A 114546-nucleotide genomic window follows, 5' to 3' on the forward strand; every position below is an offset into this window, starting at 1 on the left:
CGCAGCCGCTTGTTCTCCTTGCGCAGCCGGGCCATTTCCTCGTTTTCCTCGGTGGTGACACCGGGGGCGGTGCCGGCGTCGACCTCGGCCTGCCGGACCCAGTTGCGCAGGGTTTCCCGGGATACCCCGAGCTCGCTGCCGATGGCGGTGCAGGTGGCGGTCAGTGATCGGTAGTCCTCGCGGTGCTGCTGGACCATCCGGACGGCCCGGGTCTTGAACTCGGGGTCGTAGGACTTTTTCATGCTGGTGATCCTTCCTTATCGGAAGGCGGCAAGAAACCCGTGACGGTTCAGTGTGGGTGCAGCTGGTGTGCCAACAACTGCTGCTGGTGTGGCTTCTCGCCCTGGCGGTGTAGGTACCGGCGGCCCCGGTCATGGCCTGGGTACCGCAGTGCCTGGCAGCGTGGCAGGTGCTGGGCGTGGGTTGGGAAATACTGGCCGTGGCCACGCAGGCACAGGGTACACCGGAATCGGGGCGCCCGGTATGACAGGAATCGGTGGCGGATACGGCGCAGGCGGTTTTGCCTCAGGCGGTCATGGTCGCGGCCTCGCTTGCTCCGGCAACACGCCAGGCGCGCAGGGCCTGCCGGGTGCGTCGGGGATGTCTGGTTCGCAGGGTGCGCTTGGCGGGGCTGGCCCACACGGTGCGGTAGGAAAACCAACACCTCACGCAACCCCAGGTGCAGGTCACGCCGGCTTCGCCGGTCATGGTGGCAACCAGAGCCGTGGCGGGATGCCGATGGGCGGGATGATGGGTGCCGGTCGCGGCGGAAACCAGCGCGGTGGCACATCGAATTCGGTACGCGGAATAAAAACAAGCGCGGTGGAACGCGAAGGAAACCTCAAAGCGCTCCTCGGTGAAGGCCCTGAGGTGATTCCGGGTGTGATCGGGGCGTGGGTCCGCGAACCACGTACCGACCGTTAGACAACCGCTACAGTAACGCCAAGTACAGGGCGAGGGCGGCGCGCCAGTTGCTGGGTGTGAACCCGGTTGCCTCGATTTTGGATAAGTCGAAGGCAGAATTTTTCGGGCGCGGCGCTTCCGGCCCCACTAGCTCGGCGTATTGTTCCGTGCTGACTGGGTGTACCTCGGCAGGATCGTGCCCGACCCCGATAAAAACAGCCATGGCGATCTCATCGCGGCCGACCACGTCGCCTGACGACGACAGGTTGTACACCCCATACTCGGCGCCCACATCTAGCAGGTGTTTAATCCCTTTGGCCAGGTCTTCGGCGCTGGTGGGGCGGCCGCGCTGGTCATGAATCACCCGCGGTTCCACGCCGCGTTCGGCCAGCTCGGCCATGGTATGCATGAAGTTTTTGCCCTCGCCGAACACCCACGAGGTGCGGATCACATAGTGTTTCGGAGCAACGCGTGCCGACGATTCCCCCGCGGCCTTGGATGCGCCGTACAAGCTCAAGGGGCTGGGTACTTCGTCTTCTGAGTGGACCTCAACAGTGCCGTCGAAGACATAGTCGCTGCTGACGTGGACAAAAACGAGGTCGTGGGCTGCTGCGATGCTGGCGAGTTTTGCGGGGGCCTCGGCGTTGACGGCCCAGGCGGTGGCGCGGTCGGTTTCGGCACCGTTGACGTCGTTATACGCAGCAGTGTTGATGACGGCACGGTACTGCGACCAGTCACGCGCCGGCGGCTCCGTGATATCGAATTCTTCGCGGGTGCAGTACTCCCAGTCCGGGGCGACCGCCCGCAGAGCGCGCCCCAGCTGCCCATTTGCGCCGGTGACCAGCACTTGGCGAGGAGGGACGGGGGTGGCATCGGCAAGCGCGGGGTGTGCCAGGTCCTTCTCAGAGACCTGCGTGGGCTCCAGCGGCCACTCCACCTCATCCAGGTTGACGAAGGAGTACTGCGCATCCGCCGTCCAGTGCGCGTTCACAAGATAGACGTAGGCGGTGGCGTCGATAAGCGACTGAAAGCCATTAGCCACCCCGCGCGGCACGAACACCGCAACGCCCGGCGTGATCTCGCAGGTCACCTGCTCGCCGAACGACGAAGAACCCTCCCGCAGATCCACCCACGCCCCGAACACCGCACCCGTTGCCACTGAGACGTACTTGTCCCACGGCTCCGCATGCAGCCCCCGCGTCGTGCCGCGCTCGGCGTTGAAGCTGATGTTATTTTGCACCGGGCCAAAATCCGGAAGCCCGGCCGCCACCATCTTCTCGCGCTGCCAATTCTCCTTGAACCAGCCGCGCGCGTCGGTGTGCACGTCCAGCTCGACTATGAGCAGCCCTTCGATCGCCGTGGTAGAAACCTGCATGCAACCACCCTACTGCTTCGTGCGCGCGTACTTCGCCTCCACGGCGGCCTTGTCGGCGGCCCACCAGTCTTCGTTGGCGCGGTACCAGTCGATGGTACGGGACAGGCCTTCGCTTAACGACGAGGTATAGCGTGGTTGCCAGCCGAGCTCGTCTCGGAGGAGGGAAGCGTCGATGGCGTAGCGTTGGTCGTGGCCGGGCCGGTCGGCGACGTGTTCGTAGGTGCCGCCCATCAGTTCGCAGATCAGCTCGATGACGTGCTTGTTTGTGGCCTCGCCGTCGGCGCCGATGAGGTAGGTCGCGCCGGGGCGGCCGCGGTCGAGGATGGTCAGTACGGCGTCGTTGTGGTCGTCGACGTGGATCCAGTCGCGGATCTGTTCCCCGGTGCCGTAGAGCTTCGCGGGCCGGCCGGTGAGCAGGTTGGTGATCTGCCGGGGGATGAACTTCTCGATGTGCTGGTACGGCCCATAATTGTTGGAGCAGTTGGAGATGGTCGCCTCCACACCAAAGGAACGCACCCAGGCCCGCACCAAATGATCGCTGCCCGCCTTCGACGCCGAATAGGGCGAACTGGGCTGGTAGGGGGTGTGTTCGTCGAAACGCGGGTCGTCGGGTGCAAGATCGCCGAAGACCTCGTCGGTGGACACGTGATGGAACCGCGCCCCATGCTTGCGCACCGCCTCCAGCAGCGTGAAGGTGCCCACCAGGTTCGTCTGGATAAACGGCGAAGGGTCCGCCAGCGAATTATCGTTGTGCGACTCCGCCGCAAAATGCACCACCACATCGGCGCCAGAGACGAGCTCGTCGATAAGCGCGGCGTCGGTGATGCAGCCCTGCACGAACTCGATGTCCAGCCCCTCCAGGTTTGCGCGATTGCCGGCATACGTCAGCTTATCGACGACCACAATGCGCTGGTCAGGATCACGCTCAAGGGCGAGACGGACAAAATTTGCACCAATGAAACCGGCGCCGCCGGTGACCAACATCGAACCCATGAACGTTACTATACTTCGGCTCTCCCTGTTTCTGCCCTGTGGATAAGTGGGGGTTATCCACAGATTTTTTAGTGAGGTGCGCGGGAAGTTGCGCGCTGGTTTAGTCTTCGAATCATGACCACATATCAGACCTTCGCAGCCGGCTGGGCCAGCGCAATCTCCATCCTGGAGGGCGCCGCCGGCAGGTCTGTCATCGATATGTGCAAAGACGGCCTGGACACCACCATGGCGAAACTGCTGCACAAACTGTCCACCATCTACTTTGGCTCCACCAGCCACACCCGCTACCAAGCGCGCGCCCGCCGCAACGCCGCCGACAACCGCCACACATTCAACACGCTGGCCGAGATCGAAAAGCAGGTGAAAAAGCTCGACGATAAGAAGCATTCCTGGCGCATGCGCGAAGAACTCACCGAGCAGCCTGCGATTTTGCGCAGCATCCGTGCGCGTGCCGACGAGCTCCTCGCCGAATTGAACGGCCCGGAAAAGGTGGTGAACGAATCGTCGATAAGCGCCCGCGCGATCCCGAACTCCACCCACATGCGCCTGTCCGCCACCGCCCCAGGCCACCTGGTGCGTGCCGCGCTGGACGCGCTGAACGACGTGCCCGAGGATGACCGTGCCGAGGAAGCCGTGCGTCGCATCTTCGGCGGTGGTACCTCTGCTGAGCCGACGCTATCCGCGCGCGTGATCGTGCGCGCCGAAGACGTCGCCTCCATCGGGGAGGAGCGTGAGGACGGCGACGTGATCCTCTCGCTGACCAACGGCACCCGGATCCTCTCGTCGGAACTGGCGCGCCAGAATCTCGCCGAGGACTGCCGCATCGTGCTGGTCTCGCCGATGCTCGGTGTGCTCAACGTCTTCGAAGGCCGGTTCGCCAACGAAAAACAACGCGAGGCGCTAGCCGCCGTCGAACCCGTGTGCACCTGCGACGGATGCGGCGAAGGCGCCGACTACTGCGAAATCAACCACAACATCCCCTACTCGCGCGGCGGGCCGACGTCGGTGCGCAACTTATCCACCGTGTGCAGGTTCGATAATGGCAGGATGAGCGACACCAACATCTACGGCCACATCGAACAGCGCGGCGGCGAGAACTACCACGTCTCACCGTATGGACAGTGGCGGCTGAACAATCATCCGGTGGCCCGAGGCGGGGCCATGCGGCTAGTCAAGCACGGGCCGCCGCGAGCGCGCACGACCTAAACCCAGCAGGTGCACCACAGCACCTGCTAATGGGCCTGCCACCAGAGAAACGATCACCGAAGCGACCAGCCCCAGCGGCGCCGCAAAAAGGATCAGGTACGCCACCGCCGATGCCGTCAGCCATCCCGCTACGTACCATCCGTGCTGCTCGAGGGCCAGCACGGCGGTGCCGGTGATCATGAGGCTGCCCGTCAGCGACGATGCGAAAGTGAGCAGGCCGAGCGTGAGCCCGTTGACGAAGAGTTCCGGTTTGAACGCGACGTCCAAAATCCACGGACCGACCAGCGAGGCCGCGACGAAGCCTGCAACCCCGACGCCCAGCACGGCCGCGATCGGCATGATGAGCGCCCGGTAGATCCCGCGCCCGGCCTCAACGAACTTAACGACGAGCATCGACTGGAACCGCTGCAAAGGCACCAGGATCGGGGCGCGCGTCAGCGTGACCGCATTGATGATGCCAGCGATCGTGATTGTGGTCGTCGGGTCCTCGTGCGGAAAAGCCGCATTGAGGAAAGTGGGGTAGCCGGTAATCAGCGCCGCATTCGCACCCGACGCCAGCATGGCCTGCACCACGCGCCGGGCAAAGGGGCCGGGGGAGACGTCCAGCTGTGCGCCGATCGCCGCGCGTGCCGACGACGAACCCGCCAACACCACCACCCAACTCAACGCGCCGATCACCGTGATCAGAAGGAAAGCCTCTAACCCCCAGCCGAAGCCCCAGGCCGCAAGAGCGAGCACCAAACGGATCCCGGAATCCAAAGCGACCAGGCTGGCGTACTGGCCCCACAGGTTGGCGCCCGACAAAATGCCGGAAAGAACCGCCTGGAACACGTAGCTGACCAGTCCGAAAGCGAGCAAACCCGTGGCAAGGCCCGGTGCGGGTGGAACGACGCTGCTCATGGCGAAGAAGCCTGCCGTCACCGCCACTGCGAACACCACGATGGTGACGATCCCGCCGAACCTCCAAGGATCCGCAGACCTCGCAGACCGTACCTCCGCAGACCGAGCTTGCGAGGTCTGCGCCGCGACGGCGCGCGTGGTTTCCTGCGTGATCCCATCGATCACACCCGCAGAGGCAAAAAACAAGCCCCAGTACGCCTGGAAGTAGCGCATCTGGGTTTCGGCGTCGAGCGGCCACTGCGCCACCCAGATGACCACGAACCCCGACAAAGCGGCGAAGATCGTGGCCATCGACAGGGATCTCATCGTGGGCACTCCGGCAAAGCGGGATCGAACAGCCAAGCATGCAGGATGTCGTCGATAAGCGAACGCTCGACCGACACAGAATCGGCGGCCGCGTAGAGTTCGCGCTTCAAATCCCGCGGCTCCACAACACTGTGGGCACCCGATGCGACATAGCGTCGCACCGCGGGGAAGAAGGCAGAGTCGCCAAGGGCTCGTCGTAAAGCGTGCAAAGCCATGGCGCCGCGCTTGTACACTCGGTCGTCGAACATGTCGCGGGGCCCCGGCGCGCCCACGACGACGTCCTTGGCCTTGCGCTGCAAAATGGCGTACTCGCGGTCCACGTTCACCTGGGCCGGGGTGCCGCGGTGCTCGAACCACAACCATTCGCAGTAGCAAGCGAAACCTTCGTTGAGCCAGATATCATCCCACTGCGCCAGGCCGAGGGAGTTGCCGAACCATTGGTGGGCCAGCTCGTGGGCGATTAGCCTTTCCCAGCCGGTCATGTGGTTGATGCCGAAGATGCTTAGGCCCTGCGCCTCGAGGGGGATTTCGAGCTCATCGTCGGTGACCACCACCGTGTAGTCGGTAAAGGGGTAGGGGCCGAAGAGCTGTTCGTAGAAATCGAGCATGGCCTGCTGGTCGCGCAGCGCGGTTTTCGCGGCGGCGGCATTGTCGGGGCTGACCCACACGTGGGTGTTGCGCCCGAGCTCGTGCCGCTGGTACTCGCCAACCTGCACGGTGGCTAGGTAAGTGGCCATGCGGTGCGTGGTTTCGTAGTTCCAGGTGGTGCGTGAGCCGTGCGCGTGCTTATCGACGAGGCGCCCGTTGCACACGACGACGTAGGGGTCGTCGGCGCTGATGCGGATGCTGTAGGTGGCCTTTTCGTCGGGGGTGTCGTCGCAGGGGAACCAGGAGGGCGCGCCGTTGGGCTGGCTGGCGACAAGGGAGCCGTTTTCGAGTTCTTCCCAGCCAATGTCGCCCCAGGTGGTGCGGCGGGGTCGGGGGTTGCCGCCGTAGGAGATGACAAGGCGGAATTCGGAGTCGACGGGGATGTCTTCGCCGAAGGTGATGCGCAGTTTGTTGCCGGACTGTTTGAACTTGGTCACTTTGACGGTGAGGCCGCTGGCCCCGTGGGCGATGATGCGCCGGGCGACCATGTTCTGCATCAGGTCGAGGGTGAGGGTGCGCAGGGGCTGCCAGTTGTCCATCAGGAGTGTGGCGGTGCCTTCGAGCCGGTTGGGGTCGACGCGGTAGGTGAGGTCGAGCTCGTAGTGCCGGATGTGGAAGCCCAGGTTGAAGTCGACGCCGGTGTAGGCGTCGCGGGTGCCGGGGATGGGGGTGGAGCGCAGCCTCGTGCTTGTCATCTTGCTGGTCATGGTGGGACTTATCCTACTTTCTGGGCTAGCCAGCTGTAGATCAGGGCCTCCACGCGGGCGGTTTGGGTGTTGTCGGCGGCTCCGGCGTGCCCGCCGACGGTGTTTTCGTAGTAGTCCACGGGCTGGCCCGCCTGGTGGAGGGCGTGGGCGAAGCGGCGGGCGTGTGCTGGGTGGACGCGGTCGTCGCGTGTCGACGTCGTGACCAGCGCTTCCGGCAGTTCCTTATCCTCCCGCTGCGGGATGTTGTGCAGCGGTGACCACTTTTCGATGGCGGCGCGCTCCGTGGGGTCGTCGGGGTTGCCGTACTCCGCCATCCAGGACGCCCCGGCGGAGAGGGTGTGGTATCGCAGCATGTCGGTCAGCGGCACTTGGATGACGGCGGCGCCGAGCGCGTCCGGGTACTGCACCAGTGCGCCGGAGGTGAGCAGCCCGCCGTTGGAACCACCCCGGATCCCGATCTGCCGCGGGGTGCTGTAGCCGCGTTCGACCAGATCACGCAGCACGGCCTCGTGGTCTTCCCACACCTTATGCCGGTTGGTTTTCACGACCTGCGAGTGCCACTCCGGTCCGAATTCGCCGCCACCGCGCAGGTTGGGCTGCACATAGTAGTAGCCACGCTCCAGCCAGGCGCGTCCGCGCACGGCGGAGTAGCTGGGAGTAAGCGAGACTTCGAAACCGCCGTAGCCGCCGACCAGGGTGGGTTGCGCGCCGCGGCTGAAGTCGCCGGTGATGAAGTAGGGGATCTGCGTGCCATCGGCGGAGGTGGCCCAGTGCTGGCGGGTGTCTAGGCCGGCGGCGTCGAAAAGCGCGGGTGCCTGCTTCACGGCCTCACCGTTGCGCAGCAGCGTGGACGGCTGGGTGAAGCTGGAGGTGTTGATCCAGTACTCGTCGCCGTCGAGCGGGCTTGTGGCCACAATGCTTGCCGACGAGGCCTCCGGCACCTCTACGCGGCGTCGCTCCCAGGTGCCCAGCCGGTACGCGTGGATCTGGGTGGCGACATCCACAAGCGTGGTCACCAGCAGTTCGGAATCCGTAAACGCAATGGAAACGACAGATGTATGGGGGTCTGGTTCCACGAGTAGGGTCAGTTGATCGTCGTCACGCACCGCAAGCCCACCAGCCGGGATCCCATCAAACGCGGTGCGGGGCTGAAGGAAGAGCCACTGGCGGAAGACGGTGGCGTCGCAGTCGGTGGGGATGTTGAGGCGCTCGCCGTCGATGAAGGTTTCGGAATTGTAGAAATCGAGCGCGCGGGTGATCACGGTGCGTTCGAAGCCGGGGGTGGGGTCGTAGGCGGCGGCGACAAGGACGTCCTCGGGCTGGCCGGAAAAGATGACGGGGGCGTCGTCAGGCGCCTGTCCACGCTGCCACCTGCGCACCTCACGCGGATAGCCGGACTCGGTCAGCGACCCGGCACCCGTATCCGTGCCGACTAGCAGCGCATCGCCTGCCCAGGAGACATAACTTTTCGCCTCCGGCAGGTCAAACGCGTCCCCCTCCACGAAAGCGCGCCGGCCCAGGTCGAATTCGCGGATCACCGTAGCATCGGCGCCACCGCGCGAGAGTTTGATCAGCGCGCGGTCATACTGCGGCGCGCGCACCACGGCGCCTTTCCACACCCAGTCCTCTTCCTCGGCGGCGGCGAGGGCATCAACATCAACCAGTTCTTCCCAGGTGGGGGAGTCGGTGAGGTAATCGTCGAGAAGCGTCCTGCGCCACACCCCACGCGGGCGGTCGGCGTCGCGCCAGAAGTTATACAAAAACTCGCCGCGCCGGGTGACGTACGGAATCCGCGCGTCAGTGTCCAGCACCTCGAGGATCCGCGATTGCAGCGGCTCAAGGTCAAATGCGGCGAGTGTGTTATCCGACCACGCCTGCGCCCATTCGAGGGCGGGCTGGCCGGTGATGTCGTCGAGAAGCTTCGGGTCAATGTTGCGCATAAGACCCAAGCTTAACGACGAAGCCTCCTGCGATCTTTACATATCGAAGGAAGGCTTGATCGTGGTGTTCCAGGACTTCTCCAAGTCCTCGCGCCAGCCTGGCCAGGAGTGGGTGCCGGCATTGCGCAGCTCATAGTGGGCTGGGATGCTCAAGCTCTTGAGCTTCGCGCGCAGGTCGTGGGTGCAGGCGTTCATTGCGGCCTCGATGGCGCCGCCTTCGACCTGGAGGGTCAGAGCGTTCGCGGAACCGACGGCATAGGGTGCGCCCTGGCCGGTGTAGTAGCCCACCATGTCGGTCTCTGCGGCCAGGCCGGTCGCGGTGGAGATGTACAGCTCGGTGCCGCGCAGCTTCTCTGCGTTGACCAGGGCGTCGTTGTAACGGTTGTAGGACCCGCCCATTGGGCCGTACATCATTTCGGGGGTGACCATGTTGAAATCGTTCAACGTGCCGGAACCACGCTGCACGGTCAGGCGCAGGAACTGGTACGGAATCGGGGTGGAGGTGGCGGCGCAGCCGGAGAAGGATCCGACGGAATCGTAGAAGCCTGGGTTGTGCTCGGCCATGAGCAGCGCGGAGGTCGCGGACATGGAGAAACCAACGATCGCGCGGCGGTTATCGGCCTTCAGCTCTGCCTCGATCGGCCCCGGCAGCTCCTTGGTGATGAAGGTTTCCCACTTCTGAGGGCCCTTCAGGTATGGAGTGTTGAGGTCGTCCTTCAGCCAGTCTGCGTAGTAGGTGAACGCGCCGCCCTGCGGCACGACGACGTTGACGCCCTTGTTCTGGTAGAACTCCAGCTTGTTGGTCATCTTGAACCAGTCAGAGTCCTGCTCTGCGCCGCCGGCGCCGTTGAGCAGGTAGACGGTGGGTGCGCCCTCGATGAGGTTGCCTTCTGCGTCGCGTGCTGGGATGACACCGACTGGGACTTCGCGGTCCATCGATGGCGAGTACACGGAGTATGCCTTGATGGTGTTGCCGTCGACGTACTCCAGCCAGGACTGTGGCTCACCGGTGGTGACTGCCTTTGGCTGCGAGTCGAGTGGCTTTACGGTGCCGACTGCGGTTTCGCCAGCGACTTGGGCAGGGGTCAGGTCAGCGGCGGTGGCGGGGGTTGCGCCAGCTGCGATGGCTAGGGCGGTGCCCACGGCAAGGACGGAACGCTTCAGCTTCATGGAGGGAGGCTTCCTATTCTTTTCTTTGGCTTCTTCGGACGTTCGGCTTTTCACCGATGTTTCACAGGTGCGCCACAATTCACGTATCGTACCTAGGGTATGCGATGTTACGTCTCCGTGTGCACCTTAATCTGCTGTTTGTGGTTGCACAAGTGATTAATGTGGCACAATGCGGGTTAACGTTTGCTGGATTCCTGGCGATAAACGTGGCGTATCCATCGCACATTCACACGACTTTTTACAAGAAAGGGACTTGACTATGTCTCCCATCGAGCAAATACAGCTTCAACTCAACGAATTCCTCGGCCAGCTGATTCACGCTGGTTCGTCGACGTCGTCGACCATCGCGCTCGCCTTGGGCATGTTCTAGGTTTCTAGATCCCGATACACAAAAAGGAGGGCACCCGCTGTGGGTGCCCTCCTTTTAGTCTATTAATTACAGATTTGCCGACGAGAAGTTAGCAGATCCTTCGTCCGCGGCAGGCTTCTTCTCGACATCGTCGAATAGTGCAGGCTTGATGACGAGGTTCCAGGACTTCTTCAGGTCCTCGTGCCAACCTGGCCAGGAGTGGGTGCCGGTGGTGCGCAGCTCGTAGTGCGCTGGGATGTTCAAGCTCTTGAGCTTCGCGCGCAGGTCGTGGGTGCAGGCGTTCATCGCGCCCTCGATGACGCCGCCTTCGACGGTCAGCATGGAGCTTGCAGCCAGCGCGGCGTTCGGGTTTCCGCCGTTGTTTGCCAGCAGGGTGCCGAACATGTCGCTCTCGGACTGCAGGCCAGTTGCCGTGGAGATGTACAGGTCGGTGCCGCGCAGCTTCTCAGCGTTGACTAGGGCGTCGTTGTAGCGGTTGTAGTCGGAACCGACTGGGCCCCAGATGCTTTCTGGGGTCATGCCGTCAGCACCGCGGCCAACAGTCAGGCCGGTGTAGAAGTAGGGCAGCGGGGTGGAGGTGGCGGCACAGCCGGAGAAGGACCCGACGGCGTCGTACATACCCGGATTGTGCTCTGCCAGAAGCAGGGCGGAGGTCGCGGACATGGAGAAGCCAACTACCGCACGCTTGTCGTTGGCGTTGAGGTGGCCTTCAATCGCGCCCGGCAATTCCTTCGCCAGGAACGTCGACCACATCTGCTTGCCCTTGTAGTAGCCCTGCTCGCCTGGGTTGGTCTGCCAGTCGACGTAGTAGGAGAACGCGCCCTCCATCGGGATCACGACGTTGACAGGCTCGTCCTTAAACGTTTCGTAGAACGTCCCACCGGCTAGGGTCAGCCAGTCGTTGTCCTGTTCCGCGCCGCCTGCACCGTTGAGGAGGTAGAGGGTTGGCGCGTCGTCGATACGCACACCGTTTTCGTCGCGTGCCGGGCGGACGGCGATTGGGATCTCGCGCTCCATCGAAGGCGAGTAGACACTGTAGGCTTCCAACCCGTTCCCGCCGACTTTCTTGAACCACTTCTGGTCCGCTTTCGTCGCCGTATTCTTCGGAGCCACAGTCAGCGACTTGATGGTAGCGGTGCCCTCGGCCGCGGGTACCGGCTGGTCCAGTGCGTCTAGCTCTTGCTTTTCGACGTCGGCCTCTGGGGCTACAGGTGGCTGTTCAGTCTCTTCGGCGGTGGCTGGAACAGCACCAGCAGCAATCGCGATCGCGGCCGCGGCGGCCAGTATGGGGCGCATGATCTTCATGGGTGAAGGGTCCTTCTTCATTGCACGGGAAATGTACTTCTCAGCACTATATCCCGATTCTTCGTTTCGCGGTAGTGGATTGAAACCTGCCCCCGCAGGGGTGGAAACGGCCACAAGAGTGCAGTCGCATGCGTATTCTTGGGGGCATGGCTAAAGAACACTATGACGTTGTTGTACTTGGTGCGGGCCCTGGCGGGTATGTCGCCGCGATTCGCGCAGCTCAGTTGGGCAAGAAGGTAGCGGTTATTGAGAAGCAGTACTGGGGCGGTGTCTGCCTGAACGTGGGCTGTATCCCCTCTAAGTCGCTGATCAAGAACGCCGAGGTGGCGAACATCTTCACTCATGAGAAGAAGACCTTCGGCATCAAGGGCGATGTGGAATTCGAGTACGAGGACGCACATAAGCGTTCCCGTAAGGTCTCGGAGAAGATCGTCGGCGGTATCCACTACCTGATGAAGAAGAACAAGATCACCGAGATTCACGGCCTAGGTTCTTTCAAGGATGCGAAGAGCATCGAGATCACTGAGGGCGATGACAAGGGTAAGACGGTTACTTTCGACGATTGCATCATCGCAACCGGTTCCGTAGTGAACACGCTGAAGGGCGTGGAGTTCTCGGAGAACGTTGTGTCCTTCGAGGAGCAGATTCTGAATCCTGAGGCTCCGGAGAAGATGGTCATCGTTGGTGGCGGCGCGATCGGCATGGAGTTTGCCTACGTGCTGAACGCGTATGGCGTTGATGTCACGGTGATCGAGTTCATGGACCGCGTCCTGCCGAATGAGGATCCGGAGATTTCCAAGACTATCGCCAAGGTGTACAAGAAGCTTGGCGTGAAGGTCCTGGCGGGCCATGCGACGACCGCCGTGCGCGACAATGGTGATTCTGTTGAGGTGGATTACCAGAAGAAGGGCTCCGATAAGACTGAGACCATCACTGTGGACCGCGTGCTGGTGTCTGTCGGTTTCCGCCCGCGTACCGAGGGGTACGGCTTGGAGAACACCGGCGTGGAGCTGACGGAGCGTGGCGCGATTGCCATCGACGATTACATGCGCACCAACGTTGACGGCATTTACGCGATTGGCGATGTCACCGCGAAGCTGCAGCTGGCCCATGTTGCTGAGGCGCAGGGCGTTGTCGCCGCTGAGGTGATTGCTGGCGCTGAGACCCAGACGCTGGGCGACTACCAGATGATGCCGCGCGCGACTTTCTGCAACCCGCAGGTCGCATCCTTCGGTTACACCGAGGAGGCTGCGAAGGAGAAGTTCCCAGATCGCGAGATCAAGACCGCTACCTTCCCGTTCTCTGCGAACGGCAAGGCTGTTGGTGCGGCGGCGACGGAGGGCTTCGTCAAGCTGGTCGCGGATGCGGAATTCGGCGAGCTGCTCGGCGGCCATATGGTCGGCGATGGCGTCTCCGACATGACTCCGCAGCTGACGTTGGCGCAGCGTTTTGATCTGACCGCGGGCGAGATCGCACGTAACGTGCACATCCACCCGACGATGTCCGAGGCGATGAAGGAAGCTGCCCACGGCATCGAAGGCCACATGATCAACTTCTAGTTCGCTTTATGACGACGATCTAGCCCAGCCCAGCCCAGCCCGGCTCATACTCTTCGAGCCGGGCTGGGCTTTTGCGTGCCTGCTAGCATTGCTTATTAATGGAAAATTATAGAGTCGGTGTGTTTGCGGACCGGGGGATGCCCTCCCTCGATGTCATGGACATCCTGAATGACATCACCGAGGATTCAGAGTTTTTTCGTGACGACGAGAACCGTCTTGTTGGCTCGGGGCGGCGGGGGAGCACCCTCGTTGAGGTGAAACTGGGCGAAATCCCCATGGACCACCAGGGCCAGTTGGAGTTGGCGGAAGCGGTTCCAGCGATCTTGCGGGAGTATGGCTGGGACAGGTTGATCTATGTCACCGACCTGCCGCTGGTTGCTTTTAACCGTCCGGTGGTGGCGCAAAGCGCTGTCGATAGTGATGGCTGGGTGATCTCTGCTCCGTCCTTTGGCTGGTTTGGGGCGAGGAGGCGGTTGCGGAAGGAATTGATATCGCTGATCGATGGCAACGGGGGAGTCGTCGGCACGAGCGAACCCAGAACGGCGGGGCGCGGGCAGGACCAAGACAGCACCGTGCGTTCGCAGGTGTTGGACACTCCCTGGCGGGCGGTGCAGCTGATTGCGGGTACTGCGCGCAGTAACCGGCCGTGGCGGATGCCCCGGGTACTCACGTCTTCTTTGGCGGCGATGGCGGCTTCGGGCGGGTTCGGCGTGTTTTATGGCTCGATTTGGGACCTGGCCCACTCGATGTCTTTCACGCGTGCTGTAGGCGTGGGGCTGTTATCGATCCTCAGTTTCACCATGTGGATCATCCTGCGCAATCGCCTGTTCGTCCGCGCCGATGAGAACCGCAGCCCGTGGCGTCGCAACGTGGACAATATCGCCACCTTTACGACGATCGCCTTGGCCGCCACGATCCTGTACGTTCTGGTCTTCGCCGTCATGACCGTACTGACCGCAGCCATCGTTCCCACCGACTACCTAGCAAGCTCGGTGAGCGTACCCACTGGGTGGTTCTCCTACTTCACTATCGGCTGGTTGTCGGCGTCCTTGGGCACGTTCGCTGGCGCCATCGGCTCCAACTTCGACGAGTCCGCCGAAATCGTGGGCGCCACCTACAGCGAGCGTGAGTACGAGCGCCGTCGGAAGTGGGGCCAGTTCGACGATCAGCAAGATCAGGACGACGAAGACGACGAGAGCAAAGACGACAACTAGTAGGGCGCGATCGACGTCGTGTGCGGGTTAATCGTCAGCGGCATGTGAACGGCGGGGAAGGCGCGCTGCGCACAATTCTGTCGGGGGCACACGCGGCAGCCGGCACCGATCGGCTCGGCTTGGTCAACATCGTCGAGAGGCAAGCCGTGGGCGTACACAGTGCGGTCCGCGTGCCTGGTCTCGCACCCCAGGCCGATGGCGAAAAGCTTGTCGGTGTCCTGGTATTTGCGCCGGTGGTGGTGCACGGTGCGCGCGATCCACAGGTAGGTGCGCCCGTCCGGCATCTGGGCATGCTGGCGCACGATCTCACCCGGGGTGTTGAAACTGGCGTATAGCCCCCACAGCGGGCACGTGCCCCCGGAGGTGGAAAAGTGAAAGCCGGTTGCGGACTGGCGCTTGGACATGTTGCCGGCGCGGTCCACGCGCACGAAGGTGAAGGGCACGCCGCGCAGGTTCGGCCTTTGCAGGGTGGAAAGCCGGCTAGCGGCGGTTTCGTACCCCACCCCGAAAATATTGGAGAGGTATTCCACGTCATAGCCCGCTTGCTCCGCCTCAGAGTGGATGAGCTTATAGGGCAGGATCACCCCGGCGGCGTAGTAGGAGGCCAGTCCGCGCCGGGCCAAGTTGACGGAGGCTTCGCTGGTGAAGGGTTCGTCGGCGATGGCTTCGTCGATAAGCGTCCGTGCTTCGAGGTGGGCGAGCTCGGTGGCCATGCGGAACGCGCGCTGGCCGGTGGACAGCAGCGTGGAAAGCTCGATGACGCCGCAATCGGCGTCGAAGGTGTGCAGGGTGCCGTCGGTGCTCAGTGTCGATTCGACTTCGATGTTGTGCTTATCGACGAGGCGTGCGCGGATTGCTTGTTCGGTGTCGCGGATCGTGAACTGGTGCACGTCCAACTCGGTGGAAAGCGCTTCGGCGGCGTTGTCGAGGGCATCGAAGTAGTTGTGGTTGGCGTAGAAGAAGTCGCGGACTTCGTCGTGGGGCATGGAGATGGCCTGCCCGGAGGTGGTGCGGTCGTCGGTAGCCATGGTGAGCTTGTCGCGCACATTGCGATAGCGGCGGTGCATGTCGACAAGCGTGCGCGCGATGGTGGGGTGGTTGTAGACCAATTCGGAGAGTTCTTGGACTTCGATGTCCGTGCTGGCGATTTCCTGGTCGCCGATGATGTCTTGAAGTTCGGCGAGCAGGCGGGAATCGTCGTCACGCGAAAAGAACGTGGCGTCCACGCCGAAGGCTTCGGTGATGCGCAGGAGGACGGGGACGGTCAGGGGGCGTACGTCGTGTTCGATCTGGTTGACGTAGCTGGCGGACAGATCGAGGGCAGCGGCGAGCGCGGCTTGGCTCAAGTTCCGTTCGCGGCGGAGCTGGCGCAGGCGGGAGCCGACGTACGTCTTTGTCATGGGCAATATTCAACCAAAAATTGTGAAGAAGTGTGTGGGGGTGGGTGCAAAGTTAGTTAACTGTGCAGGAACTTGAGGGGTAAATGCGGTGCGGGCCTCCTAGTTTGGACCGAAAGTATGACACCTTAAGGGGTGATTCTTGTGAGAGTGTCAATTCGCAACTGTCGCGGGTGGGGAAAATCACAGTACGTGCGTTTTGCTAAGTCGGGGCTAATGTGGCGCGTGGGGTGCAAGGGGGCGTGTCTCGTCGAAACGTTGCAGGAAGCGCTACAACCAGCAGTATTTCTTCGCAAACTTGTGAAGAATCGTTTGTGAAGGGGCCTTCGTCGGCAAGCGCGTGCCGACGAAAACCGCGTGCCTGTAGGGAGACTGGAAAGATGATGGGATGGGAGGGCGATAAGTGGGAAGTCCACGCCTGAACCCCGTAGAGTGATATCGACACTGGAGGTGCCATGACTGTACAAAACGCAGACCGTGACGCAATTCGTCACGGTAAAATTACTGAAAAGCCGCTGCGCGAGCGGCCAGGGTTCCCAACCTGGGCAATCAAGCTGACGATGGCCATTACCGGCCTGATCTTCGCGCTCTTCGTCCTCGGCCACATGGTCGGTAACTTGAAGCTCTTCCTGCCTGCAGAGAACGGCGTGCCGGCGCTGGACGCGTACGGCGAGTTCCTGCGCAGCATGGGTGAGCCACTCTTCCCACGCGAAAGCCTGCTGTGGATCATCCGCATCGTCCTGCTCGTAGCGGTTGTCCTGCACGTCTACGGCGCGTTTGCCCTGCACGGACGCTCCACGCGCTCCCGCGGCAAGTTCAAGCGCACCAACCTGATGGGCGGACTGCAGTCCCAGGCAGCGCGCTACATGCTGATCACCGGCGTGATCCTGCTGCTGTTCATCATCTTCCACCTGCTGGACCTGACCATTGGTGTGGGCGTCGCATCGGACCAGTTCGTCCACGGCGCTGTGCACAACAACATGCTGGCCACCTTCGCGCCTGAGCGCTGGTGGGTCACCCTGGTTTATGTCATCGCGAACCTCGCACTCTTCCTCCACCTCACCCACGGCATTTACCTAGCCGTGAGCGACCTGGGCTGGTTGGGCGAGCGTGGCCACGCGATCATGGTGATCCTGGCGTACTGGCTGCCAGCAATCGTTGTCATTGCCAACATCATCATGCCGTTGTCCATCACATTCGGACTGCTCTCGTAGGAGGAAGCCCACAATGACTACCGCACAAAACACTGAGCGTGCTGAATTCACGCAGCCGGCGTCCGCCTTTGAGGACGTCACCCCGGGCAAGGTCCTTGAGAGCAACGAGCCCAAGGGCGTGCCCACCAAGGACATGTGGGAGTACCAGAAGGACCACATGGAGCTGGTCTCCCCGCTGAACCGTCGTAAGTTCGAGGTCATCGTCGTAGGTACCGGCCTGTCCGGTGGTGCCGCGGCCGCGGCCCTCGGCGAGCTCGGCTACAAGGTGAAGGCCTACACCTACCACGACGCGCCACGTCGCGCGCACTCCATTGCTGCACAGGGTGGCGTCAACTCCGCCCGCGGCAAGAAGGTGGACAACGACGGCGCATACCGCCACGTCAAGGACACCGTGAAGGGCGGCGACTACCGCGGCCGCGAGTCCGACTGCTGGCGCTTGGCTATCGAGTCCGTTCGCGTGATCGACCACATGAACGCCATCGGTGCACCTTTCGCCCGCGAGTACGGCGGCACCCTGGCCACCCGCTCCTTCGGTGGTGTCCAGGTCTCCCGTACCTACTACACCCGCGGCCAAACGGGCCAGCAGCTGCAGCTGTCCACCGCTTCGGCACTGCAGCGCCAGATCCACCTGGGCAACGTGGAGATTTTCACCCACAATGACCTGGTTGATCTGATCGTGACCGGCACCGGTGAAGAGAAGCGTTGCCAGGGTATTGTCACCCGCAACCTGATCGACGGATCCATCACCGCGCACACCGCGCACGCTGTGATCCTGGCGACCGGCGGCTACGGCAACGTGTACCACATGTCCACCCTGGCGATTAACTCCAACGCGTCGGCCATCATGCGTGCATACGAGCACGGCGCATACTTCGCCTCGCCGTCGTTCATCCAGTTCCACCCGACAGGCCTGCCGGTCAACGCGTCCTGGCAGTCCAAGACGATCCTGATGTCCGAGTCCCTGCGTAACGACGGCCGCATCTGGACCCCGAAGGAAAAGGGCGACGACCGCGACCCGAACACCATTCCTGAGGAAGAGCGCGACTACTTCCTGGAGCGCCGCTACCCAGCGTTCGGCAACCTGGTTCCACGTGACGTGGCATCGCGCGCGATCTCCCAGCAGATCAACGCCGGCTACGCCGTGGGCCCGCTGAACAACTCCGCGTACCTGGACTTCCGCGACGCCATCGAGCGCCTCGGCGAGGACACGATCCGCGAGCGCTACTCCAACCTGTTCACAATGTACGAGGACGCGATCGGCGAGAACCCGTACACGACCCCGATGCGCATTGCACCGACCTGCCACTTCACCATGGGTGGCCTGTGGACGGACTTCAACGAGATGACCTCCATCGACGGCCTGTTCGCCGCCGGTGAGTGCTCCTGGACCTACCACGGTGCGAACCGCCTGGGTGCTAACTCCCTGCTGTCCGCATCTGTCGACGGCTGGTTCACTCTGCCGTTCACCGTGCCAAACTACCTGGCGAATCACCTGAACAAGCCTGTGCTGCCGGTCGATTCCCCAGAGGCGCAGGAAGCTGTTGAGCGCTCCCGTGCACGCCTGGAGAAGCTGACGACGATCGAGGGCCCGAACCCACACGGTCCGGACTACTACCACACCAAGCTCGGCGAGATCCTGTACAAGTACTGCGGTGTGTCCCGTAACGTCGACGGTCTGCGCCAGGGCATAAAGGAGATTCGCGAACTGCGCGAAGACTTCTGGACCAACGTCCGTGTCCCAGGTGGCACCGACTACATGAACCAGACCGTCCAGGATGTACAGCGTGTTGCTGACTACATCGACCTGGGCGAACTGATGTGTGTCGACGCACTGGATCGCGACGAGTCCTGCGGTGCGCACTACCGTGACGACCACCTCTCCGAGGACGGCGAGGCAGAGCGTGACGACGAAAACTGGTGCTTCGTCTCTGCATGGGAACCAACTGCCGACGGCAAGTTCGTCCGCCACGCAGAACCGCTGTACTTTGAATCGATCCCGCTGATGACAAGGAACTACAAGTAATGAAACTGACACTTGAGATCTGGCGTCAAGCCGGACCCGAAACAGAAGGCGCCTTCGAGACCGTTCAGGTGGACGACGCTGTAGAGCAGATGTCCATCCTCGAGCTTCTCGATCACGTCAACAACAAATTCGTCGAAGAGGGTCGCGAGCCATTCTCCTTCGCCTCTGACTGCCGCGAGGGCATCTGCGGTACCTGTGGCCTGACCGTCAACGGTCGCCCACACGGTTCCGGCAAGAACACCCCCGCCTGCCAGCAGCGTCTGGTGCAGTACAACGACGGCGACACCCTGAAGATTGAGCCATTCCGTTCCGGCGCGTTCCCCGTGATCCGCGACCTGACGGTCGACCGTTCCGCACTGGACCGCGTCATGGAGCAGGGCGGCTACGTCTCCATCCACGCCGGCACCGCGCCGGACGCAGACACCCTGCACATGAACCACCACGACGCAGAGCGTTCCCTGGACTTCGCAGCCTGCATCGGCTGTGGCGCATGTGTGGCAGCCTGCCCGAACGGTGCAGCCCACCTGTTCACCGGTGCGAAGCTGAACCACCTGAAGCTCACCCCGCTGGGCAAGCAGGAGCGCGGCAAGCGCGCCCGCCAGATGATCGACGAGCTGGAGACCAACTTCGGCCACTGCACCCTCTACGGTGAGTGCGCCGACGTGTGCCCGGCCGGCATCCCACTAGAGGCCGTCGGTGCGATCAACAAGGAACGTGCGCGTGCAGCATTCCGCGGCTCGGACGACTAAGATTAACCGCAGTTAATTGAGGTGGCCTCACCGCGGGCCACGATGATCATGAAAGAGAGACCTAGGCAATGAGCGCTTCGAACTCAGTGTCAGACATTAAGGCTGAGTCCTTCCCGGAGTACTCCGGTGGCAAGCTACAGGACACCTACATTGAGGGCTATGACCCGGTGTCCCTTGGTGCACCCCATTCTTCCCTTGTTCGCACCTCCACGTGGCTGGGGATGGGGATGATCATGTCCGGCATCGCTGCGACGGGCATCCTGATTTACGGCATCGCCACTGGTATTTGGGGCACGGGCTCTTCTGATGACTACAGCCAGCCGCTCATGATCATCGGCGCGATCCTCGCGGTGGTCTTCTACGTCGTTGGCTTCGGTGCCGTGCGTTACGGCCGCCGTTACTACCGCCAGTACCGGGCAGAGACTGGGCGTAAAAACTAGTCCGCTTTTCGACGAATCCCCCGACCGGCCACGTGCCTCGGGGGATTCTTTGTGTCTAGGATGGCCTTAAGTTCAGTGGGTTGATCACCTTCTTCTGATACCTTCCGCTATTTAACGATCCATCCGAAAGAATGACTTCTATTATGGGTAAACATTCGCCAGTTGCTGAAGCATCCTCGCAGTCCTCCATGCCGGGGATGAGCATGGAGGCAGAGGCCGCTCGTCGTCAAGCACTGCGTAAACACCAAGCCTTCGCAACGGGCCTGCTGGTGCTTGCCGCAGTGATTTTCCTCGCGTGCTCCTGGTGGCAGTCCACGACAGACGCGCCCGGCTGGGTGGGCTACGTGCGCGCGGCGGCGGAAGCAGGGATGGTCGGCGGTATTGCGGACTGGTTCGCAGTGACAGCCCTGTTCCGACACCCGATGCGCATCCCGATCCCACACACCGCGCTGATCCCGAATAAGAAGGACCAGTTGGGCGACGCACTGTCCAGCTTCGTGGGGGAGAACTTCCTCAACGCGCAGCTGATCACGGAGAAGGTCTCCCAGGCGAATATTCCGCAGCGGGCTGGCGAATGGCTCGCGCAGCGGGAGAACGCGGAGAAGGTGTCGCGTGAGGCGGGCCGGCTGACCGTCAACGCACTGCGCGCCATGGATCCGAAAGATGCCGAAGACCTGATCAACTCGCAGGTTATCGCGCGCATCGCCGAGCCGACGTGGGGGCCGGTGGCCGGGCGCGCGTTGGAGGGGCTGATCGCCGACGGCAAGACCGAACCGATGATCGACGCGACGATCACCTGGGCGCGCGAGAAACTCGACGGCATGGAGGACTCCATCGTCATGCTTGTCGACGAGCGCATGCCGGCCTGGGCACCCGAATTCACCCGCAAGATCGCCGGCAACACGGTGTATAACCAGTTGGTGAAGTTCATGGCGGACGTCGATACGCAACCCAACCACAAGGCCCGCCAGGCGCTGCGCACCCAGCTGAACAACCTGGCGCAGGACCTCCAGTTCGATGGAGAGATGATCACGAAGGTGGAGCGGCTGAAGGCTGATGTGATGGGGTCTGACGCCGTGCAGAGCGCTGCCAGCGAGCTGTGGGCGAGCATGTCCGCCTCCCTGATCGAGGCCGCCGGCGATGAAAACTCCACCCTGCGCCGCCGGGCAACCGAGCTGTGCATGTATTGGGGTGAGCGCGTATCGACGGACCGTGAGCTGCGCGCCACGCTAGACGACCGCCTAAAGTCCATCGTGAGCTTCTTGGCCACTAATTATGCAGGCGAGGTCACGGCCATCATCTCCGAGACCATCAAGCGGTGGGATGCGCACGAGGCCAGCGAAAAGATCGAACTGATGGTGGGCAAGGACCTGCAATATATCCGCGTCAACGGCACGGTGGTCGGTGCGTTGGCAGGTTTAGTTATTTACACTGTTAATCAGCTGCTTTTCGGCGTCTAATCTGCAATCGTTTAAACAATCTAAGAAGGACAAGGCTCATGACTGATCAGAACACGAACTCGAATAGTGAATCTCTTGGCGAATCGCTGAAGGGTGCCGGCGAGGCGCTCGTCGCGGCGGGCGCCAGCCTGGGCGACATGGTGGGCGATTTCACCCGCCGTTTTAAGGCCGACCGCGAGGCTGATACGCCGGCGGGTGCACACGCTGCTTCCTCGCCGCTCGATGACGATGACACGGTGCTCGACCAGGTGAAGCACGCTGTGAGCCGGGCGCGTGAGGCATTCGGCCAGGCGTCGAATGCTGATGAGTACAAGCAGGCTTCGGCGTCCTTTGCGGGCGATGCGGAGCACATCTTCCGCGACCTGGCCGGCTCGGTGTCGCGTGCGGCGCAGGGTGCGAAGGAGTCGGATCGTGCCGATGAAGCCCGCAGCGCTTTCGACGATGCCATCGCCCAGGTCCGCGCCACCTTCGATCAGGCCGTGGGCCAGGTGCGTGAGCGTGCGAACAGCGCAGGCGACGACGCTACGAAGGCAGAGAGCGAAGGCGTGATCGCCGACATGCGCAACCGTATGGAGGGCCTGATCAACCGCGTGTCTGAGGGATTCAGCAACGGCAATGATCAAGGCAGTGATCAGGCCGCAGATGGTGCGGATATTATTGACGGCGAGGTCGTCGACACGGACGACAACACCGCCAACCCGAAGGATGATGTCAACTAAATGGTTCAGACCCTCGATGCAGTCACTGTGTTGACCCGGCTGCCATCTCTGCTGGAGTTCCTGCTGTTTGTCTTGGTGGGTGTTGCGGCGGTGGTGGGCGCGGTCATGGTGGCTAACACCCGGCCCGATGCTTTTGACGCTGCGAACCGCCAGCCGAAGCCGATGTGGATCCTGATTCTTGCAGGTAGCGCGTTCGCCTGTCTGCTGAAACTGCCTCTGCTGGCATGGATCGGCGCGATTGCCACGGGTGTCTACTATTTCGATGTGCGCCCGCAGATCCAGCGAATCTTGCGTGGTGATTTCGGCTATTAGCGCTGTATCGGATCGTGAGTGGCTCGCCACCCGGGTCGGCACCTTCGGAGCCGGACGCCCCGTGGCGGGCCTTTCCGCGTTCCCGGCCGGGGTGGTCGTGGAGCCATTGGACGTGCCGTCCGCACCCGGTTCTGTGATCGCTTTGGTGGGGTGGCCCACTGGGCGCCACCAGAGCCTTGTGAAGGCGGCCGAGGCCCGTTTGGCCGGCGAAATGGGGGCGACAGAGGTATGGCTTACTGTGCCGGTTGACGCTCACGACGAGCAGCCTGATGAGTCTGCGTTGCTGTCCGACATGATCGCAGTGGGCCAGGCCGTCGGGGAGGGGGTGCGCTTCGGGGTGATCGCACCGAATCCCTACGTGGCCGCACTCGCCGACAAAGCGGGGGCCGAGGTGGTTGCCGTCGACGCAGCGGGAGGGGCTGTGCCCGAGGTCAAGGCGGAGGTGGCTGTGTTCGGGGAGATCGACGATATCGACGCGGTAATCGATTGGCTGTCCCGCGGCGCGGCGCGCGTCTTTCCCGCTAGGCCTGATCAGAGTTTGACAGCTCGTTGAGGTTCACGTTCTGGCCGGTGGCGGTGATGCGGAAGCCGTCGGGGATGACGGTAAATTCCTGAATCGTCAGCGACATCGTCATTTCCTGCTGGAAGGCCTCAGCCAGCAGCCGGGTGACAAACTCGGTGACCTGGGGCGGCAGGTCGAAGGAGAACAGGGAGACAGAGGCGGCCTCAAAGGTGAGCTGCTCATCCACCATCACTGGGCGCAGTTCAAGAGACAGGATGCCCTCGGTGAAGACGATGTCGAATGTATTGTCGTTGGGGTTCGCGGTCACCTCGCTGATGGAGATCAGATTGGTCAGAAAGCCCGTTATCTCTGAGTCCGTCTCGCCCGATTCAAGCGCCTTGTTTAGTTCTTGGCGCAGGATTTCTTCGACATAATCGTCGGGAAGCTCAGTGGTGACCAAGAGCGACCCCGCGACCGGATCGTTGGACATGGACAGGTCCTCGATCGCAATGTGCGCGGCCGGCGCGCCGGCGATCGGCTCAGTGTCCAGCTGCAGGGTGGACGGGGTAGTCACTTCCATGGAGGGAATGTTGCCGGCCACCAGGCTAGCCACAAGGGGGTACGGGCCGAAAGAGACCGACGGCTCCTCCTGTACCGCCACGGTGTCTGGCGTGGCCTCCGCGAACTGGGAGCGCATCTGGTGGGAAATGAACCAGCGCAGTCCAATTTCGACGACAAGGACGAGGACAAGGATGCCGACCAAAATGGCCAAAATCACTTTCCACACGGTCGACGCAGTCGATTTGCTCATCAGTTAGTTCATCTCCAACAGGCGCTTAGCGCACCAACAGTGGCGGTCACGGAGTTTCAAAAGGGAATTAAATAATATCAGGGGCCACAAGAGCCCAATCCACAGTCAAAATATTATCGCGAATCGGTCGGCGCTGCGGGTGAAGTTGCACGCCTTCAGCGATCAACAATTCCCGCGCCTGCCGCCACCTGATCCGCGGGCCATAAGGCTCCCAGCTGGCGGCACGGTCCCACGCCGCGTCGGCGGACTGCAACAAGTCATGAATCTTCTCACCAGGCCGGTTGAGATGAATCAGCTTCTTCGGCAGGCGTTCGGCCACATCACTAGGGCGCTCAACGTCGAACGGGTCCCAGGCCAGCGTCAAGGTGAGCGGCCCGCCCTCGTCGAGAAGCACCCACGCAGCCCGCCTGCCGATCTCATCGCACGTGCCCTCAAGAAACAGCCCCCCAGGGGCCAAGCGCGAGCACACCTCGTGCCACATCATGTCCACCTGGTCCACGTCATACTGGCGCAGCACATTAAACGCGCGCACATAGTCGGGGCGATAGCCGGCGAGCTCGAAGCCGCCCAGCTCAAAACGGACCCCATCGCGGGGCGGCAGGACACGCTCAGGGTCGATTTCCAGCCCCACAACTTCCACGTTGGGGTTAAGGCGGCGCAGCCAGCGAGACCACTCAACGGTCGTCGTAAAGCTTGCTCCGTACCCCACATCGACCGCCAGCGGCGCCGGCCTGCCACGGATCAGCGAAGAAACGCGCGGGTGGTAAAACGCCCACCGGTCAGAGCGGCGCAGGCGATTGAACCCGGTCGTTCCGCGGGTGATCACGCCAAATGGCCGACCACGGCTCGCCCCGGCGCCTGTGGGCGCGCGCAAGTTATGAGCATGGTCGGCCACGAAAACTCCAGGGTTTAGAGGTTTTCGGAGATCCAGGTCTCGGTGAGCTTGCCCTCGTTGGTGAAGATCTCAGCCAGTGCTTCGCCCACCTTCGGCTCAATAGCAGGGCCCATGAATGGGATATCCACGGTGACTTCGTTCTCGTAGGACAAGGTGGTGGAGTCCTCGCCGTTGGCCTTCAAGTGGATGTCGCCCTTCATGTCCACTGGGGTGCCCTTGACGTCACCGGTGAAGGACAGCTCTGCGGAGTCGCCGTTGAGTTCGCCGACGGTGACCACGCGCTTGAGCTTCAGCGACTGCGAGACCATCGCGCGCACGGCCTCCGGCAGGATGTCGAGGGGCAGGATTTCGAAGAGGGTAGCGGTGTTATCGCTAAAGTCGCTGAGCTCGCCTGGTTCCGGCGACAGGTTTTCGGCGATGTACGCCCAGTACTCGGCCTTCGTGTAGGCCTCGTGCACCTTCTGCGCAGGGTGGTTGATGGTTACGGTGTTTTCGCTACGGTTTGCCATAGCAGACAGACTACCGTTAGAGGCGTGTCTGATTCATCTAAGGCCCGCATCCCGGGCGATATTTTTGTCACATTGACCGCGATCGACGGCATCACGCCGCTCGAGGATTTTGCCTTTTCGCAGGTCACTACTTTGCGCGTGGGTGGCAGTCCGGCTGCGGCGGTGCGCGCGCAGACAAGCGAGGCCTTGGCTTCCGCGGTGCAGCTTCTCGACGACAACGGCGTGGATCTGCTGGTCGTCGGCGGTGGCTCAAACCTTGTGGTGGCGGACGGGGAGCTGGATCTTGTGGCGGTGGTCGCGGCCAACGATAAGGTGACGATCCACCCGGACGGCACCGTCAACGCGGAAGCCGGCGCGGTGTGGGACGACGTGGTGGCCGCCACGGTAGAGCACAAGCTGGCCGGCATCGAGGTCCTAAGCGGGATCCCCGGTTCGGTGGGGGCGGTGCCGGTGCAGAACGTGGGCGCGTACGGCGCGGAGATCGCCGACGTGCTGCAGCGCGTGAAACTGTATAACCGTCAGACCCGCACCACGGAGTGGGTTGAGCCAGAGGACCTGGATTTGGCTTACCGCTATTCCAACCTGAAGTTCACGGGCCGCGCCGTGGTGTTGGAGGTGGAGCTGAAGCTGGATCCCACGGGCATTTCCATTCCGCTGCGCCACATGGAGAACCGCCGCGTGTCGGTGGCGGCGGCGCGCGAGTCGGTGTTGGAGCAGCGTCACCGCAAGGGCATGGTGCTGGATGCTTCTGATCACGACACCTGGAGTGCGGGTTCCTTTTTCACCAACCCGGTCGTCGATACGCGCCTTGCGGATGAGATTGATGCGAAGGTCGGCGAGGAGAACATGCCGCGTTTCCCGCAGCCGGATGGGCGCGAGAAGCTGTCGGCGGCGTGGCTGATCGAACGCGCCGGTTTTCAGCGCGGTTACCCGGGTGAGGGGGCGCCGGTTCGCTTATCGACGAAGCACACGCTGGCCATCACCAACCGGGGCCAGGCGCGTGCAGACGATGTGAAGGCGCTCGCGCGCGAGGTCCGGGCCGGTGTGGAGGAGGCGTTCGGGGTGCGGCTGGTGCCGGAGCCGGTGTGGATCCGTCTGGCTATTGATTAACCCTTGACACCGCCGGCCGTCAGCCCCGAGACGATGCGCCGCTGGAAGGCCAGCACCATCAGGATCAGCGGCACCGTCACAAGCGCGCCGGCGGCCATGGTGGCGGCGTATGGGTACTCGAAAGCGCTCGGCCCGGCGAAACGCGCGATGGCCACGGTGACGGGTTCGGTGGCCACCGTCGACAGCTGCTGCGCCAACATGTACTCATTCCAGGCGGCGATGAACGCCAAGATCGCGGTGGTAAACAGTGCCGGCGCCGCAAGGGGAAGCATGACCATGCGAAACGCCTGGGCCCGGGAGGCGCCGTCGACACGCGCCGCCTCCTCCAGCTCCCACGGAAGTTGCCGGAAGAAGGAGATCAGCGTGTAGATCGTCAGCGGCAGCGCAAAGGAAATATTCGGCACGATCATCGCCTGGTAGGTGCCAATCCACCCGATGTTGGAAAACAGCTGGAACAGGGGAGTGACCAAGGCGATGCCCGGGAACATTGACGCCGCCAGCACGATGCCGGTGATCAGCGACTTGCCCGGGAAGTTCAGCCGCGCCAGGGCGTAGCCCGCGCCGACGCCGACGATCACCGCTACCAGCGTGGTCGCCACCGAGATGATCAGTGAGTTCACGATCGCGCGTCCGAAATTATTGCCCTTGTCCGTGGCAAGTGCGTCGCGGAAATTATCCAGCGTGACGTGCGTTGGCCACGGGGTCGTGTCAAACGTGAAGGCGGAATCGCGCAACGCGACAACCAGCATCCAATAAAACGGTGCCAGCCCCCACACCAGGATGAAAGCCACACCTATGTAGTGCAAGATGGCGGCTCTGCGCTTGGCGTTCATGCCGTGGCCTCCTTTTCCTGCCGGGCCTGCCGTGCTTGTCGACGACGGGCCTCGCGCGCGTCTTTGCGCTCCTGCCCCTTCCCGGAGACGTCCGCGCCGAGGAACCGGATCAGGATAAACGCGACGGCGAAGACGAAGAGGAAGATCAGTGTGGACATGGCGGAGGCGGAGTTGAAGTTGCCTTGGCGCATGTCTTGGACCACCAGCTGGCTGACCACGGCGGTGGGGGAGTTGGCGGAGGCGCTGATCATGATGACCGGCAGGTCATACATGCGCAGCGCGTCGAGCGTGCGGAAGAGCACCGCCACCATCAGCGCGGGGCGTACCAGCGGCAGGGTGATCAGCCAGAACTGTTGCCAGCGGGTGGCGTTGTCCACGCGCGCTGCTTCGTAGGTTTCTTTCGGGATCATCTGCAGCCCGGCCAGGATGAGCAGCGCCATGAAGGGGGCTGTTTTCCACACGTCGGCGATGATCACGGCGAAGCGGGCGGCCCAGGGGTCGGTGGTCCACATGATGTTGGTGCCAAGCACTGAGTTGACCACGCCTTGCGGGGCGAACATGAATTGCCACAGCTTGGCGGTCACGGCGGTGGGGATGGCCCAGGGGATCAGGACAGCGGCGCGGACCAGCCCGCGGCCTTTATAGTCGCCGGCCATGATCAGCGCCATGATCATCCCCAGCACGGTTTCCAGCCCGACGGTGGTGACGGTGAAGAAGATCGTGTTGCGCACCGCCGGCCAGAAGTCTGTGGCCAGGGTGCCGGGCGGGCAGACCCCGGCTTCGCCGCTGGGTGTCATGCAGCGTTGTGTCAGCCAGTACAGGTAGTGGTCGAAGCCGGCGAAGCCGCCCTCAACGAAAAGGCCGGTGTCGGGGTCCAGGTGCCTGTCGGCCTGGAAGGACAGGAAGATGGCGCGCAGGACTGGGTAGCCCATAACGACAGCAAGCACCAAAAGCGCGGGCGCCAAGAGCAGCGCTGCGCGTTTGGTGCTTTGAGCTTTTGTGAGCATTGGTTGAGAAGACCGGTTATCCGGCGGCGTTTTCGATCGCAGCCTTCATGCCGGCGGTGGCGTCGTCGACGCTCTTGCCGGCGGTCAGTGCCGCGTACGCGTTGTCCTGGATGGCCTTAGAGATCTCGGTGTAGAACGGGGAGACTGGGCGCGGCACCGCGTTTTCCAGGGAGGTCTTCAGGGCAGGCAGGTACGGGTACTTTTCGACGAGGGACTCGTCGTCATAGATGGACGCCAACACTGGTGGGAAGGAGGCCTCTGCGAAGCTCATCTGGTTGTCCTCATTGATGATGAACTCGATGAAGTCGCGCGCGGTGGCCTTGTTCTCGGAGTTGATGTTGATGCCGTTGTTGTAACCACCCAGGGTGGATGCGCCCACACCGTCCTCGCCGACCAGCGGGGAGACCTCAACGTTGCCGGCTACCTCAGAGGCTTCGCCTTCCGCGTTGGTGTACATGTATGGCCAGTTGATGGCGTAGGCGGTGCGGCCTTCGACGAAGGCGAGGTTGGTTTCTTCCTCGGTGGCTGCGGTGGAGTCTTCGGTGATCACACCGTCCGAGTAGGCGTCGACAAGCGCCTGCAGGCCGGCCTTGGAGCCTTCGGAGTCAACGGTGACTTCTTGGCCGTCCTCGCCCAGGATGGATCCGCCCCAGCCTTCCATGAAGCCTGCGGTGTTGACGGTCAGGCCCTCGTACTGGGACAGCTGGGTTGTCAGGCAGCCGACCTCGTCCAGGTCCTGGCAGGAGTCGATGAGCTCCTGGAAGTTGGCGGGCTCTTCGGGGATGAATTCGGTGTTGCGGTAGAGCAGCTGGCCGTTGGTGTTCTGCGGCAGGGCGTAGAGGGTGTCGTTGTAGGTGGCGGATTCGACGGTGGCCTCAAGCAGTCCGGAGGTGTCTACTTCCAGTTCGCCCTCCAGGGGCGCGAGGTACTGGTTGGCGGCGAATTCGCCGGTCCAGACCACGTCGAGAGCCATGACGTCGTAGTCAGAGTTGCCGGCCTGCAGGGACTGCACGAGGGTTTCGCGCTGGGCGTCGGCCTCGCCTGGCAGTTCGCGCAGGGTGACTTCTTCGTCGGGGTGCTCGGCGTTCCACGCTTCGATGATGGGGACGAGCTTGTCGGTGTCGTTCGCGCCCATCGCGAAGGTGATGGGGCCGCGGGCGGCTTCGGTGCCATCATCGACGGGGGCGGCGCCACCGGAGGAGGAGCCGGCGGAGTCTTCGCCGCCGGAGCAGGCAACCAGGCTCATCGCCGCGAGGGTGGCGGCGGCGACGGTGCCGGCGGTACGTCGAGTGAAACGAATCGACATGGGACGTCCTTTCGGTTAAGGAATAAATTTTCCCTTACCATAGTGAGACCGGCTACCCCCGCGGGCCAAAGTGAAGTAAATCACCCCAGGTGGGGGTAGCTATGCCCGCTTTTCGACGATCCGCTCGCCCGTTTCCTTTGAAAAACGGTGCGCGCTAGCCCCGTCAAAGGCCACCGTGGCCGTATCACCCATGCGCGGAATGTGCCCCTGCGGCACCTTGGCCACGTAGCGGACGCCTTCACTGTCGAGGTACACGTACGCCTCCGAGCCCAGCTCCTCCACCAAGCTCACGGTGCCGGTACGCCGCGACATACCCGCCGCGAAATCGTTTGGCCCGTCGTCGATAAGCAAGTGCATGTGCTCGGGCCGCACGCCCAAGCGGACGGTGGGGTCGGCGGGGTCGTCGAAAATGTTCATGGCGGGGGAGCCGATGAAACCGGCGACGAACTCATTGACCGGCTCGTTGTACAGCTCCTTTGGCGGCGCGACCTGCTGCAGGACGCCGTCGTTGAGCACGGCGACCCGATCGCCCATCGTCATCGCCTCCACCTGGTCGTGCGTGACATACACGGTGGTCGTGCCCAAGCGGCGCTGCAGGGCGGCAAGCTCGGCGCGGGTCTGCACACGCAGCTTCGCGTCCAGGTTCGACAGCGGCTCATCCATCAGGAAGACCTTCGGCTCGCGCACGATCGCCCGGCCCATCGCCACGCGCTGGCGCTGACCACCAGAGAGGTCCTTCGGCTTACGGTCCAAAAACTCGCTCAGCCCCAGCAGCTCGGCGGCCTCGTTGACTTTCGCGTCAATCTCCGCCTGCGAGAGCTTGGCCAACTTCAGCGCAAAACCCATATTCTTCGCCACCGTCAGGTGCGGGTAGAGGGCATAGTTCTGAAAGACCATGGCCACGTCGCGTTCGCCGGGTTCCATGTGGGTCACGTCGGTGTCGTCGATAAGAATCCTGCCGTGGCTCGTCGGCTCCAGCCCGGCCAGCGAGCGCAGCGTGGTGGATTTGCCACAGCCCGACGGCCCCACCAGCACTAGGAACTCGCCGTCGTCGATATGCAGGTCAAAGTCCTTCACGCTGGGCTCGGCGGCGCCGGGGTAGGTGATGGACACGTGGTCGAACGTTATCGATGCCATAAAGCGAAACTTTAGCAATCCGCCGTGGCCCCTGCGGCGCTTTTCGCTTAACGACGAAGCACCCCTCGGTGACCCTCCACAGGCAACCGAGGGGTGCTTCCCCCTAACTACTTATCCGCTACGCGATCGGATAAGTGCCATCCTCTCCGAGGCGCGCGTTCTCGTCGAGAAGCAACGCGATCTCGGAAGACTTCGTGTGGCCCTCCACGAAGCGGCGGTTCTCGATCTGCGTGAACAGGTCAGCACGCCCGATCATGCCCGCCTCCAGACGGCCCGCGCCGTGGCGGAGACGGTCGGTGGCGCGCTCACGCCAGCTCTGCGCCGCGTCCTCGCCACGCTGCTGACGCAGTGCCGCGTAGAACACGCCCGGGTGCGCCAACACCAGCAGTGCGCCGACATGGCCGAAGCCCAGCGACGTCAACGCCGCCGCCTTCACGTTGCCCGCGCCCAGTGCAAGCGGTGCACGCAGCCAGACCAAGTTCTTCGACTTCGGCTCCAGCAGCGGATCCACACAGTCCAGTGACGCGTTCTGTGGCAGGTCGCCGGTGCGCAGCGCATCGATGATGCCGCCGGTCTGGAACAGGGCTGCGCCTGCCTTGGAGTGGCCGGTGAGCGTCTTCTGGGAGATGACGTACATCGGCTTCTTCGGGTCGCGGCCGATCGCAGGCCACAGCAGGGAGTGCAGCTCGGACTCGTTCGGGTCGTTGGCGTTGGTGGAGGTGTCGTGCTTGGACAAGACACTGACATCGTCTGGGGTGAGCCCCAGGGACTTCAGGTTCTTCGCCAGGCGCGAGTTCTCCCCGCCGCGCGCAGCAGCCAGCACACCCAGGCCAGGGGCCGGGATGGAGGTGTGCGCACCATCGCCGAAGGATGAGGCGTAGCCGATGACCGCGTAGACCGGCAGGCCCAGCTCGGCCGCCAGCGAACCGCGGGCGATCAGCACCGTACCGCCGCCTTCAGCCTCGAGGAAGCCGCCACGACGGCGGTCATTCGCACGAGAGATGAAGCGGTTGTGGATGCCCTGGTCGGTCATCTTCTTGGTCTCAGCGGTGGCGTTCATGTCGCCGAAGCCGGTCAGGGATTCCACCTGCACGTCGTCGATACCGCCGGCGACCACGAAGTCCGCCTTGCCCAGCGCGATCTTGTCCACGGCCTCTTCCACGGACACCGCGGCGGTCGCACACGCGCCGACCGGGTGAATCATGGAACCGTAGCCGCCGACCAGCGACTGCATCACGTGCGCTGCCACAACGTTCGGCAGTGCTTCCTGCAGGATGTCGCTCGGGCGTTCCTCGCCCAGGAAGCGGGTGACGAACACCTTGTGCAGGGATTCGATGCCGCCGATACCGGTGCCCTGGGTCGTGGAGACCTGGGCTGGGTGGATCGCCTGCATCAGCTCTGCCGGGGTGAAGCCAGCGGAGATGAACGCATCGATCGCGGTGACCAGGTTCCACACCGCGATGCGGTCCAGTCCGTCGATCATCTGCGCCGGGATGCCCCAGTTAGCAGGGTCGAAGTCGTCCGGGATCTGGCCCGCGACGGTGCGGGTCAGGGTCGCCTTGCGCGGCACGCGCGCGGTGGCGCCTGCCTTGCGGGTGACGGTCCATTCGCCGTCGACCTCGGCGACCTCGGTCTTGTCTGGGTCGGCTTCCTCGATGTCGCGGGCCTCGGCCTCGTTCGCGACGGTAAACGTGATGTCGCGGTCGAGGAAGACCTCGGTGGCATCGATCGAGCCCTGGTCGGTGAGGAAGTACTTGTCGGTCAGGGTGCGGATACCGGAGCGCGCCACGACTTCGTCGCGGAAGCGGTCGTAGATATCCTCTTCCTTCACTTCCTCACCGCTGGAGGTGACGTACCAGCCTGGGTTCGGATCCTCGTTCCATTCGACGAGGTTCATCATCCACGCCAGTTCCAGGACGCCGGCGGCGGTCAGTTCGGCATCGCCGTCACGCTGGATGCCGTATTCCGCTTCACGACGAGTGCGTCCCAGACCCCAGGAGGACACCTCGCCCAGGCCGACGACGACGATCATGTCATCGAGGTTGCAGGTGACCTCGCCGACTTCTGCCTCGACTGGCTGGGTTGGGTGCGCGATATTCGGCAGTGCCTTGATGGTGACTGGGGCCTCGAGCGTCTCTCCGCTCTTTTCGTCCGCGCCAGCGGCCGCCGCTTCCTTCGCCATGTCAGGCAGGGAGATCGGCGAATCGCCCAGGCCGCCGGTGAGGTCCAGCTCGATCGGTGCGTCCGCAGCCTTGGCGCGGCTCTCCTTGGAGGCTAGGCCAACCAGCTCGGAGGAGATTTCCTCAGGGCTCCACACGTGGATGCCCTTCTCCTTGGCGGTATCGACCATGAAGTCATTGCCGCCCATCAGGCCGGTGCCGGCAACCCAACCAATCTTCGCCTGGGCCAGGGTGACGCCTTCTGGCCAGCCGGCCTCAGCACCCCACTTCGCCAGGATGGCATCGAGGGCTGCCTTGACCTCGCCGTAGGCGCCATCGCCGCCGAACATGCCGCGGTTCGGGGAACCAGGCAGAACGACGTGGGTGCGGGTGGCGGGGAAGTCGTCGGCACGCTGCGCCAGCTCGGACAGGCCAGCGATGGTGCGCTCCACGGACCACAGCAGCAGGCGGGTCTGGTTTTCGGCGGCTGGGCCGGCGTCGGCAAGCGAGCCAGAGACCGACGGCGCCGCAAACGGGTACGCCAAGGTCGGTGTGAGCGCAGGCTTGATGATCTTGACCTCGTTGCCCACGGTCTCACGCTGCTCGGAGCCAATCCAGTCAATCAGCGCGTCAATGTCGCGGTAGCTGGAGAGGTTCGCAGGAACCACCCACAGCTGCGCGCCAACAGAGGCATTGTCCTTGTACAGCGTGCGCGCGAATTCCTTGCGCGCCTGGCTGACGTTGGACGCCGTCATGATCACGGTCGCACCACCAGCAAGCAGCTTTTCGACGACCGCTGTGGCGATCGAATCAGGCGCAGCACCGGTGACCAGTGCGACATCGCCGGCGAACTCTTCCTCGGCCTCCTCGCGGGCGACCGTGGCGATCTCGCGCAGCAGCTCCACGTTCTGGTAGCCGTTGTCGGCATACCATTCTGCCTGCTCAGCGACCGTGGTGCCGGTGCCGGCGAAGCGGCTGGCTTCCAGAGTCATCTCTCCTAGCGCAATGCGGGCGAGGTCCTCGCGGGCTTGGGCCCAGCGGTCGTCGAAAAGCACCGCGCGGCGCGCATCGAAGACCGGGGTGACCAGCTTGACCCAGCCGGAGCCCAGCTCTGCTTCGACGGTGTCGATGACAGTGGTGTCCAGGCCCTCGGTCTCTGGAGCAGCCGAAAGGTCCACGCCCAGCTTGTCCAGCAGGGTGCGTGCGGTGGAGACCAGGGTGTCCTTCATCTCGTCGGCGTAGGCATCGAGTGCGGCCGAGTCGACCACACCGCCGCCACCGCCCGAGCCGCCGGAAGCCAGGGACACGGACACACCATGGCGGGAGGCGACGGACTGCACTGCGGCGTCGACAAGCGCGTCCACGTCAGCCTTCGACGACGCGGAGATCGGGATCGTTGCCAGCGTTCCGCCGCGCACGGACTCCTCGTCGCGCGAGCCCAGCAGGATCTCTGCCTCAACGCGGGCAACCCACGACTCTGGCAGGCCCCACGCGCCGGAGACGCGCTCGCCGACGTAAGCCGGCTTCACACCGGCAGCACCGGTGAGCTGGCGCAGGCGGGCAGTAACCGCCTCAGAGAGGACGGAGCCGAAAGGCTTGTAGCCAGGCGCCGCGGTCTTGACCTTCTCGCGCAAGGTTGCCACGTCTGCGTCGGCGGCGCCGTCGATGGCAGGCACGCCGATTTCCGCAGACATGTCCATGAGCAGCTGGTTACGACGAGAGGACACGCCGTTGGTCAGTTCTTCGACGGTGTCGGTGTCGTTGATCTGCTCCAAGCGCATCTTGTTCTGGAAGCTGAACAGCACCATGATCGCGTCCGCCGCGGTGAACGGCAGGTCGGGCGCGTCGGCGCCGGAGCCGCCACCGGATGCAGCAGGAGCTGGCGCGGGTGCGCTCGCGGGTTCTGGGGTGGCCGGGGCAGCCTCGGCCTGAGCTGGAGACTGTGCTGGCTCCTCGCCGCCTGCGGAAGCCGCGGAATCCTCGGCAGGCTCAGGAAGATCCTGCACAGGCGCCTCGACGACATCTCGCAGCATGACCTGATCCTGGTTCGCTTCCACGTTGAACACTGGGATGTGGTGGCCGATGACGTCCATCTCACGCTTTGCCAGGTTCGTCAGGGTTGGGCTGGACGCCAGGCCAACCTCGATCATCTGGTCGTTGGTGCGCAGCAGCAGGTCCTGGGTCTCAATCCAGCGCACAGGCGATGCGAACTGCCACGCCAGCAGCTCGATGAGCAGCGTGCGCGCCAGGGTATTGGCATCGGTGTTTTCTGGAGTGACATTCTTCAGGCGCTCGGTGGGGACCTCGTCCTTGATGGAATCGATGAAGTCCTGAGTCAGCTCGAAGGGGCGGGCCACCAGGTTCGGGACGTAGCGGTTCTCCAGCGCCTCAATATCGATCTCTGCTGGCAGCAGCTCGTCGAGCTTCTCAGCGAACGCAGGCACGCCGTCGCGCAGGACGGAGGAGTGGAATGGCACGTCGATGCCAGGGACGGTGACGTAGGCGCGGTCGCGGATCGCGTTCGCCTCTGCCTTCAGCGCCGCCAGCCCCTTCTTGGTACCCGCAATGGAGTACTGCTGGCCAGCGATGTTGTAGTTGACGATCTGCAGGAACTCGCCGGTCTTCTCAGACACGCTCGCGACATAGTCCTCCACCTCGTCGGCAGACACACCGATCATGTTCGGGCGCAGCGCACCCATGCCGTAATCGGAATTGCCTTCCTCATCGCGCGGTACCAGCGAGCCCATAGCGGAGCCACGAGAGTAGACCACGTCGATGACTGCCTCGAGGTCGAAAATATTCGCGAGAGACGCCAGCGCGGTGTACTCGCCCAGCGAGTGGCCCGCGTACATGGAGTTCGACGCCAATGCATCAGCCTCACGCAGACGCTCGGTCTGCGCATAAGCGACGACGGCCAGCGCGACCTGGGTGAACTGCGTCAGGTGCAGCACGCCCTGTGGGTGGCGGAACGTCGTGCCCTTAACGACGAGCTCTGTGGGGTTCTCGTCGATAATGCGCTGGATGCTAAAGCCCAGTGCTTCGCGGGTGTGGCGGTCGGCGCGGCGCCAGATCTCACGCGCAGCTGGAGATGCGTCGCGGTCGGACTTGCCCATGCCCTCGGTCTGGATACCCTGACCTGGGAACACGTAGGCAGTCTTCGGCTGTGCCAGCAGCGCCTGGCCGACGGAGACGACCTCGCCGTCGATGCGGCAGGTCACCTCGAGGGCCTTGTGGATGCCCTTGCGGCCCACGCGCTCGACGGTGATCTCCACCTCATCGTTCAGCTGCACCATGCCGTACATGGAGTAGGTCCAGCCCACGACCTCGCCGTGGCGCGCTGCCAGGTGCTGGGCGGTGGCGGACAGCCACATGCCGTGCACCAGCGGGGCCTGCAGATTGACCAGGCCGGACGCGTTGTAGGAGGTGTGGATCGGGTTGTAGTCACCGGAGACCAGCGCGAACGGGGTCATGTCAGCCGGGGCGGTGACGGTGGCGCGGTCCACGAAGGAACGCGGGGTGGCCTCGATCTTGGTGGAGGACTTGCCGCCGCCGAACTCAGGAGCCGGAGTTGGCTGAGCCGTGCCGGTGGCGCGACCGCGGATGGCGAAGCGCTGCATCTGTGTAGCGACGACGTCCTGGGACTCGTGGTCGCGCAGCTCCAGTTCCACGGTGACGATGCGCCCGGAGACAGACTCGTCGATAGCCGTGCACTTGGAGGTCACGTCGATGCGGCGGCCGTCGGCAAGCTCATGCAGCGGAACCCGCACATCAACAACATGGTTGAGGTGCACGGCGTTGAGCAGGCCCTCGATGACGGGGTATCCGTCGGAAAGCTGACCGGAGCCCAGCGCGGTGTAGATCGCTGGCCAGCATGGGCCGACAAGGACGTCGGGCGTGCCGACGACGTTCTCGGCACCTGCATCGGCGGAATCGCCACCGACAGGCAGGGCCGCGCCGGTGACATTGGTGTGAGCCGTCAGCAGGGAAGCGGGCAGGGTGAAGGAGTACTCCGCCACGCCGAAAGGCGCGTCCTCAGAGACGGATCCCTCGATGATCTGTGGCATCTCGGTGATCTCGTCGCCGGTCTCCGAGGTGGAGCCGACACCAGCAAGACCCTGCAGCAGTGCGAAGACGGAATCCGGCAGTCGCTCGTCGGACACGACAGGGGATGCGCCGGTGGCTACGCCCTCAGACAGGTCGAGCGGGATGGTGACTTCGCGCACGTAGAACGGGCGCTGGTCTTCCGGCAGGTCATCCCAGTAGGAATCGGAGTTGATGCGGATCGACCACGCGCCGTCTTCGTCCTGGATCAGGTCATAAGCGTCATCGTCCATCTCATAGGCCGGGTTGGCCATGAGGTGGCCGTGCCACACGATGGTCGGTGCCGCCTTGATGAACTCCTCGGCGGTCGTGGCGTTAGCCAGGCGGGAGTACTGCTCGTTGACCTCGGCGCCAGCCTTCTCGAGCGCCTCGGTTGCGCCGGCTTCGAAACGGCCCAGCAGGTCAGCGACGGGCTCGTTCTTCTTCGTGATGCCAGCAACGGCCAGTGGGCCAGGGATGATGCGGACTTCGTCAGCGTCGTAACGCTCGTCCTGCGCCTGCCACAGGGTGTCCTTGCCGAACCAGGTCTTCAAGTCGCCGTCGATGGCTGGGACCCACGGCATTGGCTTGACGTGCTTGTAGTGCAGGGAGATCCACCACGCGGCATCGCGCGGGCTCACCGTGGTCTCGCGGGCCTCAGGGTAGGCCTCCAGCAGGCGGGCGGCCATGGCAGGTGCGTCGGCTACCTCGTCGATATCCGGGAAGAGGGTCTCGATATCGCCGTGGTCCGCGTCATTCAAGCGGGCTTCGACGCGGTGGAGCAGGTCGAAGAAGCGGTCATCCCAGGTGGGGTCGACGAATGGGTGTGCCAGTTCGACGAAGCGCTCGACCCACTCGGCGTACGTCATGGTTTCAACGTCGCCGAAGTATGGCTTGGAGGTCTTGTTGATCGCCTCGATGATCTCATCGCGGCGGTCCTGGTAGTCCTCCACGTCGGTTGCCGTGATCAGGCGGGAAGCCGCTGCGAAGGAGTTGTCCAAGTCGTGGATATCGGCCAGCAGGTGCGACTGGGAGGAGGCGACACCGTTGCGGCCGGTGCCGCGGGAGACCCAGCCGCCGTTGTCGTCGGCAGCGATACCAGCGGTGTTGACCAGCAGGTCCTTGACGGAATCGGTGGCCTTGGCCTCCTTGGTCGCCATGGCGACGGTGCCGATGAACACGGCATCGACAGGCATCGGGGCCAAGCCGTACTTCTCAGACCAGGTACCGGTGATGTAGGTCGCGGCCACCTCGGGGGCGTAGATGCCGCCGCCGACGGTGAGCAGCGCGTTCGGGTGCTGGCGGACCTCCGCGTAGGTATCCAGCAGCATGTCATCCAGGTTGGTCCAGGAGTGGTGGCCACCAGCGTGGCCGTCCTCGACCTGAATGATCACGGGGAAGTCCGGGTTCGCGGCAGCGATCTTCACCGCGTCGCGGATCTGCTTCGAGGTGCCCGGCTTGAAGGAAATGTAGGGGAAGCCGTCTGCCTTGAGCTGAGCGAGCAGCTCGGTGGCCTCGTCGACCTCAGGGATACCAGCGGAGATGCACACACCGTTGAAGGATGCGCCGGCAGCACGCGCCTTCGGCACGATGCGCGCCTGGCCGAACTGCAGGTTCCACAGGAAGCGGTCGAAGAACATGGTGTTGAACTGGGCGGTGCGGCCCGGCTCCAGGAAGGACTCCATCACGTCCTTGTGATGGGTAAAGACCTCGTCGGAGTACATGCCGCCGCCGGCCATCTCCGTCCAGTAGCCAGCGTTGGCGGCAGCCGCGACGATCTCACCGTCAGCCGAGGTCGGCGTCATGCCACCCAGCATGATCGGCGACAAGCCAGTCACGGTGGAGAAGCGGGTCTGGGTATAGGTCTTGCCGTCAGGCAGACGAACCAGGCGCGGCGCGAACTGGGAGTAGTCCACCGCCTCAGGAAGCTCGGCGCCCGGGGTGGCCAGGTCATCGCGTGCCGACGAAGAATCAGCCGTGACAACAGCCACACCAAACCCGTGGGTGAGCTTGGATGTGATGGTGGCCAAGGACTTGTCCAGCGCCACAATATGGGTGACGCCCTCGTCGATAAGTTCCGTAATCTTGTTTGGCCAGTTGTGCTGGTCGTGCAGGATGGCGCGGGCCAGGTCGCGGGCGGAGAACTCGCCTAGGTCAATGCCGCACTGCTCAGCCCAGGTGGCGGCCAGCTGAGCGGCCTGCTCGGTGGCGTCGGTGTTGCCGTGGAATGGGTAGGCGACGGGGAGCTCGTCGAAAAGCGGGTTCATCTCCGCGCCACCGAACTCGGCGGCCTCAAGCTGCGCGTTGAAGGATTCTGCGGCGGATTCGATCGCCGTGCGCGCAGCCTCCAAGGCTTCCGGCGTGCCAGAGAGCACTGCGTGGCGGGGGCCATTGATCACGGCGACCTGTGCGCCGGAATCTTCCACCAGCTCGGTGACCTCCTCGACGAACAGGCCGCGGACGGAGAGCATGTGGGGGCGCTCATCGGTTGCGCCATGCACGTGCGAAGCAGCCGTGCCCAGCAGCAGAGCAAAGGCCAGAGCCTGCTCTGGGTGGCGGGCGGCAACCACACCCAGGGAGCCCTGGGAGTGGCCGACCAGCTGCGTGTCGGTGATGTCTAAGCCCAGATCGCGCAGCTGTTCCACCGCGGCGATCTGACCCAGCACGATGCCCGGAACGGACACAGCCGGGTGCACATCGATGTTCTGCGCAGCAGCGGAAGCGTCCTCCTCGATCAGCTCGCGCAGGCGCTCGTTGGTACCAGGCACGGTGGAGGCCAGCAGGCGGGCGAGAGGGCCCGTCGTGGTGCGTGCGCGGTCCAGCAAGTCGCTGAGGCGGCTGCGTGTCATGGGGGAGGTGGCGGCGTCGGCAAGCGTGGCCTGCCAGTTGGAACCCTGCCCTGCGAATGCGAGGGCCGGTTTCGTCATAGCCAGAAGTGGCGTCAAAGTCATGCGTATGTTCCTTCGAAAGTCTGTTAGGGGGTAGAAACAGTACAACTATGAAACCGTAACCTACGCAGCCGTAGGAAGTCACCGACACGCCGACTATTGTGAGGGAACTCTCATGTTTTGGGTGGTTTGTTCCTCGGCGCGCGCTCAGAGCCTCCCGGCGCTAGCGTTAGGGGCATGGAACACGACCTCGAGTCCACCATCCGCCACCTCCGCCACAGCCTGACCCACGAGGTAGGAAAACCCCAGTTCGCCGCCAGTATCGTGCGCACCGCCACCCAGCTCGCGATCGGCGGGCTGTACGACGAGGCCCTGTCGCTCGCCGCCCAAACAGAAGCACTGTTCCAAGACCCGGCCCATGCCACAGACGTGTACGGCGAATTCTTCAACGCGATGGTGCACGCAGGCCAGGGGCATCGTCGTGTAGCGCGCTTCGGCGCCCCACGATGGCAAGAGCACCTGGGCATCGACCCGCAACACGTGACCTGCGCCGACCTCGCCCGCCACTTTCCCGCCACCCCCGTTCCCCGCGGACCACACCTAGCGCGCGAGATGTTCGCCGGCACCTGCCTCGACGCACTTGATCCCGTCATCGAAGACACCTTGGCCTTTCCCGCGCCGGGCACGCTTTTCGACGAACACCTGACCGCCTACGCGCGCATCCTGTGGGCGGTGCCGGGTATTTCTCATGGCATCACACTGCCGGACTGGGTGACCGAGGACATGGAGCAGCTGCACTTCGCGGCGGTCTTTTCCGACGAAACCAGTGCTCTTGAGAACACGCCGGAACTTGTGGCTCGCGCCACTACCACCGCCGCGTCCCCGCGTGAACGCTCCTTCTGGGAGCTAAGTGCGCTGATGATGGTGCTGCTCAACCGCAGCCCGGAACACCACCCAGCCGCCTACGACGTGGCCGTCCGCGCCCTGCCACTGGTCCTGCACGCCGGGCGTGGCGACGAACAGCAGCGGACCTGCTACCTGCTGGCCTACTCCATGCGCATGTCGCTGGTCGCGGATTATGGCCGCACGCACGCGCTGCACTCTGTGCTGGATTACCTGGTGGGGCTCTCTACTACAAGGTCGGGGGACTACGCCGACGCCGCCGGTTTCCACACCGTTTTTAGCGTGGGTGGGCGACGTATTGATGCCGTTGCACTGCTTCACCGGGCGCACGAGATGCTGGAGGCGGACCCTGGGGCAGTCAAGGATCCCGCCCAGGCCCGCATCGACTACCACCGCAGCGTGGCGTTGAGTTTCGAGCGCTTGGGCTGCCACGCATCAGCAGGGGAGGCGGCACTGCGCGGGGCGGAGGTTGCGCGGACCGCAGGGTACGTCAGCGCCGAACTTGACGCCCTCACGCTGGCTGCTGATAACTACTGGCACGCCCACGATTTCGACCGCGCCCTCGACACCTACAACGCCACCCACATAGGCAAAGACACCCGACCGGGCCAGCGCTGCGCGGTCCTGGCGAGCGGGCTGCGCCTGGTCAGCATCTTTTCCCCCGAAGAGCTGGCGCAGCACTGGCCAGGAAGCTTCGGCGCGTACCAGGCTGCGGTGGAAGCCGCCGTTGAGGATGAGGAAGAACAGCCCGCTGCCAGCCGCGTATGTGGCATGCTTCTCGACGACATCCTGCCGATTCTCATCGAGCGCCAAGAACTAGCCCGCGCGCACGAATTCACCTCATGGGCAGGCAAAACCTTCGGCGGCGGAGTCGCGCGCACGCCGGTACACGCCACCCTGCAGTTTGAGATCCTGTCCTGGCAGGCCTCCGTGCTGGCCTATTCCGGAATGCACGACGAGGCTGCCCTGGTGCTGGAGTCTTACTGGGCCGGGGATCCGGAACGCGAGGAACTAGCACTCGGGGGCTTACGTCGTTTCGCGGCTAACGGCGCGAGCCCCGCCTACCAGCGTGTGCTGGATGGGCTGGGCTTTTAAGCTAGGGAAAGGAACAGCTTCTCCAGGCGCTTCTCGTCCAGCGAGTCAGGGCCCTCTTCGGTCATGCATTTCTTCATGCCCTCGGAGATCACCAAGAAGCCAGCGCGAGAGACTGCGGTGGACACGGCCGAAATCTGGGTGGCCACCTTCTCGCACTCCACGCCCTCCTCGAGCATGCGGATCACGCCGTCGAGCTGCCCGCGCGCTCGCTTGAGCCGGGTGATGGCTGCCTTGGATTCTTCAGGTTCGATACGCATGTCCCTCACTCTACTGGTTGTCCCGCTGGTCACCGCGCTGTCGACCACGTGAGGTAGCCTCCGTCAAGGTTCGCCACGTCCACGCCATGGTTGCGCAGGATGCTCGTCGCGGTATGTCCGCGCAAGCCCACCTGGCAGTGCACAATCACACGCTTATCGACGAAGTCCGTTGCCTTTTCCCGCAATTGATTCAGCGGAATATTGGTCGCGCCCGGGATATGACCTGCGGAAAACTCGGATTCTTCGCGCACATCAATCAGCACGGCACCGTTCGAGAGCTCGTCGTCAAGCTCGTAGAACTGGATCGTCTGCTCCCCGTTGACCATGTTGTCGTTGATGAAACCAGCCATGTTGATCGGGTCCTTGGCACTGCCGAACTGTGGCGCGTACGCCAATTCGAGGTCGGCCAGGTCGGTGGCGGTTAGGCCCGAGCGCATAGCGGTGGCCAGGACATCGATGCGCTTGTCCACACCGTTTTTGCCTACGGTCTGGGCGCCCAGAATCAGATCCGTATCGGCGTCGATCACTAACTTCATGTGGATCTGGGTGGCACCCGGGTAGTAGCCGGCGTGGTCCGCCGGGTGGAGGTGGATGATGCGCAGATTCTTGCCGGCTGCACGGGCGCGGCGCTCATTCCAGCCCACCGAGGCAGCCGCAAGGCCGAATAATCCCACGATGGCGGTGCCAAGCGTGGCGGTGCGGCGGGTATCGCGGCCCGAAATGATATCAGCGACTAGGCGGCCGTGACGGTTCGCCGTTTGCGCCAGCGGCACTAGCGTTGCTTCGTCGGAGTTGTGATCGCGCTTTTCGGCCGCGTCGCCGACGGCGAAGATCTTCGGATCATTGGTGCGCTGCTGTTCATCCACCGAGATGCCGCCGCGCGCGCCGACCTCAAGGCCAGCCTCGCGTGCCAGTTCAGATGCCGGAGCAACGCCCACCGAGGAGATAACGATATCGGCATCAACGGTGGTGCCATCGGCCAGATGGACCGAGCGCTCGTCGATAAGCGTCGTCTCGGCGTCAGTGAACACGCGCACGCCGTTCGCCTCAAGGTGCTTGCGCACGATGCGCGACATTTCAGTGTCCAGCGGCGCCATGATGTCCGGCGCGCGCTCGATCACGGTGGTGGTGATGCCGCGGTGCGTGAAGTTTTCTGCCAGCTCTAGGCCAATGAAGCCGCCGCCGATGATGGCTGCTGTTTGAGCGCCTTCGAGCTTATCGACGATCGCGTCGACATCTTCGACGGTGCGCAGAGTCAGTGCTCGCTCGCTGCCCTCGATGGGTAGTTCGATCGGGGTCGCGCCAGGGGAGAGGACCAAATAGTCGTAGTGGATCGCATCCGTTTCACCGTTGGGGGTGGTGATGGATACGGTCTGGTTTTCACGGTCGATGCTGGTCGCGCGGGTGTTCACGCGGACATCGAGGTTGAACCGGGCGTTGAGCGCTTCCGGTGTTTGAAGCAGGAGCTCGGCACGATTCTTGATGATGCCGCCCGCGTAGTACGGCAGGCCGCAGTTGGCGAAGCTGACGTTGTTGGAGGCCTCGAGGACAATGATTTCCATGTCCTCGTCGTTGCGGCGCAGCCGTGTCGCGGTGGACATGCCGCCCGCGACACCGCCGATGATCACAGTAGTAGTCATTGTGGTCTACCTTCCGAACAGGCCGGCGAGGAAGCCCTTGGACTGTTCGCGTGGGCAGGTGCACCACTGCTTGGCGGGCACGGTGGCCTTGACCTGGTCGATGTGTTGGCCGCACCCGGCCCAGGTGGTTTTACCGCATTTCTTGCAGGAGACTGCTCGGCACATGTCGTGTTGTCCTTCCTTGATGACAAATCCTTTTTATACCCCTACGGGTATCATGCAGCCCCAATATACCCCTATGGGTATATGTGCTGTCAATAGTAAACCGGCCTCTGCCATACCGAAGCTAAAGGTGGCAGAGGCCGGAAAGGGGTCTAGTAAACCTACTTTTCCAGTAGTTGCAGCAGGTCCGCTTGGACTTCCCGGCGGCGAATCTTGCCCAACTGGTCAGCCTTGAGCTCCTCGAAGTGGTAGAAGGTGCGAGGAACCTTGTAGCGAGTCAGCTGGTTGCGGGCGTGCGCCTTCAAGCCATCGGGGTTTAGGGCGGCACCATCGCGCAGGGTGACACAGGCGACGACGTCTTCGGAGCCATCCTCACGGGGGCGTCCGACCACGGCCACGTTGACCACGTCAGGGTGGGAGCGCACCGCGTCTTCCACCTCGGCCGGGTACACGTTGAAGCCGCCGGTGATGATGACTTCCTTCAGGCGCGAGACGATCTTGATGAAACCGTCAGGCTCCATGAAAGCGATGTCGCCGGTGCGGAACCAGCCATCGTGGAAAGCGGCCTCCGTGGCCTCTGGATTGTTCAGGTAGCCCTTGAACACCTGCGGGCCGCGCACCAGCAGCTCGCCTTCGATGCCGTCCGGCAGGGTCTCATCCAGGTTCTCCGGGTTTGCGATGCGGATCTCCGTATCGGGAAATGGCACGCCAATATAGCCAGGGCGACGATTGGTGTTCATGGGATTCCCGACGATCACCGGAGCCGTCTCGGTCAAGCCATAACCTTCGACCAGCAGTCCACCGGTGAGATCTTCCCACTCATCCACGGTCTCTTCGGGAAGGGAAGCGGCCCCAGACAAGGCGTTGCGGATGCCCTTGATCTCGATGTTCTGCTCCTTCGCAGCCTCGATGATCTTGTTGTACAGAGTCGGCACACCCGGAATCCAGGTTGGGGTGTGCTTCTTCATGATGTCCATGATCAGGGGGATTTGTGGCGCAGGCATCAGCACCATCTCGCCACCGATATAGACCGACAGGGCGCCGATCAGTGTCATGCCGTAGGCGTGGAACATCGGTAACGCGCCCAGCATGCGCTCCTCCGTCTCGCCGAGGCGTGGTACCCAGGCGGCGCCCATCTTGCAGTTCGCCATGATGTTGCCGTGGGTGAGTTCGGCACCCTTCGGGGCGCCGGTAGTGCCAGAGGTATACAGCACCACGGCAGTGTCTTCTTTGGTGATGTCGTCGGGAAGCTGGACGTCCTTGGCGCTGCCGCCCATCGCGTCGGAAAGCAATGTCTTCCAAGGAATTGTGTCCGGCGCAGGCCCGGACAGCTGCGCGCGCTTCTCGCGGATCTGCGGGATTGGCAGCTTTAGGGCGAGCTGCTGGAACCGCGGCATGGCCTCGATCATGTTGACGCTGACGATGGTCTCCAGGCTGGTCTCCGCGCGCATCATGTCAATCACTGGTGCCGCCTTGTCCCACACGATGGCCACGCGCGCCCCGTGGTCCTGGAACATGCCGGTCAGCTCGTGTGCGGTGTAGAGCGGATTGTGCTCGACGACAACCGCACCCAGCTTCAACACCGCATAGAACGCTGCGATGTGCTGCGGGCAGTTCGGCAGAACGATGGCGACACGATCACCGGGGCGCACGCCCAAGGCTTTGAGGCCGGCAGCGGCCGCGCGCACCTGCTCATCGAGTTCCTCGTACGATTGTGAGCGGCCGAAAAACCAGGTGGCCGGCTTGCTGGCATTGCGTTCGAGGTTGTCGTTGTAGGAGTCGACCAAGGTGGTCTCCCCGTAGTCCAAGGTGGCGGGCGTCCATTCGGAGTATTGGGAAAGCCAGGCCTTTGACTCGAAAGCAGAAACAGGGTCGGTCACGAAAATCGGCGCCTTTCTGGTGTTTAGGTGGAGCTTACTATTAGCAGACACCAAGTATTCCAGAAAAGCGCCGAACGTGAGGGATTTCTCACGTATTCTTAGGTTTTTGGGTGGAAAACCTACTTCTTTTCCAGCAGGCGCAGCAGGTCTTCCTGCACTTCACGACGACGAATCTTGCCCAACTGGTCAGAGGCCAATTCCTCGAAGTGGTAGAACGTGCGCGGCACCTTGTAGCGGGTCAGGCGTTCGCGAGCGAACTCCTTCATCCCCTCCGGATCCAGAGCCGCACCAGAGCGCAGGGTCACACACGCCACGACGTCTTCGGAGCCATCCTCGCGAGGCCTGCCGACGACCGCGACATTTTCCACATCGGGGTGTTCGCGCACAACCTCTTCGACCTCAACTGGGTAGACGTTGAAGCCGCCGGTGATGATGACCTCCTTGATGCGCGAGACCAAGCGAACGAAGCCGTCATCGTCCATCACTCCAACGTCGCCGGTGCGGAACCAGCCGTTGTGGAACGCGGCTTCCGTGGCTTCGGGGTTGTTCAGGTAGCCCTTGAACACCTGCGGACCGCGCACAATAATCTCGCCCTCGGTGCCGTTGGGCTGGGTTTCATCGAGGTTATCGGGGTTGGCAATGCGGACTTCCGTATCTGGGAAAGGAACGCCGATATAGCCCGGGCGGCGGGCCTCACTCATCGGGTTTCCGATCACGATGGGGGACGTTTCCGTCAGGCCATAACCTTCGACCAGTAGGCCGTCGGTCAGTTCCTCCCACTTCTCCACGGTGGACACTGGCAGTGTTGAGGCGCCGGAAAATGCATTGCGGATGCCCTTAATGGCGATACCCTGCTCCTCAGCGGCATCGGCAATCTTCTCGTACAGCGTAGGAACGCCGGGGACCCACGTCGGGGTGTGCTTCTTCATCACGTCCATCACCAGAGGGATCCGTGGCGAGGGCAGTAGAACCATCTCAGCGCCGATATAGACGGACAATGTGCCCACCATCGTCATGCCGTACGCGTGGAACAGTGGCAGGGCAGCCAGCATGCGCTCGTCGTGATCGCCCAGTTCCTTCACCCACGCCTTACCCTGCATCAGGTTGGCGAAGAGGTTGCCGTGGCTGAGCTCTGCGCCTTTCGGCGCGCCGGTGGTACCAGAGGTGTACAGCACAAGTGCTGGGGAATCCTTCGTCACGGTGGGGGAGGATTCAATATTGTCACCCTCGCCCCCGATCGCGGAGCTAATCAGGGTCTCCCAGGGCACCGTGTTCGGGGCAGGCGCGGTGAGCTGATCACGCATGTCGCGCAGCTTCTTAATCGGCAGCTTCAGCGCGAACTGGTAGAGCGGAGGCATGGCGTTCACCATGTTCACGCTCACGATGGTTTCAAGCTCCGTGCTTCCACGCAGCTCCTCAAGCGTGCCGGAGGCCTTGTCCCATGCGATAGCCACGCGCGCGCCGTGGTCCTTGAACTGGTCGCGCAGCTCATGCGCCGTGTACAGCGGGTTGTGCTCCACAACGGTGGCACCCAGCTTCAGCACCGCGTAGAACGCTGCGATGTGCTGTGGGCAGTTCGGCAGCATGATGGCCACGCGGTCGCCAGGGCGCACGCCAAAGGCCTTCAAGCCAACTGCGGCGCGGCGGACCAACTTGTCCAGCTCACCATAAGTTTGGCGTTTGCCAAAGAACCAGGTGGCTGGTTTGTCGGCGTTGATGGCCAGGTTGTTGTCATAAATGTCCAGCAACGTGGTCTCACCGTAATCCAAAGAAGGCGGGGTCCACGGGGTGTAGTGCTTGTGCCAGACTTTTTCCTCAAACGCCGACATTTCAATACCTCACACTTCACTAGGGAATAATCAACAACCGAGTATAACGACGCACCGCGATCGCGCGTCGGCCCTACCTCGTGCCAGGTCCTGCACAGGCGTGAGAGGCGCTCGTCGAAAAGCGGATGCGCGTTATGATGGTGGCCATGCGCATTGCGATGATCTCCATGCACACCTCCCCGCTGGAGCAGCCCGGCACGGGCGATGCGGGAGGAATGAACGTCTACGTCCTGAACATTGCCCGTGATCTGGCGAAACAGGGCGTCACCGTCGACGTATTCACGCGTGCAACCCGCCCGAGCCAGGGCGAGGTTGTGCACGTCGCTGAGAACTTCCGTGTGATCAACATTGTGGCAGGCCCCTACGAGGGGCTAAGCAAAGACGAGCTAGCGACACAGTTGGCGGCGTTTTCAGGTGGGATCGTCCAATTCATCCGCGAAGAGGGTGTACGCTATGACCTGATTCATGCGCACTATTGGCTGTCCGGGCAGGTGGGCTGGCTGCTGCGCGATTTGTGGGACATTCCCCTGATCTTCACTGGGCATACGTGGGCAGCCGTGAAGAATGCACACCGTTCGGACAATGATTCGTCGGAAAGCGAAGCCCGCCGCATCTGCGAGCAGCAACTCGTGGACAACGCGGACGTGTTGGTGGTGAACACGCACGACGAGATCGATGAATTGTGCCAGCACTATGACGTCGACGAAGACAAGATCGACGTGGTCACCCCGGGTGCGAACGTGGAACTATTCACGCCCGGGACCAATCGGAATACGGAACAGGCGCGCCGGGCGCTTGGCGTGCCACTGCATTCGAAGGTGATCGCTTTTGTGGGACGTCTTCAAGAATTTAAGGGCCCACAGGTGCTGATCCGCGCCGTCGCAGAGATGCTTGAGCGTGACCCGTACCGCAACGTGCGCGTTCTGATGTGTGGCGGGGCCTCCGGCAATAATTCCTCCGTGCAGTTCTATCGTGCGATGGCGCACAAGCTGGGGCTGGGCAACCGCATCCGTTTCCTCGAACCGCGCCCGCCGGAGGAACTCGTGGCGGTGTATCAGGCCGCCGATGTGGTCGCGGTGCCCAGCTATAACGAATCTTTTGGCCTGGTTGCGATTGAGGCGCAGGCCACCGGCACCCCTGTCGTCGCCTCGCGCGTCGGTGGGCTGCCGATTGCCGTCGCCGACGGTGAAACCGGCCTGCTTGTCAACGGGCACAAGCCAACGGCGTGGGCTGACGCTTTGGAGCAGATGCTTGACGACGATGACCTGCGTATTTCCATGGCAGAGGCGGCAGTGGGGAGGGCGCAAAAATTTTCCTGGGAAGTCTCCGCACAAAAAATGCGCGAGGTATACGACAAGGCGCTGGCAGAAATTAACACTGCCGAGGCGACCAGGCGGCCCGAAGGGGCCTAGCTGTCGCTAGGCCGACTGGGGGTTGCGAGAAGGGTTCGTCGTTAAGCCCAGCGAAACTATTCAGAAAGTGGCAGACTTGGAAGTATGAGTAACGGCAATTTGATTCTGGTCCGTCACGGCCAGTCTGTATGGAACAAGTCCAACCAATTCACCGGCTGGGTCGATGTTGATCTGACCGAGCAGGGCGAGGCCGAGGCCGTCGCCGCCGGCAAGCTGCTGAAGGAAAAGGGCATGCTGCCGGACGTGGTGTACACCTCGCTGCTGCGTCGCGCGATCCGCACCGCCAACATCTCCCTGAACGCAGCCGACCGCCACTGGGTTCCAGTGGTGCGCAACTGGCGCCTCAACGAGCGTCACTACGGCAAGCTGCAGGGTCTGAACAAGACCGAGATCCGCGACGAGTTCGGTGAAGAGCAGTTTATGACGTGGCGTCGTTCCTACGACACCCCGCCACCAGAGATCGACACGGACAACGAGTACGCGCAGACCGACGATGCACGCTACGCATTCCTGCCAGAGGTGCCTCGCACCGAGTGCCTGAAGGACGTTGTGGAGCGCTTTGTCCCGTACCTGATCGACGAGATCCTGCCACGTGCACGCAAGGGCGAGAACGTCATGCTGGCTGCACACGGCAACTCCCTGCGCGCGCTGGTGAAGTACCTGGACAACATCTCCGATGATGAGATTGCCGGCCTGAACATCCCAACCGGCCAGCCACTGATCTACGAGATCACCCCTGAGGGCAAGGTCGCTAACCCAGGTGGCACTTACCTGGACCCAGAAGCAGCTGCTGCAGGTGCTGCAGCCGTGGCAAACCAGGGTTCCAAGTAAGCCCCTTTCGTGAGCCTTGACTGAAGTACTCACTTTTCTTCTCGGTGTCGCACTGACCGTCGCCGCCATCCCGGTGGTGCGGTGGGTGCGACATCGTCGTGACCAGGCCCGAAATTCGGCGAGCCTGCAGGACAACCGGGTCACCACCGTGAGCCAAGTCCTCCACCTGGCCATTCAAGGGTCCCCCACCGGCATCACGGTGGTGGACCGTTCCGGCGAGGTGATCTTGTCGAATGCCCGCGCGCACGAGATGACGATTGTGCATGACCGCACCCTCAACCCCGAGGTGTGGGCCGTGGGCCAGGAGGTGTTCGAGGATCTGGAAACCCGCACCATCGACTTGGAGATGTCGCGGCGCGCCACCGGCAACCGCGTCTCCAATGTGCAGGCACTGGTTAAGCCGTTGACCCTGGTGGATAACTACTTCATTATCGTCTACGGCACCGACGAGTCTGAGAACGTGCGAATGGAATCGGCACGCCGCGACTTTGTCGCCAACGTGTCCCATGAGCTCAAAACACCGGTGGGCGGCATGTCGTTGCTGGCAGAAGCGCTGCTGCAGGAACCTGACGATCCGGAGATGGTCACCTACTTCGGCGAAAAGCTGGTGAAAGAATCGCAACGCATGGCCAACATGATTTCGGAGCTGATCAGCCTATCCAAGCTGCAGGGTGCGGAAGCTTTGCCAGAGATGCTGCCGGTGAAAGTCGACGACATTGTCGACGAAGCCATCACCCGCAACCAGGTGTCCGCGGACAACCTGGACATTGAGCTCACCCGTAGCGAACCCACCGGGGTGCAGGTGATGGGGGACCGTTCCATGTTGGTCATGGCGGTGTCCAACCTGATTTCGAACGCGGTGAACTATTCGCCGAAGGGCCAGCCGGTTAGTGTCACCCAGAAGGTGGTGCGAGAATCGGTGATTTTGATTCGCGTGACGGATCGCGGCATCGGTATTGATCAGGAGGACCAGAAGCGCGTATTTGAGCGTTTCTTCCGTGTGGATAAGGCCCGTTCCCGTTCTACCGGTGGCACGGGGCTAGGTCTGGCTATTGTTAAACATGTGGTGGCCAACCACAGCGGTAATATTAAGTTGTGGTCCCGTCCCGGCACGGGGTCCACGTTCACAATTGAACTTCCCATATATGTTCCTGAACCCGAACCGGAGTTGTTTGAGGTGCAGGAGGGTGATGATCAACCAACATCGCCGACGTTGCGGGAGGCGGTCACACGCGTGACTACGCGTAGGAAAGAGAAGGAGAAGCAATGACGACGACTATCCTCATCGTTGAAGACGAGGAATCGCTTGCGGATCCGCTTGCATATTTGCTGCGGAAGGAAGGCTTCCAGGCGATTGTGGCTCCTGATGGACCGACCGCCTTGGACGAGTTCAACGCCAACGACGTGGACCTTGTCCTACTTGACCTGATGCTGCCGGGAATGTCCGGCACCGACGTGTGCAAGCAACTGCGCGCCGTTTCGCTTGTGCCCATCATCATGGTCACCGCACGTGATTCTGAGATCGATAAGGTGGTCGGCCTCGAACTTGGTGCCGACGACTACGTGACCAAGCCATACTCCTCCCGCGAACTTATCGCCCGCATCCGCGCTGTGCTGCGTCGCGGCCCTGATGCTGATGGCGAGGAGGGTTTCGACGGCCAGGTCTTGGAGGGCGGCCGCGTGAAGATGGACGTGGAGAGGCACACAGTGCTTGTCGACGGCCAACCAGTCCCAATGCCCCTGAAAGAGTTCGACCTGCTGGAGTACCTGCTGCGCAATGCCGGCCGTGTGCTGACCCGTGGGCAGTTGATTGACCGGATCTGGGGTGCCGACTACGTGGGCGATACGAAGACGCTCGACGTGCACGTGAAGCGCCTGCGTTCCAAGATCGAAGAGGAACCATCGCGCCCGAAGCAGCTAGTCACCGTGCGCGGCTTAGGCTACAAGTTCGAAGCGTAGAAGGCACACCTTGATTGATCTGCCCCACTACCTGCTACCTCCTTCGGCGCTGAATATTTTCCGCAGGATCCCGGTCGACAACGTCGTGAGTGGCACGCTTTTAGCTAAGGCCGTGCCGACCACGGAGGAGGCTCTTTTGCCTGTCACTTTGGGCGGCGATCTGGCTACCGAGGGTTGGCGCGTGCGCTGGGAACGTGGTGTCCTTGGGGAGATTGGTGCCGACATCCGGGCTGAGTACAGCGATATTGAGCGTGTGCTTGCTTCCGGGTATGCACCAGAAACGATTGCGGGTATTTCCTTCAACGATGAAGGCGCGGTGGAGGTTGATATTTTCCTTCCCGCCCCCGAGCTGACCGTGCCGCGCAATAATCTTTCGGCCAATGTTTTTGTGTTGCCACCCGGGGAACTATTCATGGTGGATACCGCCGTTGGCGATTTCGGGGCATATGATTTGCAGTTGGCCTCCCCAGGACAGTGGCTTGTGGTGCTGCTGGAGATTGATGGTGAACCGCTGGCGGTGTTGGATGGGCGTGTGCTCGGCGGGTTTAACTCGGAGCAAAGGGATAAGGCGCTTGAATACATCCGTACTGTGCGCGACGAAATTAACGGTGCGCCCGTTGCCGCGCGGGGATACATTATCGAGTCCGCTGTAGCCCTTGACATGGGGGCCCCTCAAGGTGATGCAGAACATGTCCTGCCTCTGCGTGTCCCAGACTCGCGCCCCCGGGAAGTGCGAAGCGTGGAGGATCAGTCCGATGGCACTTTTCTGGTCAGCGTTGCGTGGTTTGCGGCTATCGACGAAGACGACATTGTAGAATCGCGGACCTCAGAAGTATCCATCAACCCAGAGATCTCTACGGGCTCAGCAATGATGGAGCTCCGCGAAGAGGCGCGCACCACTGAGGCCCCTGCAGAACCGGTTGAGCCCGAACCGGCAGAGCCGGAACCGGTAGTGCCGGTTGAGCCCGCAGAACCTGAGCCGACGCGACCGATGACGCAGGTGGAAATGCTGCGCGCGCGTCGCGCTGAAAGAGCACGACGCGCGCGAGAAGACATGCCACTTCACGCTAGTGACGAATATCTGGGACGCTAAAGGCCTCAGCTTAAAGCTGAGGCCCCAGCTGAATGGTCATCGGGGAAGCGCTAGGGCGCTGGCCTCCATCTATCAAGCCAGGCGCGGAGGCTGAAACTTTCCTCAGCGGCGGTGATTTCTTCCGTCCCGGGGGGAGTAGACGGAAGCTCGTTGTCGCGTGGTGAAGGCTCGCTGGCAGGGTAGTCGGGTAATTCGCTGGTAGGACCAGCAGGTTCCGAGTCGCCAAGTGGGTCGGGGACCTGCGCTACCTCTAGCGACTGCCCGTCCGCTGAGGAGGCTTTTCAGCCGAGCTTCTTGATGTTGGAGTTCACTACTGCGCGAAGCATCGCCAGGTTCGTGCTTGCGCTAGACACTGCCGCGTAGACGAATTCGCCCTCGTTGAGCATCCGGATCAGGTGGAACTGATCATCGAGGGTGATGAGCATGTCCTGCAGGCCGGAGGTGATGTTGAGTGCCTGCATGGTTTTAACTTTCGCCTTGACCATTTCAGCGTTATACGCTGCGGCAATGTCGAGGTCGAAGTCGGACTGATGGCTGAGCGATGCCATGGCCATGCCTGTGGTCATGTCCACGACGGAGGCGCCGATGAAACCATCGATGTTGTCCGCGATGCTTTGGAGCATGTTGTTCAGGGCTTCTTGCTGTGACATGGGTACTTCCCGTTCTTTCCTGGTTGTGCAATAATTCTTTGACTGATTAAGGATACAATGGAAACTTTAAGGTTTCCACATGGATTACCGGATTTCTTGCCAGACTTCTCTATAATTCACGTCAATTCTGGACTTGCGTGCACCTGGAAAAGCTCTGTGTCCAGTGTCGGCGAAAAATATTTTGTCTAGCACGGATATTCCCTCACAGTGATTTGCTAATATCTCCGATGGGTAGTGAGGAAATCTAATAGAGCACTAAGGGAAGTCTTGGTTAAGGACGAATTATGAGCATTACGGGATCTTATTTTCTTGATCCAGATCATACTAATCTTGGCTTCATTGCACGCCACGCGATGATTAGCCGTGTGCAGGGGACGTTCGAGGAGTGGAAAACGTCGCTGCTTATCGACGAAGAAACCCCCGCGAACTCACGCGTTTTCGCAACCGTTAACTCGGCTTCTTTATCGACGCGCCAGCCACGTCGCGATGCGCATCTGCGCAGTTCTGACTTTCTGGATGTGCGTGCATATCCCGAAATGACCTTTGTGTCTACGGACGTTCAGTTCCAAGGTTCAGATACGGTGTATCTCACCGGCGATATGACGATTAAAGACGTGACACGCCCCGTCACTTTCCACGTGAATGTGACAGGGACGGAACGGGACCACCTCGGTGACATGCGGGTGGGTTTTCAGGCCATCGCTATGATCAATCGCGCTGATTTCGGTATTAAATGGAACACCGTTCTTGATTCAGGCAATGTGCTGATTTCAGAAGAGATTGAGATCAATATCGATGGCTCTGCGCTGAAGCAGGATTAGAACAGGACTAGTCAGCCGCTGCGTTAGAGTTGGCTGCCTCCGCAGCCGCAGCAGCCGCCGGATGGACGGCTTTGAACTCGTCGGGAAGCTCTTGGCGCTTGCGACAGTGCTCAGCGACGATCTCATAAGGCTTATCGCCGATCAGGCCCCGTAGCTCATCGGCCATCGTTTGCCACACCGGTTCGCCGCCTTCGTGGCAGCCGATGTCACCGGAGCACCACCAATCAAATTCCTCGCCACCATCGCCCCACTGGCGCCGGTGGTATTCACTAATAGTGGTGCGCAGGATCTCGGCGCCGTCGGAACGCTCCTCCCACGCATCTTCCCGCGAGTAGGGGACCTGCCAGCACACTTCCGGCTTCGAGACCAAGATGTCGCGCTCTTCCGCCACTGCCCACTGGTGCAAGGCACAGCCTGGACCGGTGGGGTTATCCTCGCCGCCACGATTGGCGAAAATACAGCCGCCGTCAATCACCAGCGTCTTAATAGACGGCTCGTCCTCGTCGTCGTCCCACTCCAGCCACGGCTCGAGCACGGTCGGGTCGGCCTTTGCGATATAGGCATCGATGCCATCAGGCCGCAACTGCCAGTATTTGGCAGGCATTTCCGCTACCGCGTTATAAAGATTGTCGCGGTCGGTTTCGTCGGAAAGATAGGCGCCGTGGTTGCAGCACCCGACCACCGGCAGCGATTCCATCATGCCGTGGCACTTTTCCGTGCCGAAGCGGCACTGCCAGGTAGATTCCACCCAGGTCAGGTCGATGCTGAAGATGTGGTTGGGATCGTCTGGGTGGACAAATTCGAACCATTCGCGGGGGAAGTCAGGCGGAACTTCGCGGCCAGCGCGGATGGATTTGCCGGCGGGCGAGTCGGCGGGGAACCCAAGAAATACAGGTTGATTCACACTTCACCACCGTAGACCGTCTACCCTAGGACGTGTGAGATTAGGTGTATTGGATGTGGGCAGTAATACCGTCCACCTGGTAGCGATTGATGCGCGGCACGGTGGCCGTCCCACGCCGATGAGCGATTGGAAGCAGTCCCTTCGGCTGGTCGAGATGCTTGACGACGATGACGCCATCGACGACAAGGGCATCAAGAAGCTGACGGACGCCGTCGCTGAGGCGGCGGACTTGGCGAAGAAATTGAAGTGCGCCGAGATGATTCCGTTTGCTACGTCCGCGGTCCGCTCCGCCGCCAACTCCAAGGAAGTGCTGGACCACGTGGAGAAGGAGACCGGCGTGCGCCTCGAGGTGCTCTCCGGCGAGGAGGAAGCGCAGCTGACGTTCCTCGCTTCTCGACGATGGTATGGTTGGTCCGCCGGCCGCATCACCAACTTGGATATCGGTGGTGGTTCCTTGGAGATCTCGACGGGTACCGACGAGGCGCCGGAGCTCGCCGTCTCCCTCGACTTGGGTGCTGGGCGCCTGACCCATGAGTGGTTCGATACTGATCCGCCTGAGCGCAAGAAGATTAATGCACTGCGTGATTTTATTGACGCGGAGCTGGCGGGCCCCGCAGCCCAGTTCGCTGCCCTTGGCCCTGCGGGCCACGCGGTTGCTACATCAAAAACTTTCCGCACGCTGGCGCGACTGACTGGTGCGGCGCCGTCGTCGGAAGGTCCTTATGTGAAGCGAACGCTCACCGCGCCTGGTTTGCGACAGCTCATCGCATTCATTTCTCGCATGACTGCCGCGGACCGCGCGGAGCTGGAGGGCATCAGTACGGACCGGTCGCATCAGATCGTTGCGGGTGCCCTAGTTGCGGAGGCCAGCATGAGAGCGCTTAAGCTTGATAAGTTAGAGATCTGCCCGTGGGCATTGCGCGAAGGTGTTATTCTGCGTCGCATTGACAAGGGTTTAGAAGGTTCCGATGAGGGAGTTGACGAGTAGATGTCAGACAATGACAAGCAGCTGACGGTTGCCGAGCTGCTCGCGCGCGCCGGGAAGGACAACCCGGATGGCGGCGAACGGCCCCGCCGTCGTCGTCGCCGCAGCCTCGAAGAAGGTGGTATCTCGGTTGCCGAGCTCACCGGATCCTTCCGCAAGGTAGACGCGCGCCCAGAGGAAGCGAAGCACTCTTCCGTACCAATCGATGAACCGAAGCCCGCGCAGGAAGAGAAGCCGGAGAAGACCGAAGAACCGGTTAAGGCCGAAGAACCAGCGAAGGCCGACAAGCCGGACGAGACAACCGTCATCAAGAAGGTTGACGACGCAGCCGTCGACGAGGCGGTCGTCGACGAGGCGCCCGCGGCCAAGCCAGCCGCACCGGAAAAATCGGCCGAACGGGCCGAACGGGCCGAACCGGCCGAACCCGCTGCCCCGGAAAAACCGTCGGCGCAGGACATGGACGAGACCGGCGTGATGCCCGCCGTCGAAGACGAAGATCTTGCCGACGAGGGCGTGCAGGGATCTAGTGTCGTTGTCGATGAGGATGTCGATGCTGACTATGACGATGACTACTACGACGAAGACGAAGAAGATTACGACGGCGATCTGAATATCCCCGCGCTCGTCGGAATGATCCTTGGCGGTCTGGTTCTTGGTGTGGCCGTATTCTTAGGCTTTGAGTGGCTGTGGGCCAACCTGAACGCCTTCCTGGTTGCTGTCTTGGCTGTCGTCGTCACGGTAGTGATGGTGGGCGTCGTGAAGGCTCTGCGTACGCAGAAGGATGGGCTGATGATGACGCTTGCCGGAATCGTCGGTGTGCTGATGACGTTCGGCCCTGGTTTGGTCACGCTTCTCTAAAATAGAGTAAAAATGTGGCACGCTTGGTGCCATGCGCAAAATTGCAGTAATTGGCGGGGGCCAGATCGGTGAGGCACTCGTCGCTGGCCTGGTCGCCGCACAACACGATCCGAAACACATCACGGTCACCAACCGAAGCCCTGAGCGTGCCGAAGAGCTCGCCGAGCGCTACGGTGTGTACACCACCGACGACAATAACGAGGCGGCGTCAAACGCCGACGTCGTATTCCTGTGTGTGAAACCCGCCGGGATCGTTGGAATCATTCAGGAAATCTCGGAGACCGTAGCCGAGAATGATGTCTCCACCGCACTAGTGTCAATGGCTGCCGGTGTGACTATCGGTGCGATGGAGGAAGCAATCTCCTCGGCCGGTACCCCCATCGTGCGCGTGATGCCCAATACCCCGATGCTCGTCGGCAAGGGCGTGTGCGCTGTCGCGCCTGGCAAGTTCGTGGCTGACGAACAGCTGGACTATATCGTCGAGTTGCTTGAAGCTACTGGCCACGTGGTCGTCGTTCCAGAGTCCCAGATGGATGCTGTCACTGCCGTGTCTGGTTCTGGCCCCGCCTACGTGTTCTTGGTTGCTGAAGCGATGATCGATGCCGGTGTGTCCCTGGGGCTGAGCCGTGCTGCCGCACAGGAACTTGTGAACGCCACGATCGCGGGAGCCGGCGCCATGCTGGAAGCAGAAGGGGCGGATCCGGTCAGCTTGCGTGCTGGAGTGTCGTCGCCGGCGGGGACAACTGTTGCGGCGGTGCGTGAACTGGAGGAGTCCGGGTTGCGTGGCGCGTTCTATCGGGCGTTAGAAAAGAATGCCCAACGTGCCAATGAGCTGGGAAAACAATAAATTCTGGAAATTAGTTGAAAAATTTGTGGCACTTGGGTCGCAAGTGTCACAGGTTTCACGCTAGACTAGTTCCGGCACGTGCGTGTTCGTCCTGTGGGAGGGGAAGCCTACAGCGCGCCATGTGCTGAAGGGTTAGTTATATATGGCAAACGAAGATAAGGGTAAGTTCTTGACCGTCGCTGAGGTCGCGGAGATCATGCGCGTCTCGAAGATGACGGTCTACCGCTTGGTTCACTCCGGTGAGCTGCCGGCCGTACGCGTGGGGCGTTCGTTCCGCGTCCACGAGAAGGCAGTCAGCGAGTACCTCGACTCCTCCGTCTACGACGTAGGATAAGTCGCGAAACTCCGCGAAGCCGAGCGCGAACTTATTGTGTAAATCTGAGGCGCCCACCTGTTTTTCCGGGATCCACCGCGATCCCGGGCGCAGGTGGGCGCCTCAGGTTTTCTGACCCCAGTTTTCTTCGTTCTGCGCAAGCACTGTATGCTTGGGTGCATTCCTGCAAGGATGTGGGTGTTGTGTGCGGGAGTGCACCTCGCGCCTGGCGGCAACGCCGACCTGATCTGAGCAGACTGTACGTACACGATCGATGTGAGGAGACCCCATGGGTTCAGTCATCAAGAAGCGCCGCAAGCGTATGTCCAAGAAGAAGCACCGCAAGATGCTGAAGCGTACACGCGTGCAGCGTCGTAAGCTGAGCAAGTAAAACTTCTTAACGCGAACAACCCGGACAGGACTTGATCCTGTCCGGGTTGTTCGCGTTGTGCGACCCGTGCTTATGGCTTATGGCGTTGTGGTCGTCTCAGGGGAGCAGACGGTGATATTGCCGGGCCCTGGCTTCGTCTCGCCAAGAGGGCAGGCTGCAACGGTGGCGCCCGTATCGGCAATTACCGAATGCAGCACTGCCCCAGCCGGCACCACCACACCGGCGTTGATGATGCTGCGGTGAACTTCTGCGCCGGGTTCCACAACCGCACCAGGGCCAATCACACTATGCTCCACCGCGCCCTCCACACGTGCGCCTGAACATATCAGGCTGTCGCTTACTGACGCCTGAGAGGACACATAGGCGGGGGAAAGTGCGTTGTATTGGTGATCACAGGCCAGTCAGGGTCATCCAGCGCCACAGCGCCGTCGATAATGTCCATGTGGGCTTGGAAATACGCGTCGATGGTGCCGAGGTCCCGCCAGTATCCTCCCATACGGTATTCGTTGACTATGCCATCACGCACCATGGCAGGAATGATGGTCTCACCGTAATCTCCCAGATCGGAAGGGGAGTCTAGCTCCTTGAGCAATCGCCTGATGGTGGCAGCTAGGGCTTCCACCTCGAAAATAAATACTTCGGTGGCTACGATCTGCCCGGCTGGGTCCTCTGGTTTGTAGACGTATGAAGTGACACGCCCTGCATCGTCGGCTTCCACCACGCCGTAGCGTCCTGGGTGTTCCTCGATAGCCGTGGTGACAATTGTGAGATCGCTGTTGGTGCTGTGATGCTGTTCCAGAACTGCGCGGAAATCTAAAGAGTAAAGGTGATCGGCGCTGGTGACAATGACGGTGTTGGCGCCAGACTCTTCCAATGCCTCAAGCTGCTGGAAGAGTACGTGGCCGTTGCCTTCGCTGAAACCTTCAGAGTCATCCTGGTCTCGACCTTCTACGGGCGGGGCAATGCGCAGCCCCGAGCGGGTTCCGTCTAAATCCCAAGGTCGCCCCGAAGAGAGATAAGAATTTAAAACGTGGCCTAAATACTGTTCGATGATCCACACATTGCGAATCCCCGAATGGCTTAGGTTGCTCAGCACAATATCGATCAGCGTGTATGTGCCGGCCAAAGAGGCCGCTGGCTTGGGTTTTGAATCGGTGAGTGGGGCCAACCGGGAACCTTGGCCGCCTGCAAGGACCAAGGCTACGGTGCGGGAGGAAAGATTTGAACGTACCATTCCTACACCCTACGGAAATTCTTCCAACCCCACACGCTCGCTGCAGCAGTAGCAAGCGCCGGGATACTCCACGTGCGTATAGCTCGGCGCACGCTGCGGTAGTCACGGACAATCCACCCACGTTTGCGTGATTCAGCCTTCAATTTCTTATCAGGGTTAATAGCAACGGCGGTGCCCACCATGGACAACATAGGAATATCATTAATCGAATCCGAATACGCTGTGCACTTGGAAAGGTCCAGCTGTTGAATAGCGGCCAGGGCAGCAACTGCATGGCGCTTGCCCGGACCATGGAGAATATCTCCTACAAGGCGGCCGGTGAACTTTCCGTTTTCTTCCTCCGCCACGGTGCCTAGCGCGCCGGTGAAGCCAAACCGCTCGGCCAGAATCTGACCAATCTGGACTGGAGTTGCGGAAACCAACCACACCTGTTGGCCAGCAGCCAGGTGCATGGCCGCCAAATCTAGGGTGCCGGCGTAGCTTTTGTGGACCATGGAACGGTCCACAATCTCCTCGCACAGCTCCCGCAGGTCCGCAACTTTCTTGCCACGCACAAACTCAAGGGCTTGTTCACGCCCGCGCCGCATATCGCCAGCATGTTCACTGCCGGAGAGTCGAAAACGCAGTTGTTTCAACACGATAGGGACTATTTCTCGCATCCGGAAGAAGCGTTTGCGAGCTAGCCCCAACGCAAATTCCACAAGGGAGGAGCCCTGAATGAGCGTGTTGTCGATGTCGAAAAAGGCCGCCGCCTCAGTATCTTGGGGAATGTCCGGGTCAGGCACAGTAATGTGCCTGGCACCGGCAGACGTGAACGCACCAGAGACAGAGTCAACACCGGAGTTGAACTGTTCCAGGCTAATTCCGAAGTGTTCCTCCACCGCCGCAGTCGCCGCCGCCTCGCCGGCTTCGCGCTGGGCCTCGTCGTCGATTGGCGGAACTGCTGTGTCTTCTAGGAAGCGGCGGACGTTTCCCTGTGACTGAAACCACCCGTGCAAAAACTCTTGGGCAGAAGGTGGGAATTGGTCCGAGGACGTCACAGGTTCCTTTCTGGCGTGAATCAGACACGGTGCGGCCAGGGGTGCGGCAGGTCGTCGTCACGCGCACGAGGCGTGGGCGGGTAACGTCAACCATCGTAGGCACAGTCAGGAAAACTCGCCTGCCAAGCACGCAAGGAGCAAGAATTTGTCACACCAAGTGGAGTTGATGGTGCGCCAGACCTGCGGGTCGTGCGATCGCGTCGCCTCACAGATCGCACCCGTTGTCGAAGCTGCAGGTGCCACGCTGACGCTGATCGACGTCGACACGGACCGCGAACTGGCGATGGAATTTGGCGATCGCGTTCCCGTCGTCGTCATCGACGGCGAGGAGTTTGCCTGTTGGGAAGTGGACAATGAGGAGCTTGCCGACGAACTCGCCCGCAACTGACCCCTCTCCTGGCAATGAAAAGCCTAGGGGGTATCCTTTTGTTTGATTCTTAAATGATCAGGAGGACCTGAGTGAGTGTGCTTGTTGTGGGCATGTCCCACCGTTCCGCGCCGGTCGCGCTGCTTGAACGGCTGAGTATGAACGATACTGTCCAAAACGACACTTCGACCACGCTGGTGAAACAGCCGTCGCTGTCCGAGGCCATGATCATCTCCACCTGTAACCGGCTGGAGGTGTACACCGTCACCAACGCTTTCCACACCGGGGTTCAGGACGTTGTCGACGTGCTTGCTGAGGTTTCCGGCGTGAGCACCGAAGAGCTGCGCAGCTACCTCTATGTCCGCTACGCCGACGCGGCTGCCGAACATATGATGAGCGTGGCCTCTGGCCTGGATTCCATGGTGATCGGCGAGCAGCAGATTATCGGCCAGGTGCGCACCAGCTACCAGGAAGCACAAGAGCAAGGCACGGTGGGCCCTGGGCTGCATTCCCTGGCTCAGTCCGCGCTGCGCGCAGGTAAGCGCGTGCACACCGAAACCGAGATCGACGATGCTGGTGGCTCCATGGTCACCTTCGCCTTCGATGTCGCCCGCGAAGAGATGGGCGTGGAGGATTTCTCTGGCACCACGGCCCTCGTCCTCGGGGCAGGCGCCATGGCCTCCTTGGCGGCCACCCAATTGGGCAAGCAGGGCGTCGATAAGCTCATTATTGCTAACCGCACCCGATCGCGCGCCGAACGCCTGGCAGAGCACTCGCGGGAGGCAGGGGTGCCGGCGGAGGTCGTGGACTTTGACGCGCGCGCCGGAGCGCTCAGCCGCGTTGACCTGGCAGTATCTGCTACCGCTACCGACGAATTCACCATCACACCAGAGGACATTTCTGGCCCAGTTATGCTGGTGGACCTCTCGCTGCCACGCGACATCGATGACGCCGTGGAGGACACCGAGGGCGTGCGCCTGGTCAACATCGAATACTTGCACGCCCGCCAGGAACAGGAAGGTGACACGGATTCGTCTGCGCGCCGGGACGCGGAGGCGATTATCGACGAAGAACTCGCCGCCTACACCTCCGCTGAACGTGTTCGCGATGTCACTCCTGCGGTGACCCAACTGCGACGCACTGCGGCCGGGCTTGTCGACGAGGAATATGCGCAGCTGAAGAACCGGCTGCCCCACTTGGACGACGATGACCTGCGCCAAGTTGCGCGCAGCATGAAGCGCGTGGTGGACAAACTCCTGCACAAGCCCACCGTGATGGTGAAGGAACTGGCGGCGACTGAAGGTACCGTCAGCTATGAGACGGCACTGCAGGTGCTGTTTGGTTTGCCGTCGGCGGCCCCTGCCGTGGCGGTGGACGTGGATAAATTGCCCGACCGCGAAGAACTCGATTTAAGCCCAGAGACCCTGGGCAACTCAAAGGAGAACTAAGTTGCTGAAGATTGGTACACGGGGCTCGAAGCTGGCCACCACTCAGGCTGGTCACCAGCGCGACGCGATCAATGCCGCAGGTTACGAATCCGAACTGCACATCGTCACCACTGCTGGTGACGTGAATATGGCTCCCGTGGAACGCATCGGGGTCGGCGTGTTCACCGCGGCGCTGCGCGAGGCACTGTTCGCCGGCGAGTGCGATATTGCGGTCCACTCGTTTAAGGATCTTCCGACGGCCTATGAGCCACGCACACACCTGATCACCCCGGTGCGGGAGGATCGTCGTGAAGCACTGATCGCCCGCGACGGACTCACCTTGGACACGCTGCCGGAGGGGGCGCGGGTGGGAACATCAGCACCGCGACGCATCTCGCAGCTTCGTGCCCGTCGCCCAGACCTGGATATTCAGCCGCTGCGCGGCAACATCGACACCCGTATGGGCAAGGTCACCAAGGGTGAGCTTGATGCCGTGGTGCTGGCGTACGCGGGCATCTCGCGCGTGGGCATGGGCAATGTGGCCACCGAGGTCTTCGAACCGACCGTGATCATGCCGGCCCCCGCGCAGGGCGCCTTGGCCGTGGAGGCGCGCGTGGATGACATGGATGCCCGCGCCGCGATCGACGTGCTGGCAGACCACGATGTGCTGAAAGCCGTCACCGCTGAGCGCACTGTCCTGGCCACGCTCGAAGCTGGCTGCACCGCGCCAGTGGCCGCCTACGCGGATCTGGACGGCGATACCCTGACCTTGCATGCGGGCGTCTTCGCGCTGGACGGTTCGCGCCAGCTGGTGCACCACGCCACCGGGACCGATCCGGTGGGGTTGGGCCAGGAAGTTGCGAATGCTCTGCTGGAGCAGGGCGCCGCAACTATAATTGGCTAGTTATGGCACTCCTTTCCATTTCCGATGACCGCGTCACCGTCACCTTGAGGTGGTGGGAAAAGATCGCGGCGCGCCGTTCCCATCTGACGATTCCGCTGCGGGTAATCCGCGGCGTGTCGTGCGTGGATGATGCGCGTGCGGCGCTGGGGGAGGGGGAGCGTACGTACGCTACCCACATCCGTGGGCTTACTTACTCAGGCACGATGAACCGCGGTGGGAAACCAGTCCTGGGAATCTGCCACGGCCTGGGCCCAGGCATCGTTTTAGAGCTGGAGGATGCCACCTACGGGGCGATTGTGATCTCCACGCCGCATGCCGAAAAATACGCGGAGATGTTGGCATCGCGCGTTGCTTAAGGGCAACGGTGGGGCGTGAAAACGACGGTGTAAAATAGGTGGCCGTTTTTCCTATTTGGCTTTCCTAAATTAAGGTGTAACTATCATACGTTGATAAACCAACCGTCCACGTGGTCCCCTTATCGGGGATATGGCCTTATGAGCAGCACTTTTATGCGTTCGTTGGGGTGTGGGTGGCGGAGTTATTCAACACTAGCGAAAACCGTAAACGCCTTCACATTTGGCTTGCCGGCATCTCGGGGCACGTGATCATTTCCGCGTGCTCTTGCCGCAGACCCGAAGTAGAAAAGAATCGTCTATGACCATGGCCCACCAACCGCCCCAGCCGGCGAAAGTCGTCTTCGTCGGCGCAGGCCCGGGCAACCCGGATTTGCTCACCGTGCGTGCACGTGAAGTTTTGGAAAACAATGCGTACGCCGTCGTCGATAGTGACGTGCTTCCTGAAATCCGTGCCGTCATCGGCGCAGCGTTGCCCGTGCCGCAGCACAAACAGGATGCCGCCGACAAGGAATATGAGCAGATGTGCGCCGCAGCGAAGGAGGCTGGGGCGCGCCGTAAGCCACCGAAGCCGGAGGACCCGACCGCGGCCGAGGTGTCGGAATCCGTGGAGGATTTGGACGCACGGATTGAGCAGATCAAGCAGGTGATGGGCGCGTCCGAGCAGTCCATCATCGATGGTGAGGCTGGCGACGGCGACGTGATTCGCCTTGTTGCCGGCAATCCTTTGACGCGTGACTCCGTGATGGAGGAGATCGCCGCCGTGGCCGCCGCCGGCCTGGAGTTCCAGGTGGTGCCGGGCATGAGCCTGCCGTCGACCGTGCCCTCGTTTGCCGGTATTGCGTTAGGTTCAACCTATACGGAGGCAGATTTGACCAATGATGTTGATTGGGATCAGTTGGCGTCCGCCCCGCAGCCGCTTGTGCTGCAGGCAGAGGCTGAGGACTTGCCGACGATCGCAGCGGAACTGACCGAGCGTGGCTATTCGCCGTCGACGCCGGTGTACGTGACGACGAATGGCACCACCCGTTTGCAGCGCACCTTTGATGCCACACTGGGCACCATCGGGAAACTGGATGCGGAGTTGCCAGGAAAACTCGTCGTCACGCTTGGCACTGTGGCTGATGACCGCACGAAGTATTCGTGGTGGGAAAACCGGCCCCTGTATGGGTGGCGCGTGCTGGTGCCGCGCACGAAGGCTCAGGCTGCGGCGATGTCGACGCGCTTGTCCGGTTATGGTGCGATTCCGCAGAGCGTGCCGACGATCTCCCTGGAGCCGCCGCGCAACCCGGCGCAGATGGATCGCGCCATCAAGGGGATCGTGGAGGGCCGGTACCAGTGGATCGTGTTCACCTCGGTCAACGCAGTGACTGCTGTGTGGGATAAGTTCGCGGACCTGGGCTTGGATGCGCGTTCCTTCGCGGGCGTGCATCTGGCCGCGGTGGGCACGAAGACTGCTGACGCGATCCGCGCCAAAGGCATGACCCCGGAGCTGCTGCCGCACCGTACCAAGCAAAACGCGGCCGGACTGGTCGAAGTATTCCCCGAATATGTCGAGGAGCTAGATCCGGTGTCGCGTGTGCTTCTGCCGCGGGCTGACCTGGGCACTGATGTGCTGTCGGACGGCCTAGCAGAGCTGGGCTGGGAAGTCGACGATGTGGTGGCGTACCGCACCGTACGCGCCGCGCCGCCACCGCCGGAGACGCGCGACATGATCAAGACCGGTGGTTTTGATGCCGTCTGCTTCACCTCCGCGTCCACCGTGAAGAACCTGGTGGGCATTGCCGGTAAGCCGCATCAGCGCACCATCATCGCCTGCATCGGACCGATGACCGCGGCCGAAGCGGAAGAGCAGGGCCTGCGCGTCGATGTCGTCCCCGAGGTCGCTGATGTGCCGTCGCTTGTCGACGCCCTGGCCGACCACGTGGCCCAGTTGCGTGCTGCCGGCCAGCTCCCACCGCCGCGCAAGAAGCGGCGTGCGCGCAGGAAGTCGTCCTAAGCGAACTGAGACCTAAGCCATAGGCCCTTTACTCGTGTGATTTCCCCCACTATGCTTGGGGGAAATTTCACAACGAAGGAGCCAGATCATGGGATACGCAACCACCAACCCGTTTACCGGAGAGGTCGTCAAGGAATTCGAGACCGCCACCGCCGAGCAGATCGACCAGGCAATCGCCAAGGCTGATCAGGAATTCCGCGAGTGGAGCCAGCTGCCCGTCGCCCAGCGCGTCGAGGTTCTGCAGAAGGCAGCGGACATCTTGAAGGCGGAGAAGCGCGAGTTCGCCGAGGTGCTCACCCTGGAGATGGGCAAGCTCATCGGCGAGGCTGAGGCAGAGGTAGACCTGTGCATCGGAATGCTGGAGTACTACGTCAACAACGGCGAGGAACACCTAGCGCCGCGCTCAATCCCTGCAGAGGGCTTCGATGAGGGCGACGTGCTCCTGGTGAAAGAGCCCCTCGGTGTGCTGTACGCCGTCGAACCGTGGAACTTCCCGTACTACCAGGTCATTCGCATTGGTGCGCCACAGTTCACCGCGGGTAACACGATCGTGCTCAAGCACGCGTCGAACGTCCCACAGTCCGCGCTGAAGATGGAGGAGCTGATCAAGCGGGCCTCTGGTCGCGAGGGACTGTTGGTCAACGTTTTTGCTTCCCACGACGCCAGCGAGCAGATCTTGGGCGATCCTCGCGTGCGTGGTGTCGCGCTCACCGGTTCGGAGGGCGCGGGTGCGGCGGTTGCCCAGGTGGCCGCGAAGAACCTGAAGAAGTCTACCCTTGAGCTTGGTGGTGCGGACGCGTTCATCGTGCTTGCCGACGCCGACCTTGACAAGACCGTCGAGTGGGCAGTCTTCGGCCGCCACTGGAACGCGGGCCAGGTCTGTGTGTCGTCGAAACGCATGATCATCGTCGACGAGCTTTACGACGAGTTCCTGGCCAAGTACAAGGAGCGTGTGGCGCAGTTGGTGGCTGGCGATCCGATGGATCCGCAGACCACCCTCGCCCCACTGTCCTCGCAGGGTGCTGCCGATGACCTGATGAAGCAGGTGGAGAAGGCGAAGGCCGATGGCGTCGAGGTTGAGGAGATCACCATTGATCTGCCTGAGACCGGGGCATTCGTGCAGCCGGCCATCATGACGGGGATCGATCCTTCCTCTGAGGTGGGCTGCTCCGAATTCTTCGGCCCTATCTCCCAGCTCTACCGTGCGAAGGACGCTGATCACGCGATCGAGATCGCGAACGCCTCCCCGTTCGGGCTGGGCGGCTCCATCTTCTCCGCGGACGTGGAGAACGCGAAGAAGTTGGCGCGCAAGATCGACACCGGCATGGTCTACATCAACCAGCCGACTGGCGTGAAGGCGGATATTCCTTTCGGCGGTACAAAGCGCTCTGGCTATGGCCGCGAGCTGATCGATTTGGGCCTGCTTGAGTTCGTTAACGAGAAGGTCGTGGTGAACCGCGATATCGACGGCGACTTCTAAACGCCGTGCCGCGCGGGCTCGTGTGACTGTCAGAGATGGCGAAATACCTCTCGGCGCTGTTGCTGCCTAAGATGGGCCAGTAACGAAACAACCGAAAGGAACACCGCTGTGTCTGCGTTTGAGTTCACCCGCCGCCCGCGTCGGCTCCGCCAGAATCCAGCTCTGCGTGAGCTGGTCGCCGAAACCCGGTTGAGTGCCGCCGATTTCATCCTGCCGATGTTCGTCGCCGACGGCATCGAAGAGAAAAGAGAGATCAGCTCCATGCCGGGGGTGTACCAGCACACCTCAGACTCTCTGGTGCAGGCCGTCGAGGAGGCCGCGGAGGCCGGGATTAAGTGCATCGATCTCTTCGGCGTTCCCCTCGATAGCGACAAGGATGCCCAGGGTTCGGTGGCCTGGGCAGAAGACGGCGTGCTCAACCGCAACCTGGCACGCCTGCGCAAGGAGTTCGGCGATGACATCATGATCATGGCCGATACCTGCCTCGACGAGTTCACTGACCACGGCCACTGTGGCGTGGTCACCACCGATCGCCACGGCAACACCATCGTGGATAACGATGAGACCGTGAAGCTCTACCAGCAGATGGCCGTCGCCCAGGCGGAGGCCGGCGCACACATTGTCAGCCCATCCGGCATGATGGACGGCCAGATCGGCGCCATCCGCCAGGCCCTAGACGCCGCCGGCTTCCAGGACGTGGTCATCATGGCGTACTCGGCGAAATACGCCTCCAGTTTCTTCGGCCCGTTCCGCGAGGCAGTCGGTTCCTCGCTGCAAGGCGATCGTCGGACGTACCAGCAGGACCCCGCCAACGTGCGCGAGTCCCTGCTGGAAACGCAGTTGGATATCGACGAAGGCGCGGATTTTGTCATGGTCAAGCCCGCCATGCCATACCTGGACGTGCTGGCCAAGGTGGCTGAGATGTCGCCGGTGCCGGTGGCTGCGTACCAGGTCTCTGGCGAGTACGCGATGATCCAGGCCGCGGGCCGCAACGGTTGGGTGGACCAGGACGCGGTGATGATGGAGTCCTTGATGTCCATCAAGCGCGCCGGGGCAGACCAAATTCTGACGTACTTCGCCGTCGACGCCGCTAAGGCACTGAAGGGTTAGCGCAGGTAATGACGATAGCCCCCAACGGAAGTAACGCTCCCGCCCCGCGAGCGCCACAGCCACCTCCACCACAGCCATCGGGCTCATCAGAGCCCGCCGGCAAGAAGCGCCCCGAGGTGATCACGTACCTCATCGGGATCTGGTCGTTCATGGTGGGCGCGGAGCTCCTCCACCAGATCTTGAGCGTGACGATGAGTCTGCTCGACCCATCGGCCCTGAAAGCCGCCGCGCGGGAAACGGCGGATGAGAACCCAGAGATCCCTGCGGCTGCGGTTGACCTATCGGTCTACCTGTCCATCGGGTTTATGGCGTTGGTCATGCTTGTGCTCCTCGGCCTGCTGCTGTGGATGTTGGCGCTGTTCGCCAAGCAGCACAAATGGTCTGGTTACGCCCGCCGGTTGCTCTATATTTTCTCCCTCTTCTTCGCTTTCCGCATGCTGCTGGTCTTCTTGGCAACCCCGGGTGCTTCAGACGTTCCCCTCTGGTTGTTCGCTTTCGACGGCATGGTGCAAATTGCGCTTGGAGTTGCGGGAATACTGGGAGTGTTCTTTGCTAACAAGGAAGAAGCGTTAGCGTGGACTGGCGAGGATCAGCGCCCGCCTTTCGCCAAGTCTGATTCTGACAAGAAGAAATAAGAAAAGAGCTGCCCCATGCCTTCGATGTTCCCGTCGTTTAGCGCCCACCCCGATGATTTAAACCGGCGTTATGACATGACTGTGGGCGACGATTGGCCACGTTCGCTGAAGATTTCTTTCTGGCTGATCATCGTTGGCGCGGTGCTCATGTTGGTCACCGCCATGCGTGCGGTGGCCGTCGGGGTGCCGGACCAGGCTCCGAACCAGGAGTTCGCGGAGGCGTATTTGCGCAACATGTGGTTCATGGTCGTCGTCAATGCGGTTACGGCCTTGGTGATGGCTGGTGCTGCCTCTTACCTGCGTAAAGGCAGCCGCACGGCCAGGATCGTCGTTGCGGTATGCATCGCTGTCGCATGTTTTTTCAACGTGGTGGCCTTCGCCATTCGCATCGCTGGGCTGTCTGCGATCGTGATCGTCGCGGTGCTTGCGTTCGCCGCACTGTTCCTCTTCCGCCCGAAGGCTAATGCTTATATTGCGAAAAAGACGGAAGAGTCGCGATGAGCGACCCCCATGGTGACCACGTCTCTCGTGCGATTGATTCCGCAGTTGAGGCGGCCCGGAGCGTGGGCATTGAGCTTAACGACGATCAACCGGCCCATGATTTAGCGGCTCGACCAAAGACGTCGCTGGCGTTTGACCTGCGAAACTTGCCCGATGTCACGGATCTCGGGGCTGTGGAAAATGCGCTAGAAGAGCTACCGGGTGTGCGTGCGCGCCTTGTGTACTCGACGAAGACCGCGTGGATCACGGCACCGGATTTGATGGATCCTTCTGATGTGATCGCCGTGATGGAGCGTTACGGTATTGACGCGGTGATGACGGATTCTTCTCTGCGGCGCCGCATCGTGGCGTCCCATACGGAGGAGCGCCACGGCGCGGTTCCTCGTCGTGCGATGCGTGGAACGAAAGGCATGAGCGGGCGGATGCGCCGCCTCCAGGCGGAGGAGGCGCGGGCCTTAGATTCGGCGCGCACGGCCGGTTTCCTGCGTAATCAGCGAGCCAACCAGCGGCGCACGGGGGCCGACCAGGACGTTTTGTACACCTCGCGGGAGATGATGACGGTCCCGCGCCTCTTGGTGGCGTTGATCCTAGGCATTCCTGTGATTGTGGTGTCGTATTTTCAGGCATTGCAGTTTCCGGGTTGGCAGTGGGTGGCGCTTGTGATGAGCGCTCCCGTGGTGGTGTGGTCGGCGTGGCCTTTCCACCGCGCGCTGGTCGGTGGGGTGCGCCGGGGCCTGACTGCCCTGGATGGGGCGAGTTCGCTGGCGATTCTGGTGGCGTTTACGTGGTCCATCGCTCTGCTTGTGGGCACTCCGGCGGGGGATATTGGGTGGAATTCGGAGCCGAAGTGGTTCGCGTTTAACCACTCTCGGTTGTCCGACGGTGAGCTCTTTCTCGACGTGGCCTGCGGGATGACCATCTTGCTGCTGGCCGGCCGCATCTGGACGATGCGCGCTAGACCCAGCCTGCTCAACGAGATGGCGCGGCGTCGACCTGACCCGTCAACGCAGGTGGCTCTCTCGGTGCGCAATAGGGCGACCGGCGCAGTCGGGGTGCACCATGTGAACTTGGGGGAGGTCAGCCCCGGCGACGATATTGTGCTGCATGCTGGCGAGATCATCCCGGTCGATGGACGCGTGATCGGCGGTTCGTGCGAACTTGAGCCCGGGCTGATCGACGCCCGCGAAGACATGGTGGTCAAGGTGAATTCGCAGGTCTTTGCGGGTTCGCGGATTGTCGATGGGCAGATCAAGGTGCGCGTGGAAAAGACCGGGCACCAGACCCGTATGGCCGCTACGCACCGCTGGATTCAGGATGCTTCGCAGCGCCAGCACCAGGCCACCATGCTGTCCACGAGGACGGCGAGCTGGTTGATCCCCGCCGCTGTGGTGATAGCCTTGATTGATTTCATGGCGTGGGTGGCGCTGTCGAATAATTACAACGCCGCGATGGCGACCGCGCTGGCGATTCTGGCCTCGGTAGCCCCGACGGCGTTGGCGCTGTCGCCCTCGATCGCGATCCGGCTGGGCATCGAATCGTCGGCACGCAACGGCATCATGATCCGCGACGGCAAGACGCTACGCAAGCTGGAAAACCTGGACACCGTCATCTTCAACCGGGTGGGCACGCTCGTCCTGCCGGAGATGAACGTGGAAACGATCACCGCGGAGCGTGGCGAAAACGCTGACATGGTGCTGCGCGTGGCGGGCGCTTTGTCGATGGAATCGGACCACCCTTCGGCCCAGGCGATCGTCCGCGCCGCCCGCGAAGCCCGCGACCACGCCGAAGGCGGCGACGAGGTGCCGCACTGGATTGACGTGACCAACCTGGAGATCACCAAGGAAGGCGATTTCAAGGGCCGCATCGAGCTATTCACGCGTGACGACGAGGGCGTGGAGCACCCGCACCAGGTCGATGCACTGCTGTGGCGGCCCACCAACCTTTCTAGCCTGCACGGCCGGCTCGCCGTTGCCGCTACGGCAGGCGGTACGCCCATCGTCGTGCGGTGGAAGGGTAAAGACCGCGGCGTGATTACCCTCTATGACCCGATCAAGGACGATGCTCAAGAAGCCGTGACCCGCCTGGAGGACATGGGGCTGGAGACCATGATGCTCTCGCGCGATACCTATCCCGTGGCGCGCAAGTTCGCGGACCTGCTGGGCATTTCCTCTGTTCTTGCGGGCATCAGCAGCAACGATAAGCCGAAGACTGTGCGTTCCGTGCACACCCAAGGTGCCAACGTGGCCATGGTGGGGGACCACTCGGTGGAGTCCTCCCTGAAGGTCGCGGACGTGGGCATCTTGGTGAATGCTGGCGACAAACTCGACACCAGCCGCGACATGCACGACAAGCTGTCGGTCGCCGTGGTGCGCGACGATGTCTCCGCCATCCCTCAGCTGATCGAGCAAGCCCGCCGCGTGTGCACCATCATTGACCGCAATATCGTCTATTCGTGGGCGTATAACATCACGGCGATGGCGCTGGCCGTCGCAGGGCTGCTGCACCCGATGGCTGCGACGGTGCTGATGCTGGGCATGTCGCTGTTTGTGGAAGTACGCTCCGTGTCGGCGAAAAAATTCCCCCACTAGTCCCAAGGAGTATGTCACCATGCGTTTTCACGCCGCCATCCCTATTCTTGCTGTGAACAGCGTGGAATCGGTCCACGAGTTCTACACAGCCATCTTCGGCGAGACCGACATCGAGCCCGAGGCCGGCATCGCCGAGTGGGAGGTGTCCGCGGGCCACTACGTCCAGGTCGCCGAAATACCTGAGCGCGCAGGTCAGGGCGCAGTAGTCGTCGGCACGCGCGATGTGCAGTCGCTTGTCGACGAGCTCCGCGCCCGAAACCTTCCTGTCACCGATGTGGAGGATTACTCCTTCGTCAAGGTAGCCGTGGCCGTGGATCCTGACGGAAATGAGATCCAATTCGCTGAAGACGTAGACACAGCGGAGGACTAGGCGGACGGCCCGGGTGGGGCAGTTTCCTTCTGTCAAACTTTTGGTCCACAATGGGGGACATGAAACGTCGCGACCTAAAGAATGCCCCGCTGCTTGAGGCAGCCAATGGCCGTACCCCCTCCCGCACCCCGGTCTGGTTCATGCGCCAGGCCGGTCGCTCCCTTCCGGAGTACAAGAAAGCACGCGAAGGCATCTCCATGCTGGACTCGTGCTTCATGCCCGAGCTGCTCGCTGAGATCACGATGCAGCCGGTGCGCCGCCACGACGTGGACGGGGCCATCTTGTTCTCCGATATCGTGGTGCCGCTGCGCGCCGCCGGCGTGGGTGTAGAGATTGTGCCCGGCCGCGGACCAGTGATGGACAAGGCGATCGAGTCGCGTTCCGACGTCGATGCGCTTCCCATCCTCGACCACGAGGTAGAAGAGGTCGCGGACGGCATCGAGATCATCCTGGATGAGCTGACCGACCAGCAGGTACTCATCGGCTTCGTCGGCGCACCTTTCACCCTGGCCAGCTACCTGGTGGAAGGCGGCCCCTCGAAGAACCATGAGAAGACCAAGGCCATGATGCACGGCGACCCAGACACCTGGCACGCCCTGATGAAGCGCATCGTGCCCACCGTGAAGAATTTCCTGCGCACCCAGGTGAACGCGGGCATCGACGCCATGCAGCTCTTTGATTCCTGGGCTGGGTTCCTGACGCGCAAGGACTATGTTGAGCACGTGCTGCCGTATTCGGTGGAGATCCTGGAATCGGTGGCGGGCGAGATTCCGCGCATCCACTTCGGCGTGGCCACCGGCGAAATTCTTGGGGCCATGAGCGATGCCGGCTCTGAGGTCATGGGTGTGGACTGGCGCGTCCCACTCGACGAGGCCGCGAAGCGTTTCTCTAGCCCGCGCGTATTGCAGGGCAACCTGGATCCGGCGATGCTGTTCGCCGGTTCCGATGTTGTGCGCTCCGAAGTCGCACGTATCAAGGCCGAGGCCGCCCGCGCGATCGAGGCAGGCGATGCGACCGGCCACATCTTCAACCTGGGACATGGTGTCTTGCCCACCACCCAGGCGGAGGCCATCACCGAAGCAGTGGCCATTATCCACGAGGAGCAGTAAATGAAATTTGCCATCGTTGGCGCAGGACTTGCTGGCTTGACCAGTGCATACGAAATTCGGAAGGCGGAGCCGGACGCGCATATCGACGTCTACGAGGCCACCGACCGTATCGGCGGAAAACTTCTTACCGTCCCCTTCGACGCCGGCCCCACCGACATGGGCGCAGAAGCCTTCTTGTATCACCGGCCCGCGGCGCGCGAGTTCTTCACTGAGCTCGGCCTTGCCGACAAGATCAAGTTCCCCTCGGGGCTGCGTTCCACGGTGTTTACCGGCGGGGAGCTGAAAAACTTGCCACGCGGCGGGATGATGGGCATCCCCTCGTCGTCAAGTCCCGTGGAACACCTGGTCAGCGAGGAGACCGCCGCGCGTATCGACGCCGAGGCCGACCAGCCGGGGATCGACTGGGAAGTCGGCGGCGACATGAACGTGGGTGCCCTGGTGCGCGAACGCATGGGCGATGAGGTCGTGGACCGCATCGTGTCCGCCCTGCTTGGTGGGGTGTATTCCTGCACGGCCGATGATTTAGGCATCCGCGCAACGATCCCGCGCCTGGCCGAGGAGTTCGACCGCCTGGCTGAGGCGGGGGAGAAGGTCACCTTCCACGCCGCCATCGAGGCGATCAGCCAGCAGCGCAAAGAACAGTCCGCCGGCGTGAAGCCCGGGCCGGTGTTCGGCTCCTTCGACGGCGGCTACGCCGAGGTGTACGAGACCCTGGCGGAGAAGTCCGGCGCCAACATCTACATTGATGCGTTCATCTCTGGCGCCAAGCGCACCGACGCTGGCAAATTCACCCTGACCGGCGGGCAGGACGAGGAGTACGATCGACTGATCCTGGCTACCCCCGCCCCGACCACGGCGCTTCTGCTGCGCGACATCGCCCCGGAGGCAGGGGGCGCCCTGAAGTCGGTGCAGCTTGCGGACAGTGCGGTCGTCGGCATGCGCTTTGCTTCCGACGAGGGCCTGCCCGATAACTCCGGAGTGCTGGTCGCCGCCGATCAGGAGGGTGTGCACGCCAAGGCCTTCACGTTCTCCTCGAAGAAGTGGCCGCACCTCGGCGAGCGCGGCGGGGCACTGGTGCGCGCCAGCTTCGGACGCTTCGGAGACACCATCGCGCGCGATACCGACGAGGACACCCTGGTCGATTGGGCGCTCGACGACCTCCAGACCACCACCGGTTTCGACGGCCGCGCCGCCGGCCTAGAGGAGATCTATGTGCAGCGCTGGCTCGGCGGCCTTCCGCGTTACGACGAGAACCACATCGCCACCGTGCGCAAGGTTTTCTCGCTTATCGACGACGTCCCCGGCCTTGCCCTGACTGGCGCGTGGGCTGGGGGAGTGGGTGTGCCCGCCGTGATCACCCACGCGAAGGAGACCGTGGCCGGCATGCTGGGTGAGGATTAGTCACGATCTGGACTAGATTAGGTGAGCGTGAACCAGAATCCTGAAGAAACCCCCACTGAGCAAGAGTCCGAGTGGTGGGAAGAACCCGGCATGCCGTGGAACAAGAAGCCCGGCAAGGCCGACTACTGGTGCCTCGGCTGGCTCGGGTTCGTCGGCCTGTTCGGCATGGCGATGATCCCGCTGCGCGCCTGGCTTTTGGGCCTGTCGCCCGAGGTCATGCTGGCGTTGACGGGCTCCCGGCTGGGTGCCGCGTCGACGGGTGCTTTGGCCGCCGTCGGCCAGGCGCCGGGGTGGATCTGGTACCTGCTGATCGGCTCTGTCGTGGCCATCAAGTTTGACTGGGTGTACTGGTGGGCCGGCAAGCTGTGGGGCCGCGGGATGCTGGACGTCTACGCCGAGCAGTCGGCCCGTACAGCCCGCAATATTGAGCGCGCCGAACGCTGGACCCAGAAGTTGGGCTGGTTCGGCATTTTTCTCGCCTACCTGCCGATTCCTTTGCCGATCGCCCTCGTAGTCTTCATCATGAGCGGTGCCACCGGCATGAAGGTGGGCAAGTTTATGGTGCTCAACTTCATCGCCAAAACGGTGTGGAACCTGGGCTACTTTGCACTGGGCTACGCCATCGGCGAGCCGGTTGTCTACGTGCTGGAGCAGTACCAGAAGGTGGCTGGCTGGATCGCGATCGCCCTGGTTGTCGTGGTGATGGCCTCGGTGTTCTACAAGCAGTCGAAAAACGATTCCAGCGCGGCCAAATAGGTCGCGCTGACTTGGGCCTACTCGTTGCGGTAGACCATGAGCGAAGAGAAGTCATGGTCGCCGCGACCACGTTCAGCCTGCTCATCCAAGGAATCCAGCGCAGCGCGCACCGCGGGGAGGTCCTTATCGGTGGAATCCAGCATGAGTCGCGCATCCTTCGCGATCGCATCCACGGTGAAATCACCCGGCGAGGTCTCCCGCTCACCCAGCACAAACGGCTGCTTCATGTTGCGCATGAACTCTAAACCGGTGGATCCCAACAGTTCGGAGACCTCCGCGGCGTCCAAGCCCTGCGACTCACCCAAGTACAGCGCCTCCTTATAGCCCTGCGCGGTCACGGCCAGCGCCAGGTTAGCCAGCAGCTTGCCCGTGGCTGCCTTCGCCCCAGAATCGACGACCTTCAGCCGCTCCGGGTTAGCAGCGGCCCACGGTGCGACTACCTCAGCCACGGTTTCTCGTCGTGAAGCGTCCGCCCCACCCACGTAAACGCCCAGCTTGCCGTTGCGCGCCGGGGTCAGTGTGCCCACCACCGGGGCGTGCACATAACTAGGGACGGCCGCGGCGAACTCCGTGGCGTCCTCCGGCGACACGGTAGTGGTATCCGTCCAGGTCACGCCCTCGGGGATCAGGCCTGGCTCGATCACGACCTCGCGCACGGTGTCCGGACCGAACAGCGAAGTAATCACCAAGTCCGCGCCTTCGACGGCCTCCGCGGGGGTATCGGCAGCACGCGCGCCCTTATCGACGAGCGCCTGCGTCTTCTCCTTCGTGCGGTTCCACACGGTGAGGCTGTGGTCGTCGACAAGCTTCAACGCCAGCTCGGTGCCCATGCGACCCAAGCCCAAGAATGCAATATTTAATGAAGTGTTCATGCTCACCATGGTGCCAGAATTATCACTGGTCGTCCCATGCCCAATCGGGATGGCTTGGTGAGGGCAGGCTGAACTACAATGGTGCGCATGACTGCCCGAGATCTTTTTAGCCAGAATACGTCGAGTAATACCGCCAAGTCCGCCGAGCTGTTTCAGCGCGCGCAGGCGGTGACCCCGGGTGGCGTGAACTCCCCGGTGCGCGCCTTCGGTTCTGTGGGCGGGCAGACCCGCTTCATCACCAAGGCCGAAGGATCGCGCCTGACGGACGTGGACGGCAACGAATACGTTGACCTGGTGAACTCCTGGGGGCCGATGGTGCACGGCAACTCGCATCCGGCCATTCTGGAGGCTGTGGAAAAGGCCATGAAGGATGGCTTGAGTTTCGGTGCTCCCACCGCCGGTGAGGTGGAGCTGGCGCAGGCCATCATCGACCGCACCAGCGTCGATGCGGTGCGCATGGTCAACTCCGGTACCGAGGCAACCATGAGTGCGGTGCGTCTAGCGCGTGGGTTTACGCAGCGCGCGAAGATCATCAAGTTTGACGGCTGCTACCACGGCCACGTGGACTCCCTGCTGGCATCCGCGGGTTCAGGCGTGGCTACTTTTGCGCTGCCGGACTCCCCGGGGGTGACGGGTGCGCAGGCGGGCGACACGATCGTCGTGAAGTACAACGATCTTGACGCGGTCCGCCAAGCCTTCGCGGAGCACCCAGGCGAAATCGCGGCCATCATCACGGAGGCCGCCGCCGGCAACATGGGCACCGTCGCACCGCAGGAGGGCTTCAACGCGGCGCTGAAGCAGATCGCGCACGACAACGGCGCGCTGCTGATCATCGACGAAGTGATGACCGGCTTCCGCACCTCCTACTCCGGCTGGTACGGCGTGGATCACGTGGCTGGCGACCTGACCACCTTCGGCAAGGTCATCTCCGGCGGACTTCCCGCGGCAGCCTTCGGCGGGCGCGCGGACATCATGGCGCATCTCGCGCCGAACGGCCCCGTCTACCAGGCAGGCACGCTGTCCGGAAACCCGGTGGCGATGGCTTCCGGTCTGGCGTCGCTGAAGCTGGCCAGCGAAGACATCTACCCAACCCTGCACGCTAACGCCGACCAGCTGGAGAAACTCATCAGCGAAGCGCTCACTCGCGAAGGCGTGGCGCACCACATCCAGCGCGCCTCCACGATGCTGTCCATCCGCTTCGCCGAAGGGGAGGGCCACAACTTCGAGGACATGAAGGCTGCTGAGACCTTCCGTTTCGCGCCGTTCTTCCACGCCCTGCTGGACCACGGCGTCTACGGCCCACCCAGCGCGTTTGAGACCTGGTTCGTCTCCACGGCACTTAACGACGATGATTTCGCCGCCATCGAAGCCGCCCTCAAACCGGCAGCTGCCGCTGCAGCCAGCGCGACCGCAGAGTAAAGGACTGACTCAAGCATGACCACCACCATCGTCCACCTGGTCCGCCACGGCGAGGTCTACAACCCCGGCAAGATCCTTTACGGGCGCATCCCGGGTTACCACCTGTCCTCGCGCGGGCACTCCATGGCGGCTGCCACCGCGGATTCCTTCCGCGGCCACGACGTCACCTACCTGGCCGCCAGCCCCTTGGAGCGCGCCCAGGAAACCGCCGCGCCGATCTCCAAGGTCACCGGGCTTGAAGTGCGAACCGACGAGGCACTGATCGAATCCGGCAACCGGTTTGAAGGCCTGCGCACCAAAGGCTGGCGTTCGCAGCTGTGGAACCCAATCCGCTGGCGGCTCATGACCGACCCGTCCGTGCCCAGCTGGGGCGAGCCTTATGAGGAGATCCTGGCGCGCATGATGGACGCGGTCGAACGCGCCCGGCTCGCGGCCGAGGGGCACGAGGCGATTCTGGTGAGCCACCAGCTGCCGATCGTGATGGTGCAGCGCGCCGTCGCCGATAAGCCGCTGCCACATAACCCGCTGGACCGCCAATGCGATTTGACGAGCGTGACCTCTTTGCTGTTTCGTGATGGCATACTTACTGAATCCTTCTATTCCACCCCAGCACGAGAGATCTAAATGCGCACACGTTGTGGCCTGGTAGCGGTCCTCACCGCTGCGAGTCTAGCCCTGACCGCCTGCGGCCAGGACACCGGCAACACCCAAACCTTCGCCTTCCATTCGCCCGGCGGCGAGGTGGAGATTTTCTACCCCGAAGAAGAACGCAAACCGATTCAGGATTTCTCCGGCGAATCGCTTAACGACGAGGGCGAGACCATCAGCCTCTCCGATTTCGAAGGCCAAGTTGTGGTCCTCAACGCGTGGGGGCAGTGGTGCGCGCCGTGCCGCGCCGAGGTCGACGACCTGCAAGAGGCGCACGAGGCGCTTGGCGACGACGGCACCGTGCTGGGCATTAATGTGCGCGACTATAACGCCCAGATCGCCCGCGATTTTGTGGAAGACAACGGAGTTACTTACCCCTCTATTTATGATCCGCCGTTCAAGACGGCCGCGGCACTGGGCGGCGTGCCCACCTCGGTCATCCCGACCACGATCGTGCTGGACCAAGAACACCGCCCAGCCGCCGTTTTCCTCCGCGAGGTCAACGCGCAGGACATTTTGGATGTTACCGATGAGCTGATCGCTAATGGGTGAGGTCTTCGCTGACGCCGCCGCCACCGGACCTCTGCTGATCGGCCTGCTGGCCGCGGCTTTGGCCGGGCTGGTGTCCTTCGCCTCGCCGTGCGTGGTGCCCTTGGTGCCGGGTTACATGTCCTACCTCACCGGCATTGTTGGTGGGGAAATGACCATGGACAAGGAGTACGGCCCGCGAGTGGGCAATCGTCGGAAAGGCGCCGTCGTCGGTGCGGCCCTGCTGTTCGTCCTGGGCTTTTCCGTGGTGTTCATCCTTATGTCGGTCTCCGTGTTCGGGGCCGTGAGTGTTATCCAGCTCAACCGGGACCTGCTCATGCGCATCGGTGGGGTAGTGACCATCATTATGGGCTTGGTTTTCATGGGCATGGTGCCCGCCCTGCAGCGCGACACCCGCATGCAGCCCAAGAAGCTGGCCACCTGGGTCGGCGCGCCCCTGCTCGGCGGGGTGTTCGCCCTGGGCTGGACGCCGTGCCTTGGCCCCACCCTGGCCGCCATCATCTCCGTGGCAGTGGGCACCGACGGCATGACCGCCGCCCGCGGCACCCTGCTCATCCTGGGCTACTGCCTGGGACTGGGGATACCCTTCATCCTGATCGCCCTGGGCTCGGCGCGCGCCATGAAGACTTTCGATTTTCTGCGCAAGCATTCACGCACCCTGCAGATCATCGGCGGAATTTCGATGATTATCGTGGGGATAGCACTCTTGACCGGCGCCTGGAACTATTTCATCAGCTGGTCGCAATCGCTGGTCGCCGACTTCGGCACCACGGTCATTTAACCACCGAAGAAAGGACTCGGACGTGCAACAGGTGTGGACGTGGCTGAAGAAGGCGTGGCACTGGCTGACCAGTATGCGCACCGCCCTGGTCCTGCTCTTCCTCCTGGCGCTCGTCTCCATCCCCGGCGCCCTACTGCCGCAGCGCACGGTCAGCGAATTCCAGGTCGACGAGTGGATCGAATCCAACCCGCGCCTCGGCGCCGTCTACGACAGGCTGCAGCTTTTCGACGTCTTCAGCTCCACCTGGTTCATCGCGATCGTCACCCTACTGATGGTCTCCCTAGTCGGCTGCATCATTCCGCGCTCCTGGGACCACTACAAGGCCTACAAAACACCACCCACCAGGGCACCGAAATTTCTCCACCGCATGCCCATGCACGCAGAGGCGATCGTCGATAAGCCTCTTGATCAAGCCAAGGCCGACGCAACCCGGGCGCTGAAGCGCTGGCACGTCGCCGAATATAGTGCCGACGAGGACCGCGCCGGTGCCAACTCCCTGTCCGCCGAACGCGGCTACGGGCGTGAGCTGGCGAACCTGATCTTCCACATCGGGATCGTCGCCGTGCTGGTCACCGTGTTCATCGGGCGAATGATCTACTACGAAGGCCAAGTGATCGTGGTCACGGATTCCGAGTCCGAATACGCCGTGCCCGTGGAACAATCGCAGGAATTCTGCAACACCTCGCCCGCCAACTTCGACTCCTTCCGCGCCGGCGCGCTTTTCGACGGCACCGGGCTTACCCCCTTCTGCTTCGTCTCCCACAACTTCGCCGCCGACTACCTACCGAACGGGCAGGCGCAAGAGTTCACCTCCGATATCAGCTATGCGCTTGGCGACGAGATCACCACCGACCCTGAGACCTGGTCGGATTACACGCTGCGCGTCAACCACCCGCTGCGCCTTGGCGGCGACCGCATCTACCTGCAGGGCCACGGGTTCGCCCCGCAGATCACGGTGACGTGGCCGAATGGGGAATCGCGCACCCAAATGATCCAGTTCCGCCCGGATGACCCGACCTTCTTCCTGTCCTCCGGCGTAATGCGTTTCGATCCGCCGGCCGGCATGTACCCCGACCTGTTCGAGCGCCGCCAGAACCAGATCGCCATCGAAGGCCTGTTTGCCCCCACCGCCCGGTGGGGAGGCGTGGACGGCAACGAGCTCAGCTCTTCCTTCCCGTCGATGCAGGACCCGGCGATGGCCATCGACATCTACCGCGGCGACGCCGGCCTGGACTCCGGACGCCCGCAGAACATCTTCGTCCTCGACCAGACACTTGTCGCGAACGGGCAGCTGCAGAAGGTCGACCGCGTCAACCTGGCCCCCGGCGAGGAAGCCACCATCGACGGCGGGATCACCGTGCGTTTCGACGGTGCCGCCGAATACGCCAACTACCAAGTCAGCCATGACCCCTCCCAGGGATGGGTGCTGGCTTCGGCCATCGTGATGCTGGCCGGTCTGATCGGCTCGTTGATGATCAAGCGCCGCCGCGTGTGGGTGCGCTTCACGCCTAGCGACGATGGCTCGTCGACACGCATCGAAATGGGCGGTCTGGCGCGCACCGACCGTGCAGGATGGACCAGCGAATTCGACGAGCTGACCAACGCGATCGCTGGGCGGGTCGACCCGGATACTGATGACTCTGACGTGATGGGGTACGACGACTAAGCAGTCTTGGCCGAACCCCATCGGCGGGGTAGGCTGAGGATTTATGAACGTCAATACCGACTTGGCAGAACTGTCCGATCTGTCATTTTTCACCGCCTGCATCATCTACCTTGCCGCGTTGATCGTCTCCTTGGTCTACTACGGCCGCATGCAAGGCGTCATCGACATGCGCCGCGTCCGCGACGCACAACAGGTAGAGCAGAAGCAGCTGGTCAACGTCGGCGGCGGGGGCTCGTCGACAAGCGATTTCGAAAGCTCCCATGGGCTTATCGACGAGCCCTTCGACCAAGACGAGTACGACAAGAGGGTTAAAGGCGCGCGCAAACTGGCGGGCATGACCCAGGGGCTGGTGTGGTTCGGTATCGCGCTGCACCTGGTCAGCGTGGTCACCCGTGGTATCGCGGCGGAGCGTTTCCCGCTGGGCAACATGTACGAGTACATCGCGGCCGCCACTTTGGGCACGATGGTTGTGGCGGCGATCGTCGCGCAGCGCAAGAACTGGCACACCATGTGGCCGTGGGTGCTCAGCCCCATGGTCATCCTGATGTTCATCAACTCCACCGTGCTGTGGGTTCCGGCGTCGCCGCTGCTGCCGGCGCTGCAGTCTAACTGGCTGCCGATTCACGTGTCGTCGGTGGCCGGTGGCGCGTCGATCGGCATGGTCTCCGGCGTTTTCGCCCTGCTCTACCTGCTGCGGATCTGGCAGCCCAAGGGCAAGGAACACGGCTTCTTCGGCGCCGTGGCGAAGCCGCTGCCGAGCGCAAAGACACTGGACTCGCTGACGTACAAGACCGCGATCATCACCCTGCCGGTGTTTGGTATTGGCATCCTGCTGGGCGCGGTGTGGGCCGAGGCATCCTGGGGCCGCCCGTGGGGCTGGGACCCGAAGGAGACCGTCTCCCTGATTACCTGGATCCTGTACGCTGCCTACCTGCACGCGCGCGCCACCGCCGGCTGGAAGAACTACAAGGCCGCCTGGATCAACGTGCTGGCGTTGGCCACCAACCTCTTCAACCTGTTCTTCATCAACATGGTGGTGTCCGGGCTGCACTCCTATGCGGGGTTAAACTAAAAGTTTTGACGCGGAAAGCGGGCGAGAATGGGCTATCTCGCCCGCTTTGCCGTTCTTTAGGTGACCTACGTTTGGGGGTAAATTGGTGTGGGGTAGCGGTAGCTTCTACCTTTTCGGTGAGAATAAAAATGATTTTCAGCAGGAATTCGATAGGAGGCACCTGTTGGAAATGGGTGATAATTAAGTCATATCGCCCAGTAGGTCTATTTAGCCAAACATAAAACCCTGAACTGCTGCTTTTCTCCCCAGCTTTGCGATTTTCTTCATACTGCGAACCTGTAAACTTATGACCTAGGGAATCTAAGATAGTCACAATTCCCGCACGAATCCCGCACGTTCGACTTTGAAGGAGTTCGCTATGGCTGGTCCACGAAATAAGGCCGGCAAACCAGCCAGCGAAGACCCCATCCTAATTGAGCTGGGGCAATCGCTGGCAGCCCGGCGTCGCGCCGAAGGCCGCCTGCAGCAAGAAGTCGCAGAAGCCGCAGGAGTATCGCGCTCGACGCTGCACACCATCGAACATGGTGGCGCTGGGGTCCGCTTCGAAAAGGTCGTCGCCGTCGCGCGCGCCCTCGGCCTCGAGGTCCGCTTCGCAGAAGTGGAAAAGGACTAACGACGAATAACCTTTAACCTTCCGCCTTGCCGTCTTCCGGACGGTCTTGGCGGAATTTTTTCTGCCGCTCCTCTTCCTCGCGAGCTCGGCGCTCCTGTTCCTCTTTGGCGCGGCGTTGTTTGAAGCGTTCCTTTTCAATGCTCCACAGGAAGTCCTCGTCGTCGTCCGGCCCCTTGATGGCTGGCGGTTGCTCACGGGCGCGCTGGGCGTCGATACGCGCTTGACTGCCCGGGCCGAAAGCCCGCCAGACCAGCCAGACCGCCAGCAGAAGCAAAATAATGAGGATTAAGCGTCCCATGCCCACCAGCATACTTGGTTAGGGTTTACCACTTTCGACTGACTAGGCTGGGGTGCGTGTCTACTTCCGTAAACGAGTCCGATGTCAAAGCCACCCGCTCCCGCGCCAACCGCGCAGTCGCGGTCTACGGCCTGTTGCGCGTCTTGTTGTTCGTCGTGCTCACCGCGATCATCCAGGTCGTGGCGCTGCTTATCGACGCCCCCGTCCCCCTCGTCATGTCCGCCCTCCTGGCGCTGATCGTGGCCTTCCCGCTATCGATGTTGGTGTTCCGCCGCCAACGTCTCGAAGCCACTGAGGCCGTGGCGGCCTGGTCGGCGCAGCGCCGCGAGAAGAAGGAATGGGTCGCCCGCGAGCTTTCGGAACGCTAAAAACTAGTTACCGAATAGAAGGGCGATCAGGATCATCGCGGGCATCGCCAGGAACGTGGTGAGAAAGACGGTATCGCGCGCCACGATCTCCCCGCGCTGGTATGTGGCCGCATAGTTGTACACGTTCTGGGCCGTCGGCAGCGCTGCGAGGATCACGCCGGCGTAGAGAAGGTCCGTCGGCAAGCCCATCGCCCACCCCGTGGCAAAAGCGATGATCGGCATGATGATCAGTTTCAGCGTCGTCGCGGTGATCACCGCGGGGCGGTCGGGTTTGTGGTCCAGCACCGTGCCGCCGTGCAGGGAAGCGCCGAAACTCATCAGGATCATCGGAATGGACGCGCCTCCGAGCAGCTCAATCGGCGCCATGACCGGCTGCGGCACCGTGATCCCCAGCCACGCCACGATCACGCCGAGCAGCGGCGCGATCACCACCGGCGACGTCACCCCGGAGCGTATAGCGTCCACGATTTTTCCAGAGCGCGAGCGTGACGACGATTCGTCGACCGTCAACCCTGCGATCACAAAGGGTGTGAACACCACCATCTGCAGCACCAACACCGGGATGACCCAGGTGGCGTCGCCGATGACGTAGATGGAGATCGGCAACCCAATATTCACGGAGTTGAAGTAGCTGGCCGAGGCCGCGCCAGCGGTGGTCGTCGGAACGTCCTGCCGAAAGAAGGCCGCCGACAGTGCCCAGTAGATCGCGGCGGTGGCCACCGTGGAGATCAGCACCACCAGCACCACCGGCGAGAAGAAGGTGGACACGTCCGAGCCCGCCACCGAAGAAAACAGCAGCGCCGGCGTGGCCGCGTAGAAGGCGACCTTGTTGAACATCAGGCGCTGCTTGCCCGGCCCGATCACGCCTTTGCGCGCGAGGAAGTAGCCGGTAGCGATCACCGCGAAAATTATTGCGAAGCCCGTAATCACATCCAGCATGTGTCGCTTCCTCTCTGTGTCGACTCTTCCAAGCAGTATCCCAGCATCCCGCCGCGGTAGGCAACGCCACTAGCACATAACGCAACAACGCCGCGAAAGTTATCCACAATCCGCGGTTTCATCCACTCTAGTGTGCAAAGCGCGCGAGTTATCCACAGATTTCCATTCCGCCCCCGCGCACGTGCTCGCGCTGTCTTATCGTCGAAGCCATGGACGCATTCGAAGCTTTTGCAGCGCAGTGGCGCGGCGGCATGGCTGTCATTGAGGCAGCTCACGGCCGCAGCGTCATCGACCTGTGCCGCAGTGGCATCGACCGGACCTTGGCCAAGCAGATCGAGAAGCTGGGCAAAGTCTATTGTGGCCCCACCCAGTCCACGCGGAAGCAGGCGAACGCCCGCACGGCCGGCCGCGACAACCAGCACACTATTAATACGTTGCTGGAGATTGAACGCCTCGTCGGCAAGCTTGACGACGATAAGCACGCCTGGCCGATGCGCCTGGCCCTGGTCCGGGAGCCTGCCGACATCCGTGGCCTGCATGCGCGTGCCGACGAGCTCCTCGCCGGCTATAACGCGCCCACCAAGCCGAACCCGGAGATGAAGCTGGGGCACAAGGCGGTGCCTGATTCGACGCTCACCGACGTGTCCGTGCGCGGGCCTGCCCACCTGGCGAAGGCGGCGTTGGATCGGGCGCATGCGCTTGCCGACGAAACCGGCGTGGATCCTGCCGAGGCGTTTTTGCAGCTGGCCGCCTCTGATTCTGCGGGCGGGGGACCGGTGCTGGATCCGGCGATCATCATCCCGCTCAATGAGGAGGTTGCCGGCTGGGAAGAGATGGGGCTGGATGAGGTCCGCCTGTCGATGACGAACGGCACCACCATGACGGGCGCCGATTTCGTCCGTGCCCACCTTTCGGCCCAGGGCTACGCGCTGCTGGTGGACCCGATCAGCGGGGAAGATCTAGAACTGTACCGGCTTTCCGACGAGGCCCGCTTCGCCACCGTCAAACAAAGGCTGCGCCAGCGACTGAAAACACCGGTGTGCGCGTGGCCCGGCTGCGGACGGCCCGCCGACGAATCCCAGATGCACCACATCACGGCCTTTAAACACGGCGGGAAGTCGGAGATGAAGAACTTCACTTGCCTGTGCGAGTTCCACAACGGGCGTAACGACGATGACCGTGACCGGCCGCGTTATGGGCACATCGACAAGATTGATGGCCTGGATTATTGGATGCCGGCGTTCGGCGGTAAGCCGGTGTTGAACAATCATCCCGCGGCGAAGGGCGGGGCGATCAGGTTGGTGCGCGGCGGTTAGCCGAGCGCGCCGAAGAACAGGGCCACCGTGGTTGCGATGGCCCACACAAGCATGGCCTTACCGTTGATGCCGAGCACTGGGATGAGGTCTTTTCCGCGCGCGCCTCTCAATACGGTAATGGCCCCGTGCAGGGCGAGGGGGAGCGCGATGAGCCCGATCAGTGTCGGTAGGTAGGCCGCGGCGATGAACAGCGTCATCACAAAGGGCACGAGCGACAGGATGGCGAAGAGGCGACGGGCGTTGGTGTCGCCAAGCCGCACCGCCAAGGTCATTTTGCCGGTGGCGGAGTCGGAGGGGATGTCGCGGATATTATTGGCCATGTTCACGCTCGCGGAGATCGACCCGGTGCCCACCGCCGCGGCCACTCCGACCCAGCTGATCGCCCCGGCCTGCGTGTACTCGGTACCCAGCACCGCGACGAGTCCGAAGAAGACGAACACGGCGACCTCACCAAGGCCCCGGTAGCCGTAGGGGTTTTTACCGCCGGTGTAAAACCACGCCCCTGCGATGCACACCGCCCCGACGAGGATGAACCACCACGCCGACCACAACGACAAGAGAATGCCCGCCACCGCGGCCACACCAAAACTTAAGAAGGCGGCGCGTTTCACAGCCTGCGGGTCGGCAAGCCCGGAGCCGGTCAGGCGAGTTGGTCCGGTGCGGTCGTCGTCGGTGCCGCGGATGCCATCGGAGTAGTCGTTCGAAAAGTTCACGCCGATGATCAGCGCCCACGCCACCACCAACGCCAGGAGGGCCCGCCCAAAGTGCGCCCCGCCGGCAAAGGCGGCAGCGCCCGTGCCGACGATCACCGGTGCCCACGCATTCGCCCACGTGTGGGGGCGCGCAGCCTCCCACCAATCGCGACGCGTTGCCGAATAGGAGGCCGAACTGGAGGTAGTCATGCATTACATCCTAAACAGGCCCGCAACTTTCCGACGATCCACCTTCCCCGGCCCAATCAGCGGCATCTGATCCACATGCAGAATCTCCTTCGGCACCTGCCACCGCGGCAATTCCTCAAAGGCCTCCAGCAGATCGGTCCGCGAAGCCGTTCCCGAATATGCGGTGACGATGCGCTGCCCCAACCGGTCATCCGGCACACCAACCACGCACGCGGCGTCCACGCCCTCGAGGGCCAGCATGTGCTTTTCGACGACCTCTGGGTGCAGTTTCAAACCGCCGGAGTCGATGATGGTGTCCAGCCGCCCCGTAACCAGCAGTTGATCGTCGACAAGCGAACCGGCGTCCGACGTGGCAAACCAGCCCTTGCGGGCAAACGCCTCGTGTTCGGGGAGGTTGCGGTAGCCGTGGGCGATCATGGGGCCGCCGAGGTGGATCCGATTGTTGTCGTCTTCCGCCAGCCTGACCTGCGCGCCTGCGATGGGGCGGCCGTTGTACACGCAGCCGCCGGAGGTTTCGCTGGAGCCATACGTGGTGACCACGCGGATGCGCAGGTCCTCGGCCGCGCGCAGTAGCTTCGGGCTGGTGGCGGCGCCGCCGACGAGGACCCCGTGGAAAAGTCGTAGCGCCTCGATGCCTTCGAGGGTGCGCATCGCCTTATCTAGCTGCATGGGTGTGAGCGAGGTGTAGCAGCGATCGCCGGTCTCGTGGAGTTCGCGGGAAAGGGCAGCAAATTCGGTGATGTCGAAGCCGCCGGTGAGGTCGCAGGCGGCGGGCTCGACCCCGGCGATGAGGCTGCGGATCAGCACCTGCAGGCCGGCGATGTGGTGGGCGGGCATCGCAAGGAGCCATTGCCCGGGCCCGCCGAGGAACTGGTGCGTGGCATCCGCGCTGGAGACCAGGTTGGCGGCGGTGAGCTGCGCGCCCTTCGGCGTGCCCGTCGACCCGGACGTGGACACCACCAGGGCGATCGCCGCGTCGATATCGTGGCCAGCGCGCTGCGAAGCCTTCAACACCTGCGTGCGCGCCGGGTCCTCCGCGGGGACGGGCAGCAGGCTGCGTTCCCCGGCGATGGCCTGCTCTAGATCGGGGAGCACGGCGGTCGGGTCCGCAAGGCTGACGGGCAGGGTTTCCAGAACATGCGACGATCGATTCACACCCGATAACCTTAGCCGGGCTGATTTACTGGCCCAGTTTGTCCACGCTATCGGGCAGCTGAGTGAACGTCGGCACGCGCTCTTGCTGCGCATCCACAGCAACCAGGGTGCGCTGGATCAGCACCGAGGGATCGTCGAAACGCGTACCCGTCCCGTCCAGCTTGTACCAGGTGAACAAGGTGGTGGAGACCATGTCGCGCTCATCGTCGTTGAAGCGCGTGATCAGGCGCGCCTCGGCATGGGTGTCGCTTGCGTGATCGATTGCGCTTAACGACGACACCTGCCCCGCATCCACCGGCACCGGTTCTTTGAGCCCGGTGAAGATCGTTTCGAAAGGCACCCGTCCGTCGAGCACCCATGTATAGGTGGCGACGTTCTGGTAGAAGCCGTGGGTGGGTTCGTCGGCACGCAATAGCATCACGCCGGACTGCTCGGGTGGCACGCCCTGGGTGAGTTCGGTGACGTCGCTCCACCCGTCGGGAAGCTCCCAGAACATGTCCGCGCTGCCGAAGCCGTAGGGGGAAATGCCGGTCACGGCGATGGCGTGGTTGTTGAGTCTGTCGGCGAGGAAATCGGTCATGGGCACCAAGCGTAGCGGGTGGGTTGGGGGAGGGGTGGCCACCTGGCCACTTTTCACGCCGGGGCCTACGTCTGACCCGAAGAAGCCTTTAGCCTAAAGGGCGAGTGTGAAGTGGTACGGAAGGTAGGGTTGTTGACATGGCTTTCGCGGATTTTAAGACGAAGAACTTAGTTCTGCTGCTCGTTGTGTTGGTTGTTGCCTACGTCGCCGGCATTGCGTTCCAGCACGAGTCATTATCCATCGTGGCTTCTATCATGCTGTCAGGATGTTTGGCCATCTTTGGGTCGGTCTATTTGGCGCGAGGGTTTCGCAAAAAGGGGATTGGCAACGTCAATATCCTGGTCGTGATTAACTTCGTGTTAACTACGTTTTTGGTGTACTTCCTGCTAAGAGTTGTGGCCGACTTAGTGGTTCAGGCGTTGTGATCCCAGTGACTTTGTGCAGTGGGCGCGGTGAGTTTCTTCTTTCACTTGCCATCGTCGCTCTTTGCTGGTGGATCTGGCCAGGCCAATTTGCTTTTGTTTGGGCTGGAGGCCTTGTCATTGCATGGGCGATGATTATTACACCAGGCTATCCCCCTCTGGGGAATGTCTTCCTCCTGGCAGTGGTTGTGGCATTATTTTCTGAAGGCTCACCACTTGCCTTGATTACGATGTCGCTGGGGTTCATCCTCGTCGAAGTATTCGTGGCAAACCGGGAGTGGAAAGCTGCGGGTGCGGCGGCTACTATGCTCGCCGTATTTTTTCTTTTAGGGGAGTTTTCTTGCGGCGTGGTAGGCAGCACCGAGATTGCAGTGGGTGCCGTCGCGGCAGGTTGCGGGGTTGCTTCTCTGGTGGGGGTGCTGCAAGCACGTTGTTTGCAGCTGTCGGTGCGGATGGCTGCGACAACCACTGCAGCAGAAACGAGTGTGCGCCTCAAAATCGCGCGTGAATTGCATATGGGGGTCGGTGATAGTTTGACCCGCTTGGTGGTGGCTGCAGAAGATGCCCACCCTGACGTTGCTCGGGAAGCACGGCGAGCTGCCTTGCGATTGCGAGAAACGTTGCGGGACCTGAAAACTCCGACACCGATGCACTCAACCACCGATCTCGTTGTTGAGGTTCGGGAGGGCGTTGCAAGCCTGAGAAAAGCAGAGCTGCACGTCTCTACGCAGGGAATCAACGGGCGGTGCGACGTCAATCCCCTTGTTGCGGTGGTAGCTCGTGAACTTCTTACCAACGCTGTGAAGTATGCGGAATCAGAAGCTCAGATCACCTTAGAGACGACGAGTGCGGGCGGCGTGCTTCTAGTCTGTAATGATGTCAAAACGCCGAGGCCGGCAGAACTACAAGGGGGTTAGCGTTGGAAGCAGGCGCACGTCTTTACTTTCGAGAAGCTAATGGGATGGCGGTGGCGGCATTGGAATTCCCATGGCACGACAGTAAGGCTCGAGATGGTGCATTTTTTGGTGCTTGACGACGATGAAGCCGTCGCCCGTTGGGTTATGGAGCTTGCTTCCCGACGTCTAGGGGTGGAGGCCTGCTTTCACACCTCGGGCAGCGAAGCACTGAGAGCGATCGAAACGCAGCCAGTCAGAGCGATCATGTGCGACGTGCGGATGCCCGAAATGTCAGGGATTGAGTTCACGCGCACGGTGGCAGCAAGCGATGATCCTCCGACCATCGTCGGAATGACATCGTTTGATGAAGATTTCAACCTGATTGAAATGCTCAGGGCTGGCGCATCGGGGATGGTCCTGAAGACAGGGCCGCAGGAGCATATCGTGGCAGAGGGTTCATTTCGCCAGAATTGGCGCCACGACTGGGAAAATTCCTCATTCCAGCCATTGAGCCACAGTGCCGACGCGTACTTTCTGAACGGGAACAGGAAATACTGGGCCTGGTTATTGCTGGCGAATCGAATACACGCATCGCGCGCAAGCTACACATCTCGGTGTCCACCGTGAAGAAGCATCTGGTGGAACTATTTCGGGTGTTCGAGGTAGAAAGCAGAGTGCAGTTAGTCGTCGCAGCACAACGCTGATCTCCAACCGGAATCGGTTGGAGATCAGCGTCCACAGCGAAACGCTCCGATTCTTATGAAGCCGGCTAGTAGTAGAAGGGGAACTCCTCCCAGTTGGGATCGCGCTTTTCCAAAAACGCCTCCTTGCCCTCGACGGCTTCGTCGGTCATGTACGCCAGGCGGGTGGCCTCACCGGCGAAGACTTGCTGGCCCATCAGGCCATCGTCGACAAGGTTGAAAGCGAACTTGAGCATGCGCTGCGCGGTGGGGGATTTGCCGTTGATCTCACGCGCCACCTGGATCGCTTCGGCCTCGAGCTCGCCGTGGTCGGCCACGATATTGACGGCACCCATGCGGTACATATCGTCGGCCGTGTAGGTCCGGCCCAGGAAGAAGATCTCGCGAGCAAATTTCTGGCCGACCATCTTCGCCAGGTAGGCGCTGCCGTAGCCCGCGTCGAAGGAGCCGACGTCGGCGTCGGTCTGCTTGAAGCGGGCTTCCTGGCGGGAGGCAATGGTCATATCGCACACCACGTGCAGGGAGTGGCCGCCGCCAGCCGCCCAGCCGTTGACCACGGCGATGACCACTTTGGGCATGGTGCGGATCAGACGCTGCACCTCAAGGATGTGCAGGCGGCCGCCCTCGGCCTTGGCGCGGGCCTCGTCCACCGCAGAATCGTCGTCGGCGGTGGCGTACTGGTAGCCAGAGCGGCCGCGGATGCGCTGGTCGCCGCCGGAGCAGAAACCCCAGCCGCCGTCTTTTTCGGAGGGCCCGTTGCCCGTCAGCAGCACAACGCCCACGGAGGGGTCGCGCCGGGCGTGGTCGAGGGCCCGGTACAGTTCGTCGACGGTGTGGGGGCGAAACGCGTTGCGTACTTCGGGGCGGTCGAAGGCAATGCGGACGATGCCGTCGGCGCGCGAGGAGCCCACGTGGCGGTGGTACGTAATGTCCGTTAGTTCGGCGAAGCTGTCGACCACCTTCCACTGCGAAGGGTCAAAGGGTTGCTCGGTGGAGTAGCTCATAGGGCCTAAGCTTATCTGCATGGTTGACGTTGATGAGATTTTGGAGCGCGCCCACGTTGTATCACTGCCGATGGCGGTGCGGTTCCGCGGGGTTGATCGTCGTGAAGCACTGCTCATCGACGGCCCCGCCGGCTGGGGCGAATTTTCCCCCTTCCTGGAGTACGGGCCGGCCGAGGCCAGCGCCTGGCTCGCGGCGGGCGTGGAGGTCGCGTTCGAGGGTTTGCCGGAGGCGCGCGGATCGGTCGAGGTCAACGGCACGATCCCAGCAGTCGACGCGGCGCGCGTCCCCGAGGTCATGGCGCGCTACCCGGGCGTGCGCACGTTTAAGGTGAAGGTGGCGGAGGCCGGGCAGACGCTTAACGACGACATCGCGCGCGTCTCCGCTGTACGCAAGACCATGCCGGATGCCGTGATCCGGGTGGACGCGAATCGGGGCTGGACCGTGGACCAGGCAGTAGAGGCCGCCGCCACGCTGGGAGAGCTCGAATATATGGAGCAGCCGTGCGCCACCGTGGAGGAGCTGGCGCGATTGCGCGGACTCGTCGATACGCCGATCGCCGCCGACGAGTCAATCCGCAAAGCCGAGGACCCCTACCGCGTCGCCGAATATGAGGCCGCCGACGTGGCCGTGGTGAAGGTGGCGCCGCTGGGTGGGGTGCGCCGGCTGGTGGAGATTTCGCGCCGGCTGGATCTGGCGTTGACGGTGGCCAGTGCTTTGGACACGGCGGTGGGGATCCACGCTGGTCTGGTGGCGGCGCAGCTGACGGGCTCGCGGGCGGCGGGCCTGGCGACGCAGCGCCTCTTCGCCGAGGACGTGGTGGATCCGGGGGAGCTTGTCGACGGGCGCCTGACCATCTCGCCTGTCCAGCCCGATCCGGCGCGGCTGCATGAACTGCGGGCGGCGCCTGATCGCAAAGATTGGTGGTTCCAGCGGGTGCGCGAGGCCCACGCGTGCTTGATTGCGCGGTAAAGTGGCGCCCATGGATGACCAGACACGCCAGTTCGGACGACCTGAAGACGATCGACCGCACCAGCAGTTCCCGCAGCGCTACTCTGAGCCGAGTTACGGGCAGGGCTATGAGCCTTACGACGAGCCCTACCGCCCTGACCAGCGCAGCTATCAGCCGGAGCCGGAGAAGAAGTCCGACACCGGCATGATCGTGTTGGGCATCGTGGCGGTCTTGGCGGTGCTGGCGACCATCGTGTTGTTCTTTATGTGGCGGGGCGCGGCGCAGGAAGCGAACCAGCCGCCACCACCACCGGTCACCGTCACCCAGACGGAGACTACGACGGAGGACGCGCCGCTGATCCCGCGTGACATTCTGCCACGCGATGACCAGGGTAATCCGCAGCTGCCAAGCGAGATCCCCACGACGATCCCGCCTGAGGTGTCCGAGGGCGCCCAGGACGCGCAGGAGTGGTTGGACGGTCTGCTCACCGACTTGGAGAACGCGCTGCAGTAATCCGCACGCGTACGGTGGGACGCATGCATGATGCGACGAATGGTTTCATTGAGGTCCGCGACGCCCACCTGCACAACCTGAAGCACGTTGATGTGCGCATTCCCCGTGGGCAGCTGGTGGCTGTCACGGGGATTTCTGGTTCGGGGAAGTCGTCGTTGGCGTTTGGCACGATTCATGGTGAGGCGCAGCGGCGCTATTTTGAGTCGGTGGCGCCTTTCGCCCGCCGCCTGATCGCAGGTGCGACGGATCCGCAGGTGGAGGCGGTGAAGGGGTTGCCGCCGTCGGTGGCGTTGGAGCAGAACAGGGCGCAGCCGAATGCGCGCTCGTCGGTGGGGACGGTCTCGTCGATGTCGAATCTGGTGCGCCTGCTGTTTTCCCGCGCCGGCGATTACCCGAAAGCCCAGGAACATCTGGACGCGGAGTGCTTTTCCCCGAATACTACGAGTGGCATGTGCCCGACGTGCCAGGGCACGGGTGTGGTGCATGAGCCGACGGAGGCGTCGATGGTGCCGGACCCGAGCAAATCGATCGACGAGGGCGCGATTGAGGCGTGGCCCGGCGCGTGGGCGGGGAAGAATTTTCACGATATTTTGGCCACGTTGGGCGTCGATATGCACAGCCCATGGCGCGATCTTCCGCAGGACACGCGCGAGTGGATTTTGTATACGGAGGAGCGTCCGATCGTGACGGTGCATCCGGTGCGGTCCGCTGAGCAGGTGGAGAAGACGTATCAGGGGCAGTGGCGCAGTGTGGCTAGCTACCTGAATCACACGTTGTCCACGACGGAGTCGGATACTTTGCGCGCCCGCACGTTGCGTTTCATGGAGACACATCAGTGCCCGACGTGCGATGGCCGCCGCCTGAATCAGGCCGCGCTGACGGTCACGTTTCGCGGGGTGCCGATCGACGAGTTCAACGCGCTGGAGCTTTCGCGTATCGACGATCTGCTCGGCGAGCCGCGCACTGAGGCGGAACGCCTGCTGATCGGCCAGCTGCGCCCAATCCTCACGTCTGCCGTGGAGCTGGGGTTGGGCCACCTCACGTTGGATCGAGCCTCAAGCACCCTATCTGCGGGCGAGCTGCAGCGTCTGCGCCTAGCCAGCCAGCTGCGCACCGGTTTATTCGGCGTGACGTATGTGTTGGATGAGCCTTCGGCCGGCCTGCACGTTCGCGAGCGCCAGGCGGTGATCGGGATTGTGCGCCGCCTCCTGGACTCCGGCAATTCGGTGCTGCTGGTGGAGCATGACATGGATTTGGTCCGCCAGTGCGATTGGATCGTCGACGTGGGCCCCGGAGCCGGCGAGGGCGGCGGTGAGATTTTGTATTCGGGCCCGCTGGACGGGTTTGTCGTCGATACGCCTACCCGGCGCGCGCTGGATGCCACGTTGTCGCTTAACGACGAGGCCCCCGCCCCGGAGCACGTGCTGGAGCTGGAGGGGATCACGGTGCGCACTTTGAGGGGCGTGGATGTGGAGATCCCGCTGGGCCAGTTCACGGCGGTGGCGGGGTTGTCGGGCACGGGTAAGTCGACGCTGGTCAGTGGGGTGTTGCCGGCGCTTTTGGGCGAGGAGTCTGAGCTGGAGTTCGAGGGCTCTGTGCGCGGTGCGGAGCATGTCGATCGCACCGTTGTGATCACGCAGAAGCCGATTGGCCGGAACGCGCGCTCCACGCTGTCGACCTATACGGGCCTGTTCGATCATGTGCGGAAGCTTTTCGCGTCGACGCCGGAGGCGAAGAAGCGCGGCTGGACGGTGAGCCGTTTCTCCTACAACGTCAAGCAGGGCCAGTGCCCGACGTGCCAGGGCGAGGGCCAGATTGAGGTGGAGCTGATTTTCCTGCCCGGCAGCTATACGCAGTGCCCGGATTGTCGTGGGAAGCGCTATAACGAGGAGACGCTGGAGGTCACGTGGAATGGCCACACCGTCGCCGACATCTTGCACCTGACCGTCGATGAGGCCCGCGAGGTCTTTGCTGAGGAGCAGAAGATCGATAGGTCGCTGCGCGCGCTCCAAGCCATTGGCCTGGGCTACCTGCGTCTAGGGCAGGGCGCCCCGGAGCTGTCCGGTGGTGAGGCCCAGCGCATCAAGCTGGCCACCGAGTTGCAGCGCACCTCCCGCGGCCACACCCTCTATATTCTGGATGAGCCCACCACGGGCCTGCACCCGGCCGATACGGAGAAGTTGATCGCGGAGCTGCGCCGGCTCGTCGAGAAGCGAAACACGGTGGTCGTCGTGGAGCACAACCTGGCGGTGCTGGCCCAGGCCGACCGCCTCATCCAGCTGGGTGAGGAGATCACGGTGGGGACCCCGGCCGAAAGTGCGGACCTTTTTGCCTCTGTAAACTAAGGCGCATGTCTGAATCGCTCGCACTGGCCACTGCAGTCGTCGGCACGATCGCCGATCATGTCACCGACGTGGTGATCTGCCCCGGATCCCGCAACTCCCCGCTGGTCTACGCGCTGCTGGCGCGCCGGGATCTGCGCGTGCATGTGCGTATCGACGAACGTTCCGCCGCCTTTACCGCGCTGGGCATTGCGCGGGTGCAGCGCCGCCATGTCGCCGTGGTGATGACCAGCGGTACCGCGGTGGCGAATTGCCTGCCGTCGGTGGTGGAGGCGCACATGTCGCACACTCCGCTGCTGATCGTGAGCGCTGATCGGCCCGCGCGCCTGCTAGGTACCGGCGCTTCGCAGACGATCTGGCAGGAGGGCATTTTCGGCCGCTATGCCGCCACCCAGTCCGTTTCTGAGCCGGCGGATGTTGAGCGTCTCGATTTTTCCGCCGACCAGGTTCACATCAACGTCGCCCTGGATACCCCGCTTGTGCCCGATCAACTTCCACAGCCAACTGGTACAGCGGGGCGCCTGGTGGGGCCGGGCAGGTTGTCGTCGATAAGCGAACGCGTGGACCACGGCGAAGTCGAGCTTGACCTGGACAAAGATACCCTGGTCATCGCCGGTGATGAGGCGTGGGAGGTGCCGGGGCTGGAGCACGTGCCGACGATCGCCGAGCCGACCGCCCCCACCCCGTTTCATCAGGTGCACCCGCTGGCCGCGCGCTTCTTCGCGCAGAGTGCGGTGGAAATTAGTCACGATGGTGGCGATTTTGCGGCGCGCACGAAGCCGGAACAGGTGGTCGTCGTGGGGCATCCGACGCTGCACCGCGACGTGATGGCGCTGCTGGCCGACCCCGAGATCGACGTGATTGGCCTGTCGCGCACCGAGACCTTCACGGGCCAGCCGGATCGGCGCGGCACCCGGGTGAAAACCACTGGCCAGCCTAGCGATACCTGGCTGAAGGTGTGCGAAGCTGCCGGTGACGTGGGCGCGCAGACCGTGCGTGATGCGCTTGCCGACGAGGCCTACGGTTTTACCGGCCTGCACGTGGCCGCCGCCGTGGCCGACACTCTGGGCGTGGGGGACTCGCTGGTGCTGGGCAGCTCGAACCCGGTGCGCGACGCTAGCTTCGTCGGCCTGCCCTTCGACGGCGTCTCCACGTACTCCGCGCGCGGTGCCGCCGGCATCGACGGCACCATCTCCCAAGCCGTCGGTGTTGCCCTGGCGACCCAGGCGCTGCACCCCGACGAGATCCGCGCCCCGCGCACCGTGGCCCTGATGGGGGACCTGACCTTCCTGCACGACATCAACGGGCTGCTCATCGGCCCCGACGAACCGCGCCCTGGCAACCTCACCATCGTCGTAGCGAACGACGACGGCGGCGGCATCTTCGAAACCCTCGAAGTCGGCGCAGATCCTGTCCGCGACGCCTTCGAACGCGGCTTCGGCACCCCGCACGAGGCCGATATCGAGGCCCTCGCCGCGGGCTATAACGTGGACTACCTGCGCGCCGACAGCCTGCGCGAACTGCTCGAACACCTGATGGCCGTTGACGAAGCCCCCGCCCCGATCACCGTGATCGAGGCCCGCACCCAACGCGATACCCGCCGCAGCCTGGCCGAAAGGCTGAATAAGTAATGATGCGCCGCCGCCTCCACCAGCTGATCCTCCTGCTCTACGCAGCGGCGATGATCGGCGCTGCAGCCATGGTGGTGGGCCCGGCGATCAACGACGCCATCATCATGAGCGACCCCGGCCGCGGCATGGCCACCGTCACCGGTGTCAGCCCGATCCGCACCGCCGTCGACTACCAGGATGAAAACGGCCGCTACCACTCGCCACCGACCGGCCTGCTCTACCCGTCCGGGCTGGGGGAGGGCCAACAGGTCTGGGTCACCTACGCGAAGAGCGACCCGGACCTCGTCAAAGTGGAGGGCCGCATGTGGACCCTTTCGCTCATTCCGGCGTTCAGCGTTGCGGTGGTCTCCACTCTTATCGCTGTGCTGGCGTGGGTCGGCGTCGATAAGCTGGGGAAGAGTTCACCTAGAGTTACCCGCAGGTCAAGAAAACGTTAGTGTGCCTAGGAGATGATGGCCGTTATGCGAGTAGGAATCGTTGCCGAATCTTTCCTCCCAAACATCAACGGGGTGACCAACTCCGTCCTGCGAGTCCTGGAACACCTCAAGGAACACGGCCATGACGCGATGGTCGTCGCGCCGGGCGCCCGCGATTTTGAGGAAGAGGTTCCCGATTACCTCGGCTCTCCTATCGTGCGTGTGCCGACGGTCCGCCTCCCGCTTGTCGACTCCCTCCCGATCGGCGTGCCCACCTTAGCTGTCAACGAATCCCTGGCCGCGTTCAAACCCGATGTCGTCCACTTGGCCAGCCCCTTCGTCCTCGGCGGCGCCGGGGCCGTTGCCGCACGCCAACTTCGGCTGCCCGCCGTGGCGCTCTATCAGACCGACGTTGCAGGCTTTGCGACGAAGTACCACTTCACAGCGCTCTCCAACGCGGCATGGGAATGGACCCGCACACTACACAACATGACAGAACTGACCCTGGCGCCCTCGTCGATGGCTATCCAGGAACTGCAAAGCCACGGCATCAACAACATCCACCACTGGGGCCGCGGGGTGGACACGGAGCTGTTCCAGCCGCAGAAGCGTTCGTCGGTACTGCGCCGCCAGTGGGACCGCACCGGCCGCAAGCACATCGTCGGATTCGTCGGCAGGCTGGCCGCGGAGAAGTCCGTTTCTCGGCTGCGTCCGCTGGTGGGTCGTCGTGACGTGCAACTGGTCATCGTCGGCGACGGGCCCGAGCGGGAGAACCTGGAGCGCGAACTGCCCGGCGCCGTGTTCACGGGCGCGCTGACCGGGGAGGACCTAGCGCGTGCCTACGCCAGCCTGGACCTCTTCGTGCACACGGGCGAATTTGAGACTTTCTGTCAGGCGATTCAGGAGGCGCAGGCTTCGGGCGTGCCGACGATCGGGCCGCGCGCCGGCGGTCCTGTGGATTTGGTCCAGGAACGCTACAACGGGCTGCTGCTCGACGTGGGCACCTTCGAACGCGAACTCCCCACCGCCGCCGAGTGGCTCCTAGACACCAGCCGTCACGATCACCTGCGCCGCAACGCGCGGGCCTCCGTGGAGGATAAGACGTGGTCGGCGCTGGGCGATCAGCTGTTGGGCTACTACGAAGACGCGATCGAATCCTTTGAAACGCGCAGCCCGCAACCGTTTATCGGGCTGCCGGAACTGCCTGCGTGGGCTGCCCGTGCGCTGGGTTCCCGCGACGTCGCGTAGCACTAGGGGTTGATCAGTAGGCGCGACTGCCTCCACAGGTACACCACGAGTGTGACCACGATGAGGAAATCCACCACGATATACACCGAATGCATGTAGCCAAACGGGGCGGCTTCGCCTGCGATGACAGCTTCGGTGCGAATATTAAGCATCGGGCGTACCACGGCCACCTTTAGCGCGAGTAGGCCGATCAGCGCCCACACCCAGCCCAGGTCCGGGTGGACAAACTTCGTGCGTAACGCGCTGCACAGCAGCCAGACGGCGAGGATGATTTCGGCTGCGTTCATGGCGGTAAACACCAGCTTGCCGATGCCCAGCCCCAGCGGGATCGTCATCCCCGGCGCCTGAAATTTTAGGGGTGCTTCGAAGCCGTCGATGGCGACGATGATGCCCAGCCACACCGCCGGCAGAATCAGACGCATCGCCAGGCTAAAGCGGCGCGGAGTCTCCTTAGTTCGGGAACGCGTTTCAGGTGTAGACATACCCCGCACCATACTTTAGGCGTCGATTACACTGGCTACCTATGGCCAAGGCGAATCTGGATAAGCAACCCTTCGACGTCGCGGGAATGTTCGACGATGTGGGAAAAAACTATGACATCACGAACACGATCTTGTCGTTTGGGCAGGACCGCTACTGGCGCAAGCGCACCCGCGAACGCCTCAATTTGAAGCCCGGCCAGAAGGTACTGGACCTGGCCGCGGGTACGGCGGTGAGCACGGTGGAGCTGGCGAAGTCCGGTGCATGGTGCGTGGCCTGCGACTTTTCCCAGGGCATGCTGGAGGCTGGCCGGGATCGGGATGTTCCGAAGGTCGTCGGCGATGCGATGCATTTGCCTTTCGACGATGAATCTTTCGACGCTGTCACCATTTCCTATGGGCTGCGCAATATTCACGATTTCCGGACGGGGCTGCGCGAGATGGCGCGGGTGACCAAACCCGGGGGCACGCTGGTGGTTAATGAGTTTTCCACTCCGGTGGTGCCGGTGTTTTCCACCGTGTACAAGGAGTATTTGATGCGGGCGTTGCCGGCGATCGCCAAGGTGGTCTCCTCCAACGGGGAGGCCTACGAATACCTGGCCGAATCGATCCGTGCGTGGCCCGACCAGGAGGGCCTTGCCGCCGAGATCAACGCGAACGGTTGGGAAGACTGCGGCTGGCAGAATCTTACCTTCGGCATCGTAGCGATGCACGCCGCCACTAAACCGATATAGTCCTCGGCCCATACTGCGCGGTACCACTAGGTTTTCAATAACCTACCCGCACTATGTAGCGAGGACTATATCGGTTTGCGAAAAAAGGGGGCGGGGAAAGGGACAGGGCCCTTAGGCGACGTCCCACAAGGGGGTGTCCCGGCGCGCCCGCGAGACAACGGAGCCGGCACCGCGCCAGGCACGGGCGAGGATGTCGCGGTCTTCGTCGGTAATCAGGTTGCCCATCAGGCGCGCCGCCGCCGGCATGAGGGCCGCACCCACAGGTCCCCGCAGAGCGAGGGGCCCGACGGCCGGCAGGAATTGCGGGTAGGTCAACAAGCGCGCAGCAGTGCGTGCCAGCAGAAACGCCTCACCATAAGCCTCGCGCAGCCGGTCCGGCCACGTCAGCGTGAAATCGGCAGACGCGCCCAACATTTCCACCGCCATCACCGCAGATTCCAGACCATAGTCAATGCCTTCCCCATTGAGCGGGTTTACCAGCGCGGCCGCATCGCCGATCAGCATCCAGTTGCCACCCGCCACATTGGAGACAGCCCCGCCCATCGGCAACAGTGCGGAAGTGATGGAGTGTTCGTCGTCAAGCGACCATTCTTCGCGGACGAGCGCGGCGTAATCGGCAAGCAGTTTCTTGGTGTTCAGCTTGGCCGGGCGCGCCGAGGTGCTTAATGCGCCGCAGCCGAGGTTGACGGTGCCGTCGCCGAGCGGGAAAATCCAGCCATATCCGGGCTGGATGGCGCCGTCGGCATCGCGCAGTTCGACGTGGGAGTGCATCCACGGTTCGTCGGAGTAGGGCGTGGCGCAGTAGGAGCGGGCGGCGATTCCGTAGACCTCGTCGCGGTGCCACTGCCGTCCCAGCAGTTTGCCGAAGGGGGAGCGCACGCCGTCGGCCACGATGACCCAGCGCGGGGTGACAGGGCCGCGCGGGGTGTTGATCGTCGTGATGCGGCTGCCCGAGACCTCCACATCGTTGGCGGGGCAGTCTTCCCAGACTTCGGCGCCGGCTAAGCGGGCTTCGTCGACAAGCGCTGCGTCAAAACCGACGCGGGGACGGGCGGATCCGACTTTGCCGAACTGGCCGTCGGGCCATGGTGCGGTGACTGCGCCGCCGTATCCAACCAGCTTCAGCCCCTTGTTGCGGTATTTGGGGAGGACGTGCTCCACGCCGAGGGCCCGCAGGGTGTGGACTGCGCGCGGGGTCAGGCCGTCGCCGCAGGTTTTGTCGCGGGGGAAGGTTTGGGCGTCGAGGAGCAGCGTGTCGTAGCCTGAGCGGGCGGCGGCGAGTGCTGCGGCGGCTCCTGCGGGCCCGGCTCCGACAACGACACATTCTTTAGTTACAGTCACTTGTCCCATTGTGCCAGACACGTTTTTGCCCACCCCAGGGTGTGTCTGGTGCATGTATTGGACTACGGTTGAGGGGCAAGAATTATGATCGTTTCCAGTTTGTGAGGTCCGTACCGATGACACAGGGCACCAATGCCTCACCCCGCCATGCCTCCAGCGTGGACTTGGGTGATGAGGCCCTCAGCGCACGTATCGACGAAGGGATGCGCGCGGTGGAGGAGTTGCTTGTCGACGAGCTCTCTACCGGAGCGGATTTCGTCAATGAGAAGGTGCTGCATCTCGCGCAGGCTGGCGGGAAGCGGTTCCGCCCGTTGATGGCGTTGCTGGCCAGTGAGTATGGGCCTGAGACGGGCTCGCCGAAGGTGGTGAAGGCTGCGACGATCGTCGAGATGGTGCACCTGGCCACCTTGTATCACGATGATGTGATGGATGAGGCGGAGATGCGTCGCGGCGTGGAGTCTGCGAATTCGCGCTGGGGTAATTCGGTGGCGATTTTGGCTGGCGATATCCTGCTGGCGCACACTTCGCGGCTGATGAGCCAGCTGGATACCGATACGGTGCATCACTTTTCTGAGACCTTTGGCAAACTTGTCACGGGCCAGATGCGGGAGACGATCGGCGCGCAGGGCAGCGATCCGGTTGAGCACTACCTGAAGGTCATCGACGAGAAGACGGGCGTGCTGATCGCCTCCGCGGGCTATTTAGGTGCGCGCCATTCCGGTGCGTCCGAAGAGATCGTGGATGCCATGTACAAGCTGGGTTCTGCGATTGGCATGGTGTTCCAGATCGTCGATGACATGATCGACATATTCTCTGCGACCGACCAGTCCGGCAAAACCCCCGGCACCGACCTTCGCGAGGGCGTGTTCACCCTGCCGGTGTTGTATGCGCTGGAGGAAGACACCGAGGTGGGCGAGCAGCTGCGTGGCATGCTCACCGGCCCGCTTGACGACGACGCCGACGTCGAGCGCGCCCTCGAGCTGCTCAGCCAGTCCACGGGCCGCGAACGTTCCCTGGAGGCTGTCAAGCACTATTTGGCGCTTGCCGACGAACAAATCCAGCGACTGCCCGATATTCCCGCGACCGGCGCACTGCGCATGCTGGCCCGCTACACCGTCGACCGCGTCGGATAAAAGGTCCTTTTACCTGCCGATTTGCCAATGTGTAGTGCCCGTGTTGTAAGGTAGTTCACGCACTTGAAAAAGCGCTTGCCAGGTTGTCCGAGCGGCCAAAGGAAGCGGACTGTAAATCCGCCGGCTCACGCCTTCAGAAGTTCGAATCTTCTACCTGGCACCAGCTAGCACCCACTGCGAATATTCGCGGTGGGTGCTTTTTCGTTGCTTAACGACGGGGCGCCTCGTCGTTAAGCGCCTGGGTACGGAAGCGCCATATCGCGCTGAAAGGGGGCCGCGAAAAGGTTAGTTATGCTGGCGATTTGTGTTATATGTGATGATCGGGTTAATCTTTCAAAGGCTTCAACAGAGCGGACAACGCAAAGCGAAAGCGAGAGCGTAGTCCACAACTAAGAGGCTGTGCCCCCTTAGCTCAGTCGGTAGAGCGTTTCCATGGTAAGGAAAAGGTCAGCAGTTCGATTCTGCTAGGGGGCTCTGTTGCTTGAATACGTACCTTCGGGTGCGGGAGCAGGCGGCATGGCGGTGTAGCTCAGCTGGTGAGAGCGCGCGACTCATAATCGCGAGGTCGAGAGTTCGAGTCTCTCCACCGCTACCACCCAAAGAACCGGTTCACTGGCGAACCGTGGTAGGGTAAGCGTACTGTCTTAAGTGATAGTCACCAAGGGGCGTAGTTCAATTGGTAGAGCAACGGTCTCCAAAACCGTAAGTTGCAGGTTCGAGTCCTGTCGCCCCTGCCAAAGTTTTTGACTAGAGGAGTGCTGTGAGCGAAGACCAGCCAAAGCGCGACGGCCAGGCCACGCCAACCGGTAAGCGTCAGCTGAGCGGTGCCAGTACTACTTCTTCCACGTCCTATGAGGCGAAGAAGGTTGCGCGCCAAACTCCTGAGAGCGACGATAAGCCAGGTGGCGGCGTAGCCGCGTTCCCGGGCGAGGTTGTTCAGGAGGTCCGCAAGGTCGTGTGGCCCACCGGCCGCCAGATGCTGAACTACACGCTGATTGTGTTCGCGTTCCTCATCATCTTGACCGCGCTGGTGTGGGGTGTGGATACGCTGACAACCATGGGTGTAGAAGCCGTTCTGGTTCCTTAAGCCGCCAAGAGTTTTGACCCGCTGACCCTGTCCAGGGCAGCGGGTTTTGTGATCAGAGTTGAAAAGGGCCAGTTTTCTCAGCTATAGTGGCCCCATTGAATCATTGACTTGATCCCGTCACCCCCGTCGCCATAAAAGATGCAGGGGTAGGCGGGATAATTTATTGGTAAAACCAGTCTGGAGAACACCATGAGCGACAACACCACAGAAGACACGGGCCTGACCCAAGAAGAAATCGACGTTATCGAAGAAAAGGAAATGATCGACGAGGGCGCACCCGTCAGCCCAGCCACCGAACCGGTCGCCGAAACCGCAGAGCGCATGGAGGCCGCCCACGAACGCGCTGAGGAAGCTGAGGGCGACGCAGGCGAGACCGGTGTCGACGAGCCGACTTTCCCGGTGGATGATTCGATCGTCGAAGCGCACGAGCGCGCCGTCGAGCAGACGCAGGAGTCGCTCGAGGCTTCCGACGACGCCGCCGAGCAGACCCCCGAGGAGGCCGCAGCGGCAGCCCTGGGCGACACTGAGGCTGTCGACGAGGAGGCGGAGAAGCGGAGGCGTCTGCGCGAGTTCACCCGCGAGCTGAAGAAGCTGCCGGGCCAGTGGTACATCATCCAGTCCTACTCGGGCTACGAGAACAAAGTGAAGACCAACCTCGATATGCGCGCCCAGACCCTGGAGGTGGAGGACTCGATCTATGACGTCGTGGTTCCCATCGAGCAGGCAGTCGAGCTGAAGGACGGCAAGCGCAAGCTGGTCAAGCGCAAGCTGTTGCCGGGCTACGTGCTGGTGCGCATGGACATGAACGATGCGGCGTGGTCTGTGGTCCGTGAGACCCCAGGTGTGACCTCCTTCGTGGGCAACGAGGGCAACGCCACCCCGGTCAAGCACCGCGATGTCGCCAAGTTCCTCATGCCGAAGGAAGCTCCCGTCGATGGGGACGAGGCCGCAGCGAAGACGGTCACGAACAGCGAGGGCGAGACCGTCGTCGCTACGCCTGGTGAGGAAGCAAAGAAGATCGCGCATGACTTCGAGGTCGGCGAGGCCGTCACCATCCTGTCGGGCGCGCTGGCGTCTGTATCGGCGACGATCAACGCGATCGACGAGGAAACCGGCAAAATCCAGGCCCTGGTGTCCATCTTCGGCCGCGAAACCCCTGTGGAGCTCACCGCGGATCAGGTGGAGCGCATCAACTAGACGCGTTTTGCTTTCCGACGAAGCACCTGCGTAAACTTGTCTGCCGTGTGTCTTTCGGGGCACGCGGCACATAATCATCTCCCCGGTGGCTGGCTTGTAATGGCTGGCATCCGGCAGGGTGGCTGTTATTCATCGTGGCATTCACCCCTGAAACATGGAATTGAGGTAATTCGATGGCTAAGAAGAAGGTAACTGGTCTGATCAAGCTTCAGATCGAAGCAGGCCAGGCTAACCCGGCTCCTCCAGTCGGTCCTGCACTGGGTGCTCACGGCGTGAACATCATGGAGTTCTGCAAGGCGTACAACGCTGCAACGGAGTCCATGCGTGGCGACGTCGTCCCAGTTGAGATCACCGTCTACGAAGACCGCTCCTTCGACTTCATCCTGAAGTCTCCTCCAGCAGCGAAGCTGCTTCTGAAGGCTGCTGGCCTGAAGAAGGGCTCCGGCGTCCCACACACCGACAAGGTCGGTTCTGTGACCTGGGATCAGTGCAAGGAGATTGCAGAGAAGAAGAAGAATGACCTGAACGCTCGTGACATCGAGGCTGGCGCGGCGATCATCGCTGGTACCGCTCGTTCCATGGGTATCACCGTCAACAAGTAAACATTCATGTGGGAGGGCCTGCCTGGCCCGAACCACACTCCTACATCACGTAAGGATCAAACATGGCAAAGAAGAAGTCCCGCCGTTACGAAGAGGCTGCTAAGCTCGTCGACCGCACCAAGGAATACCACCCACTGGATGCTGTTGCGCTGGCGAAGGAGACCTCCTCCAAGAACTACGATGCATCCATCGACGTCGCTATGCGTCTGTCCGTGGACCCACGCAAGGCTGACCAGCTGGTGCGCGGCACCGTTAACCTGCCAAACGGCACCGGTAAGACCGTGCGCGTTGCTGTTTTCGCCGAGGGCGAGAACGCGACCAAGGCTAAGGAAGCTGGCGCTGACATCGTCGGTACCGACGAGCTGATCGAGCAGATCAACGCCGGCACCATCGATTTCGACGTGGCCATCGCTACCCCTGATCAGATGGCGAAGGTCGGCCGCGTTGCCCGCGTCCTGGGCCCTCGTGGTCTGATGCCGAACCCGAAGACCGGCACCGTCACCCCTGACGTTGCAAAGGCAATCGAGGACGTCAAGGGCGGCAAGATCTCCTTCCGCGTTGACAAGGCATCGAACCTGCAGGCGATGATCGGTAAAGCGTCCTTCACCCCTGAGCAGCTAGCTGAGAACTACGGCGCGCTTCTCGACGAGGTCCTGCGCCTGAAGCCATCCTCGGCAAAGGGCGTGTACCTGAAGAAGGTCGTTGTCTCCGCAACCACTGGCCCTGGTGTTCCAGTGGATACCAGCGTGCAGAAGAACTACACGGAGAAGCAGGCTTAAACCTCCTGTGGCCTAGCTCCCCGCTCGTTGGGCTGAGAAATCAGTGTCCAACAAGCGGGGTTTTTTCTGTGCATAATGAGATGCGATGGATAAGCAGCAGACAACACAACGTGAGCCCGCGGATGGCGGTGCTTGGGGTGGATTCATCGCTGCAGCGACCGGGTTAGTGTTGGCCACCCTCGCGTTGACTGGCACCGCCACGGACTATGTGCGCCCGGGCTTTGTGCCGCTGATCTTACTGACCGGGGTGGCACTGCTCGTGTTCGGTGTGTGGACGATGGGCGCCTCCAGCATCCCGGGCACACCCCGCGCGAGCGCGTGGGCCGTGGTAGCGGTTGCGGTGCTCGCGGTTGTGGCGGCACCGGGCCCCTTGGGAAGTTACTTCGTCGATACGGGTCGAACCGCCACGGTGCAGGCCGCATCAGCACCCACCGAACGCCCAGAAGGGGAGACCCGCCTGGATACTTTGGCAGCGGCCTATGATGCCGGACAGGCAGACGGGGCGCACGTAACCGTGGAAGGTTTCGCCGGCAGCGGCCAGGAGGGGACGATCAGCCAGGGACGCTGGTTCCTCGCCCGGTACAAGATCACGTGCTGCGTTGCCGATGCTACCGGTGTCCGCATCGCGCTACTCGGCGCCATTCCCGAACAAGGCCAGTGGTACCGCGCCACCGGCCATGTCACCGCAGATGACTACGGGGAGATGGCCTTGGAGGTTTCCGAACTTACGCTTATCGACGAGCCCGAGGTGCCTTACCTATGACTGGGCCACACCCGTCGTCGTTAAGCACTCGTGCCCACAGCCCTGCGCTGCTGCTTATTCTGCTGCTTGGGGCTGTGTTGGCAGTCGACGCTTTTGGTCCGCCGATTGTGCCGCAGGATGCTTTTCAGACGTGGGTGTCGCTGCTGGTGGGAGTGACCGTGCAGGCGCTGCCTTTTCTTGTTCTAGGTGTGGCGCTGTCGGCGGCCCTGACTGTCTTTGTTCCGGAGACGGCGCTGCTGCGTTACCTTCCGCGCAGGAAAGCGGTGGCGGTGCCGGTGGTCGCGGTATCCGGAATGGCGCTGCCGGCGTGCGAATGTGCGTCGGTGCCCGTGGCCAATTCGTTGCTGCGTAAGGGGCTGCCACCGGCGGCGGCCCTGGCGTTTATGCTGGCCAGCCCGGCGATTAATCCTGTAGTGCTGGTGTCTACTGCCGTCGCTTTTACTGGGCAGCCAGCCATGGTGTGGGCTCGGTTTGCGGCAAGTTTGGCGGTGGCATGCCTGGTGGGCTGGCTGTGGCGGGGAAGTCTCAAGGCAGCACGGAGCGGCGATCACGACCATGCGCATCACGGCGCGGACACTTCACGTGCAGACGCTTTCCGCGCTGCCTTCATCCATGACTTCCTGAACTCTGCGGGGTTCCTTGCCATTGGCGCTGCGATCGCGGCGACGCTCAAGGTCTTTATCCCACCGGCGGCGCTGCAGGTGCTGGCAGATAACTGGTGGCTGGCCATCCTGGTCATGGCTGCCCTTGCGGTTCTTATGGCGCTGTGCTCAGAGGCGGACGCGTTCATCGCTGCCAGTTTCACCTTCGTCTCGCCGACAGCGCAGCTGGTGTTCATGGTGGTGGGGCCGGTCGTGGATACCAAGCTGATCGCCATGCAGTACGGCGCGTGGGGGAGAAAATTTGTGGTGCGGTTCGTGCCCTTCGTACTTGTGGTGGCCGTGGGGATGGCGATGCTCGTCGGGTGGCTCGTATTTGGTCTGGGATCGGCGACATGAAAGCATTTTCACCCAGTTTTCACAGAGTATTCACATTCTAGTGGCACACTGGAGGTATTCCTCGATCCACAAGGAGAGCGCTAGTGTCCGACCAGTACCGGGCTGTCATCGTCGGCAGCGGGCCGAACGGGCTGACCGCCGCCGCCAGGCTTGCCGCCGCGGGATGGGCTGTCGATGTCTACGAGCGCAACGCCCGCCCCGGCGGGGCTGCGGCCAGCACCGGCGACATTTTCCCCGGCCACATCGTTGATCTTGGTGCGGCTGGCCACCCGTTCGGTGTGGCTAGCCCTGCTTTCCGCGCGCTCGACCTGGAAAGCCACGGTCTTCGATGGAAACATGCCCCCTATGAGTTGGCGCACCCGCTTGATCATGGCGAGCCGGCTCTGCTCAGCCGCTCGCTCGACGACACGGCTGAACGTTTGGGCGAGGACGCGAAGAACTGGACCCGCCTGCACGAGCCTGTTGTGAACCACATCGACGAGCATCTAGAAAATTTCTTGGTGCCCATCCTGCGCTGGCCCGCCCACCCGGTCCGCATGGTGCAGTTCGGCCTGCCGGGCATCCTGCCTGCCGCGACGCTTGGCAAGACACTGTTTCGCACAGAGAAGGCCCGCGCCCTCCTGGCAGGCAGCGCGGTCCACGCCATTACTTCCCCGGCACGTGTCTTCACAGGTGCTTTCGGCATGCTCTTCGGTGGCTTGGGAATGACGCGCGGCTGGCCCGTGGCGGAAGGCGGAACACAAGCGATCGTCGATGCGCTCACGAGCGTGATCACAAGCAACGGCGGCAGGATCCACACCAACGCCGAGGTGACCAACTTGCGCGAACTACCGCGTGCCGACGCCACCATCCTCAACCTCACCCCACACCAGGTACTTGGGCTACGCGGCCTCACACTGACGCGCGCACAGCAACGTCCCCTTCGTCGCTGGCGCTACGGCACCGCGACCTGGAAAGTCGATTTCCAACTGGCGGAACCGGTCCCGTGGGAGGATCCGCGCGCCGGCCAGGCCGCCACCGTGCACCTGGGTGGCACCACCAGCGATATCGCCCGCGCAGAAGACGAAGCAGCACGCGGAAAAATGCCAGATAAGCCCTTTGTCATGGCGTGCCAACAGTATGTGGCCGACCCCTCCCGCGGCCTCACCCTGTGGACCTACGCCCACGTACCCCACGGTTTCACAGAATCGCACCCGGGGCAGGTTGCTGAGGCGATCACCAAGCAAATTGAACGTTTCGCTCCAGGTTTTCGGGATGTGATCGTCGATAAGCACGAAACAAGCCCTGCGCAACTTCAGACGTGGAATCCCAACCTCATCGGTGGGGATATCGCCGGTGGTGCGATGACCGGGTTGCAGACGCTCATGCGCCCCGGTATCGCTGCGCATCCGCATCGGCTGGCACCGGGGGTGTACCTTGCCTCGGCTTCTACGCCACCGGGAGCCGGCGTGCACGGGATGCCCGGCTGGCACGCGGCGGGGGAGGCACTGCGACGACGAACGCACGCGATTGGATTGCCCTTGCCTCCTATGCCGGCATCGCTGCCGTGCTCACAAGCCCGCTGCGTCACTACGTCGGCCCCATCGACGAAGTGAACCGGAAGAAGAACGACGAAGACTCCTTCCCTCTGTCCACCTACCCGATGTTCTCGGCGTACCGTCGCGGACGCATCACCGTGCCCCATGTGATCGGGCTGACGGCGACAGGTCAGCGCATTAACCTGCACTACACGCATTTTGGCCTAGGCGGGCTGAATCACACACGTCGTCAGCTGTCGAAAGCGATCCGCAAGAAACGCGCGGTGGAGGTAGCACAGGCCTACGCCGATTCAGTGGCACGGCGGCCGCGCGACAACGAGCGCGACGTGGTCGAAGTGCTTGTGGTGCGCTCGCGTTTCCTTTTCGACGAATACTTCTCCAGCAACAAGAAGCCGCAGGCCGAATCCGTCCACGCCCGCTGTTTAATTGGGAGCCAGGCTGAGGCCGGGCCCGGCAAGCCGCTGCCACGAATGGAGGACTAAATGCACATCATGGATCTCTTTCGCCCGCGCGCCCGCGCCGAGCGCCCTGCCGTCCTGCGTATCGGCTTCAACGGTTTTTCCGCGGTGCATAACGCTTTAAGACGACCAATCATCCGCGATATCCACCGCCAACCAGCCAACCGCTTCCACCCGGTGGGCGTGTGCCGCGTGCTGTCGAAACCGCTGCCCCCGAAGGTGGCCGACGCCCTTTTCGACGCCGCCCAGGTAGTCAACGCCTTAGCGTTGGTGGGGCTGGCCCACAAAGTGACCGGGCCCGCTAATGCGCTCTTACAGCTGTGGACCATGACGTATCGCAACTCTTTTGGCATGATCCTGCACAACGACAACATGCTGGTCATGCAGCAGATGGCGGTAGGTTTTGGCCCCTCGGCGGACGCCCTGTCTGCGGACGCGTGGATCCGCGATCGCACTCTACTGCCCGAAAAGTACTCCCGCTCATACGGTGAGGCGAACACGCTAGCCAATATTGCAGCCACCGCCGTCTACTTCACCTCCGGGGTGGCCAAGGTGCGCAACGAATACGGCTGGCGCTGGGCCAGCGGGGTGGCTTTGCGCGAACAGGTCGCGGCTGATGCGGTGCGCAAGGAAGTTTTTGGCTCTGAGGCACCCAATGGTGCAGAGAAGCTTTATAACGCCAAGGGCCCGCTCGGCTTGTTGGCCGCAGGGGCTTTGGCTGTCGAGCTTTTGAGCCCCCTGGCCCTGCTCAACCGGCGCGCCGGGCAGCTCTTTGCCTTGGCCGCGTGTGCCATGCACTGGGGCATTCGCCTAGTGATGGGGATCAAGTTCACCTACAACATGTCCGGGGTGAGCTATTTGGGCTATTTTCCGGTCGGCCCGGAGCTGCGCGCCCTCTAAAGCACTTTCGGCCGACAAATTCGCGAGATTTTGGAAAATCAGCGGCATTTGTCGGCCGAAAGTGTCATGGGTGGCAGTCAGGCGACGCTAGCCGACGATAATCTGCCCGCCTTCCTGCTTCACCGGGTAGGTCGGGATCACAACTTCGTCCTCTTGGAGTGAGGTACCGTCGTCCAGGTAGAACTTCTGCTTCAGCATGGGGGAGGCGACGGTGGGGCGACCCTCGTGCTCGCCAATAATGCCGCGGCTCATCACAGCAGCACGAGAATACGGGTCAATATTGGACAGCGCGTAGAGTTCACCGCCGACCAAGTAGACCGCTACTTGCTCGTCGTTAGGCATGAGCACCGCCACGCCCAGGTTCTCTTCCAGTTTGGATGCGTCAAAAGAAATACTCATAGCTGATCTTCCTTACACAGTGGGCATGGGAAGTGGGACGATACGCCCGGTGTCCTCGTCGTGGCCGAACTGGACCGTCGGGTCCGGGGATTCCGGCGCGTTGACGAAGGACACGAAGCGGTTGAGTTTGTCGGGGTCCTGGAGGACGGCGGCCCACTCATCGGTGTAGTCGTCGACATGCTTTGCGACGAACGCGTCGAGATCCTTGGCGATGCCCAAAGAATCGTCCACGATGACACTCTTGATGTACTCCAAGCCACCCTGGATGGATTCCTGCCACCTAGCGGTGCGCTGCAGACGGTCCGCGGTGCGGATGTAGAAGGCAAGGTAGCGGTCGATATAGCGGACGAGTTCTTCGCCGGAAAGATCCCCGATCAGGAGCTGGGCGTGGACTGGGGTGGCGCCGCCGTTGCCGCCGACGTACAGGTTCCAGCCCTTGTCGGTGGCGATCACGCCGACGTCCTTGCCGCGGGCCTCTGCGCACTCGCGCGCGCAGCCGGAGACGCCCATCTTGAACTTGTGCGGTGCGCGCAGGCCGCGGTAGCGCAACTCCAGCTTGATCGCCATGCCGACGGAATCTTGCTGACCATAGCGGCACCAGTCGGTGCCCACGCAGCTCTTCACACTGCGCAAAGACTTGCCGTAGGCCTGGCCGGACTCCATGCCGTTGTCGACCAGCTTCTTCCAGATCGCGGGCAGGTCTTCCAGCCGGGCGCCGAACAAGACGATGCGCTGGGCGCCCGAGATCTTGGAGTACAGACCGTATTCCTCCGCGACTTCGGCGATCACACGCATTTGGTGCGGGGTGATATTGCCTGCTGGCAGGCGTGGGCACACCGAATAGGTGCCATTTTTCTGGATATTGCCCAGGAAGCGGTCATTGGTGTCTTGCAGAGAGGCGTTCTGGCCCTCCAGAATGTGATCTGAGGTGGACAGGGAGGCGAAGATGGAACCCAGGGTGGGTTTGCACACTTCGCAGCCGCCACCGGTGCCGAAACGTCCGATGAACTCGTCGAAGTCACGGATGCCGGTTGCCTGGGCGATCTGGAAGAGCTCGGTGCGCGACTGGTCGAAGTGTTCGCACACGCTGCGGGACTGCTCGATACCTTCGGCGTCGAGCAGCTTGCTCAGCAGCGGGATGCACGAACCGCAGGCGGTGCCGGCGTTCGTGCACTTCATGACGGCCTTGGTGGTGTGGTTGCCGTCGGCGATCGCTTCGCGGATGGCACCTTTCGATACGTCGTTGCAGGAGCAGATCTGGGCTTCGTCGGGAAGCGCTGAGACACCCACCGCTGGCGAGTCGCCGGCGGGGGCGATGAAGCTGACGGGGTCGCCGGGCAACTCGGTGCCGACCATCGGGCGCAGCATCGAGTAATTATCGGCCTCGCCAACCAGCATGCCTCCGAGCAGGGTGTGCTTATCGGCATCCAGAATGAGTTTCTTGTACACGCCGGAGATCGGGTCATTGATCTGCAGCTCGACCTTGTCCTCGCTGTCGGAGAAGGCATCGCCGAAGGAGGCAACGTCCACGCCCATCAGCTTCAGCTTGGTGGAGGTATCGGGGTCTTCGAAGTCCTTGATGGGGTTGCCGGTGAGGCGGGCGGCGGTGATTGCGGCCATCGAGTTGCCTGGTGCGACAAGGCCGTAGAGTTCGCCTTCGACGGCGGCGCACTCGCCGACGGCGGAGACGTGCTTGATCCCGGTGAAGCATTGGCGGTCTACGAGAAATCCGCCGCGTGGGCCGGTGGGCAGGCCAGAGCCCTCAGCAAGTTCATCGCGGGCGCGGATACCGGCCGAGAATACGACGATGTCGGTCTGGATCTCGCGACCATCGCCCAAGTCCAAGATGACGGAGCCTTCGCGCTCTTGTGATTCGCGGATTTCACGCGTTGCGGCGTTGACGTGCACCTCCACGCCCAGTGCGCGGATGGCCTCTGCAAGAAGGTCACCGCCGGCGTCGTCGACCTGCAGTGGCATCAGGCGTGGCGCCATTTCGACGACGTGGGTGCGCACGCCCATCTTCTTCAGGGCATTCGCGGCCTCCAATCCGAGTAAACCGCCACCAATCACGGCGGCGCGCACACGCCCCTCCTTGTGCTGAGAATCCTCCACGGCCTTGCGGATGCCATCGAGGTCTTCCAGGGTGCGGTACACGTGGCAGGCGGGTAGGTCGTGGCCGGGGATTGGTGGCACGAAGGCTTGGGAGCCCGTCGCCAGAATCAGCTCGTCGTAGGAGATGGTGCGATCGTCGTTAAGCGTGACCGTCTTTGCGTCAGGATCGACGCTTGTGGCGCGCGCGTGCAATACGTCGACGTGGTCGGGAAGTGGGGGTAGGTCGAGGGCGTTGGGGTCCCACGTCTCGGCGTATTCGGAGAGGTGGACGCGATCATAAGCCCAGCCGGGCTCTTCGCCAATGATGGTGATTTTCGCTTGCTTGTTGCGCTTCAGCAGTTCCTCGGCAGTGCGGTGGCCGACGGGACCGAAGCCGACAATGACGTAATGCGTGGTAGACATCGTGGTTAGGGCCTCCAGATAACGGCAGTAGGCGTCCTCAACATGCCCACCACCTGGTAGGTATTATTTTAG

General features: G+C 62.4%; 107 protein-coding genes and 4 tRNA genes. 73 read left to right on the forward strand and 38 right to left on the reverse strand.

Annotation, left to right across the window (positions count from 1 at the left end; all coding sequences use genetic code 11):
* Window positions 1-242, reverse strand: a 242-nt coding sequence (locus B097_RS0105270; protein WP_018581377.1) for a transposase, incomplete at its 3' end; no start/stop codon positions are given.
* A gap of 67 nt (window positions 243-309) precedes the next feature.
* Here B097_RS0105270 and B097_RS13475 point away from each other — a divergent pair.
* Complete coding sequence (locus tag B097_RS13475; RefSeq protein WP_147287110.1) at window positions 310-924, forward strand: hypothetical protein; 615 nt, start codon at window positions 310-312, stop codon at window positions 922-924.
* Window positions 925-931: 7 nt separating this feature from the next.
* Here the strand turns inward: B097_RS13475 and rfbD are convergent, their stop codons facing one another.
* A complete protein-coding gene (gene rfbD / locus B097_RS0105280) occupies window positions 932-2278 on the reverse strand; it encodes a dTDP-4-dehydrorhamnose reductase (protein ID WP_018581500.1) in 1347 nt (448 codons plus the stop codon).
* Window positions 2279-2287: 9 nt separating this feature from the next.
* Window positions 2288-3262 (reverse strand): dTDP-glucose 4,6-dehydratase, encoded by a 975-nt coding sequence (gene rfbB, locus B097_RS0105285; RefSeq protein WP_026254329.1) that lies wholly within the window; start codon window positions 3260-3262, stop codon window positions 2288-2290.
* 123 nt (window positions 3263-3385) lie between these two features.
* Between rfbB and B097_RS13115 the strand changes: the two genes are divergently transcribed.
* Window positions 3386-4477, forward strand: a complete 1092-nt coding sequence (locus B097_RS13115) for an HNH endonuclease signature motif containing protein (RefSeq protein ID WP_018581502.1) — start codon at window positions 3386-3388, stop codon at window positions 4475-4477.
* Here B097_RS13115 and B097_RS0105295 read toward each other — a convergent pair.
* From B097_RS0105295 to B097_RS0105320, 5 genes are all read right to left on the reverse strand, one after another.
* On the reverse strand, window positions 4439-5683 hold the full coding sequence (locus B097_RS0105295) for a hypothetical protein (protein ID WP_040429417.1): 1245 nt from the start codon (window positions 5681-5683) through the stop codon (window positions 4439-4441). The two genes, B097_RS13115 and B097_RS0105295, sit on opposite strands and share 39 nt — an antisense overlap.
* Window positions 5680-7038, reverse strand: a complete 1359-nt coding sequence (locus B097_RS0105300) for a M1 family metallopeptidase (protein ID WP_018581504.1) — start codon at window positions 7036-7038, stop codon at window positions 5680-5682. The genes B097_RS0105295 and B097_RS0105300 overlap by 4 nt, the downstream gene beginning before the upstream one ends.
* An 8-nt stretch (window positions 7039-7046) precedes the next feature.
* Complete coding sequence (locus B097_RS0105305) at window positions 7047-8978, reverse strand: prolyl oligopeptidase family serine peptidase (RefSeq protein ID WP_018581505.1); 1932 nt, start codon at window positions 8976-8978, stop codon at window positions 7047-7049.
* A 36-nt stretch (window positions 8979-9014) separates the two neighbouring features.
* Window positions 9015-10148, reverse strand: a complete 1134-nt coding sequence (locus tag B097_RS0105310) for an alpha/beta hydrolase (protein ID WP_018581506.1) — start codon at window positions 10146-10148, stop codon at window positions 9015-9017.
* A gap of 436 nt (window positions 10149-10584) precedes the next feature.
* Window positions 10585-11823 carry an alpha/beta hydrolase gene (locus B097_RS0105320; RefSeq protein ID WP_018581508.1) on the reverse strand — a complete coding sequence of 413 codons (1239 nt, stop codon included), beginning with the start codon at window positions 11821-11823 and terminating at the stop codon, window positions 10585-10587.
* Between the two features lie 146 nt (window positions 11824-11969).
* Between B097_RS0105320 and lpdA the strand changes: the two genes are divergently transcribed.
* Window positions 11970-13382 carry a dihydrolipoyl dehydrogenase gene (gene lpdA / locus B097_RS0105325; protein ID WP_026254331.1) on the forward strand — a complete coding sequence of 471 codons (1413 nt, stop codon included), beginning with the start codon at window positions 11970-11972 and terminating at the stop codon, window positions 13380-13382.
* A gap of 98 nt (window positions 13383-13480) precedes the next feature.
* Entirely contained in the window at window positions 13481-14596 is a 1116-nt protein-coding gene (locus B097_RS0105330; RefSeq protein WP_147287112.1) for a hypothetical protein, read from the forward strand.
* Here B097_RS0105330 and ramB read toward each other — a convergent pair.
* Entirely contained in the window at window positions 14593-15996 is a 1404-nt protein-coding gene (ramB, locus tag B097_RS0105335; RefSeq protein ID WP_018581511.1) for an acetate metabolism transcriptional regulator RamB, read from the reverse strand. The genes B097_RS0105330 and ramB overlap by 4 nt on opposite strands.
* A 452-nt stretch (window positions 15997-16448) precedes the next feature.
* Here ramB and B097_RS0105340 point away from each other — a divergent pair, with 452 nt between their 5' ends.
* From B097_RS0105340 to B097_RS13120, 8 genes are all read left to right on the forward strand, one after another.
* Window positions 16449-17207 (forward strand): succinate dehydrogenase cytochrome b subunit, encoded by a 759-nt coding sequence (locus B097_RS0105340; RefSeq protein ID WP_018581512.1) that lies wholly within the window; start codon window positions 16449-16451, stop codon window positions 17205-17207.
* A gap of 13 nt (window positions 17208-17220) precedes the next feature.
* Entirely contained in the window at window positions 17221-19230 is a 2010-nt protein-coding gene (locus B097_RS0105345) for a fumarate reductase/succinate dehydrogenase flavoprotein subunit (protein WP_018581513.1), read from the forward strand.
* Window positions 19230-19979 carry a succinate dehydrogenase/fumarate reductase iron-sulfur subunit gene (locus B097_RS0105350; protein ID WP_018581514.1) on the forward strand — a complete coding sequence of 250 codons (750 nt, stop codon included), beginning with the start codon at window positions 19230-19232 and terminating at the stop codon, window positions 19977-19979. The genes B097_RS0105345 and B097_RS0105350 overlap by 1 nt, the downstream gene beginning before the upstream one ends.
* A gap of 68 nt (window positions 19980-20047) precedes the next feature.
* Entirely contained in the window at window positions 20048-20419 is a 372-nt protein-coding gene (locus B097_RS0105355; protein WP_018581515.1) for a hypothetical protein, read from the forward strand.
* A 143-nt stretch (window positions 20420-20562) separates the two neighbouring features.
* Window positions 20563-21879: a DUF445 domain-containing protein gene (locus tag B097_RS0105360; RefSeq protein ID WP_018581516.1), complete on the forward strand. Its 1317-nt coding sequence runs from the start codon at window positions 20563-20565 to the stop codon at window positions 21877-21879.
* 38 nt (window positions 21880-21917) lie between these two features.
* Window positions 21918-22598 carry a CGLAU_01105 family protein gene (locus B097_RS0105365; RefSeq protein ID WP_018581517.1) on the forward strand — a complete coding sequence of 227 codons (681 nt, stop codon included), beginning with the start codon at window positions 21918-21920 and terminating at the stop codon, window positions 22596-22598.
* Entirely contained in the window at window positions 22599-22910 is a 312-nt protein-coding gene (locus tag B097_RS0105370) for a DUF2516 family protein (RefSeq protein WP_018581518.1), read from the forward strand.
* A complete protein-coding gene (locus B097_RS13120) occupies window positions 22891-23463 on the forward strand; it encodes a hypothetical protein (RefSeq protein ID WP_147287113.1) in 573 nt (190 codons plus the stop codon). Before B097_RS0105370 ends, B097_RS13120 begins: the two co-directional genes overlap by 20 nt.
* Here the strand turns inward: B097_RS13120 and B097_RS0105380 are convergent.
* From B097_RS0105380 to B097_RS0105390, 3 genes are all read right to left on the reverse strand, one after another.
* A complete protein-coding gene (locus B097_RS0105380; protein ID WP_018581520.1) occupies window positions 23432-24223 on the reverse strand; it encodes an LmeA family phospholipid-binding protein in 792 nt (263 codons plus the stop codon). The genes B097_RS13120 and B097_RS0105380 overlap by 32 nt on opposite strands.
* Window positions 24224-24290: 67 nt before the next feature.
* On the reverse strand, window positions 24291-25118 hold the full coding sequence (locus B097_RS0105385; protein ID WP_026254334.1) for a class I SAM-dependent methyltransferase: 828 nt from the start codon (window positions 25116-25118) through the stop codon (window positions 24291-24293).
* A gap of 14 nt (window positions 25119-25132) precedes the next feature.
* Entirely contained in the window at window positions 25133-25627 is a 495-nt protein-coding gene (locus tag B097_RS0105390; protein WP_018581522.1) for a DUF2505 domain-containing protein, read from the reverse strand.
* A 24-nt stretch (window positions 25628-25651) separates the two neighbouring features.
* Here B097_RS0105390 and B097_RS0105395 point away from each other — a divergent pair, with 24 nt between their 5' ends.
* On the forward strand, window positions 25652-26737 hold the full coding sequence (locus B097_RS0105395) for a UDP-N-acetylmuramate dehydrogenase (protein WP_018581523.1): 1086 nt from the start codon (window positions 25652-25654) through the stop codon (window positions 26735-26737).
* Here B097_RS0105395 and B097_RS0105400 read toward each other — a convergent pair.
* The 5 genes from B097_RS0105400 to B097_RS0105420 all read right to left on the reverse strand — a co-directional run bounded on the left by B097_RS0105400 (window position 26734) and on the right by B097_RS0105420 (window position 40210).
* Entirely contained in the window at window positions 26734-27570 is an 837-nt protein-coding gene (locus B097_RS0105400) for a carbohydrate ABC transporter permease (protein ID WP_018581524.1), read from the reverse strand. The two genes, B097_RS0105395 and B097_RS0105400, sit on opposite strands and share 4 nt — an antisense overlap.
* On the reverse strand, window positions 27567-28577 hold the full coding sequence (locus tag B097_RS0105405; protein ID WP_018581525.1) for a carbohydrate ABC transporter permease: 1011 nt from the start codon (window positions 28575-28577) through the stop codon (window positions 27567-27569). The genes B097_RS0105400 and B097_RS0105405 overlap by 4 nt, the downstream gene beginning before the upstream one ends.
* A 16-nt stretch (window positions 28578-28593) precedes the next feature.
* Window positions 28594-29883 (reverse strand): ABC transporter substrate-binding protein, encoded by a 1290-nt coding sequence (locus B097_RS0105410; protein WP_018581526.1) that lies wholly within the window; start codon window positions 29881-29883, stop codon window positions 28594-28596.
* Window positions 29884-29982: 99 nt separating this feature from the next.
* Complete coding sequence (locus tag B097_RS0105415) at window positions 29983-31020, reverse strand: ABC transporter ATP-binding protein (protein ID WP_018581527.1); 1038 nt, start codon at window positions 31018-31020, stop codon at window positions 29983-29985.
* 118 nt (window positions 31021-31138) lie between these two features.
* On the reverse strand, window positions 31139-40210 hold the full coding sequence (locus B097_RS0105420; RefSeq protein WP_018581528.1) for a type I polyketide synthase: 9072 nt from the start codon (window positions 40208-40210) through the stop codon (window positions 31139-31141).
* A gap of 174 nt (window positions 40211-40384) precedes the next feature.
* On the opposite strand from B097_RS0105420, the gene B097_RS0105425 reads away from it, so the two are divergent.
* Entirely contained in the window at window positions 40385-42145 is a 1761-nt protein-coding gene (locus B097_RS0105425; protein ID WP_018581529.1) for a hypothetical protein, read from the forward strand.
* Here the strand turns inward: B097_RS0105425 and B097_RS0105430 are convergent.
* From B097_RS0105430 to B097_RS0105450, 5 genes are all read right to left on the reverse strand, one after another.
* Window positions 42142-42402, reverse strand: a complete 261-nt coding sequence (locus B097_RS0105430; protein WP_018581530.1) for a metal-sensitive transcriptional regulator — start codon at window positions 42400-42402, stop codon at window positions 42142-42144. The genes B097_RS0105425 and B097_RS0105430 overlap by 4 nt on opposite strands.
* 29 nt (window positions 42403-42431) lie before the next feature.
* Entirely contained in the window at window positions 42432-44042 is a 1611-nt protein-coding gene (locus B097_RS0105435; RefSeq protein WP_018581531.1) for an FAD-dependent oxidoreductase, read from the reverse strand.
* Window positions 44043-44048: 6 nt separating this feature from the next.
* The gene (locus B097_RS13565) at window positions 44049-44207 is read right to left on the reverse strand and encodes a DUF8730 family Cys-rich protein (protein WP_018581532.1); all 159 of its coding nucleotides are present in this window, start codon (window positions 44205-44207) and stop codon (window positions 44049-44051) included.
* Between the two features lie 158 nt (window positions 44208-44365).
* On the reverse strand, window positions 44366-46084 hold the full coding sequence (locus B097_RS0105445; RefSeq protein ID WP_018581533.1) for a long-chain-fatty-acid--CoA ligase: 1719 nt from the start codon (window positions 46082-46084) through the stop codon (window positions 44366-44368).
* A 119-nt stretch (window positions 46085-46203) separates the two neighbouring features.
* Window positions 46204-47913, reverse strand: a complete 1710-nt coding sequence (locus tag B097_RS0105450) for a long-chain-fatty-acid--CoA ligase (protein ID WP_018581534.1) — start codon at window positions 47911-47913, stop codon at window positions 46204-46206.
* 146 nt (window positions 47914-48059) lie between these two features.
* Between B097_RS0105450 and mshA the strand changes: the two genes are divergently transcribed.
* The 5 genes from mshA to B097_RS0105475 all read left to right on the forward strand — a co-directional run bounded on the left by mshA (window position 48060) and on the right by B097_RS0105475 (window position 53208).
* Window positions 48060-49325 carry a D-inositol-3-phosphate glycosyltransferase gene (mshA, locus tag B097_RS0105455; RefSeq protein ID WP_048402746.1) on the forward strand — a complete coding sequence of 422 codons (1266 nt, stop codon included), beginning with the start codon at window positions 48060-48062 and terminating at the stop codon, window positions 49323-49325.
* Between the two features lie 84 nt (window positions 49326-49409).
* The gene (locus B097_RS0105460; RefSeq protein WP_018581536.1) at window positions 49410-50156 is read left to right on the forward strand and encodes a phosphoglyceromutase; all 747 of its coding nucleotides are present in this window, start codon (window positions 49410-49412) and stop codon (window positions 50154-50156) included.
* A 16-nt stretch (window positions 50157-50172) separates the two neighbouring features.
* Entirely contained in the window at window positions 50173-51426 is a 1254-nt protein-coding gene (locus B097_RS0105465) for a sensor histidine kinase (RefSeq protein WP_018581537.1), read from the forward strand.
* Window positions 51423-52115, forward strand: a complete 693-nt coding sequence (locus B097_RS0105470) for a response regulator transcription factor (protein ID WP_018581538.1) — start codon at window positions 51423-51425, stop codon at window positions 52113-52115. Before B097_RS0105465 ends, B097_RS0105470 begins: the two co-directional genes overlap by 4 nt.
* Window positions 52116-52125: 10 nt before the next feature.
* Entirely contained in the window at window positions 52126-53208 is a 1083-nt protein-coding gene (locus tag B097_RS0105475) for a hypothetical protein (RefSeq protein ID WP_018581539.1), read from the forward strand.
* Between the two features lie 281 nt (window positions 53209-53489).
* Here the strand turns inward: B097_RS0105475 and B097_RS0105480 are convergent, their stop codons facing one another.
* Complete coding sequence (locus tag B097_RS0105480; RefSeq protein WP_018581540.1) at window positions 53490-53858, reverse strand: roadblock/LC7 domain-containing protein; 369 nt, start codon at window positions 53856-53858, stop codon at window positions 53490-53492.
* A gap of 284 nt (window positions 53859-54142) precedes the next feature.
* Here B097_RS0105480 and B097_RS0105485 point away from each other — a divergent pair, with 284 nt between their 5' ends.
* The gene (locus B097_RS0105485) at window positions 54143-54679 is read left to right on the forward strand and encodes a YceI family protein (protein ID WP_018581541.1); all 537 of its coding nucleotides are present in this window, start codon (window positions 54143-54145) and stop codon (window positions 54677-54679) included.
* A gap of 7 nt (window positions 54680-54686) precedes the next feature.
* Here B097_RS0105485 and B097_RS0105490 read toward each other — a convergent pair whose 3' ends face one another.
* Window positions 54687-55583 carry a DUF3109 family protein gene (locus tag B097_RS0105490; RefSeq protein WP_018581542.1) on the reverse strand — a complete coding sequence of 299 codons (897 nt, stop codon included), beginning with the start codon at window positions 55581-55583 and terminating at the stop codon, window positions 54687-54689.
* Window positions 55584-55617: 34 nt separating this feature from the next.
* Between B097_RS0105490 and B097_RS0105495 the strand changes: the two genes are divergently transcribed.
* From B097_RS0105495 to B097_RS13265, 5 genes are all read left to right on the forward strand, one after another.
* On the forward strand, window positions 55618-56571 hold the full coding sequence (locus B097_RS0105495) for a Ppx/GppA family phosphatase (protein WP_040429418.1): 954 nt from the start codon (window positions 55618-55620) through the stop codon (window positions 56569-56571).
* The gene (locus B097_RS0105500; protein ID WP_018581544.1) at window positions 56572-57426 is read left to right on the forward strand and encodes an Rv0497 family membrane protein; all 855 of its coding nucleotides are present in this window, start codon (window positions 56572-56574) and stop codon (window positions 57424-57426) included.
* Between the two features lie 31 nt (window positions 57427-57457).
* On the forward strand, window positions 57458-58273 hold the full coding sequence (gene proC, locus B097_RS0105505) for a pyrroline-5-carboxylate reductase (RefSeq protein WP_018581545.1): 816 nt from the start codon (window positions 57458-57460) through the stop codon (window positions 58271-58273).
* A 142-nt stretch (window positions 58274-58415) separates the two neighbouring features.
* Window positions 58416-58607, forward strand: coding sequence for a helix-turn-helix domain-containing protein (locus B097_RS0105510; protein WP_018581546.1), 192 nt, complete (start codon window positions 58416-58418; stop codon window positions 58605-58607).
* A gap of 268 nt (window positions 58608-58875) precedes the next feature.
* Window positions 58876-58977, forward strand: coding sequence for a 30S ribosomal protein bS22 (locus B097_RS13265; RefSeq protein ID WP_018581547.1), 102 nt, complete (start codon window positions 58876-58878; stop codon window positions 58975-58977).
* Between the two features lie 77 nt (window positions 58978-59054).
* Here the strand turns inward: B097_RS13265 and B097_RS13695 are convergent, their stop codons facing one another.
* The 3 genes from B097_RS13695 to B097_RS0105525 all read right to left on the reverse strand — a co-directional run bounded on the left by B097_RS13695 (window position 59055) and on the right by B097_RS0105525 (window position 61251).
* Complete coding sequence (locus tag B097_RS13695; RefSeq protein ID WP_473965461.1) at window positions 59055-59336, reverse strand: GlgC family sugar phosphate nucleotidyltransferase; 282 nt, start codon at window positions 59334-59336, stop codon at window positions 59055-59057.
* Window positions 59315-60145, reverse strand: coding sequence for a glucose-1-phosphate adenylyltransferase family protein (locus B097_RS12555; RefSeq protein WP_237559276.1), 831 nt, complete (start codon window positions 60143-60145; stop codon window positions 59315-59317). The genes B097_RS13695 and B097_RS12555 overlap by 22 nt, the downstream gene beginning before the upstream one ends.
* 68 nt (window positions 60146-60213) lie before the next feature.
* Window positions 60214-61251, reverse strand: coding sequence for an HAD-IB family hydrolase (locus tag B097_RS0105525; protein WP_018581548.1), 1038 nt, complete (start codon window positions 61249-61251; stop codon window positions 60214-60216).
* Between the two features lie 166 nt (window positions 61252-61417).
* Here B097_RS0105525 and B097_RS0105530 point away from each other — a divergent pair, with 166 nt between their 5' ends.
* The 14 genes from B097_RS0105530 to B097_RS0105595 all read left to right on the forward strand — a co-directional run bounded on the left by B097_RS0105530 (window position 61418) and on the right by B097_RS0105595 (window position 76251).
* The gene (locus B097_RS0105530) at window positions 61418-61639 is read left to right on the forward strand and encodes a glutaredoxin family protein (protein WP_040429431.1); all 222 of its coding nucleotides are present in this window, start codon (window positions 61418-61420) and stop codon (window positions 61637-61639) included.
* A 71-nt stretch (window positions 61640-61710) separates the two neighbouring features.
* On the forward strand, window positions 61711-63066 hold the full coding sequence (locus tag B097_RS0105535) for a glutamyl-tRNA reductase (RefSeq protein ID WP_018581550.1): 1356 nt from the start codon (window positions 61711-61713) through the stop codon (window positions 63064-63066).
* Between the two features lies 1 nt (window position 63067).
* Window positions 63068-63949, forward strand: a complete 882-nt coding sequence (gene hemC / locus B097_RS0105540) for a hydroxymethylbilane synthase (RefSeq protein ID WP_018581551.1) — start codon at window positions 63068-63070, stop codon at window positions 63947-63949.
* 2 nt (window positions 63950-63951) lie between these two features.
* Complete coding sequence (locus tag B097_RS0105545) at window positions 63952-64305, forward strand: hypothetical protein (protein WP_018581552.1); 354 nt, start codon at window positions 63952-63954, stop codon at window positions 64303-64305.
* Between the two features lie 298 nt (window positions 64306-64603).
* Complete coding sequence (locus tag B097_RS0105550; RefSeq protein WP_018581553.1) at window positions 64604-66301, forward strand: bifunctional uroporphyrinogen-III C-methyltransferase/uroporphyrinogen-III synthase; 1698 nt, start codon at window positions 64604-64606, stop codon at window positions 66299-66301.
* A gap of 88 nt (window positions 66302-66389) precedes the next feature.
* Window positions 66390-67781, forward strand: a complete 1392-nt coding sequence (locus B097_RS0105555; protein ID WP_018581554.1) for an NAD-dependent succinate-semialdehyde dehydrogenase — start codon at window positions 66390-66392, stop codon at window positions 67779-67781.
* A gap of 108 nt (window positions 67782-67889) precedes the next feature.
* Window positions 67890-68891, forward strand: a complete 1002-nt coding sequence (gene hemB / locus B097_RS0105560) for a porphobilinogen synthase (protein ID WP_018581555.1) — start codon at window positions 67890-67892, stop codon at window positions 68889-68891.
* 8 nt (window positions 68892-68899) lie between these two features.
* The gene (locus B097_RS12560; RefSeq protein WP_147287114.1) at window positions 68900-69526 is read left to right on the forward strand and encodes a hypothetical protein; all 627 of its coding nucleotides are present in this window, start codon (window positions 68900-68902) and stop codon (window positions 69524-69526) included.
* A 15-nt stretch (window positions 69527-69541) separates the two neighbouring features.
* Window positions 69542-70027: a hypothetical protein gene (locus tag B097_RS0105570; protein WP_018581557.1), complete on the forward strand. Its 486-nt coding sequence runs from the start codon at window positions 69542-69544 to the stop codon at window positions 70025-70027.
* Window positions 70024-72615 carry a heavy metal translocating P-type ATPase gene (locus B097_RS0105575; protein WP_018581558.1) on the forward strand — a complete coding sequence of 864 codons (2592 nt, stop codon included), beginning with the start codon at window positions 70024-70026 and terminating at the stop codon, window positions 72613-72615. The genes B097_RS0105570 and B097_RS0105575 overlap by 4 nt, the downstream gene beginning before the upstream one ends.
* Window positions 72616-72634: 19 nt before the next feature.
* On the forward strand, window positions 72635-72985 hold the full coding sequence (locus B097_RS0105580) for a VOC family protein (protein ID WP_018581559.1): 351 nt from the start codon (window positions 72635-72637) through the stop codon (window positions 72983-72985).
* A 59-nt stretch (window positions 72986-73044) separates the two neighbouring features.
* The gene (gene hemE, locus B097_RS0105585) at window positions 73045-74094 is read left to right on the forward strand and encodes a uroporphyrinogen decarboxylase (protein ID WP_018581560.1); all 1050 of its coding nucleotides are present in this window, start codon (window positions 73045-73047) and stop codon (window positions 74092-74094) included.
* Complete coding sequence (locus B097_RS0105590; protein ID WP_018581561.1) at window positions 74095-75495, forward strand: protoporphyrinogen oxidase; 1401 nt, start codon at window positions 74095-74097, stop codon at window positions 75493-75495. It begins immediately after the preceding gene.
* Window positions 75496-75522: 27 nt separating this feature from the next.
* Window positions 75523-76251 carry a DedA family protein gene (locus B097_RS0105595; protein ID WP_018581562.1) on the forward strand — a complete coding sequence of 243 codons (729 nt, stop codon included), beginning with the start codon at window positions 75523-75525 and terminating at the stop codon, window positions 76249-76251.
* Window positions 76252-76268: 17 nt separating this feature from the next.
* Here B097_RS0105595 and B097_RS0105600 read toward each other — a convergent pair whose 3' ends face one another.
* On the reverse strand, window positions 76269-77123 hold the full coding sequence (locus B097_RS0105600; RefSeq protein WP_018581563.1) for an NAD(P)-dependent oxidoreductase: 855 nt from the start codon (window positions 77121-77123) through the stop codon (window positions 76269-76271).
* An 87-nt stretch (window positions 77124-77210) separates the two neighbouring features.
* On the opposite strand from B097_RS0105600, the gene hemL reads away from it, so the two are divergent.
* The 7 genes from hemL (at window position 77211) to B097_RS0105635 (ending at window position 83871) form a co-directional block, all read left to right on the forward strand.
* Complete coding sequence (hemL, locus tag B097_RS0105605) at window positions 77211-78542, forward strand: glutamate-1-semialdehyde 2,1-aminomutase (RefSeq protein WP_018581564.1); 1332 nt, start codon at window positions 77211-77213, stop codon at window positions 78540-78542.
* A 15-nt stretch (window positions 78543-78557) separates the two neighbouring features.
* Window positions 78558-79166 (forward strand): histidine phosphatase family protein, encoded by a 609-nt coding sequence (locus B097_RS0105610; protein WP_018581565.1) that lies wholly within the window; start codon window positions 78558-78560, stop codon window positions 79164-79166.
* On the forward strand, window positions 79167-79742 hold the full coding sequence (locus B097_RS0105615; protein ID WP_018581566.1) for a TlpA disulfide reductase family protein: 576 nt from the start codon (window positions 79167-79169) through the stop codon (window positions 79740-79742).
* Entirely contained in the window at window positions 79735-80520 is a 786-nt protein-coding gene (locus tag B097_RS0105620) for a cytochrome c biogenesis CcdA family protein (protein ID WP_018581567.1), read from the forward strand. Before B097_RS0105615 ends, B097_RS0105620 begins: the two co-directional genes overlap by 8 nt.
* Window positions 80521-80542: 22 nt before the next feature.
* Window positions 80543-82186, forward strand: coding sequence for a cytochrome c biogenesis protein ResB (locus tag B097_RS0105625; protein ID WP_018581568.1), 1644 nt, complete (start codon window positions 80543-80545; stop codon window positions 82184-82186).
* 43 nt (window positions 82187-82229) lie between these two features.
* Entirely contained in the window at window positions 82230-83258 is a 1029-nt protein-coding gene (ccsB, locus tag B097_RS0105630; RefSeq protein WP_018581569.1) for a c-type cytochrome biogenesis protein CcsB, read from the forward strand.
* Window positions 83259-83616: 358 nt separating this feature from the next.
* Complete coding sequence (locus B097_RS0105635) at window positions 83617-83871, forward strand: helix-turn-helix domain-containing protein (protein ID WP_018581570.1); 255 nt, start codon at window positions 83617-83619, stop codon at window positions 83869-83871.
* Between the two features lie 13 nt (window positions 83872-83884).
* On the opposite strand, the gene B097_RS0105640 is transcribed toward B097_RS0105635, so the two are convergent.
* Window positions 83885-84169, reverse strand: coding sequence for a hypothetical protein (locus B097_RS0105640; RefSeq protein WP_026254340.1), 285 nt, complete (start codon window positions 84167-84169; stop codon window positions 83885-83887).
* A gap of 56 nt (window positions 84170-84225) precedes the next feature.
* On the opposite strand from B097_RS0105640, the gene B097_RS0105645 reads away from it, so the two are divergent.
* On the forward strand, window positions 84226-84537 hold the full coding sequence (locus tag B097_RS0105645) for a DUF4229 domain-containing protein (RefSeq protein WP_018581572.1): 312 nt from the start codon (window positions 84226-84228) through the stop codon (window positions 84535-84537).
* 3 nt (window positions 84538-84540) lie between these two features.
* Here B097_RS0105645 and B097_RS0105650 read toward each other — a convergent pair whose 3' ends face one another.
* The gene (locus B097_RS0105650) at window positions 84541-85476 is read right to left on the reverse strand and encodes an AEC family transporter (protein WP_018581573.1); all 936 of its coding nucleotides are present in this window, start codon (window positions 85474-85476) and stop codon (window positions 84541-84543) included.
* A 209-nt stretch (window positions 85477-85685) separates the two neighbouring features.
* On the opposite strand from B097_RS0105650, the gene B097_RS12565 reads away from it, so the two are divergent.
* Window positions 85686-86792 (forward strand): HNH endonuclease signature motif containing protein, encoded by a 1107-nt coding sequence (locus tag B097_RS12565; protein WP_018581574.1) that lies wholly within the window; start codon window positions 85686-85688, stop codon window positions 86790-86792.
* Here B097_RS12565 and B097_RS13610 read toward each other — a convergent pair.
* From B097_RS13610 to B097_RS0105670, 3 genes are read right to left on the reverse strand one after another with little or no spacing between them, the layout of a single operon-like run.
* The gene (locus B097_RS13610; protein WP_018581575.1) at window positions 86789-87694 is read right to left on the reverse strand and encodes a 1,4-dihydroxy-2-naphthoate polyprenyltransferase; all 906 of its coding nucleotides are present in this window, start codon (window positions 87692-87694) and stop codon (window positions 86789-86791) included. The two genes, B097_RS12565 and B097_RS13610, sit on opposite strands and share 4 nt — an antisense overlap.
* Window positions 87695-87697: 3 nt before the next feature.
* Window positions 87698-88849 carry an o-succinylbenzoate--CoA ligase gene (gene menE, locus B097_RS13615; protein WP_018581576.1) on the reverse strand — a complete coding sequence of 384 codons (1152 nt, stop codon included), beginning with the start codon at window positions 88847-88849 and terminating at the stop codon, window positions 87698-87700.
* Window positions 88850-88874: 25 nt separating this feature from the next.
* The gene (locus tag B097_RS0105670; protein ID WP_018581577.1) at window positions 88875-89429 is read right to left on the reverse strand and encodes a hypothetical protein; all 555 of its coding nucleotides are present in this window, start codon (window positions 89427-89429) and stop codon (window positions 88875-88877) included.
* A gap of 137 nt (window positions 89430-89566) precedes the next feature.
* Here B097_RS0105670 and B097_RS0105675 point away from each other — a divergent pair, with 137 nt between their 5' ends.
* From B097_RS0105675 to B097_RS13875, 4 genes are all read left to right on the forward strand, one after another.
* Entirely contained in the window at window positions 89567-89854 is a 288-nt protein-coding gene (locus B097_RS0105675) for a hypothetical protein (protein WP_018581578.1), read from the forward strand.
* The gene (locus B097_RS0105680) at window positions 89851-90768 is read left to right on the forward strand and encodes a sensor histidine kinase (RefSeq protein ID WP_018581579.1); all 918 of its coding nucleotides are present in this window, start codon (window positions 89851-89853) and stop codon (window positions 90766-90768) included. Before B097_RS0105675 ends, B097_RS0105680 begins: the two co-directional genes overlap by 4 nt.
* A gap of 93 nt (window positions 90769-90861) precedes the next feature.
* The gene (locus B097_RS13125; protein WP_026254341.1) at window positions 90862-91374 is read left to right on the forward strand and encodes a response regulator; all 513 of its coding nucleotides are present in this window, start codon (window positions 90862-90864) and stop codon (window positions 91372-91374) included.
* Entirely contained in the window at window positions 91314-91451 is a 138-nt protein-coding gene (locus B097_RS13875) for a response regulator transcription factor (protein ID WP_350339256.1), read from the forward strand. The genes B097_RS13125 and B097_RS13875 overlap by 61 nt, the downstream gene beginning before the upstream one ends.
* A gap of 65 nt (window positions 91452-91516) precedes the next feature.
* Here B097_RS13875 and B097_RS0105690 read toward each other — a convergent pair whose 3' ends face one another.
* Window positions 91517-92452: a 1,4-dihydroxy-2-naphthoyl-CoA synthase gene (locus tag B097_RS0105690; RefSeq protein ID WP_018581580.1), complete on the reverse strand. Its 936-nt coding sequence runs from the start codon at window positions 92450-92452 to the stop codon at window positions 91517-91519.
* Between the two features lie 19 nt (window positions 92453-92471).
* On the opposite strand from B097_RS0105690, the gene B097_RS0105695 reads away from it, so the two are divergent.
* The 6 genes from B097_RS0105695 to B097_RS0105720 are packed head-to-tail and all read left to right on the forward strand — an operon-like array spanning window position 92472 to window position 99552.
* Complete coding sequence (locus B097_RS0105695) at window positions 92472-93422, forward strand: o-succinylbenzoate synthase (protein WP_018581581.1); 951 nt, start codon at window positions 92472-92474, stop codon at window positions 93420-93422.
* Between the two features lie 10 nt (window positions 93423-93432).
* Entirely contained in the window at window positions 93433-93915 is a 483-nt protein-coding gene (locus B097_RS0105700) for a hypothetical protein (RefSeq protein WP_018581582.1), read from the forward strand.
* 23 nt (window positions 93916-93938) lie between these two features.
* Window positions 93939-96260 carry an ATP-binding cassette domain-containing protein gene (locus B097_RS0105705; RefSeq protein ID WP_018581583.1) on the forward strand — a complete coding sequence of 774 codons (2322 nt, stop codon included), beginning with the start codon at window positions 93939-93941 and terminating at the stop codon, window positions 96258-96260.
* Between the two features lie 5 nt (window positions 96261-96265).
* Window positions 96266-97888, forward strand: a complete 1623-nt coding sequence (gene menD, locus B097_RS0105710) for a 2-succinyl-5-enolpyruvyl-6-hydroxy-3-cyclohexene-1-carboxylic-acid synthase (RefSeq protein WP_018581584.1) — start codon at window positions 96266-96268, stop codon at window positions 97886-97888.
* On the forward strand, window positions 97888-98325 hold the full coding sequence (locus B097_RS0105715) for a DUF3592 domain-containing protein (protein ID WP_018581585.1): 438 nt from the start codon (window positions 97888-97890) through the stop codon (window positions 98323-98325). Before menD ends, B097_RS0105715 begins: the two co-directional genes overlap by 1 nt.
* Window positions 98326-98349: 24 nt before the next feature.
* Entirely contained in the window at window positions 98350-99552 is a 1203-nt protein-coding gene (locus tag B097_RS0105720) for a glycosyltransferase family 4 protein (RefSeq protein WP_026254342.1), read from the forward strand.
* A 2-nt stretch (window positions 99553-99554) separates the two neighbouring features.
* On the opposite strand, the gene B097_RS0105725 is transcribed toward B097_RS0105720, so the two are convergent.
* The gene (locus B097_RS0105725) at window positions 99555-100034 is read right to left on the reverse strand and encodes a hypothetical protein (RefSeq protein WP_202593329.1); all 480 of its coding nucleotides are present in this window, start codon (window positions 100032-100034) and stop codon (window positions 99555-99557) included.
* A gap of 41 nt (window positions 100035-100075) precedes the next feature.
* Here B097_RS0105725 and B097_RS0105730 point away from each other — a divergent pair, with 41 nt between their 5' ends.
* The gene (locus tag B097_RS0105730; protein WP_018581588.1) at window positions 100076-100765 is read left to right on the forward strand and encodes a demethylmenaquinone methyltransferase; all 690 of its coding nucleotides are present in this window, start codon (window positions 100076-100078) and stop codon (window positions 100763-100765) included.
* A gap of 111 nt (window positions 100766-100876) precedes the next feature.
* Here B097_RS0105730 and B097_RS0105735 read toward each other — a convergent pair whose 3' ends face one another.
* On the reverse strand, window positions 100877-102115 hold the full coding sequence (locus B097_RS0105735; protein ID WP_040429421.1) for a geranylgeranyl reductase family protein: 1239 nt from the start codon (window positions 102113-102115) through the stop codon (window positions 100877-100879).
* A gap of 107 nt (window positions 102116-102222) precedes the next feature.
* Between B097_RS0105735 and B097_RS0105740 the strand changes: the two genes are divergently transcribed.
* The 14 genes from B097_RS0105740 to B097_RS0105805 all read left to right on the forward strand — a co-directional run bounded on the left by B097_RS0105740 (window position 102223) and on the right by B097_RS0105805 (window position 111561).
* The gene (locus B097_RS0105740) at window positions 102223-103239 is read left to right on the forward strand and encodes a polyprenyl synthetase family protein (RefSeq protein ID WP_018581590.1); all 1017 of its coding nucleotides are present in this window, start codon (window positions 102223-102225) and stop codon (window positions 103237-103239) included.
* A 77-nt stretch (window positions 103240-103316) separates the two neighbouring features.
* Window positions 103317-103402: transfer RNA gene (locus tag B097_RS0105745), tRNA-Tyr, on the forward strand.
* 238 nt (window positions 103403-103640) lie between these two features.
* Window positions 103641-103713 (forward strand) — tRNA-Thr (locus B097_RS0105750).
* Between the two features lie 44 nt (window positions 103714-103757).
* Window positions 103758-103834: transfer RNA gene (locus B097_RS0105755), tRNA-Met, on the forward strand.
* Window positions 103835-103900: 66 nt separating this feature from the next.
* A tRNA-Trp gene (locus tag B097_RS0105760) sits at window positions 103901-103976 on the forward strand.
* A gap of 23 nt (window positions 103977-103999) precedes the next feature.
* Complete coding sequence (secE, locus tag B097_RS0105765; protein WP_018581591.1) at window positions 104000-104326, forward strand: preprotein translocase subunit SecE; 327 nt, start codon at window positions 104000-104002, stop codon at window positions 104324-104326.
* 189 nt (window positions 104327-104515) lie between these two features.
* The gene (gene nusG, locus B097_RS0105770; RefSeq protein WP_018581592.1) at window positions 104516-105523 is read left to right on the forward strand and encodes a transcription termination/antitermination protein NusG; all 1008 of its coding nucleotides are present in this window, start codon (window positions 104516-104518) and stop codon (window positions 105521-105523) included.
* 173 nt (window positions 105524-105696) lie between these two features.
* The gene (rplK, locus tag B097_RS0105775) at window positions 105697-106125 is read left to right on the forward strand and encodes a 50S ribosomal protein L11 (protein ID WP_018581593.1); all 429 of its coding nucleotides are present in this window, start codon (window positions 105697-105699) and stop codon (window positions 106123-106125) included.
* A gap of 62 nt (window positions 106126-106187) precedes the next feature.
* The gene (gene rplA / locus B097_RS0105780) at window positions 106188-106904 is read left to right on the forward strand and encodes a 50S ribosomal protein L1 (RefSeq protein ID WP_018581594.1); all 717 of its coding nucleotides are present in this window, start codon (window positions 106188-106190) and stop codon (window positions 106902-106904) included.
* A gap of 85 nt (window positions 106905-106989) precedes the next feature.
* Window positions 106990-107667 (forward strand): TIGR03943 family putative permease subunit, encoded by a 678-nt coding sequence (locus B097_RS0105785; RefSeq protein WP_018581595.1) that lies wholly within the window; start codon window positions 106990-106992, stop codon window positions 107665-107667.
* Window positions 107664-108665 carry a permease gene (locus tag B097_RS0105790; protein WP_018581596.1) on the forward strand — a complete coding sequence of 334 codons (1002 nt, stop codon included), beginning with the start codon at window positions 107664-107666 and terminating at the stop codon, window positions 108663-108665. The genes B097_RS0105785 and B097_RS0105790 overlap by 4 nt, the downstream gene beginning before the upstream one ends.
* An 83-nt stretch (window positions 108666-108748) precedes the next feature.
* Complete coding sequence (locus tag B097_RS12575; protein ID WP_018581597.1) at window positions 108749-110260, forward strand: phytoene desaturase family protein; 1512 nt, start codon at window positions 108749-108751, stop codon at window positions 110258-110260.
* A complete protein-coding gene (locus B097_RS0105800) occupies window positions 110212-110685 on the forward strand; it encodes a hypothetical protein (protein ID WP_018581598.1) in 474 nt (157 codons plus the stop codon). Before B097_RS12575 ends, B097_RS0105800 begins: the two co-directional genes overlap by 49 nt.
* On the forward strand, window positions 110686-111561 hold the full coding sequence (locus B097_RS0105805) for an HTTM domain-containing protein (protein WP_018581599.1): 876 nt from the start codon (window positions 110686-110688) through the stop codon (window positions 111559-111561).
* Between the two features lie 87 nt (window positions 111562-111648).
* Here B097_RS0105805 and nirD read toward each other — a convergent pair whose 3' ends face one another.
* Together nirD and nirB are read right to left on the reverse strand one after the other, a co-directional pair.
* A complete protein-coding gene (gene nirD, locus B097_RS12580; RefSeq protein WP_018581600.1) occupies window positions 111649-111960 on the reverse strand; it encodes a nitrite reductase small subunit NirD in 312 nt (103 codons plus the stop codon).
* A gap of 12 nt (window positions 111961-111972) precedes the next feature.
* Entirely contained in the window at window positions 111973-114474 is a 2502-nt protein-coding gene (gene nirB / locus B097_RS0105815) for a nitrite reductase large subunit NirB (protein WP_018581601.1), read from the reverse strand.
* Between the last annotated feature and the right edge of the window lie 72 nt (window positions 114475-114546).

Source organism: Corynebacterium pilosum DSM 20521 = CIP 103422 (assembly GCF_000373805.1).
Lineage (GTDB): Bacteria > Actinomycetota > Actinomycetes > Mycobacteriales > Mycobacteriaceae > Corynebacterium > Corynebacterium pilosum.

Excerpts from the sequence above, each read along its gene's own strand:
- B097_RS0105590 (WP_018581561.1), top strand. The coding sequence starts at position 74,095 with ATGAAATTTGCCATCGTTGGCGCAGGACTTGCTGGCTTGACCAGTGCA.
- rplK (WP_018581593.1), top strand. The coding sequence starts at position 105,697 with ATGGCTAAGAAGAAGGTAACTGGTCTGATCAAGCTTCAGATCGAAGCA.
- B097_RS0105695 (WP_018581581.1), top strand. The coding sequence starts at position 92,472 with ATGGTTGACGTTGATGAGATTTTGGAGCGCGCCCACGTTGTATCACTG.
- B097_RS0105405 (WP_018581525.1), bottom strand. The coding sequence starts at position 28,577 with ATGCTCACAAAAGCTCAAAGCACCAAACGCGCAGCGCTGCTCTTGGCG.
- B097_RS0105470 (WP_018581538.1), top strand. The coding sequence starts at position 51,423 with ATGACGACGACTATCCTCATCGTTGAAGACGAGGAATCGCTTGCGGAT.
- ramB (WP_018581511.1), bottom strand. The coding sequence starts at position 15,996 with ATGACAAAGACGTACGTCGGCTCCCGCCTGCGCCAGCTCCGCCGCGAA.
- B097_RS0105330 (WP_147287112.1), top strand. The coding sequence starts at position 13,481 with ATGGAAAATTATAGAGTCGGTGTGTTTGCGGACCGGGGGATGCCCTCC.
- B097_RS0105620 (WP_018581567.1), top strand. The coding sequence starts at position 79,735 with ATGGGTGAGGTCTTCGCTGACGCCGCCGCCACCGGACCTCTGCTGATC.
- B097_RS0105700 (WP_018581582.1), top strand. The coding sequence starts at position 93,433 with ATGGATGACCAGACACGCCAGTTCGGACGACCTGAAGACGATCGACCG.
- B097_RS0105730 (WP_018581588.1), top strand. The coding sequence starts at position 100,076 with ATGGCCAAGGCGAATCTGGATAAGCAACCCTTCGACGTCGCGGGAATG.
- B097_RS12565 (WP_018581574.1), top strand. The coding sequence starts at position 85,686 with ATGGACGCATTCGAAGCTTTTGCAGCGCAGTGGCGCGGCGGCATGGCT.
- B097_RS0105460 (WP_018581536.1), top strand. The coding sequence starts at position 49,410 with ATGAGTAACGGCAATTTGATTCTGGTCCGTCACGGCCAGTCTGTATGG.
- B097_RS0105450 (WP_018581534.1), bottom strand. The coding sequence starts at position 47,913 with ATGTCGGCGTTTGAGGAAAAAGTCTGGCACAAGCACTACACCCCGTGG.
- B097_RS0105690 (WP_018581580.1), bottom strand. The coding sequence starts at position 92,452 with ATGAGCTACTCCACCGAGCAACCCTTTGACCCTTCGCAGTGGAAGGTG.
- B097_RS0105575 (WP_018581558.1), top strand. The coding sequence starts at position 70,024 with ATGAGCGACCCCCATGGTGACCACGTCTCTCGTGCGATTGATTCCGCA.
- B097_RS0105635 (WP_018581570.1), top strand. The coding sequence starts at position 83,617 with ATGGCTGGTCCACGAAATAAGGCCGGCAAACCAGCCAGCGAAGACCCC.
- B097_RS0105805 (WP_018581599.1), top strand. The coding sequence starts at position 110,686 with ATGCACATCATGGATCTCTTTCGCCCGCGCGCCCGCGCCGAGCGCCCT.
- B097_RS0105740 (WP_018581590.1), top strand. The coding sequence starts at position 102,223 with ATGACACAGGGCACCAATGCCTCACCCCGCCATGCCTCCAGCGTGGAC.
- hemL (WP_018581564.1), top strand. The coding sequence starts at position 77,211 with ATGACTGCCCGAGATCTTTTTAGCCAGAATACGTCGAGTAATACCGCC.
- B097_RS0105415 (WP_018581527.1), bottom strand. The coding sequence starts at position 31,020 with ATGGCATCGATAACGTTCGACCACGTGTCCATCACCTACCCCGGCGCC.
- B097_RS0105725 (WP_202593329.1), bottom strand. The coding sequence starts at position 100,034 with ATGTCTACACCTGAAACGCGTTCCCGAACTAAGGAGACTCCGCGCCGC.
- B097_RS0105790 (WP_018581596.1), top strand. The coding sequence starts at position 107,664 with ATGACTGGGCCACACCCGTCGTCGTTAAGCACTCGTGCCCACAGCCCT.
- B097_RS0105355 (WP_018581515.1), top strand. The coding sequence starts at position 20,048 with ATGAGCGCTTCGAACTCAGTGTCAGACATTAAGGCTGAGTCCTTCCCG.
- B097_RS0105410 (WP_018581526.1), bottom strand. The coding sequence starts at position 29,883 with ATGTCGATTCGTTTCACTCGACGTACCGCCGGCACCGTCGCCGCCGCC.
- B097_RS12560 (WP_147287114.1), top strand. The coding sequence starts at position 68,900 with ATGACGATAGCCCCCAACGGAAGTAACGCTCCCGCCCCGCGAGCGCCA.
- B097_RS0105425 (WP_018581529.1), top strand. The coding sequence starts at position 40,385 with ATGGAACACGACCTCGAGTCCACCATCCGCCACCTCCGCCACAGCCTG.
- B097_RS0105705 (WP_018581583.1), top strand. The coding sequence starts at position 93,939 with ATGCATGATGCGACGAATGGTTTCATTGAGGTCCGCGACGCCCACCTG.
- B097_RS0105530 (WP_040429431.1), top strand. The coding sequence starts at position 61,418 with ATGGTGCGCCAGACCTGCGGGTCGTGCGATCGCGTCGCCTCACAGATC.
- B097_RS0105555 (WP_018581554.1), top strand. The coding sequence starts at position 66,390 with ATGGGATACGCAACCACCAACCCGTTTACCGGAGAGGTCGTCAAGGAA.
- B097_RS0105570 (WP_018581557.1), top strand. The coding sequence starts at position 69,542 with ATGCCTTCGATGTTCCCGTCGTTTAGCGCCCACCCCGATGATTTAAAC.
- mshA (WP_048402746.1), top strand. The coding sequence starts at position 48,060 with ATGCGCATTGCGATGATCTCCATGCACACCTCCCCGCTGGAGCAGCCC.
- ccsB (WP_018581569.1), top strand. The coding sequence starts at position 82,230 with ATGAACGTCAATACCGACTTGGCAGAACTGTCCGATCTGTCATTTTTC.
- B097_RS0105345 (WP_018581513.1), top strand. The coding sequence starts at position 17,221 with ATGACTACCGCACAAAACACTGAGCGTGCTGAATTCACGCAGCCGGCG.
- rfbD (WP_018581500.1), bottom strand. The coding sequence starts at position 2,278 with ATGCAGGTTTCTACCACGGCGATCGAAGGGCTGCTCATAGTCGAGCTG.
- proC (WP_018581545.1), top strand. The coding sequence starts at position 57,458 with ATGCGCAAAATTGCAGTAATTGGCGGGGGCCAGATCGGTGAGGCACTC.
- B097_RS0105360 (WP_018581516.1), top strand. The coding sequence starts at position 20,563 with ATGGGTAAACATTCGCCAGTTGCTGAAGCATCCTCGCAGTCCTCCATG.
- B097_RS0105435 (WP_018581531.1), bottom strand. The coding sequence starts at position 44,042 with ATGACTACTACTGTGATCATCGGCGGTGTCGCGGGCGGCATGTCCACC.
- nirD (WP_018581600.1), bottom strand. The coding sequence starts at position 111,960 with ATGAGTATTTCTTTTGACGCATCCAAACTGGAAGAGAACCTGGGCGTG.
- B097_RS0105300 (WP_018581504.1), bottom strand. The coding sequence starts at position 7,038 with ATGACCAGCAAGATGACAAGCACGAGGCTGCGCTCCACCCCCATCCCC.
- B097_RS0105720 (WP_026254342.1), top strand. The coding sequence starts at position 98,350 with ATGCGAGTAGGAATCGTTGCCGAATCTTTCCTCCCAAACATCAACGGG.
- B097_RS0105675 (WP_018581578.1), top strand. The coding sequence starts at position 89,567 with ATGGCTTTCGCGGATTTTAAGACGAAGAACTTAGTTCTGCTGCTCGTT.
- lpdA (WP_026254331.1), top strand. The coding sequence starts at position 11,970 with ATGGCTAAAGAACACTATGACGTTGTTGTACTTGGTGCGGGCCCTGGC.
- B097_RS13265 (WP_018581547.1), top strand. The coding sequence starts at position 58,876 with ATGGGTTCAGTCATCAAGAAGCGCCGCAAGCGTATGTCCAAGAAGAAG.
- nusG (WP_018581592.1), top strand. The coding sequence starts at position 104,516 with ATGAGCGACAACACCACAGAAGACACGGGCCTGACCCAAGAAGAAATC.
- B097_RS0105370 (WP_018581518.1), top strand. The coding sequence starts at position 22,599 with ATGGTTCAGACCCTCGATGCAGTCACTGTGTTGACCCGGCTGCCATCT.
- B097_RS0105365 (WP_018581517.1), top strand. The coding sequence starts at position 21,918 with ATGACTGATCAGAACACGAACTCGAATAGTGAATCTCTTGGCGAATCG.
- B097_RS0105735 (WP_040429421.1), bottom strand. The coding sequence starts at position 102,115 with ATGGGACAAGTGACTGTAACTAAAGAATGTGTCGTTGTCGGAGCCGGG.
- B097_RS0105305 (WP_018581505.1), bottom strand. The coding sequence starts at position 8,978 with ATGCGCAACATTGACCCGAAGCTTCTCGACGACATCACCGGCCAGCCC.
- B097_RS0105615 (WP_018581566.1), top strand. The coding sequence starts at position 79,167 with ATGCGCACACGTTGTGGCCTGGTAGCGGTCCTCACCGCTGCGAGTCTA.
- menD (WP_018581584.1), top strand. The coding sequence starts at position 96,266 with ATGTCTGAATCGCTCGCACTGGCCACTGCAGTCGTCGGCACGATCGCC.
- B097_RS0105295 (WP_040429417.1), bottom strand. The coding sequence starts at position 5,683 with ATGAGATCCCTGTCGATGGCCACGATCTTCGCCGCTTTGTCGGGGTTC.
- rplA (WP_018581594.1), top strand. The coding sequence starts at position 106,188 with ATGGCAAAGAAGAAGTCCCGCCGTTACGAAGAGGCTGCTAAGCTCGTC.
- B097_RS0105610 (WP_018581565.1), top strand. The coding sequence starts at position 78,558 with ATGACCACCACCATCGTCCACCTGGTCCGCCACGGCGAGGTCTACAAC.
- nirB (WP_018581601.1), bottom strand. The coding sequence starts at position 114,474 with ATGTCTACCACGCATTACGTCATTGTCGGCTTCGGTCCCGTCGGCCAC.
- B097_RS0105420 (WP_018581528.1), bottom strand. The coding sequence starts at position 40,210 with ATGACTTTGACGCCACTTCTGGCTATGACGAAACCGGCCCTCGCATTC.
- rfbB (WP_026254329.1), bottom strand. The coding sequence starts at position 3,262 with ATGTTGGTCACCGGCGGCGCCGGTTTCATTGGTGCAAATTTTGTCCGT.
- B097_RS0105430 (WP_018581530.1), bottom strand. The coding sequence starts at position 42,402 with ATGCGTATCGAACCTGAAGAATCCAAGGCAGCCATCACCCGGCTCAAG.
- B097_RS0105320 (WP_018581508.1), bottom strand. The coding sequence starts at position 11,823 with ATGAAGATCATGCGCCCCATACTGGCCGCCGCGGCCGCGATCGCGATT.
- hemE (WP_018581560.1), top strand. The coding sequence starts at position 73,045 with ATGAAACGTCGCGACCTAAAGAATGCCCCGCTGCTTGAGGCAGCCAAT.
- B097_RS0105545 (WP_018581552.1), top strand. The coding sequence starts at position 63,952 with ATGGCACTCCTTTCCATTTCCGATGACCGCGTCACCGTCACCTTGAGG.
- B097_RS0105500 (WP_018581544.1), top strand. The coding sequence starts at position 56,572 with ATGTCAGACAATGACAAGCAGCTGACGGTTGCCGAGCTGCTCGCGCGC.
- B097_RS13125 (WP_026254341.1), top strand. The coding sequence starts at position 90,862 with ATGGTGCATTTTTTGGTGCTTGACGACGATGAAGCCGTCGCCCGTTGG.
- B097_RS0105390 (WP_018581522.1), bottom strand. The coding sequence starts at position 25,627 with ATGGCAAACCGTAGCGAAAACACCGTAACCATCAACCACCCTGCGCAG.
- B097_RS0105785 (WP_018581595.1), top strand. The coding sequence starts at position 106,990 with ATGGATAAGCAGCAGACAACACAACGTGAGCCCGCGGATGGCGGTGCT.
- B097_RS0105340 (WP_018581512.1), top strand. The coding sequence starts at position 16,449 with ATGACTGTACAAAACGCAGACCGTGACGCAATTCGTCACGGTAAAATT.
- B097_RS0105670 (WP_018581577.1), bottom strand. The coding sequence starts at position 89,429 with ATGACCGATTTCCTCGCCGACAGACTCAACAACCACGCCATCGCCGTG.
- B097_RS0105480 (WP_018581540.1), bottom strand. The coding sequence starts at position 53,858 with ATGTCACAGCAAGAAGCCCTGAACAACATGCTCCAAAGCATCGCGGAC.
- B097_RS0105650 (WP_018581573.1), bottom strand. The coding sequence starts at position 85,476 with ATGCTGGATGTGATTACGGGCTTCGCAATAATTTTCGCGGTGATCGCT.
- B097_RS13565 (WP_018581532.1), bottom strand. The coding sequence starts at position 44,207 with ATGTGCCGAGCAGTCTCCTGCAAGAAATGCGGTAAAACCACCTGGGCC.
- B097_RS0105510 (WP_018581546.1), top strand. The coding sequence starts at position 58,416 with ATGGCAAACGAAGATAAGGGTAAGTTCTTGACCGTCGCTGAGGTCGCG.
- B097_RS0105715 (WP_018581585.1), top strand. The coding sequence starts at position 97,888 with ATGATGCGCCGCCGCCTCCACCAGCTGATCCTCCTGCTCTACGCAGCG.
- B097_RS0105400 (WP_018581524.1), bottom strand. The coding sequence starts at position 27,570 with ATGAACGCCAAGCGCAGAGCCGCCATCTTGCACTACATAGGTGTGGCT.
- B097_RS0105580 (WP_018581559.1), top strand. The coding sequence starts at position 72,635 with ATGCGTTTTCACGCCGCCATCCCTATTCTTGCTGTGAACAGCGTGGAA.
- B097_RS13115 (WP_018581502.1), top strand. The coding sequence starts at position 3,386 with ATGACCACATATCAGACCTTCGCAGCCGGCTGGGCCAGCGCAATCTCC.
- B097_RS0105600 (WP_018581563.1), bottom strand. The coding sequence starts at position 77,123 with ATGAACACTTCATTAAATATTGCATTCTTGGGCTTGGGTCGCATGGGC.
- B097_RS13610 (WP_018581575.1), bottom strand. The coding sequence starts at position 87,694 with ATGACTACCTCCAGTTCGGCCTCCTATTCGGCAACGCGTCGCGATTGG.
- B097_RS0105380 (WP_018581520.1), bottom strand. The coding sequence starts at position 24,223 with ATGAGCAAATCGACTGCGTCGACCGTGTGGAAAGTGATTTTGGCCATT.
- B097_RS0105485 (WP_018581541.1), top strand. The coding sequence starts at position 54,143 with ATGAGCATTACGGGATCTTATTTTCTTGATCCAGATCATACTAATCTT.
- B097_RS0105550 (WP_018581553.1), top strand. The coding sequence starts at position 64,604 with ATGACCATGGCCCACCAACCGCCCCAGCCGGCGAAAGTCGTCTTCGTC.
- B097_RS0105310 (WP_018581506.1), bottom strand. The coding sequence starts at position 10,148 with ATGAAGCTGAAGCGTTCCGTCCTTGCCGTGGGCACCGCCCTAGCCATC.
- B097_RS0105640 (WP_026254340.1), bottom strand. The coding sequence starts at position 84,169 with ATGGGACGCTTAATCCTCATTATTTTGCTTCTGCTGGCGGTCTGGCTG.
- B097_RS0105350 (WP_018581514.1), top strand. The coding sequence starts at position 19,230 with ATGAAACTGACACTTGAGATCTGGCGTCAAGCCGGACCCGAAACAGAA.